Annotated in this window: 85 protein-coding genes and 1 pseudogene (2 of these 86 cut by a window edge); 29 read left to right on the top strand and 57 right to left on the bottom strand. The window is 73.6% G+C overall.

The genetic code is table 11. The features are described 5' to 3' along the window. From OIE12_RS01660 to OIE12_RS01640, 5 genes are all read right to left on the bottom strand, one after another. Positions 1 to 511: the 5' portion of a response regulator transcription factor gene (locus OIE12_RS01660; RefSeq protein WP_329130893.1), read on the bottom strand. Its footprint begins 155 nt before the window's first position; the window shows 511 of its 666 coding nt (coding positions 1-511); the start codon lies at positions 509 to 511; its stop codon lies beyond the left edge, outside the window. A 26-nt stretch (positions 512 to 537) separates the two neighbouring features. Next, positions 538 to 1,698, bottom strand: coding sequence for a sensor histidine kinase (locus tag OIE12_RS01655; RefSeq protein WP_329130891.1), 1,161 nt, complete (start codon positions 1,696 to 1,698; stop codon positions 538 to 540). A 164-nt stretch (positions 1,699 to 1,862) separates the two neighbouring features. Next, positions 1,863 to 4,196 (bottom strand): MMPL family transporter, encoded by a 2,334-nt coding sequence (locus OIE12_RS01650; RefSeq protein ID WP_329130889.1) that lies wholly within the window; start codon positions 4,194 to 4,196, stop codon positions 1,863 to 1,865. A 189-nt stretch (positions 4,197 to 4,385) separates the two neighbouring features. Beyond that, the gene (locus tag OIE12_RS01645) at positions 4,386 to 7,064 is read right to left on the bottom strand and encodes a glycoside hydrolase family 97 catalytic domain-containing protein (RefSeq protein WP_329130887.1); all 2,679 of its coding nucleotides are present in this window, start codon (positions 7,062 to 7,064) and stop codon (positions 4,386 to 4,388) included. Positions 7,065 to 7,207: 143 nt separating this feature from the next. Then, complete coding sequence (locus OIE12_RS01640; RefSeq protein WP_329130885.1) at positions 7,208 to 8,845, bottom strand: protein kinase domain-containing protein; 1,638 nt, start codon at positions 8,843 to 8,845, stop codon at positions 7,208 to 7,210. Positions 8,846 to 9,267: 422 nt separating this feature from the next. On the opposite strand from OIE12_RS01640, the gene OIE12_RS01635 reads away from it, so the two are divergent. The 6 genes from OIE12_RS01635 (at position 9,268) to OIE12_RS01610 (ending at position 14,726) form a co-directional block, all read left to right on the top strand. Further along, complete coding sequence (locus tag OIE12_RS01635) at positions 9,268 to 10,110, top strand: SGNH/GDSL hydrolase family protein (RefSeq protein ID WP_329130884.1); 843 nt, start codon at positions 9,268 to 9,270, stop codon at positions 10,108 to 10,110. A 41-nt stretch (positions 10,111 to 10,151) separates the two neighbouring features. Next, positions 10,152 to 11,387, top strand: coding sequence for an acyltransferase family protein (locus OIE12_RS01630; protein ID WP_443053742.1), 1,236 nt, complete (start codon positions 10,152 to 10,154; stop codon positions 11,385 to 11,387). Between the two features lie 48 nt (positions 11,388 to 11,435). Continuing rightward, complete coding sequence (locus tag OIE12_RS01625) at positions 11,436 to 11,981, top strand: GerMN domain-containing protein (RefSeq protein WP_329130880.1); 546 nt, start codon at positions 11,436 to 11,438, stop codon at positions 11,979 to 11,981. Between the two features lie 86 nt (positions 11,982 to 12,067). Next, positions 12,068 to 12,760, top strand: coding sequence for a response regulator transcription factor (locus OIE12_RS01620; RefSeq protein WP_329130878.1), 693 nt, complete (start codon positions 12,068 to 12,070; stop codon positions 12,758 to 12,760). Then, entirely contained in the window at positions 12,757 to 14,229 is a 1,473-nt protein-coding gene (locus tag OIE12_RS01615) for an ATP-binding protein (RefSeq protein WP_443053741.1), read from the top strand. The genes OIE12_RS01620 and OIE12_RS01615 overlap by 4 nt, the downstream gene beginning before the upstream one ends. Continuing rightward, entirely contained in the window at positions 14,226 to 14,726 is a 501-nt protein-coding gene (locus OIE12_RS01610) for a hypothetical protein (protein WP_329130876.1), read from the top strand. The genes OIE12_RS01615 and OIE12_RS01610 overlap by 4 nt, the downstream gene beginning before the upstream one ends. A gap of 18 nt (positions 14,727 to 14,744) precedes the next feature. Here OIE12_RS01610 and OIE12_RS01605 read toward each other — a convergent pair whose 3' ends face one another. Next, entirely contained in the window at positions 14,745 to 15,581 is an 837-nt protein-coding gene (locus tag OIE12_RS01605) for an SCO6745 family protein (RefSeq protein WP_329130874.1), read from the bottom strand. Continuing rightward, the gene (locus OIE12_RS01600) at positions 15,574 to 16,293 is read right to left on the bottom strand and encodes a GntR family transcriptional regulator (protein ID WP_329130872.1); all 720 of its coding nucleotides are present in this window, start codon (positions 16,291 to 16,293) and stop codon (positions 15,574 to 15,576) included. Before OIE12_RS01600 ends, OIE12_RS01605 begins: the two co-directional genes overlap by 8 nt. Positions 16,294 to 16,422: 129 nt before the next feature. Here OIE12_RS01600 and OIE12_RS01595 point away from each other — a divergent pair, with 129 nt between their 5' ends. Continuing rightward, positions 16,423 to 16,965: a YbhB/YbcL family Raf kinase inhibitor-like protein gene (locus tag OIE12_RS01595; protein WP_329130870.1), complete on the top strand. Its 543-nt coding sequence runs from the start codon at positions 16,423 to 16,425 to the stop codon at positions 16,963 to 16,965. A gap of 87 nt (positions 16,966 to 17,052) precedes the next feature. Here OIE12_RS01595 and OIE12_RS01590 read toward each other — a convergent pair whose 3' ends face one another. From OIE12_RS01590 to rpmG, 7 genes are all read right to left on the bottom strand, one after another. Beyond that, complete coding sequence (locus tag OIE12_RS01590) at positions 17,053 to 18,576, bottom strand: sodium:solute symporter family protein (RefSeq protein ID WP_329130869.1); 1,524 nt, start codon at positions 18,574 to 18,576, stop codon at positions 17,053 to 17,055. A 99-nt stretch (positions 18,577 to 18,675) separates the two neighbouring features. Beyond that, on the bottom strand, positions 18,676 to 19,950 hold the full coding sequence (locus OIE12_RS01585) for a glucarate dehydratase family protein (RefSeq protein WP_329130867.1): 1,275 nt from the start codon (positions 19,948 to 19,950) through the stop codon (positions 18,676 to 18,678). Further along, on the bottom strand, positions 19,947 to 20,867 hold the full coding sequence (locus tag OIE12_RS01580) for a 5-dehydro-4-deoxyglucarate dehydratase (RefSeq protein ID WP_329130865.1): 921 nt from the start codon (positions 20,865 to 20,867) through the stop codon (positions 19,947 to 19,949). Before OIE12_RS01580 ends, OIE12_RS01585 begins: the two co-directional genes overlap by 4 nt. 288 nt (positions 20,868 to 21,155) lie before the next feature. After that, positions 21,156 to 21,326, bottom strand: coding sequence for a 50S ribosomal protein L32 (rpmF, locus tag OIE12_RS01575; protein WP_329130863.1), 171 nt, complete (start codon positions 21,324 to 21,326; stop codon positions 21,156 to 21,158). Positions 21,327 to 21,366: 40 nt separating this feature from the next. After that, positions 21,367 to 22,521: a CobW family GTP-binding protein gene (locus OIE12_RS01570; protein ID WP_329130861.1), complete on the bottom strand. Its 1,155-nt coding sequence runs from the start codon at positions 22,519 to 22,521 to the stop codon at positions 21,367 to 21,369. Further along, positions 22,521 to 22,772, bottom strand: coding sequence for a type B 50S ribosomal protein L31 (locus tag OIE12_RS01565; RefSeq protein ID WP_329130859.1), 252 nt, complete (start codon positions 22,770 to 22,772; stop codon positions 22,521 to 22,523). The genes OIE12_RS01570 and OIE12_RS01565 overlap by 1 nt, the downstream gene beginning before the upstream one ends. Before the next feature lie 50 nt (positions 22,773 to 22,822). Beyond that, complete coding sequence (gene rpmG / locus OIE12_RS01560; protein ID WP_329130857.1) at positions 22,823 to 22,987, bottom strand: 50S ribosomal protein L33; 165 nt, start codon at positions 22,985 to 22,987, stop codon at positions 22,823 to 22,825. Between the two features lie 70 nt (positions 22,988 to 23,057). Between rpmG and rpmB the strand changes: the two genes are divergently transcribed. Together rpmB and rpsN are read left to right on the top strand one after the other, a co-directional pair. Continuing rightward, complete coding sequence (gene rpmB / locus OIE12_RS01555; RefSeq protein WP_329130855.1) at positions 23,058 to 23,294, top strand: 50S ribosomal protein L28; 237 nt, start codon at positions 23,058 to 23,060, stop codon at positions 23,292 to 23,294. Continuing rightward, positions 23,294 to 23,599: a 30S ribosomal protein S14 gene (rpsN, locus tag OIE12_RS01550; protein WP_329130853.1), complete on the top strand. Its 306-nt coding sequence runs from the start codon at positions 23,294 to 23,296 to the stop codon at positions 23,597 to 23,599. The genes rpmB and rpsN overlap by 1 nt, the downstream gene beginning before the upstream one ends. Positions 23,600 to 23,743: 144 nt before the next feature. Here the strand turns inward: rpsN and OIE12_RS01545 are convergent, their stop codons facing one another. Then, complete coding sequence (locus OIE12_RS01545; RefSeq protein WP_329130850.1) at positions 23,744 to 24,400, bottom strand: TetR/AcrR family transcriptional regulator; 657 nt, start codon at positions 24,398 to 24,400, stop codon at positions 23,744 to 23,746. 322 nt (positions 24,401 to 24,722) lie between these two features. On the opposite strand from OIE12_RS01545, the gene OIE12_RS01540 reads away from it, so the two are divergent. Further along, a complete protein-coding gene (locus tag OIE12_RS01540) occupies positions 24,723 to 25,160 on the top strand; it encodes a hypothetical protein (protein ID WP_329130849.1) in 438 nt (145 codons plus the stop codon). Positions 25,161 to 25,245: 85 nt separating this feature from the next. Here the strand turns inward: OIE12_RS01540 and OIE12_RS01535 are convergent, their stop codons facing one another. The 7 genes from OIE12_RS01535 to OIE12_RS01505 form a co-directional block, all read right to left on the bottom strand. Continuing rightward, positions 25,246 to 26,673 (bottom strand): aldehyde dehydrogenase family protein, encoded by a 1,428-nt coding sequence (locus tag OIE12_RS01535; protein ID WP_329130847.1) that lies wholly within the window; start codon positions 26,671 to 26,673, stop codon positions 25,246 to 25,248. Further along, positions 26,670 to 27,947, bottom strand: a complete 1,278-nt coding sequence (locus OIE12_RS01530; RefSeq protein ID WP_329130845.1) for an iron-containing alcohol dehydrogenase — start codon at positions 27,945 to 27,947, stop codon at positions 26,670 to 26,672. The genes OIE12_RS01535 and OIE12_RS01530 overlap by 4 nt, the downstream gene beginning before the upstream one ends. Further along, positions 27,940 to 28,713, bottom strand: a complete 774-nt coding sequence (locus tag OIE12_RS01525; RefSeq protein WP_329130843.1) for an SDR family NAD(P)-dependent oxidoreductase — start codon at positions 28,711 to 28,713, stop codon at positions 27,940 to 27,942. Before OIE12_RS01525 ends, OIE12_RS01530 begins: the two co-directional genes overlap by 8 nt. A 67-nt stretch (positions 28,714 to 28,780) precedes the next feature. Beyond that, positions 28,781 to 29,704 (bottom strand): 3-keto-5-aminohexanoate cleavage protein, encoded by a 924-nt coding sequence (locus tag OIE12_RS01520; RefSeq protein ID WP_329130841.1) that lies wholly within the window; start codon positions 29,702 to 29,704, stop codon positions 28,781 to 28,783. 130 nt (positions 29,705 to 29,834) lie between these two features. Next, complete coding sequence (locus OIE12_RS01515) at positions 29,835 to 30,620, bottom strand: HpcH/HpaI aldolase family protein (protein WP_329130839.1); 786 nt, start codon at positions 30,618 to 30,620, stop codon at positions 29,835 to 29,837. Further along, positions 30,617 to 31,537: a hypothetical protein gene (locus OIE12_RS01510; RefSeq protein WP_329130837.1), complete on the bottom strand. Its 921-nt coding sequence runs from the start codon at positions 31,535 to 31,537 to the stop codon at positions 30,617 to 30,619. Before OIE12_RS01510 ends, OIE12_RS01515 begins: the two co-directional genes overlap by 4 nt. A gap of 38 nt (positions 31,538 to 31,575) precedes the next feature. Continuing rightward, positions 31,576 to 32,466 carry a DUF6282 family protein gene (locus OIE12_RS01505; protein ID WP_329130836.1) on the bottom strand — a complete coding sequence of 297 codons (891 nt, stop codon included), beginning with the start codon at positions 32,464 to 32,466 and terminating at the stop codon, positions 31,576 to 31,578. A gap of 210 nt (positions 32,467 to 32,676) precedes the next feature. Between OIE12_RS01505 and OIE12_RS01500 the strand changes: the two genes are divergently transcribed. Continuing rightward, the gene (locus tag OIE12_RS01500; protein ID WP_329130834.1) at positions 32,677 to 34,056 is read left to right on the top strand and encodes an MFS transporter; all 1,380 of its coding nucleotides are present in this window, start codon (positions 32,677 to 32,679) and stop codon (positions 34,054 to 34,056) included. 103 nt (positions 34,057 to 34,159) lie between these two features. Here OIE12_RS01500 and OIE12_RS01495 read toward each other — a convergent pair whose 3' ends face one another. Beyond that, positions 34,160 to 34,969: an IclR family transcriptional regulator gene (locus OIE12_RS01495; protein WP_329130832.1), complete on the bottom strand. Its 810-nt coding sequence runs from the start codon at positions 34,967 to 34,969 to the stop codon at positions 34,160 to 34,162. A gap of 102 nt (positions 34,970 to 35,071) precedes the next feature. Further along, a complete protein-coding gene (locus tag OIE12_RS01490; protein ID WP_443053739.1) occupies positions 35,072 to 36,670 on the bottom strand; it encodes a DHA2 family efflux MFS transporter permease subunit in 1,599 nt (532 codons plus the stop codon). Positions 36,671 to 36,770: 100 nt separating this feature from the next. On the opposite strand from OIE12_RS01490, the gene OIE12_RS01485 reads away from it, so the two are divergent. Continuing rightward, the gene (locus OIE12_RS01485; protein WP_329130830.1) at positions 36,771 to 37,202 is read left to right on the top strand and encodes a MarR family winged helix-turn-helix transcriptional regulator; all 432 of its coding nucleotides are present in this window, start codon (positions 36,771 to 36,773) and stop codon (positions 37,200 to 37,202) included. A gap of 169 nt (positions 37,203 to 37,371) precedes the next feature. Beyond that, complete coding sequence (locus tag OIE12_RS01480; protein WP_329130828.1) at positions 37,372 to 37,596, top strand: hypothetical protein; 225 nt, start codon at positions 37,372 to 37,374, stop codon at positions 37,594 to 37,596. A 577-nt stretch (positions 37,597 to 38,173) separates the two neighbouring features. Here the strand turns inward: OIE12_RS01480 and OIE12_RS01475 are convergent. Together OIE12_RS01475 and OIE12_RS01470 are read right to left on the bottom strand one after the other, a co-directional pair. Then, positions 38,174 to 38,410: pseudogene (locus OIE12_RS01475) on the bottom strand (ATP-dependent endonuclease); the annotation flags it as partial. A 40-nt stretch (positions 38,411 to 38,450) separates the two neighbouring features. Further along, positions 38,451 to 39,320, bottom strand: coding sequence for an NmrA family NAD(P)-binding protein (locus OIE12_RS01470; RefSeq protein ID WP_329130826.1), 870 nt, complete (start codon positions 39,318 to 39,320; stop codon positions 38,451 to 38,453). Between the two features lie 201 nt (positions 39,321 to 39,521). Between OIE12_RS01470 and OIE12_RS01465 the strand changes: the two genes are divergently transcribed. Continuing rightward, positions 39,522 to 40,208: a TetR/AcrR family transcriptional regulator gene (locus OIE12_RS01465; protein WP_329130824.1), complete on the top strand. Its 687-nt coding sequence runs from the start codon at positions 39,522 to 39,524 to the stop codon at positions 40,206 to 40,208. 31 nt (positions 40,209 to 40,239) lie between these two features. Here OIE12_RS01465 and OIE12_RS01460 read toward each other — a convergent pair whose 3' ends face one another. Further along, a complete protein-coding gene (locus tag OIE12_RS01460) occupies positions 40,240 to 40,869 on the bottom strand; it encodes an NmrA family NAD(P)-binding protein (RefSeq protein ID WP_329130822.1) in 630 nt (209 codons plus the stop codon). Here OIE12_RS01460 and OIE12_RS01455 point away from each other — a divergent pair. Next, positions 40,853 to 41,437, top strand: coding sequence for an SbtR family transcriptional regulator (locus OIE12_RS01455; RefSeq protein WP_329130820.1), 585 nt, complete (start codon positions 40,853 to 40,855; stop codon positions 41,435 to 41,437). The genes OIE12_RS01460 and OIE12_RS01455 overlap by 17 nt on opposite strands. On the opposite strand, the gene OIE12_RS01450 is transcribed toward OIE12_RS01455, so the two are convergent. Then, a complete protein-coding gene (locus OIE12_RS01450; RefSeq protein WP_329130818.1) occupies positions 41,376 to 42,224 on the bottom strand; it encodes a LysR family transcriptional regulator in 849 nt (282 codons plus the stop codon). The genes OIE12_RS01455 and OIE12_RS01450 overlap by 62 nt on opposite strands. Before the next feature lie 11 nt (positions 42,225 to 42,235). Here OIE12_RS01450 and OIE12_RS01445 point away from each other — a divergent pair, with 11 nt between their 5' ends. Continuing rightward, positions 42,236 to 43,117: an NADPH-dependent F420 reductase gene (locus tag OIE12_RS01445; RefSeq protein WP_443054011.1), complete on the top strand. Its 882-nt coding sequence runs from the start codon at positions 42,236 to 42,238 to the stop codon at positions 43,115 to 43,117. On the opposite strand, the gene OIE12_RS01440 is transcribed toward OIE12_RS01445, so the two are convergent. Further along, positions 43,114 to 43,599 carry a MarR family winged helix-turn-helix transcriptional regulator gene (locus tag OIE12_RS01440; protein ID WP_329130814.1) on the bottom strand — a complete coding sequence of 162 codons (486 nt, stop codon included), beginning with the start codon at positions 43,597 to 43,599 and terminating at the stop codon, positions 43,114 to 43,116. The two genes, OIE12_RS01445 and OIE12_RS01440, sit on opposite strands and share 4 nt — an antisense overlap. A 101-nt stretch (positions 43,600 to 43,700) precedes the next feature. Between OIE12_RS01440 and OIE12_RS01435 the strand changes: the two genes are divergently transcribed. Continuing rightward, positions 43,701 to 44,468 carry an alpha/beta fold hydrolase gene (locus OIE12_RS01435; RefSeq protein WP_329130812.1) on the top strand — a complete coding sequence of 256 codons (768 nt, stop codon included), beginning with the start codon at positions 43,701 to 43,703 and terminating at the stop codon, positions 44,466 to 44,468. 46 nt (positions 44,469 to 44,514) lie between these two features. Here the strand turns inward: OIE12_RS01435 and OIE12_RS01430 are convergent, their stop codons facing one another. Continuing rightward, positions 44,515 to 46,503: an AfsR/SARP family transcriptional regulator gene (locus OIE12_RS01430; RefSeq protein ID WP_329130810.1), complete on the bottom strand. Its 1,989-nt coding sequence runs from the start codon at positions 46,501 to 46,503 to the stop codon at positions 44,515 to 44,517. Positions 46,504 to 46,635: 132 nt separating this feature from the next. Between OIE12_RS01430 and OIE12_RS01425 the strand changes: the two genes are divergently transcribed. Continuing rightward, positions 46,636 to 47,526, top strand: coding sequence for an alpha/beta fold hydrolase (locus OIE12_RS01425; protein WP_329130808.1), 891 nt, complete (start codon positions 46,636 to 46,638; stop codon positions 47,524 to 47,526). 55 nt (positions 47,527 to 47,581) lie between these two features. Here the strand turns inward: OIE12_RS01425 and OIE12_RS01420 are convergent, their stop codons facing one another. After that, the gene (locus OIE12_RS01420; protein ID WP_329130806.1) at positions 47,582 to 51,682 is read right to left on the bottom strand and encodes a discoidin domain-containing protein; all 4,101 of its coding nucleotides are present in this window, start codon (positions 51,680 to 51,682) and stop codon (positions 47,582 to 47,584) included. Between the two features lie 465 nt (positions 51,683 to 52,147). Continuing rightward, complete coding sequence (locus OIE12_RS01415; RefSeq protein WP_329130804.1) at positions 52,148 to 52,657, bottom strand: Lrp/AsnC family transcriptional regulator; 510 nt, start codon at positions 52,655 to 52,657, stop codon at positions 52,148 to 52,150. 66 nt (positions 52,658 to 52,723) lie between these two features. On the opposite strand from OIE12_RS01415, the gene OIE12_RS01410 reads away from it, so the two are divergent. Continuing rightward, complete coding sequence (locus OIE12_RS01410) at positions 52,724 to 53,839, top strand: DMT family transporter (RefSeq protein WP_329130802.1); 1,116 nt, start codon at positions 52,724 to 52,726, stop codon at positions 53,837 to 53,839. Between the two features lie 196 nt (positions 53,840 to 54,035). Here OIE12_RS01410 and OIE12_RS01405 read toward each other — a convergent pair whose 3' ends face one another. Then, the gene (locus OIE12_RS01405) at positions 54,036 to 54,512 is read right to left on the bottom strand and encodes a MarR family winged helix-turn-helix transcriptional regulator (RefSeq protein ID WP_329130800.1); all 477 of its coding nucleotides are present in this window, start codon (positions 54,510 to 54,512) and stop codon (positions 54,036 to 54,038) included. Positions 54,513 to 54,558: 46 nt separating this feature from the next. Between OIE12_RS01405 and OIE12_RS01400 the strand changes: the two genes are divergently transcribed. Continuing rightward, positions 54,559 to 55,467 (top strand): alpha/beta hydrolase, encoded by a 909-nt coding sequence (locus tag OIE12_RS01400; protein ID WP_329130798.1) that lies wholly within the window; start codon positions 54,559 to 54,561, stop codon positions 55,465 to 55,467. A 48-nt stretch (positions 55,468 to 55,515) separates the two neighbouring features. Here OIE12_RS01400 and OIE12_RS01395 read toward each other — a convergent pair whose 3' ends face one another. The 3 genes from OIE12_RS01395 to OIE12_RS01385 form a co-directional block, all read right to left on the bottom strand. After that, positions 55,516 to 56,364, bottom strand: a complete 849-nt coding sequence (locus OIE12_RS01395; RefSeq protein WP_329130796.1) for an HD domain-containing protein — start codon at positions 56,362 to 56,364, stop codon at positions 55,516 to 55,518. A gap of 115 nt (positions 56,365 to 56,479) precedes the next feature. Continuing rightward, entirely contained in the window at positions 56,480 to 57,085 is a 606-nt protein-coding gene (locus OIE12_RS01390) for a DUF4232 domain-containing protein (RefSeq protein WP_329130794.1), read from the bottom strand. A 211-nt stretch (positions 57,086 to 57,296) separates the two neighbouring features. Beyond that, positions 57,297 to 57,980 carry a TetR/AcrR family transcriptional regulator gene (locus OIE12_RS01385; protein ID WP_329130792.1) on the bottom strand — a complete coding sequence of 228 codons (684 nt, stop codon included), beginning with the start codon at positions 57,978 to 57,980 and terminating at the stop codon, positions 57,297 to 57,299. A 132-nt stretch (positions 57,981 to 58,112) separates the two neighbouring features. Here OIE12_RS01385 and OIE12_RS01380 point away from each other — a divergent pair, with 132 nt between their 5' ends. Next, positions 58,113 to 59,288, top strand: a complete 1,176-nt coding sequence (locus tag OIE12_RS01380) for an FAD-dependent oxidoreductase (RefSeq protein WP_329130790.1) — start codon at positions 58,113 to 58,115, stop codon at positions 59,286 to 59,288. Here the strand turns inward: OIE12_RS01380 and OIE12_RS01375 are convergent. The 7 genes from OIE12_RS01375 to OIE12_RS01345 form a co-directional block, all read right to left on the bottom strand. Then, positions 59,274 to 60,065 (bottom strand): endonuclease/exonuclease/phosphatase family protein, encoded by a 792-nt coding sequence (locus tag OIE12_RS01375; protein ID WP_329130788.1) that lies wholly within the window; start codon positions 60,063 to 60,065, stop codon positions 59,274 to 59,276. The genes OIE12_RS01380 and OIE12_RS01375 overlap by 15 nt on opposite strands. Positions 60,066 to 60,101: 36 nt before the next feature. Further along, complete coding sequence (locus OIE12_RS01370; RefSeq protein ID WP_329130787.1) at positions 60,102 to 61,832, bottom strand: helix-turn-helix domain-containing protein; 1,731 nt, start codon at positions 61,830 to 61,832, stop codon at positions 60,102 to 60,104. 93 nt (positions 61,833 to 61,925) lie between these two features. Beyond that, positions 61,926 to 63,032, bottom strand: coding sequence for an o-succinylbenzoate synthase (gene menC / locus OIE12_RS01365; RefSeq protein WP_329130785.1), 1,107 nt, complete (start codon positions 63,030 to 63,032; stop codon positions 61,926 to 61,928). After that, a complete protein-coding gene (locus OIE12_RS01360) occupies positions 63,029 to 63,928 on the bottom strand; it encodes a GNAT family N-acetyltransferase (RefSeq protein ID WP_329130783.1) in 900 nt (299 codons plus the stop codon). The genes menC and OIE12_RS01360 overlap by 4 nt, the downstream gene beginning before the upstream one ends. Then, on the bottom strand, positions 63,925 to 65,040 hold the full coding sequence (locus OIE12_RS01355; RefSeq protein ID WP_329130781.1) for a M20 family metallopeptidase: 1,116 nt from the start codon (positions 65,038 to 65,040) through the stop codon (positions 63,925 to 63,927). The genes OIE12_RS01360 and OIE12_RS01355 overlap by 4 nt, the downstream gene beginning before the upstream one ends. After that, a complete protein-coding gene (locus tag OIE12_RS01350) occupies positions 65,037 to 66,512 on the bottom strand; it encodes an amidohydrolase family protein (protein WP_443053738.1) in 1,476 nt (491 codons plus the stop codon). Before OIE12_RS01350 ends, OIE12_RS01355 begins: the two co-directional genes overlap by 4 nt. 143 nt (positions 66,513 to 66,655) lie before the next feature. After that, a complete protein-coding gene (locus OIE12_RS01345) occupies positions 66,656 to 67,663 on the bottom strand; it encodes a helix-turn-helix domain-containing protein (protein WP_329130777.1) in 1,008 nt (335 codons plus the stop codon). Positions 67,664 to 67,803: 140 nt separating this feature from the next. Between OIE12_RS01345 and OIE12_RS01340 the strand changes: the two genes are divergently transcribed. Next, positions 67,804 to 68,847: a methyltransferase gene (locus OIE12_RS01340; protein WP_329130775.1), complete on the top strand. Its 1,044-nt coding sequence runs from the start codon at positions 67,804 to 67,806 to the stop codon at positions 68,845 to 68,847. Between the two features lie 57 nt (positions 68,848 to 68,904). Here the strand turns inward: OIE12_RS01340 and OIE12_RS01335 are convergent, their stop codons facing one another. Both OIE12_RS01335 and OIE12_RS01330 read right to left on the bottom strand, forming a co-directional pair. Further along, positions 68,905 to 69,822: a LysR family transcriptional regulator gene (locus OIE12_RS01335; RefSeq protein WP_329130773.1), complete on the bottom strand. Its 918-nt coding sequence runs from the start codon at positions 69,820 to 69,822 to the stop codon at positions 68,905 to 68,907. Positions 69,823 to 69,954: 132 nt separating this feature from the next. Beyond that, a complete protein-coding gene (locus OIE12_RS01330; RefSeq protein WP_329130771.1) occupies positions 69,955 to 71,286 on the bottom strand; it encodes a lysine N(6)-hydroxylase/L-ornithine N(5)-oxygenase family protein in 1,332 nt (443 codons plus the stop codon). 85 nt (positions 71,287 to 71,371) lie between these two features. Here OIE12_RS01330 and OIE12_RS01325 point away from each other — a divergent pair, with 85 nt between their 5' ends. After that, positions 71,372 to 72,325, top strand: a complete 954-nt coding sequence (locus OIE12_RS01325) for a methionyl-tRNA formyltransferase (protein ID WP_329130769.1) — start codon at positions 71,372 to 71,374, stop codon at positions 72,323 to 72,325. Positions 72,326 to 72,678: 353 nt separating this feature from the next. Here OIE12_RS01325 and OIE12_RS01320 read toward each other — a convergent pair whose 3' ends face one another. Genes OIE12_RS01320 through OIE12_RS01310 form a run of 3 tightly spaced genes read right to left on the bottom strand, consistent with a single transcriptional unit; the run spans position 72,679 to position 75,654 of the window. Then, on the bottom strand, positions 72,679 to 73,557 hold the full coding sequence (locus tag OIE12_RS01320; RefSeq protein ID WP_329130767.1) for an ABC transporter ATP-binding protein: 879 nt from the start codon (positions 73,555 to 73,557) through the stop codon (positions 72,679 to 72,681). Between the two features lie 4 nt (positions 73,558 to 73,561). Continuing rightward, positions 73,562 to 74,662 carry a FecCD family ABC transporter permease gene (locus OIE12_RS01315; RefSeq protein WP_443053737.1) on the bottom strand — a complete coding sequence of 367 codons (1,101 nt, stop codon included), beginning with the start codon at positions 74,660 to 74,662 and terminating at the stop codon, positions 73,562 to 73,564. Continuing rightward, a complete protein-coding gene (locus OIE12_RS01310) occupies positions 74,659 to 75,654 on the bottom strand; it encodes a FecCD family ABC transporter permease (RefSeq protein WP_030377162.1) in 996 nt (331 codons plus the stop codon). The genes OIE12_RS01315 and OIE12_RS01310 overlap by 4 nt, the downstream gene beginning before the upstream one ends. Before the next feature lie 267 nt (positions 75,655 to 75,921). On the opposite strand from OIE12_RS01310, the gene OIE12_RS01305 reads away from it, so the two are divergent. Then, positions 75,922 to 97,839 carry a non-ribosomal peptide synthase/polyketide synthase gene (locus OIE12_RS01305; RefSeq protein ID WP_443053736.1) on the top strand — a complete coding sequence of 7,306 codons (21,918 nt, stop codon included), beginning with the start codon at positions 75,922 to 75,924 and terminating at the stop codon, positions 97,837 to 97,839. 43 nt (positions 97,840 to 97,882) lie between these two features. After that, entirely contained in the window at positions 97,883 to 98,086 is a 204-nt protein-coding gene (locus OIE12_RS01300; protein WP_329130762.1) for an MbtH family protein, read from the top strand. 63 nt (positions 98,087 to 98,149) lie between these two features. Here the strand turns inward: OIE12_RS01300 and OIE12_RS01295 are convergent, their stop codons facing one another. From OIE12_RS01295 to OIE12_RS01285, 3 genes are all read right to left on the bottom strand, one after another. Then, positions 98,150 to 99,220 (bottom strand): iron-siderophore ABC transporter substrate-binding protein, encoded by a 1,071-nt coding sequence (locus OIE12_RS01295; protein WP_329130760.1) that lies wholly within the window; start codon positions 99,218 to 99,220, stop codon positions 98,150 to 98,152. Positions 99,221 to 99,296: 76 nt separating this feature from the next. Further along, positions 99,297 to 101,108 (bottom strand): ABC transporter ATP-binding protein, encoded by a 1,812-nt coding sequence (locus tag OIE12_RS01290; protein WP_443053735.1) that lies wholly within the window; start codon positions 101,106 to 101,108, stop codon positions 99,297 to 99,299. After that, the gene (locus OIE12_RS01285) at positions 101,105 to 102,802 is read right to left on the bottom strand and encodes an ABC transporter ATP-binding protein (protein WP_329130758.1); all 1,698 of its coding nucleotides are present in this window, start codon (positions 102,800 to 102,802) and stop codon (positions 101,105 to 101,107) included. Before OIE12_RS01285 ends, OIE12_RS01290 begins: the two co-directional genes overlap by 4 nt. A gap of 217 nt (positions 102,803 to 103,019) precedes the next feature. On the opposite strand from OIE12_RS01285, the gene OIE12_RS01280 reads away from it, so the two are divergent. Beyond that, complete coding sequence (locus OIE12_RS01280; protein WP_329130756.1) at positions 103,020 to 103,382, top strand: DoxX family protein; 363 nt, start codon at positions 103,020 to 103,022, stop codon at positions 103,380 to 103,382. A gap of 15 nt (positions 103,383 to 103,397) precedes the next feature. Here OIE12_RS01280 and OIE12_RS01275 read toward each other — a convergent pair whose 3' ends face one another. After that, the gene (locus OIE12_RS01275) at positions 103,398 to 104,348 is read right to left on the bottom strand and encodes an SDR family NAD(P)-dependent oxidoreductase (RefSeq protein ID WP_329130753.1); all 951 of its coding nucleotides are present in this window, start codon (positions 104,346 to 104,348) and stop codon (positions 103,398 to 103,400) included. A gap of 181 nt (positions 104,349 to 104,529) precedes the next feature. Further along, a complete protein-coding gene (locus OIE12_RS01270) occupies positions 104,530 to 106,947 on the bottom strand; it encodes an RICIN domain-containing protein (RefSeq protein WP_329130751.1) in 2,418 nt (805 codons plus the stop codon). 377 nt (positions 106,948 to 107,324) lie between these two features. On the opposite strand from OIE12_RS01270, the gene OIE12_RS01265 reads away from it, so the two are divergent. After that, positions 107,325 to 109,004: a tannase/feruloyl esterase family alpha/beta hydrolase gene (locus OIE12_RS01265; RefSeq protein WP_329130749.1), complete on the top strand. Its 1,680-nt coding sequence runs from the start codon at positions 107,325 to 107,327 to the stop codon at positions 109,002 to 109,004. Positions 109,005 to 109,042: 38 nt separating this feature from the next. Here the strand turns inward: OIE12_RS01265 and OIE12_RS01260 are convergent, their stop codons facing one another. Next, a complete protein-coding gene (locus tag OIE12_RS01260) occupies positions 109,043 to 109,444 on the bottom strand; it encodes a YunG family protein (protein WP_329130747.1) in 402 nt (133 codons plus the stop codon). An 87-nt stretch (positions 109,445 to 109,531) separates the two neighbouring features. Next, positions 109,532 to 110,827 carry an MFS transporter gene (locus OIE12_RS01255; RefSeq protein ID WP_329130745.1) on the bottom strand — a complete coding sequence of 432 codons (1,296 nt, stop codon included), beginning with the start codon at positions 110,825 to 110,827 and terminating at the stop codon, positions 109,532 to 109,534. 415 nt (positions 110,828 to 111,242) lie between these two features. Here OIE12_RS01255 and OIE12_RS01250 point away from each other — a divergent pair, with 415 nt between their 5' ends. Next, positions 111,243 to 112,679, top strand: a complete 1,437-nt coding sequence (locus tag OIE12_RS01250) for a sulfatase-like hydrolase/transferase (protein ID WP_329130743.1) — start codon at positions 111,243 to 111,245, stop codon at positions 112,677 to 112,679. A 207-nt stretch (positions 112,680 to 112,886) separates the two neighbouring features. Here the strand turns inward: OIE12_RS01250 and OIE12_RS01245 are convergent, their stop codons facing one another. Both OIE12_RS01245 and OIE12_RS01240 read right to left on the bottom strand, forming a co-directional pair. Beyond that, the gene (locus OIE12_RS01245; protein ID WP_329130741.1) at positions 112,887 to 113,759 is read right to left on the bottom strand and encodes a glycoside hydrolase family protein; all 873 of its coding nucleotides are present in this window, start codon (positions 113,757 to 113,759) and stop codon (positions 112,887 to 112,889) included. A 35-nt stretch (positions 113,760 to 113,794) separates the two neighbouring features. Beyond that, positions 113,795 to 114,793 (bottom strand): trypsin-like serine peptidase, encoded by a 999-nt coding sequence (locus OIE12_RS01240; RefSeq protein WP_329130739.1) that lies wholly within the window; start codon positions 114,791 to 114,793, stop codon positions 113,795 to 113,797. 349 nt (positions 114,794 to 115,142) lie between these two features. Between OIE12_RS01240 and OIE12_RS01235 the strand changes: the two genes are divergently transcribed. Continuing rightward, on the top strand, positions 115,143 to 115,343 hold the beginning of the coding sequence (locus OIE12_RS01235; protein WP_329130738.1) for a beta-1,3-glucanase family protein. The gene runs 1,029 nt beyond the window's last position; only the first 201 of its 1,230 coding nucleotides appear in the window; its start codon is at positions 115,143 to 115,145; its stop codon lies beyond the right edge, outside the window.

The following is a 115,343-nucleotide window of genomic DNA, read 5'->3' as shown; positions in this document are numbered from 1 at the left end:
CGTCCGCGACCAGCGCCGTCACCTCGCGCTCGCGGGCGGTCAGGACCCCCGCGTCCCTCGTCGTGCCCGCGTCGGCCTCGGGCGTGGCCAGGAAGCGGGTGATGAGGCTGCGGGTGGCCACCGGCGAGAGCAGTGCGTCCCCGGCGGCCACGGTGCGGATGCCGTCGAGCAGGGCCTCGGCGGAGACGTCCTTGCCGAGGAAGCCGCTCGCGCCCACCCGCAGCGCCCGGGCCACGTACTCGTCGGTCTGGAACGTGGTGAGGACGAGGACGCGGGTGTCCGCCAGCTCCGGGTCGGCGCAGATCTCGGAGGCCGCGGCGAGACCGTCGGTGCCGGGCATCCGGATGTCCATCAGAACCACGTCGGGGCGGTGGACGCGGGTCAGCTCGACCGCCCGCGCACCGTCCGCGGCCTCGTCGACCACCTCCATGTCCGAACAGGAGTCGATCAGGATGCGGAAGGTGGCCCGCAGCAGGGTCTGGTCGTCGGCGAGCAGCACACGGATGGTCATGGGCACTCTTCCAGGGATCTCAAGGGTCAGGAAGCCAAAGGGAGTTCGGCGGAGACGGCGAAGCCGCCCCCGGGGCGGTGCCCCGCCCGGAGGCTGCCGCCCGCGGTCCGGGCCCGCTCGCGCATGCCGATCAGCCCGAACCCGCCGCCGGGCGCCGGAGAGTGCGGGACGGCCCCGCCGTCGTCGCTGACGGTGAGGGTCAGCCGGTCGTGGGAATAGGCGAGGCGGACCTCCGCGGCGCCGGCGGCGGTGTGCTTGGTGACGTTGGTCAGCGCCTCCTGCACGATGCGGAACGCGGTCAGGTCCGCCCCCGGCGACAGCGGCCGTTCCTCCCCGTCGACCGCGATGCCGACCCGGAGCCCGGCGGCGGCGAACGCGGCGGCCAGCTCCGGGAGCCGGGCCAGCCCGGGAGAGGGCTCCAGGGAGTCGTCCGGGTCGTCGGACTGGCGCAACAGGCCCACGGTGGACTGCAGTTCGCGCAGCGCCGAGGAGGTGGTGGTGCCCAGCTCGGAGAGGATCTCCGCCGCCTGCTCGGGGCGCGTGCGCACGAGATGGGCGGCGGTTCCGGCCTGGGCGTTGGCCAGGGCCATGTGGTGGGCGACGACGTCGTGCAGCTCGCGGGCGATGCGGACACGCTCCTCGGCGACCCGCCGGCGCGCCTCCTCCTCGCGGGTGCGTTCGGCGTGCTCGGCGCGGGTGCGCACCGCCTCCAGATAGGCCCGCCGCGCCCGTACGGCCGAGCCCTGGACCACCGGCAGCGCGGTCCAGAAGGCCGTGAGGACCACCGTCTGGGCCCACGGCTGGTCGTTGGGCCCCGGCGGCAGCGTCGGCAGCACGATCAGCGCGAAGGCGGCCAGCCAGTACGCGCGGGCGAGCCGTTCGGGGTTGCGCACGGCCAGTTCGTACAGGGCGACGATGACGGGGATCAGCAGGAGCGCGGAGACCTCCGTGCTCAGAGCGGCCGCCGCGCCGGTACAGAGCGCGACGACGAGCAGGACCGGCCGCGGGTGTCCGCGGCGCCACAGCAGGGAGCAGCACGCGGTGGTGCTCGCGGCGACCGCCCCGGGCCAGCGGCCGTGACCGGACCCGATGCCCTGGGCCGCGGTGACGACGAGCAACAGCAGCAGGAAGGCCGACTCGACGAGGCGGGGGTGGCGGTCGGCGAACCGTCGCCAGCTGGTGAGCATGGTTCTCTCCGGTGGGGGTGAGGTGGGGCCATGGTGGGTCACCCGGCGGCCCACGCGCCAGCCGCCGCTCTGCCGCCGGCGGAGTCGCCGGACACGGGAGCGGGCCGTCCGTGCTGCGGCACGGACGGCCCTGGACCCGGGGTGCGCGACGGGTCGCGGCCCGGTCAGACGCGTACGGTGTCCCGTGCGCCGTCCTCCGCGGCCGGGGGAGCGGCGGGCCGCCGGGACAGGGCCTCGCCCTCCACGTCGACGCGCGGCAGCAGCCGGGCCAGCGGGCGCGGCAGCCACCAGGCCGCCTTCCCGAGCAGCGCGAGCACCGCCGGCACGAACGCCATGCGCACCACGAACGCGTCGAACAGGACGGCGATGGCCAGACCGAAGCCGACCATCTTGACCAGGGTCTCGCCGCCGGTCATGAATCCGGCGAACACCGCCATCATGATGATCCCGGCCGCCACCACGACCCGGCCGCTGTGCCGGAACCCGCTGACCACGGCCTGCGCGGGCCGCTCCCCGTGCAGGTACGCCTCCCGCATCCGGGACACCAGGAAGACCTGGTAGTCCATGGCGAGACCGAAGACGATGCCCACCAGGAAGATCGGCATCGTGCTCATGATCGGCCCGGTCTGCTCGACGCCGAGGAGCGAGGCGCCGTGGCCGTTCTGGAAGACCGTGACGAGCGCGCCGAACGCGGCGAGCACCGACAGCAGGAAGCCGAGCGCCGCCTTGAGCGGCACCAGCACCGAGCGGAAGACCAGCATCAGCAGCAGGAAGGCCAGGCCCACCACGATCACCAGGTACGGGATCAGGGCGCTCATCATCTTGTCGGCGACGTCGATGTTGAGGGCGGTGGTGCCGGTGACCTCGAAGGTCGCGCCGGTGGCCGACTCGGTCGCGGGGCGCTCGTGGCGGATGGTCTCGACGAGGTCCTCCGTACGTTCGCTGGTGGGCGCGGTGGCCGGCGTGGCCCGCAGCACCGCGGTGTCCTTCGCCTCGTTGAACTGCGGCGGCGTCACCGACACGATGCCGTCGGTACCGGCGATCCGCTTGCCGACCGCCGCCACCGCGCCCTCGGCGTCGTCGGCGTGCCGGGCGTCCACGACGATGGTCAGCGGACCGTTGAAACCGGGGCCGAAGCCCTCGGCGAGGGCGTCGTAGGCGCGGCGCTCGGTGGTCGTCGTGGGCTTGGCCTCGTCGCCGGGCATGCCCAGCCGGAGGTCCATCGCCGGCACGGCCAGCGCGCCCAGGAAGGCGACCGAGGCGACCAGCACCAGCACCGGGCGCCGTACGACGAACCGGCCCCAACGGGCGCTCCACGCACCCGTCCGGTCCGCCTCGCGGGTGCCCTGTCCGTCGGCCCCCGCGGCGGTGCCGTCGACGACCGTCACGCCGCTCGCGGACCGGGTGTGCGCCTCGCTCCCGCGGGACCGGCGGACGAGAGCGCGGATCCGGCCCGCGCGCCGGGCGCCCTCGGCACCCTTCGCGGCCCGGCGGGAGAGGACCGCGTTGGGCCAGAAGCCGAGGAGGGACGGGACCAGCGTCAGCGCGACCAGGACGCCGACCACCACCGTGCCCGCCGCCGTCAGGCCCATCTTCGTCAGCTCGGGCACCCCCACGACCGACAGCCCCGTCAGCGCGATGAACACCGTGAGCCCGGCGAAGACCACGGCGGAACCCGCGGTGCCCACGGCCCGCCCGGTCGCCTCCTCGGGGGCGTGCCCGTGCGCCCGCTCCTCCCGGTAGCGGGAGACCACGAACAGGGCGTAGTCGATCCCGATGGCGATGCCGATCATCATGGCCAGCTCGACGTTGTTCGAGGACAGGCCGAGCGCGCTGCCCAGCGCCATGATCGACGCGATGCTGACGCCCACGCCGACCACCGCGGTGATCAGCGGCAGCCCGGCCGCGGCCAGGGAACCGAAGGTGAGCAGCAGCACCACGGCGGCGACGACGAGGCCGAGGATCTCCCCGATCCCCTCCGACGGGTCGCTCGCCACCGCGCCGCCGCCGGCCTCGACGGTCAGCCCCGTCTCACGGGCCTCGTCGACGGCGTCGAGGAGGTCGTCCTTGCTCGCCCGGCTGACGTCGTCGTCCTTCACCTTGTAGGTGACCGTGGCGTACGCCGTGGAGCCGTCCTTGCTCACGGCCCCTTGGCCGAAGGGGCTCGCCACGTCCGCCACCTGCGGCCCGTCGGACACCGAGGTCACCAGCGCGTCGACGGCGGCACGGTTCGGGGCCGCGGTGATCTTCTGCCCGTCGGGTGCCACGAAGACGATCCGGGCGCTCGCCCCGTCGGCCTCGGCGCCGGGGAACCGTTCGTTGATGAGGTCGAACGCCTTCTGCGACTCGATCCCCGGCATCCCGGAGGAGTCGTCGGACGCCTCGGACGCGTTGAGGGCGCCGAGGCCGACGACGGCCAGGACCGCCACCCACACCAGCGTCACCCACCGGCGTCGTCGGAAGGCCCCACGGCCCAGCCGGTACAAGAAGGTCGCCATGGAAAGGGTCTCCGTATCTCTCTCGGGAACCCCTCAAGGCTGTCCGGGCGGACCCTCTCCCGTCGTCGTCACCGCTGCGGCAATCCGGCTACTGAAGAACGAGTACCTCCGCGCCCCGCACACCGTCCTCAGGCATGACACACGGGGGCCGGTGGCGGTGCTCTCCACACCGCCACCGGCCCCCCCGCCTCACGAGAGCAGCCGCGCGTCACCCCAGTCGGCGTGGTCGGAGTCGACGCCGTCCCCGCCGTCGGTGACCCGCAGCGTCAGCCGCCGCACCCCGCTCACGTCGACATCGAGGGCGCGGGCCGCGTCGGCCGAGGTCAGCACCGGTGTGGTGGCCAGCGTCCGGCCGTCGCCGAGCACCTCGAAGACGACGCTGCCCTTGCCGGCCACCTCGTCGTCCACGCCCACGGCCGCGGTGAACCGCCGGTAGGCGCCGTCCAGATCGACCACGACCTCGCTCGCGGCGTGCACCCCGAGCCCCTTGTCGTGGACGGTGCCCCGGAGGGTGAGCGGCCCGCCGTCGCCCGCGGCCGTCTCCCCGTTGGACAGGTCACGCTCGACAGGGCCCCAGCCGTTGCTCTCCGACACGAACGGCAGGTCGCTGACGTGGTCGACGCCCGGCGGGGAGACGTACGCGCGGACGGTGCGCTCCACCGTCAGTACCCGGGTCCCCGCCCGGTACCTCGCGGTGACCACCAGATCACGGCCGCCCTCCGCGGCGTCCGCCGGGACCTTCACGGTCCAGTGCCCGGCCAGTTCCCCGCCCGTGCTCACCCGGTCGGCGCGGGCCGGGTCCCCCTCGACGGACCAGCCGTCCGGGGTGCGGAGGGTGACGGTGACGTCCTGCGCCGGTCCGGCGTCCTCCACCGCGAAGCGCGCGTCCACGCCGATCGAGGCGCCCGCGTCGACGTCCGCCCTCCCCGGCGACACGGTGAGCGTGGTCAGCGGCAGCCGGGAGACCGGCCGGTCGCAGGTGTCCCGCCCCGGGGCGGCGCGGCACACCAGCGCGGCGAAGCCGCCGTGCTCGTGCGTGGGCACGCGCAGGGTGTCGCGCCGGGTGAGGACGTGCCGCTCGCGGACCAGCCCGTCGTCGCCGTCCCGCACCACCTCCACCAGCCACTTCCCGCCGCCGAGGAAGTCCAGCGGCACCTCCCGCCGCCCGGCGGGCCCGGCGCCGATGCTCCCGAGGAACCACCGGGCGCCCCGCCGCCGGGCGAACGTCGCGTCCTGCCCCGGCTCACCGGACAGCAGCCGCGACTCGTCCCAGACGGTCGGTACCTGTTCCAGGAACCGTTCCAGCTCCGGCCGTTCCCGGTACGCCGCCACCGACCCGGCGAAGTTCTGGAAACCGGACTCGTACACCACCGACAGCGCCAGCTCGGCCGCGTCCGAGACGGTACGGGTGCCGAACTGGAAGCCCATCGGGGTGTAGTCCATCGATCCGACGGCGTTGCGGGTGTACGGCAGCGTCGCGAGGTCGGCGGCCGGGACGTTGCCCTGCTCGGCGCCGTAGACCGCCTCCATCGACATCACCTGCGGCCAGGTCCGCTGGATGCCCTTGGGCAGCGTGGCGCCGTGGAAGTTGACCAGCAGCTTCTCCCGGGCGGTGGCCCGCAGGATGTCGTCGTACCAGGCGAACCGCTCCTGGGAGTCGGAGTCCATGAAGTCGATCTTCAGCCCGGCCGCGCCCCACTTCTTCACCTTCGGCAGGAACGCGTCGCGCTCGGCGGCCGTGTCCAGGTCGGTGTAGTGCACCCAGAGCAGGATGCCGACGCCCCGTGCCCTGGCGTAGTCGATGAGTTGGGGCATCCAGTCGGTGGTCTTCCAGCCGTCGTCCACCAGCGTGTACGGCCAGCCGTGGGCCGCGCTGTAGTCGACGAAGCGCTCCTGGGTGGCGAGGCTGCGCTGGGCGGCGCCGAAGCCGGCCAGCCAGGACCAGGCCACCTTGCCGGGCCGGATCCAGGAGGTGTCGGCGATACGGGAGGGCGGCGCCAGGTCGTCCACCAGGGTCGACTCCGTGACGGTGGCGAGGTCGCCGATCACCGCGGTCCGCCAGGGCGTGGCGAGCGGCCCGGTGGAGGTGACGGAGGCGTCGGCCAGGGCGACCGTGTACTGCGCGCTGCCCTGCCGGTGGACGAGATGGCTGCCGTCGTAGCGGCCGTCCACGTCGGACTCGGTGAGCAGCGCGTACGTGTCGCCCACCCGGAAGAGCGCGGGGTAGGCGTAGGAGCCGTCCGGGGCGTCGGCCGCGCCCGAGGGGGCGAAGGTGCGCTCGTAGTTCGGTGTGTAGGACGACAGCCAGGCCCGCGCGGCGGCGGGCGGCCGGAACGCGGACGCCTCGCGCACCACGGTGACCTCGCCCCGGGCGGGCAGCACGTACCGGTAGGCGACGCCGTCGTCAAAGGCGCGGACGAGGAGGTCCAGGCGGGCCTTCCCGGCGCCGGTGAAGGAGAACCGGGTCTCGGTCGCCCGCACATCGCGGCGCAGTTGCTTGCCGGTGGTCATGGTGTAGTGCTCGGTCACCTGCCGGGTACGCCGTGAGGTGAGCCGCAGCCCCGAGGTGAGGTCGGCGGACCCGGTGACGAGGCCGACGGGGGCGGGTTCGAGCACGGTGGTGGCGCCCTTGCGGGCGGCGAGGGTCACCGTGCCGTCGGCGGGATCGAGGCGGACGGCGGCCGAGACGCCGTCGCGCGCCTTCCCGGGCTGTCTCACGGTCCAACCGCCCCCGTCGCCGCGCCCGTTGCCGTCGGCGACCGCGTGGGCCGGCGGAGCGAGCGGGCCGAGGGCGAGCAGGAAGCCGAGAACGAGAACGGTCCAGGCGGGCAGGAAGGGATGACGCGAACCGGGCGATGCTCTGCGCACCGAGGCCTCCGTCCAGAGACTGACATCGTTGTCCTGTCTGGTTCCGCGAGTACCCTTCCCCTCTCCCGCGCCCCGTCAACCCCCCGCGCCCCCGCGGGCACATGGCCCCGGAGGCGCGGTGAACGGAGAATGGAAGAGGCGGCTCAGTGATCGGTGCCCGTCTGCCAGAGCACGTCGGCGCCGTGCTGGATGGTCACGTTGCCGTTCTCCAGGAACAGCAGGACCGAATTCTCGTGCCCCGAGGTGTTGCTGGCCCACACGGGTTTGCGCTCGGCCGTGTAGACCACGAGGTTCCCGTCCTGCTGAAACTCGGCGGTGTAGTTCTCGCCCGAGGTCCGGCTCGCCCAACGGGCCTTGCCGTTCTCGTCGTAGAGGACGAGGTTGCCGTCCGCCTGCATGATCAGCTTCCGGTTCATGTTCTCCAGGAACTCGCCGACGGCCAGCTTGTGCGGGGCGTTGACGGAGAGGTTCCTCGGCGCGTCCGGGTCCGGGGCGCTCGTCGGCCTGCTGCCGTCCGGGGTGGCCTGCGCGCCGGAGCCGCCGGCCGCCGGGTCCTTCGAGGCGTCGGCCGCCGGTGCCTTCGATCCGCCGGCGGCCTCGCCGGAGCCACGGCCGGCGGCCGCGGACGGCTTCCGCTGCCCGGAGTCGTCCTGCGAGGCCTGGTAGACCAGTGTGCCGGCCACCGCGGCCACCACCACGACCGCCGTGACGGCACCGGCGACGAGGAACCGGTTCCGGCTCCTGCGCGGCGGGGCCGGATACCCGACGACGTCCGGCGCGGGACCGAAGCCGGGGGGCACCGGGGTGCCCGCACCCGGGCCCTGCCCGGGTTCGAACCGCGTGGCCACGACCGTCGGCGCGGCGGCCACGCCTTGGACGAGGTCCTGGCGCACGGCGGCGGTGGCCGCCCCGTTCTCCACCGGCGTGGCCGCCCCGCTCGCGACCAGCGCGCTCTGGTAGGCCGGATGCTGCACGAGGTCGAGGCCCGACGCGCTCATCTCGATGATCCGCTGCGGCGTGGGCCGCTGGGCCGGATCCCGGTGCATGCACGCCGCGATCAGCTCGGCGATCCCCGGGTCCACCCCGCTCAGATCGACGTCCTCGTGCACCGTCCGGTACGAGACCGTCGCCATCGAACCGTCACCGTAGGGCGGACGGCCCGTCACGGCGAAGAGCAGGGTGGCGCCGAGGGCGAAGACGTCGGCGCTGGAACCGGTGTCACCGCTCGTGATGCTCTCCGGCGCCATGTACCCCGGGGTGCCCAGCCAACTGCCGGTCTGGGTGAGTTCGGAGGCGCCGATGGTCCGGGCGATGCCGAAGTCGATCAACTGCGGGCCGGTGGCGGACAGGATGACGTTGTGCGGCTTGATGTCGCGGTGCCACACACCGTGGCCCTGGAGGTCGGCCAGCCCCTCGGCCAGCGCCGCCAGCACGGCCCGGCCCAGCTCCGCCGGGAAGGGGCCGCCGTTCACGACCGCTGCGTGCAGCGTCGGCCCCGGCACGTACTCGGTGGCCAGCCAGTACGGGGGCGTCTCCAGCTCGGCGTCGATCAGGGCGGCGGTGAACGCGCTGCGCACGGTGGCCAGCGTCTCCACCTCGCGGCGGAACCGGCTCATCACCTGCTCGTCGGACTGGAGATGGTCGTTGATGACCTTCACGGCGGCGGGGCGCCCACCCGGTGACCGCGCCAGGTACACCCGACCCATGCCGCCCTGGCCGAGCCTGCGTATCACGCGGTAGCGGCCTATCTGCGCCGGATCCGTCTCATGGTGTGGATGCACCGGGTTCGCCTTCCCTTTGAGCATGTCCCGGAGCCGGCGGGGCACGTGTGGCATCGGCTCGGCTGCGCGTCGACAACGTTCTCCATCGGTTCGGCCGTGCCCACGGGCTTCCGGCACCGAGCGGCTGCCTGGGCCCCTCGTCCACCCTGATGGAGGCAGCGTCATGATAGGCCACGAGCAGGTACCGGTATGACAGACCAGTGGGTAGGTGGGGGTCGTGTCGGGGGCCCAACGGGCGTGCGGGTAAAGGGCGTTGAGGGCCGGCGGCGTATCCGTTCGGGCGCGGTGCGTGACGGCCGCCTTCGTAGTTTTGACGGCCGCCTTCGCGTTGTGTGAGCAATGGATGACAACGGGGCCGAGGGGGCGTTCGGCCTGGTGGGCTTTCCGGCATGCGCAACGAGACGAACTCTTCTCAGGCTGACGTGACTTTCCGCCCCGGCACGGTCACCTCCCGTACCTGGCAACGCCGTCGGGCCCTGTCGGCCGCCGTGCTGCTGGCGGTCACGGGCGCCGTCGCCCTGGCCGGCTGCGGTGACGACGACGGCGACGCGACGGGAAGCAAGGCCGCCGCCTCCTCCACCGGCTCCGCCTCGGCCTCGGGGGCCGGGACGGACAAGAGGGTGCTGTGGGTGGGTGACTCCATCGCGGGCGTCGAGGCCCCGCCGCTCGGCGCGGCCCTCAAGGCGAGCGGCGCCGCCTTCAAGGACGACTCCTCCGACGGCGGCGGCACCGTGGTCGAGGGCGGCAGGATGAGCCGCGCGCTCGCCCGGTCGACCTGGAAGCGACTGCGTGCGGACCTCGCGTCCTTCCACCCCGACGTGCTCGCCTACCAGATCACCACGTACGACTGGGGCACCCCCGCGCAGCAGCGGGCCTCGTACCGGAAACTCGCGAAGACGGCGGAGGAGGCGGGTGCGGACCTCGTGCTGGTGTCCGCGCCGCCGTACAAGATCGACGACTTCTACGCGCCGCACGCCGACGCCATCAAGAGCGCGCCGGCGGCCGCGCGGGCGGTGGCGAAGTCCGGCGCGGGCAACGTGCACTTCCTCGACGCGTCGAAGCTGTGGGGTACCGATGGGGGTGCCGACAGGGCGCAGCGGTCGTCGGACGGGATCCATTCGTGTCAGCAGGGGTCCGCCGCGTTCGCGACGTGGTTCGTCGAGCGGCTGGGGAAGTTGTACGGGTTCGCGCCTGCGGGGCCGGGGGTGTGGGCCAAGGGGGCGTGGGTCGAGGACCGGGGGTACGCCGAGCTGGGGTGCGGGTGAGGCTGGTGCGGTGCGCGGCCCCCTCTCATGAAGGAACCCCAATGGCTCATCAGCGTCTGGCTGATCGTTCTGTCCGCTCTCTCGGTACCGAGCGGCGTGTGCACCTTGCTTCCCTCGACGGGTTGCGGGGGCTGGCTGTCGTGGCTGTGTTGCTCTTTCACGCGGGGCGGTTGCGTGGGGGGTTTCTTGGTGTCGATCTGTTCTTCGTGCTGTCCGGCTTTCTGATCACCGGGCTGCTGATGGGGGAGATCGCGCGGTACGGGCGGGTTCGGGTGGTCGCCTTCTGGGGGCGGCGGGCCCGGCGGCTGTTGCCCGCGCTGGTCGTCATGGGTGTCGTCGGACTGCTGCTGGTGCGGGCCTTCGGCACCCCCGTCCAGCTCGCGTTCGCGCTCGACGACGCGCCCTGGGCGGCGGCGCAGATGGTGAACTGGCACTTCATCACCGAGCGGGTCGGCTACTGGAACGCCTCGGACACCCGGCTCTTCTCCCACCTGTGGAGCATCGCGGTGGAGTGGCAGTTCTACCTGGTCTGGCCGTTGCTGGTCGCACTCGTCGGGCGCGGCCGTGCGGGACAGTGGCGGGTGGCCGGGGTGGCCGTCACGGGTGCGCTCGTCTCCCTCGTCCTGATGGTCCACCTGGGGCAGGCCGTGGACACCACCCGCGCCTACGAGGGCACCGACACCCGGGCGTTCGCGCTGCTGCTCGGCGCCGCGGCCGCCACCCGGCCGGTGATGCGAGTGACCACCCGCATCCCCGGCGCCGTGTCGGACGCGCTGTCCGCGCTGCTGCTCTGCGGGCTCGTGGCCTCCTGGGCACTGACCGACGGACAGCACGCCCCCGGGCTGTTCCGGGGCGGGATGTTCCTGCACTCGCTCGGCGCGGCGCTGCTCATCGCGCTGCTGGCCGGCAGGCCGCGGGGGCGCACCGGACGGGCGGTGGGCAGTGCCGTGCCGGTCCGGCTGGGGGAACTCTCCTACAGCCTGTACCTGTGGCACTGGCCGGTGTACCTGCTGCTGCCCGCGAGCGTGCTCGGTTTCGGCGGGTGGTCCCGGACCGTCGTACTGATCGGTCTGTCGCTGGTGGCGGCCGTGCTGTCCACGCGTCTGGTGGAGGATCCGGTACGGTTCCGGGCGCGCTGGGCGACCGGACGCCGGGGCGTGGCGGCGCTCGTCGTCACGGCCGTCGTCGCGGCGGGGGTGTGGGCGGCGATCCCGAGGCCCCATCCCGGCGCCGGGACGGTGGACGTGGACCGGCTCAACCGGCTGATGGCACCGTAGGCCCGTGCGAGTGCGCGGAGACACGAGTGCGCGGAGGGAGGCGAACGGATGCGGAGAGGGCGAACTCTCGCGGGGCTGTTCCTCGCGGCCGCGGTGCTCGCCGGGTGCGGTGTCACGGACACCGGCCCGACCGCCGCCGGTGCGCCGGCCCGGGGGCAGCGGGCCACGGACGGCACGGGGCTGCTCCGGGTCTACTTCCTCACCCCGCACGGCAGTTGGCCCGTCGCCCGCCCGGCGCCGGACGGGGCCGGGCCCCAGGCCGCGCTCGACGCCCTGCTGGCCGGTCCCACGCACGCGGAACGCGCGCGCGGACTCGTCACCGCCGTGCCCGCCGGCGCCCACGTGGTGCGCGCGCGGGTCTCGGCGGGAACCGTCGACCTGTACCTGCCGTGGCTGGTGGCGGAACTGGACCGGACGGCGGTCAACCAGCTCGTGTGCACGGCCGCCGCCGCGCCGGGCGCACCCGGCGGCGAGAGACCGGCCGACGTGGTCGTCCGCGTCCACGAGTCGGGCATCTCCGGCAACCCGTGGTCCGTCCGGTGCGACGAGAACGGCGCCGCCGCCCCCGTCGGGACGGCGGAGCCGGACCGCTGACCGGCGGACCCGGACCGCTGACGTCCAACGCCCGCAGCCCACGGTGACATGAAGACACCGCAGACGAAACGGAGAAGCCCGCTCCCATGACACGAGTCCTGCTGATCGAGGACGATCCCGCCGTCCGCCGCGGTGTCACCCTGGGCCTGCGCCGGCGCGGCCACGAGACCGAGGCGGTCGGCACCGGCGAGGACGGCCTCCAGGCGCTGGCCGACTGCCCTCCCGACCTTGTCCTGCTCGACCTGATGCTGCCCGGCATGAGCGGCCTGGAGGTGTGCCGGCGCATCCGCGAGACCAGCCAGGTGCCCCTCGTCATCCTCTCCGCGCGCGGCGACGACATCGACGTGGTCGTGGGCCTGGAGGCCGGCGCCGACGACTACATCGTCAAGCCCTCCAGCGACGAGGTCATCGAGGCCCGTATGCGTGCGGTGCTGCGCCGCCTCGCCCCGTCCCAGCCCGGCCCCCCGGCGGGCGGCGAGCGCACCACGTACGGGGACCTGGAGATCGACCGGGTCGCCCTGCGCGTGCGCAAGCGCGGAGCGGACGTGCTGCTCGCGCCCTCCGAGCTCAAGCTGCTGCTGTTCCTGTCGGCCTCCCCGGACCGGACCTTCAGCCGTCAGCAACTGCTGGAGAAGGTGTGGGAGCACAGTTACTACGGCGACGCGCGGCTGGTGGACGCGTGTGTGATGCGGGTGCGGTCCAAGACCGAGGACGACCCACGCCACCCCCGCTACCTCCAGACCGTGCGCGGCTTCGGCTACCGGTTCGGGCCGCTGTGAGACGCCGTCCGGCCGTGCCGGGCGGGCGGGGCGTGCGGCGCCGCCGTCTTCCGGCCGGGCTGCGCACCCGGCTCGTCGTCACCTTCGTCCTGGTCTCCGCCCTCAGCGCGCTGACCACCGCCGCGCTCACCTTCCAGCAGGCCCGCACCGCGATCCTCCAGCGCGCCCAGGACAACGCCGTACGGGAGCTGCGCGCCCAGGTCGACTCCCTCGCCCCGGACCTGCCCGCCCGGCCCACCGCGGCGGACCTGCGCGCCCTGACCGTGCAGCTCGACCGCGCGGGCGGCGCGCGCGGCTGGCGGGTCGCCGCCGCTTACCGGGACGGCACCCTCGTCACCGCCCGGCGGCCCGCCCCCGCCCTTCCCGCGGGCCTGACGGACCGCGCCGCCCGCGCCACCACCGCCCTCGTGCAGCGCTACCACCGACAGGGCGAACCCCGGCTCGCCGTCGCCCTGCCCGTCTCCGTCGCCGACCACCCCACCCGCTCCTCCGGGCTCGTCGTCTACGCCACCTTCTCGCTCACCGCCCAGGAGCAGGACGTCGGCTCACTGGTCCGCGCGGCCCGCGCCGGGGCGCTGCCCGTCGTCCTCGCCTCGCTGATCCCCGCGCTGCTGGCCGCCCGCCGGGTGCTGCGCCCGGTACGGCGGCTGCGGTCGGCCGCCGAGTCCATGGCCAACGGTGACCTCGACACCCGTATCCGGGTCACCGGACACGACGAACTCGCCGACCTGGGCGGCGCGTTCAACACCATGGCCGCCACCCTCCAGGCGGACGCCGCTACCCTGCGCTCCATGGAGGCCAAGGCCCGCCGGTTCGCCGCCGACGTCTCCCACGAACTGCGCACCCCGCTCGCCGCGATGACCGCCGTCACCGGACTCCTCGACGGCGACGCCGCCTCCGGCCACCTCGGCCCCGAGACCTCCGAGGCCCTCACCCTCGTTGCCGACGAGACCCGCAAACTGGCGCACCTGGTGGAGGACCTGATGGAGATCTCACGGTTCGACGCCGGGGCCGCCCGGCTCGACCTCGACGAGATCGACGTCGGCGAACTCCTGCGCAAGACACTCGCGTTGCGCCACTGGCAGGACCGGGTGGCGGTCGACGCCCCCGAGGGCCTGCGCGCCCGCCTCGACCCGCGCCGCATCGACGTCGTCCTCGCCAACCTCACCGGCAACGCCCTGCGCCACGGCGGGCCGAAGGCGGTCGTGCGCATCCGTGCCCGCGCCGACTCCGCCCGTCTCGTCCTCGCCGTGCACGACGGCGGACCCGGCATCCCCGAGGAACTACTCCCGCACGTCTTCGACCGCTTCACCAAGGGCGACACCGCCCGCACCCGCAGCGAGGGCAGCGGCCTCGGCCTGGCCATCGCCGCCGAGAACGCCCGGCTGCACGGCGGCACCCTCACCGCTGCCAACGCCCCGGAGGGAGGAGCGGTGTTCACCCTCACCCTGCCGCGCGACCCCGCATGAGAGCGCGGCACCGCGTACTGGCGTCGGCCCTGCTGCTGGCGCTGGCCGGCTGCGGCGTCACCGACACCGCACCCGGACCGGCCGGTTCCCCGGCCGCCGGACTGCCCGGCCGCACCTCCGGGACCCCGGCCGCCGTGCACGTCTACTTCTACTCCGCCCAGGGCCTCGAACGCGTCTCCCGCCTCCACCGCGGCCCCGACGCGCTCGACGCCGCCCTGCACCACCTGGTCCAGGGCCCCAACCCCGCCGAACGCGCCCGCGGCCTCGTCAGCTACGCACCCGGCCAGGCACCCACCCCGGTCGGCGCCGCCGACGGGGGTGGCACCGTACGGCTCCGCGCGCCCCGGGGCTGGGAGTCCCGCAGCGCCCTGCGCCAACTGGTGTGCACGGCCGCCGACGCGGTGGCCCCGGCCGACGGGACGGGCCTCGGGAACGTGCGGGTGACGGTGGACCGGGCGGCGGCCGGGGGCACCGTCACCCAGGTGTGCATGCCCTAGTCACGACCGCGCCGCCGGTCAGCGCGGTCGTGGCCGGTACGTGCCCGCCGCCCGGAACGCCTCGTCGAGCGGGGCGAGCAGCGCGGTGAGGCGGCGGGTGCCCGTGTCGCCGATCGGGGCCCACAGCGGGGCGCAGTGCGCGTCGGTCTCGGCCTCGATCCGCTCGCGCGCCGCCGCGCCGGCCTCGGTCACCGTGCCGTCGGGGGTGAGCCAGCCGCGGGCGGCGAGCCGGGCCGTCGCCGCGGCCCACTCCTCGTCGTCCCAGCGGCGGGTCGCCCGGGCGAGCGCCGTCGGGAGGCGGCCCGTGGCGGTCTGCAGGACCGTGCAGTCGCACGGGCCGAGGCGGTTGTCGGCGAGGACGACGAGATGGGCGTCACCGCGCCATTCGCGCACCACCGTGAGTTGCTGCCAGAGCGCGACGAGCGGATCGTCCGGCAGTGCCACCGCCGCGTTGGCGGCGGCCAGCACCTTGCCGCAGTGGTCGGCCCCGGCGACGACCGGATCCAGCAGCGCGCGTGCCTCCGCGACCTGCCCGTCCGACAGCGGCACACCGACACGCCGCAGCGCGCGCCCGACGGCCGTGAAGCGGGCCTCCTGCCACCGCTCCGGGGGTGCGACGTCCCAGACCCCGGTCATGGTCCGTACCGCCCGCGGGCTGAAGTTGTAGAAGGCGGCGTACGTCACCTGCCACGGGACGGCGCCCAGCGGGGCCGAGCGGGACGCGAAATACGCGGGACCGCGCTCGGTCACGCCCAGGGCGGCGGCCTCCTCGGCGGTCTCGGGGACGAAGTAGACGAAGGTGTGGGCGGCGCTGACGGCGGCGCTCACCTCGCGCACGGCACCGGTGTCACGCACGGTGATCGTCCTCCTCGTGGGCCGGTGAGCCGTCGTCCGGGGCGAGGGCGGCGGCGGTCAGGGTCAGATGGCGGTCGAGGACGGCCGCGGCACGGTCGGCGTCCCGGGCCAGCGCCGCCTCCTCCAGCAGGGCGTGCTCGCGGACGTGGTCGCGGCCGGGCGTGCGGTGCCCGGCCCAGCGGCGCATCAGCTCGCTCGCCGTCCACAGCCGGTCGAACGTGTCCAGCAGGACCGGGTTGCCGCAGCCGTCCAGCAGGGTGCGGTGGAAGAGGCGGTGCGCCTCGGCCCAGTCGGCGCTGTAGAACTCGCCCTCCCCGGCCACGAACGCCGGCGTGCGCGCCAGCCGGTGGTGGGCCGCGCGCACCCGCGCCTCCCAGTCGACGTCACCGCGCTCGACGGCCATGCGCAGCAGCACCGGCTCGATGGTCCGCCGGGCCTCGCCGATCTCCTGCCAGCGCCGGTCGGAGAAGGCGGGCACGGCGAAGCCGCGGTTGGGCAGCCGGTCGGCGAGCCCGTCCCCGACCACCCGCACCAGCGCCTCGCGCACCACGGCCAGGCTGACCTCGTACGTTCCCGCCAGCTCCTGCGGTTTCAGGGCCTGCCCGGGCGCGTAGTCGCCGCGCAGGATCGCGTCGCGCAGGCGGGCGTACACCTGCTCGGAGAGCATCCGCTTCTCCGTGGGGGCCGGTGGGCCGGCCGTCGTTCCAGTCATGAGCCCAGCATAGACGATCGCGTTGATAATCGATTATTGCTGTTATGGTCGATGACGTGGCCGATGCCGAACCGGCCCCCGTGGGCAGACCGCTGCCCGTTTCCCGAAACCTTGGAAGGAACCCGCACGATGACCGGAAACGACCCCTTCGCCCGCCTCCCCGAGGCGGCCTCCTTCACCGTCACCAGCACCACCGTCGCCGACGGTGCCGCCTGGCCGATCGCGCAGTTCTCCGGCCTCTCCGGCGTCCCGGGCGGCAAGGACGTCTCCCCGCAGCTGTCCTGGAGCGGCGCGCCCGAGGGCACCCGGAGCTACGCGGTGACGGTCTACGACCCCGACGCCCCGACCGGGTCCGGCTTCTGGCACTGGGCGGTCGCCGACATCCCGGCCTCCGTCACCGCACTGCCGGAGGGCGCGGGCGACGACACCGGCTCGGGGCTGCCCGAGGGCGCCTGCCAGCTGCCGGGCGACTCCCGCGCGGCGCGCTACATCGGCGCCGCCCCGCCGGCCGGGCACGGCCCGCACCGCTACTTCGTGGTGGTGCACGCGCTGGACGTGGAGTCGATCGGCGTCCCGGCCGACGCCACCCCGGCCGTCCTCGGCTTCACCATGGCCGGTCACACCCTCGGCCGCGCGGTCCTCACCGCCACCGCCGAGACGCCCGCCGCCTGACCTCCCGACGGCGAACGGCCGCGAGCGGCGCACCCGGGGAGACGGCTCACGTCCCCACCCGGTGCGCCGCTCGCGGCTTCTCGCACGTCAGGCCTGCTCCACCACCGGCTGCTGCGCGGCGGCCGCGCCCGGCGCCGGGTCCTCCGGACCGCCGGAGACCGCGGCGACGACGGCGTCCGCCTCGGCGTTCGGCTCCGGCAGGACCAGGCCGAGCACCATGTAGACGACGAGGGAGGTGACCAGCGGGGTGACGACGACCGTGGTCTGCGAGGCGCCGTCGAGCCCGTACTTCACGAAGAAGTAGCCGCCGAGCCCGAGCGCCCAGGAGGCGAGGGCCGCACGCGGTCCGCAGCGGCGGAAGGCGGGCAGCAGCCCGAGCAGCATCGGGATGGAGATCGGTCCCATGACGGCCGCGACCATGCCCACGATGATGCCGAGGACACCGCCGAAGTGGTCGGCCTCGATGGCCACGATCATGGAGCCGGCGATGAAGACGACGGTGAACACCCGCCCCGCCAGCAGCCCGCGTTCACTGCTCGCGTTGCGGAAGCCGGGGAAGAGGGCGGGCAGGATGTCCCGGGTGACCACCGCGGAGACGGCGTTGGCGTCGGAGGAGGCCATGGCCATGGTGTGCGAGAACATGCCGGCCAGGGTCAGGCCCACCAGACCCATCGGCAGATAGGACTGCGCCATCAGCGCGTACGTCTGCTGCGGGTCGGCGATGTGCGGCATGAGCACCGGCGCGGCCACCGCGGGCAGCAGCAGGATCGCGGGCCAGACCAGGTAGAGCCCCGCCGACAGACCGGCCGAACGCCGGGCGGCCTTGGGGGAGTCGGTGGCCATGTACCGCTGGGCGAGGTTCCACATGCCGCCGTTGTACTCGAAGAGCTTGACGACGATGTACGCGGTGAGGAAGCCGGCCGTGTAGGGGCCGACGAGCGGGTCGGTGTGGTGCGCGGGCAGCCGGTGCCACAGGGTGCCGAGCCCGGAGATGCCGCCGAGCCGGTCGAGGACCACCCACATCATGGACAGCGCGGCCACACCCTGGATGATGAACTGGCCGAACTCGGTGAGGGCGTCCGCCCACAGTCCGCCGACCGTGCAGTACAGCAGGGTGATGACGCCGGTCAGCAGGATGCCGTTGGTCATGGACATACCGGTGAAGACCTTCAGCAGCACCGCCACCGAGGCCCACTTGGCGGCCACGTCGAACACCTTGAGCAGGGCACCGCTCCACGCCAGCGCCTGCTGGGTGGGCACGTTGTACCGGCGCTTGAGGTATTCCAGCGGCGAGGCCACCTTGAACCGCTTCTGCAGCCGGTTCCAGCGCGGTGCGAAGAGGAAGGCGCCGACGCCGGTGCCCAGTGCGAGCGGCAGGAACGCCCAGACGTAGACGGTGATGCCGTAGTTGTAGGCGACCGCGGCATAGGCCACGAACACGGCGGCGCTGTAGCCCGACATGTGGTGCGAGATGCCGGTCAGCCACCAGGGCATCTTTCCGCCGCCGGTGAAGTAGTCGGAGACGTCGCTGACGCGCCGGTGCGACCACACGCCGATGAGGAGCATCACCACGAAATAGGCGCCGAGGGTGGTCCAGTCCAGCCAATGCATAAGAGGACCTTCTTGTCGTGAGGGAGCTTGTCGTGAGGGAGCGGGAGTGGAGCGAACTGCCGGAGGGGGGTGGGTCCTTGGGGCGTAGACCGCCCGGTGTCACCAGCGCGGCGACTTCTTCTCGTAGGTCGGGTCGAGGCGGCGCATGTACCCGGTGTCGTCCCGGTTGCGCAGTCCGCAGCGCAGGTACTGCTCGTGCAGTACGGCCAGCGCGTCGCGGTCCAGTTCCACGCCGAGGCCCGGGGTGCGCGGGACGGCGACGGAACCGTCGCGGAAGCCGAGCGCGCCGGGGGCGATCACGTCCTCCGCGGGGTCCTTCCACGGCCAGTGGGTGTCGCAGGCGTAGGTCAGGTTCTCGGTGGCGGCGGCCAGGTGCGTCATGGCCGCGAGGCTGATCCCGAGGTGGGAGTTGGAGTGCATGGACAGCCCCAGCCCGAAGGTGTCGCAGATCCCGGCCAGCAGTTTGGAGCGCTGCAGACCGCCCCAGTAGTGGTGGTCGGAGAGGACGACCTGCACGGCGTCGCCGCGCACCGCGGAGGGCAGTTCGTCGAAGGCGACCACACACATGTTGGTGGCCAGTGGCATCGAGGCCTCGCGCGCCACCCGCGCCATGCCCTCCTGACCGGGTGTGGGGTCCTCCAGGTACTCCAGGACACCGTCCAGGTCCCGGGCCACCTTCAGCGAAGTCTCCACCGTCCAGGCGGCGTTGGGGTCCAGGCGCAGCGGCACGTCGGGGAACGCCTCGCGCAGGGCGAGGACCGCCTCCACCTCCTGCTCGGGCGGGAAGACACCGCCCTTGAGCTTGATCGCCGTGAAGCCGTACTCCGTCACCATGCGCCGGGCCTGCGCGACGATGCCCTCCGGGTCCAGCGCGGGGCCGAAGGCGTCGGGCTCGTGCTCCGGGTGGCCGGCCCACTTGTAGAAGAGGTAGGCGCTGAAGGGCACCGTGTCGCGGACGGCGCCGCCGAGCAGGTCGCTGACGGGGCGGCCGGTGGCGCGGCCCCGGATGTCGAGGCAGGCCACCTCGAAGGGGGAGAAGACCCGGTCCACCGTGGAGCTGGTGGTGATCATGCCGGTCAGGCCGTGGCCGTCGCTGCCGCTGTCCCCGCCGAGCACCTCGGCGACGCGCCGGCGCATCGGGCCGAGGTCGTGCACGTCCATGCCGGTGAGGGCGTCGGCGGCCGTGCGCAGCCGGCGCAGATGGCCCTCGTCGGCGTAGGTCTCGCCCAGTCCGGTGAGGCCCTGGTCCGTGCTCACCTCGATGACCGCGCGCAGCGCGTAGGGCTCGTGGACGCCGACGGCGTTGAGCAGGGCCGGGTCCTTGAACGCGACGGGGGTGATGTCGACGCGGGTGATCCGCAGTGCCTCGCTCATCGGATGTCGTCCCCCTTGGCGATGATCCGCTCCAGCTCGGCGAGGTCCCCGGGGGCCGGGTCGGTGAGCGGCGGCCGTACCCCGCCGACGTCCAGTCCGCGCAGCCGGACGGCCGCCTTGACCAGGGAGACCGAGTAGCCGGGCACGCGCTCGCGCAGGGCGATCAGCGGGTGGTAGAAGCCGGCCAGCAGCCGCTGCACCTTCTCGTCGTCCCCGGCCGTGACCGCCCGGTGGAAGGCGAGCGCGATCTCGGGGGCGAAGCAGAACACCGCCGAGGAGTACAGGTCCACGCCGATGCCCCGGTAGGCGAGCTGGGTGCCCTCGGCGGTCGGCATGCCGTTGAAGAACTGGAACTCCGCGCCGCCGGTGGCCGGGTCCGCCCGGACGGCGGTCACGATCCGCGACAGCAGGTCGAGGTCGCCGGTGCCGTCCTTCAGGCCCACGACCTGCGGCATCCGGGCCACCTCCAGGGCGGAGGGCACGTCCAGGCGGGCGTTGGCCCGCTGGTAGACGATGACCCGCAGCGAGGTGGCGGCGACGACCTCGCGGACGTACGCGACCAGCCCGGCCGGCGGTCCCGCCACCAGGTACGGCGGCATCAGCAGCAGTCCGTCCGCACCGGCCTCCTCCGCCGCCCGCGCGTACTCCCGGGCCAGCGGGAGGGCGCCGCCGGCCCCCGCGAAGACGGGCACCCGGCCGTCCGCCATCCGCACCGCGGTGCGCACCACCTCGGCGTACTCCGCCACCCCCAGGGCGTGGAACTCGCCGGTGCCGCAGGCCACGAAGACGCCGCCCGGGCCGGACTCGATCCCCGCCTTGAGATGGTCCGAAAGTTTCGACACGTCGACCGAACCGTCGACCCCGAACGGGGTGACGGGAAAGAACAGGATGCCCTGGAGCACGGAGACCTCATCCACTTGCTGACCACATATGTGAACACTCGTCACGATGACGAATGACTCGGGGAATGTAAGGTCGGTGGATCGCCAGGGTCAAGGCGTTTGCGCACCTCCGTTTTCACCCTTCGGGCACGATGCGGCAACGGAGACAGCGGACAAGGAGGTGTCCGGGGTTCGCGGGAGAGGAGGCGCGGGCCCGACAGGAAAGGTTTCGAACGGCCGTGCCCGCGGAGCGACTTGCGCACAGCACGACGGCCCGGCACGGGTACGCCGTGCCGGGCCGCCGGGGTGTTGTCGCGGGTGCCGTCAGTCCTCCGGGCGCAACAGCCCGCGCCGGTACGCCGGGACGAGGTGCTGCGGCACCAGATGGGAGACGCCGTCCACCGTCACCGGTACGAGACGGGGAGCGGCCGCCTTCCACTGGGCACGGCGGTGACGAGTGTTGCTGCGGGACATCTTGCGCTTGGGCACGGCCATGAGGAGTTCCTCCGTCGGGTGGGGCCGGGGGCGGGAGTGGTCAGGAAACGGGGTCGAGGAGCGCGTCGAAGGCGGACGGCAGGCGTTTCCACGCCTCGGTGCCGCCCGCCAGCTCCTCGTCGGTGAGCAGGCAGGACGCGAGGACGGTGGACAGCTCGTCCCCGTCGAGCCCGGGGGAGGTGAACACCAGGTGCTGCCCCCGGTCCCCGTGCTCGGGGTGCCAGTCGAGCGCGGCGGCGGCGCGGCGGGCGGGCGGCACCAGGTCCCAGGCCGCGTCGGGCAGCGAGGCGAGCCACGGGCCGGTGTCCTCCACGCACAGGGCGCCGCCCGCCGCGTCCCACGACAGCAGGGTGTCGGGCCGGTCCGCGAGCCAGAACCGGCCCCGGCTGCGGACGGCCGCGCAGCACAGCTCCTCCAGCGCCGCGTACAGGCGTTCCGGGTGGAAGGGGCGCCGGCCGCGCCAGACCAGGGTGGCCACGCCCGCCTCGTCCGCGTCCTGCGGAAGCCGGGCGCAGGCCGGGTGCTGCGCCACCGCCGCGGCCTCCACGTCGAACCCGGCGAACGCCAGCCGGGCCGGCTCCGCCGAGTCGAGCGGGACGCGCAGGGCCGTCGGGTGGAGCTGGGTGAGCAGCGCGAGGTCGTCCGGGTCCGCCGCGCCGGGGTCGGCCAGGACGTGCACGGCCGGGTACTCCAGCTGACGGGCGAAGGTGTCGCCCACGGTCCGCCGGTCCGTCGCGGCCGCCGCGAGCCCCGCCTCGGCGAGGTCGTCCCCGTTGCCGAGGGTGGGCAGCACCAGCGCGGGGTCGACCGCCGTCATGACGTTGGCCAGGCGCAGGACGCCGGCGCCGTGCGCGGCCACCAGCTCGGCGACGGTGCGCGGCTCGACGGAGTCCCACAGCTCGACCACCGCCAGCCGGGGCGTGCCCTCCTCCGCGAGCCGCCGCAGCTCCGGCAGCAGGTCCTCGCGCAGCGCACAGCACGCGCAGCCGTCGACCAGCGGGATCTCGTCGTACGCGCGCGGGCCCGAGAGGTCGCGGACGGTGCGCCGTACGGTGCCGGACGCGGCCGCCGACAGGTCGTGGTGGACGACGACGCTGCCGGGCACGTCCCGCAGCAGCCGGTCCACGGCGCGCCGGCGCGCGTCGGCGTGCAGACCGGCGACGAGCAGGACGGGGAGCGGGTGGGCGGCGGACATCAGCGGGCCCCGCGGCCGTAGCGGCGCTCGAAGCGCTCGACCCGCCCGGCGGTGTCGACCACCCGGGCGGTGCCCGTGTAGAAGGGGTGGCTCGCCGAGGAGATCTCGACGTCGACCACGGGGTACACCTCGCCGTCCTCCCACTCCACGGTGCGGTCGCTGGTCATGGTGGAACGGGTGAGGAAGGCGAACCCCGCCGCGCGGTCACGGAAGACGACGGGGCCGTAGGGCGGATGGATACCGGATTTCATGGTGGGTCCTCGCAGGGGTCGGAGCGGGGTTGTGGCGTCGCTGCCGGGCGTCAGCGTTCCTCGCGGAACTCGACGTGCCGGCCCGCGACCGGGTCGTACTTGCGCAGGACCAGGCGGTCGGGGTCGTTCCGCCGGTTCTTGCGGGTCACGTACGTGTAGCCGGTGCCGGCGGTGGAGCGGAGCTTGATGATCGGGCGGATCTCGTTGCGAGCCATGGGGGTAGCATACGACAACGATTTTCATTATCGACAGGGGCTCGTCGCTCCGGAGAGGACCAGGACACCCATGTCCGCGCACTGCCAACTGACCGGGGCGCGCCCCGGCTTCGGCAACAAGATCTCCCACTCGCACCGGCGTACGTCGCGCCGGTTCGACCCCAACATCCAGCGCAAGCGCTACTGGCTGCCGAGCGAGGGCCGGTACGTCCGGCTGGTGCTGAGCGCCAAGGGCATCAAGACCGTGGACGCCCTCGGCATCGAGGCCGCCGTGGCACGCATCAGGGCGCGAGGGGAGCGCGTCTGATGGCGAAGAAGAGCAAGATCGCGAAGAACGAGCGGCGCAAGGCGGTCGTCCAGCGCCATGCCGCCCGCCGCGCCGAACTGAAGGACATCATCCGCAGGCCGGGTTCGAGCGAGACCGAACGCGCCGAAGCGCTACGGGAGTTGCGCCGCCAGCCGCGGGACGCCAGCGCCACGCGGGTACGCAACCGCGACGCCGTAGACGGCCGCCCGCGCGGACATCTGCGCAAGTTCGGCCTCTCCCGGGTCCGCATGCGCGAAGAGGCACACGCGGGCTTCCTGCCGGGGGTGACGAAGTCGTCCTGGTGAGGTGACGGTCCCCGGCGGGCGGCGGGGCGGGCGGGCCGCCCGCCGGGGGTCGGCTGCCTGCCGGGGGTCGGTGTCGGTGGCGGGTTCGGCTGCCCGCCGGGGTCCGGTGGTTGCCGGGGAAACGGCTGTCGCAGGCGGGTCCGGCTAGCCGTCGAGCGCCCGGGCCGCTCGCATCCGGCCCTGGTCGGGCGGGAGTGCGGGGAGCAGGTCGGTCTTGGGGGCGGGCAGGTCGTAGAGCGCGTAGAGGCGGCGTCGGATCTGTTCGGCCGGGTACTGGCCGCCGTACACCGCCGTTTTGAAGATCACGCCCTCCAGGACGCTGCGCAGCAGTACCTCCTCCAGCTCGGGGTCCGCCGCGCCCCGGGCGGCGAACATGTCCCGGAGCGTGTCCTCCAGCGCCGCCAGCCGCTCCTCCTTGCGCGCCTCCGCCGCCGCGAACAGGGGGTGCGTGGCCGGGTTGACCACGAGGCTCAGCGTGATGCGCTGCACCCGCACCGTCGCGGCGGCGGTGACGAGGACCCCGTCGATGATGGCGGCCAGCCGTTCGTCGGGCGTGCCCCGCACCTCGACGAGCGTGGCCACGCCGTCCAGATAGCGGTCCAGGAGTTCGTCGACGAGGCTCTGCTTCCCCGGGAAGTAGTACGTCAGCAGGCCGCGCGAGACGCCGGCCCGGGCGGTGATGTCGGAGACCGTGGCGTCGTGGTACCCCTTCTCGGCGAAGACCTCCAGGGCCGCGCCGAGGATCTTCTCCCGCGACTGGGCCCGCAACTCCTCGTTCGCCTCCGGCCTTCGCGGCGACACCGCCACCCCACCTTCTCTCGACTCGCGCTGCACGCCGGGAGCGGCCCCCAGCAGGGACCATTCTCCCTTCCCCGCCCCGCGGCGCCGTTCCGGGGCGGCGCCCGGCCCGAACTCGGCCCCCCACAAAGGTAATTGGCATTCGGCATTTCGACTGGCTGGCTGTACAGTCAACCCCGGTCGAACCCGCCCGGGGCCGCGCCGCGCCGCGCGCCCCGGCCCCGCGGGCACGCGCGCACGCGGCCGTCCGTACGGACGGCCGCGGACAGCCGCGGACGGCACGAACAGACACGAACAGCACGGACACCGAGAGGGACGAACCACAGTGGCGAGCAAGGAAGAACTCAAGGCGGCGCTCCACGCGGCCTTCGACGCCGCCGTACCGAACGGGACGGGGTACACCAAGGTCTACGCCTCGGACATGAAGCAGCGGAACTACGTCGTGTACCGCAGCACCACGGTCTACAACTACGCCGTCGGCTTCAGACCCGGCAGCACGGAACTCGTCGTCGTACCGATCGAGGAGAACAACGGGGTGATCACCCCGGGCACGCCGGTGACCATCACCGACACCAACCGCGCCGCCGTGAAGAAGCGCGACCTCCAGGGCCGCTTCCACCTCTCCACGACCGACGGCCAGAAGTTCCGTCTGACGGTCATCCCGTCGGTGCCGCGGATAACCGCCGGCTTCTACCAGCTCCCCGTCGACCAGAAGGAGGAGTACGAGGCGTTCCAGACGGTCAGGGACCTCATCTGCGCCTGAGCGCTCGTCGGAGTGCTCGTCGATACGGGTCCCCCGGGGGCGGAAGGGGCGAAAGCCCCGGAGGGGAGCCCCCGGGGGACCGACGTCACGCGGTCAGCGCCAGGTACTTCTCCTCCAGGAACTCCAGGATGCCCTCGAAGCCGCCCTCCCGGCCCAGGCCGCTCTGCTTGACCCCGCCGAACGGCGCCGCCGGATCGCTCACCACGCCCCGGTTGACCGCGACCATGCCGGCCTCCAGCCGGCGGGCGACGGCCATCGCCTCCCGTTCCTCGCCGAACACGTACGCCATCAGCCCGTGCACCGTGTCGTTGGCCATCCGGACCGCCTCGTCGACGTCCTCGTACCGGACGACCGCGGTCACCGGCCCGAAGATCTCCGTCCTGGTCAGTGGCGAACCGTGCACGACCCCGGTGAGCAGTGTCGCGTCGTAGAACGCGCCGCCGGCCCGGCCGCCGCCGCCCCGTACGAGGGTCGCCCCCTGCGCGACCGCGGCCTCGACGAGGGCGGCGACCTTGTCCCGCTCGGCGACCGACACGAGCGCGCCGAGCGTGTGCGCACGGTCCAGACCGGGGCCGACCGTGACCTCGGCGAGCGCGGCGTCCATCCGGGCGACGAACTCGTCGTGCAGCGAGGCGTGGACGTAGAACCGGTTGGCGGCGGTGCAGGCCGCTCCGCCGTTGCGCAACTTGGCGAGCAGCGCCTCCCGCACCGTCAACTCCAGATCCGCGCCCGGGAGTACGAGCAGGGGCGCGTTGCCGCCCAGCTCCATCGACGCGCTCACCACCGTGTCCGCGCACCCGCGCAGCAACTCCCGGCCGACCTCGGTGGACCCGGTGAACGACAGCTTCCTGACCTCCGGCCGGTCCAGCATCCGCTTGACGGCGGGGCCCGGCGGCACGGGTGTGACCAGGTTGACGACGCCGTCGGGGACCCCGGCCCGCCGCAGCACCTCCACCACGTAGGCCGCGGTGAGCGGTGTCTCCCCGGCGGGCTTGAGGACGGTCGTACAGCCGGCGGCGAGCGCGGGAGCCAGCTTGCGCGTCGCCATCGCCGCGGGGAAGTTCCAGGGGGTGATCAGCAGTGACACCCCGATCGGCTGCCGGTCGACGACGATCCGCTTGTCGCCGGAAGGGGAGAGCCGGTAGTCGCCCGGCACGCGGACGGCCTCCTCGGCGAACCAGCGGAAGAACTCCTTGGCGTAGTGCGCCTCACCGAGCGCGTCCGCCCAGGACTTGCCGTTCTCCCGCACCATGAGCTCGGCGAACTCCTCGATTTCGGCGGTGAGGATGTCGTAGGCGGCGCGCAGCAGTTCACCGCGCTCGCGCGGCGCGGTCGCCGCCCAGGACTCCTGTGCGGCGGCGGCCGCGTCGACGGCGTCCAGGCAGTCCCGCTCGGTGGCGACGGCGAAGCGGGCGAGCACCGAGAGGTCGGCGGGATCGACGACGTCGAACCGCTCGCCGTCGGCGCCCGGCCGCCACCGGCCGCCGATGAACAGGTCCGTGTGCGGGTTCATACCACCGTCCGTTTCCTGTGGCTGTCCGTTCCGTCGAGGATTCCGGCGTGCGCCCGTCCGAGGATGTCCAGGAGCAGCTCCCGGGACGGCTCCAGCGGGGCGATGGCGAGGAGCCGTGCCGAGCGCAGGCCCAGCTCGGCGATGTCCGCCAACTGGTCCCGCTCGATGCCGAGTTCGGCGAGCGTCGCGGGGACCCCGATGGCCTCGTTGAGCTCGGCCACGCGCATCACCGTCCGCAGCGCGGAGGCGTCCTCCGCCGGGAGGTGTTCCAGCGCCGCCCCGAACGCGGCGACCCGCACGGCCACGTCGGCGTCGGCGCGCAGCGCGTCCAGGACGTAGGGCAGCAGCAGCCCGGTGCCCAGGCCGTGCGGCGTCTTGGTGAGCGCGCCGATCGGGTACTGCAAGGCATGGCACAGATGCGTGCCGGTCGAGCCGAAGGCGATCCCGGCGAGCAGCGCGCCCAGGGCCACCTCGTGCCGGGCGTGCCGGCCGACGGGCTCCCGGACGGCGACCGGCAACCAGGGCCCCAGCCTTCCCGCCGCCTGGAGCGCGACCGGCTCCGTCAGCGCGTTGCGCCCCGTGAACACCGGCGGCGTCCCCGACCAGTCGGCGGGCAGTGGCCGCGCGGTGTAGGACTCGGCGGCGTGCACGAGCGCGTCGATGCCGGAGAAGGCGGTCACCCCGCGCGGTGCGCCCAGGGTGAGATCGGGGTCGACGACCGCCGCGGCCGGTACCAGGAACGGGCTGGAGACACCCACCTTCAGCTCCCGGCCCGGATCGGAGACGACGGCCACCGGTGTCACCTCCGACCCGGTGCCCGCGGTCGTCGGCACCGCGACCACCGGCACGACCGGACCGGGCACCAGGTTCTCGCCGTAGTACCGCTCCGGCGGACCCTCGTGCACGCACAGCAGCGCGATCAGCTTGGCCGCGTCCAGGGCGCTGCCCCCGCCGATCGCGAGGACGACCTCGGCGCCGTACTCCCGCGCCTGGACGGCGGCGGAGTCCAGGGTGCCGACGGGCAGTTCCGGGGTGACGCTGGTGTACGTCCGCACGTCGAGACCGGCGCCGGTCAGTGCGTCGAGGACGGCGGTGATGTGCGGTGTGGTCGCGAGGAACGGGTCGACGACGGCGAACACCCGCCGTCCGTGCAGGGCCACGACCTCCGGCAGCAGTGCCCGGGAGCCGTGGCCGAAGTGCACCCGCGCCGGCAGCCGCAGCGTTCCGGGCAGGCAGGCAAGGGCGCCGGGGGCGGCGCCGGTGGTCTCAGGCACTGAACCCTCCGTCGACCGGCAGCACGGCCCCGCTGATGTGGCTCGCCCGGTCACTGAGCAGGAAGGCCGCGGTCGCGCCGACCTCGCTGCCCGTGCCCGCCTTCCGCAGCGGGGTGGCGGCGATACGGGCCTCCACGCCGCCGGGGATCGCGAGGCGCGTCCGGTCGAGCATCGGCGTCTCGGTGGGCCCGGGGGCGATGACGTTGACCCGGATGCCGAGCGGCCCGAAGTCGTGGGCCGCCGTCCGGGTCAGCCCGATGACCGCGTGCTTGGTGGCCTGGTAGGCGCCCATGCCGGAGCTGCCGCGCAGCCCGCCGATGCTGCTCGTGTTGACGATCGAACCGGAGCCCTGCGCCTCCATGACCCGCACCTCCTCGCGGATGCAGAGCCAGGTGCCCTTGACGTTCACGGCCATGATCCGGTCGAAGTCCTCCTCCGACACTTGGTCCAGACGTCCGCCCTGGGTGACGGCCGCGTTGTTGTACGCGCCGTCGAGACGGCCGAACCGGTCGGCGGTGGCGTCGACGAACGCGGCCACGCTCGCCGGATCGGAGACGTCACCGGTGGTGTAGGCCACGTCGTGCCCCTGCCCGGTGAGCTCCTTGGTGAGGGCGGCGAGCGGCTCCTCGCTGCGGGCGACGAGCATGAGCGCGGCGCCGTCCGCGGCGAGGACGCGTGCGGCGTCGGCCCCGATCCCCAGGCTCGCGCCGACGAGCAGGACGACCTTGCCGGCGAGCGGCGGGCGGGGGTTCAGTTCCTCGGGCATGTGCGGTGTGTCCTTTCCTGTGCCGGTGCGGCGATGCTGGTGCGACGGTGTGCGCGGGGCCTCGTGCTCATGGGGTCCGGGCACCGCGCAGCGCGAGCATCTGCCGCGCCTCGTCGGGTGTCGCGATCTCTTTCCCGAGGTCCTCGACGGCGGCGCGGATCTTCCGGACCTGCTGTGCGTTGGTCTCGGCGAGCCGCCCCCTGCCCAGCCACAGGCTGTCCTCCAGACCGACCCGCACATGGCCGCCGAGCCAGGCGCTGTGCGTGCCGAACCGCAGCTGCTCGCGGCCTGCGGCGAAGGCGGAGAAGGTGTAGTCGTCACCGAACAGCTTGTCCGCGATGTGCACCATGTGTTCGAGGTTGGCGTGGTCGGCCCCGATGCCGCCGAGGACGCCGAACACCCCCTGGATCAGCAGCGGCGGCTTGGCAAGGCCCGCGTCGACGAAGTGCGCGAGGGAGTACAGGTGCCCGATGTCGTAGCACTCGTACTCGAACCGGGTGCCGAACTCGCCGAGCGTGCGCAGGGTGTGCTCGATGGAGTCGAAGGTGTTGACGAACGGCTTGGAGTAGGTGTTGAGGACGTAGGGCTTCTCCCAGTCGTGCTGCCAGGCGGTCACCTTGTCGGCGATGCCGGAGTACACGAAGTTCATGGAGCCCATGTTCATCGAGGCCAGCTCGGGCCGGAGGCGCATCGCGGCGGCGAGCCGTTCGTCCATGGTCATGGCCGAGGAGCCGCCGGTGGTGATGTTGACGACGGCGTCGGTGCGGGCCGTGAGGGCGCTGATGATCTCCTCGAAGACCTCGGGGTCGGCGGTGGGGCGGCCGTCCGGCTGCCGGGCGTGCAGATGCACGATCGCCGATCCGGCCTCGACCGCGGCCAGTGCGGACTCGGCCACCTGTGCGGCGGACAGCGGGAGGTGGGGACTCTGCGACGGCACGTGCACAGAGCCCGTCACCGCGGTGGTGATGATGACCTTTTCGGCCTTCCGCATCAGTTCCTCCTGTTCGTATGGCGGACGGGATGTGCGGGCGGCGGCACCGGTGGTATCGGCGTCAGTGACGTCACCGGTGGCACCGGTGGCACCGGTGACGCCATCGGTGGGACGCCCGGGGTCCGTGCCCTCACGTCTCCTCCGCTTCCCGGAACGCCGTGACCAGCGCCCGTGCGGCCCCGGCCAGCATCGACGTGTCGTTGCTGAGCAGGACGAAGTCGCAGCCCTCGCGCACCGCCCGCGCGGCCCGCTCCGGGACGCCGCCGAAGGCGAGCCCCAGCCGCTTGCCCGCGGTGTGCGCGGCCCGGGCCGTCGCGTCGATCATCGCCAGCACCTCGGGCGAGGCCGGCGTCGTCCCCAGGGACATGGAGAGGTCGGCGGCACCGACGAACACCGCGTCCACACAGTCCAGGGCGAGGATCCCGGGCGCGGCCTCGATCGCCTCGGCGCTCTCCAGCTGCGGGACGCAGAGCACGTCGTCGTTGCCGACCGCACGGTACTCGGCGTCCGGGCGCAGCCCCCAGGCCCCGGCCCTGCTGGTGCCGCCGGCGCCCCGCACCCCCTGCGGCGGGAAGCGGCAGGCGCGGCCGACGGCCTCCGCCTGCTCGACGGTGTCGACGTGCGGGACGAGGATGCCCATGGCGCCCGCGTCGAGGATCTTCTGGATGGTCGAGGCGGTGGTGTCCGGCACCCGCACCAGCGGGACCATGCCCAGCGCGGCGGCCGAGTTGATCAGCCGGTACGCGGTCTGGAGGTCGAGCGGGGCGTGCTCCAGGTCGATGACGACGTAGTCGAAACCGGCGTACGCCATGATCTCCACCGGTTCGCCCGAGGCGATCTTCAGCCAGGTACCGACCGGGGTGTGCGTGCGGTCCGCCGCGAACAGCCCGGCGCCTGTGCGTCGTGGTGTGCTCACGGCATCGGGTAGTCGTCGGCGTTGAGCACCCAGCCGGGCTTGGCGGAGAAGTCGGCGCGCGGCGGGCTGAAGATGTCGATCAGCTGGTTGACGCCGGGGTCCTCGGCCGCGGAGGTGTGCACCGTGGGCGGCGGGATGATCGCCAGGGAGGGGCTGCCCAGCCGCACGTGCTCGTCCTCGCGCCAGCCGGTGCTGTCGTTGAGCCAGGGGGTGCGGATGTGGTGGACGTAGGTGCCGCGCATCGCCAGGGAGAGCTGCTCGAAGTCGTCGTGCGTGTGCGGGGAGAGGCGGCGCGGGTCGCGCGGACCGTCCTGCGGGGGCAGGAAGTTGACCATGAACGCGCGGGTGCGGAAGATCCGGCCGAACCGGCCGGGCTCGTCCGGCACCTCGGAGAGCGGGTAGAACCGGACCGCCCGCTTGCCGACGGGTTCCGGCCACCGGCGCAGCAGGGCGACCCGCGGGTGGTCCTCGGCGTAGGCGCCGGCGTTCACGGCCCGCTCCCGCCAGGCGGGCTCACCGGCCTCGATCAGACGGACCAGCGGGCCGTCGCCGTGCACGGTGATCCGGGAGGCGCCGGGCGGGACCACCACGAGGCCGGCTTCCTCGACACGGGTCTCGCCGTCGTCGGTGTGGACGGAGAAGGCGGGGGAGTCGTCGGTGACCACGACGGCGAGTTCGCCGTCGAGGGTGCCGTTGTCCAGCTCGTCGCCGGTCCGTGCCTCGGTGTGCACCAGGACGGCGTTCTGGGCGCGGACGACGGCCGTACGCCCCTCGGGGGTGGCGGCGTCGGGTGCGGCGAGGGTGCGGAAGTCGAAGTACTGGGCGGCGGCGATGGCGTCACCGGCGTCCGGGCGGGGAGCGGTCGCGGTGCCCGTCGCCGTCGCGAGCGAGGAGCGCGGGTCGTCCTTGGCGTACACGGTGGTGGTCCCTTCGGTGCGGGGGAGTGCCGGGGTGGTCAGTCGTCCAGGTCGAGCAGGTAGGACGGGTTGTCGCGGACCATGCGGCGCAGGTCCTTCTCGGGCAGGCCGAGGTCGAGCAGCGCGCCGGCCACCCGCAGCCAGGCGTCCACCGGCTTGGGGTTGGCGGCCTGGCCGAGGTCGGAGGCGAGCACGGTGTGCTCGGGGCCGATGGTCTCGATCCAGTTCATGAGCTGCCGCGGGTCCCACCGCTCGGGCCCCTCGGGGTCGTACATCGCGCACTCGTGCTCGATGTACGCGCCGAGCCCGACGAGTTCGCGGCACAGCTCGGGGTCGGCGCCGATGACGAAGTCGGGGTGGCTGACGGCCATGCGCGTGATCCCGCGCTCCTTGGCGGCCTGGAACAGGGTGCGGATGTACTCGGGGTACATGTGGCCGCCGTTGAGGACGGCCTCCTGCTCCTTGATCTCGTCGAGGATCTCGCCCACCTCGGGCTTCAGCTCGCCGCGGTCGTCGACGATGTCGATGCGCTCCAGCGTCAGCGGCACGGTGGTGGTGGGGAACGACCCGTCCTCGGGGTGACACTCCAGGTGCCGGCCGGAGGAGATGGTCGGGAACCAGACGATCTTGCCGCCCATGCGCAGGCACATGCGCACGGCGTGCACGTTGAGCCCGCCGACGGTGCTGTTGAGGGCGATGCCCCCGAAGGCGGTGGCGGCGACATCGGCGAAGCGGTCCCTCATCGCCAGGATGTCCATCTGGGTGTTGTGGTGGTGGGACTTGGCGACCATCGCGCGCAGTCCGATCCGGGCGCCGTCCCGCGCGGCCTCGACATGGTCGAAGCGGCGGGGGAACGGGCTGGGGCCGGAGTGGACGTGCATGTCGACCAGGCCGTCGAGGACAGCGGCGAGGGCGGGACTCGGCTTCATGGCGCTCCGATTCATCGACTGAATGGCGTTCGCATTATGAAGTATGCGTTCAGCATGAGACCCGATGTCAACCCTGTCCGCAGTCTTGTGCTGGCCGAAAGGCGCCCTTACGGTGGCCACTGTTCGCTTCGTGAACAAGCAGTTCGCAACTGACCGAGTGTGGCGACTCGCGAGCTGCGCGTAGCCGACCGCTCCCCTCGGAGGCCGACGATGTCCACACCGCCCCCCGCCACGCAGCCGCATGAGGCGGCTCAGGACGAACCCCGCCCGGGACCCGCACACGGTCCGGACATCGCCAAGGTGCGCGCCGCCGTGCGCGGCGGGGCCCTTGCCTACTTCGTCGACCAGTTCGACATCTATCTGCCGATCGTGGTCCTGGCGCCCGCGATGATCTACTTCCAGTCGGCCGGCCTGAGCGCGAGCACGACCGCCATGCTCTCCTCGCTGGTCTTCGCCTCGACGCTGGTCGGCCGTCCGCTCGGTGCGATCATCTTCGGCCACTTCGCGGACACCGTCGGGCGCAAGCGCACCACCCTGGTCGCGGTCGGCGGCTTCGGCTTCACCACGCTGATCATCGCCTGCCTGCCCGGGCACGAGACGATCGGCACCTGGTCGATCGGCCTGCTGATCGCACTGCGGTTCGTCGACGGCATCTTCCTCGGCGGCGAGTACACCACCGCCGTACCGCTCGCGATGGAGTGGAGCCCACGGCACAAGCGGGGTCTGTTCGCCTCGCTCATCACCGCGACCTCACCCGCCGCGTACGCCGTGATCGCGGCGATCACCCTGCTGATGCTGCGGCTCATGCACTCCGGGGACCTGCACAGCTCCTATGTGCAGTGGGGCTGGCGGGTGCCCTTCCTGATCGGCGCGCTGCTCGCGGCCGTGCTGTTCCGCTACTACCTCACCCAGGTGCACGAACCGCCGGTCGAGGTGACCGGCGAGCGGCACAAGCTGCCCTTCCTGCGGCTGTTGGTGAAGTACCCGAGGGCGCTCGGGCAGGTCTTCATCCTGATGACCGGTACCTGGCTCGCCACCAACGTGGAGGCCGCCGTGACCCCCGCACAGCTCAAGGCGCACCTGGAGCTGTCGAGTCAGCAGGTCACCCTCACCATGCTCGTCATCAACGGCTCCGCCGCCCTGGCCTACCCCTTCCTGGGCCTGCTGTCCCAGCGCATCGGACGACGGCGGTTCTACATGGGCTACGGCGTGACGGTCCTGGTGATCGGCACCGGCTCCTACACGCTGCTGATGACCTCGGACGGCGGGACGGGCGCCGTGCTGGGCTGGGCGATCCTGATCGGCGTCTTCACCGTCGGCACCTTCGGTCCGATCGCCGCGTACCTGACCGAGCGGTTCCCGTCGAGCGTGCGCTCCACCGGGTACGGCGTCGGATACAGCCTCGCGCTGATAGCCCCTGCCTTCTACCAGTTCTATCTGCGGCAGTTCGACGGCGTGATGTCGGCGCACCTCGCCCCGGCGGTCCTGCTCGCCCTGGCCGGCGTGCTGATCAGCGTCGGCGGCCTCCTCGGCCCGGAGACGAAGGACGTCGACATGGCCGACGACAGCACCATCCCGGCCCTGTCCTGACGACAGTGCCCCGGCGACGGGGCGCGATCTCCCGTACGTGTGTGCGCGGGCACCCAGTTCCGGGCCCGCGCACACGCATGTGTCCGGGGCCTCCCGGGGGTGTCTAGACCGCCTGCCGGCCGAGGTCGTCGTCGGGCCGGTAGTGGCCGCCCAGTTCACGCGTGAGCTCGCGCGCGGTGTCGACGACGATGCGCAGTTCGGGGGCGTCGTCGGACATCGACAGGGTGTTGTCCGGGCCGACCACGGCGATGCTGGCGCAGATGCCGTACTCGTCGAACACGGGCGCCGCCACCGCGACCACACCGGGGGTGCTCATCGCCGAGCAGTGCCCGACGGCACGCACCTGCTCCACGTCCGCGCGCAGCTCCTCGCGCGTCTGATGCGGCAGATTGGCCATCAGCCGCTCCATGGAGAGCTGGTCGGCGTGGTAGGCGAGGAAGATCCTGCTCTGCGCGGTGTCCAGCGGCAGATGGCTGCCGACCCGCACGGAGACGATGACGACCGCGGAGAGGTTCTCCTCGACCCGGGAGACCACCGGACCGGTCAGACCCCAGAGGCTGAGCACCACACTGCACCGCGTGGCGCGCGAGAGCGCCTGCATGTGACGGGGGGCGAGGTTGACCACTCGACGGTGACCGATGGCGAACGCGCCGAGCTGGAGCAGCAGGGCACCGGGGACGTAGCCGCCCTCGGCGGTGCGCTCCAGCAGTCCGGCCGCGGCGAGCGAGGTGCAGTACCGGTACGCCGTCGTGCGGTTGAGGCCGAGCCGTTCGGCGACCTCGGCCGCGGTCACCTCGGGCGTGGACGTGTCGAACAGGGCGAGGATCTGGCTGACACGGCTGACCGCCTGGATGTCGGCCTGGTCGCCACGGTCGGCGCGGACGGCGTCCGACGACCGTGTCGATCTGGTCACGAGGGCCTCCGCCGGGTGGTGTTCGAGGGTCGTGCCATCCTACCCAATCGCATCCGCGGAACCGGGGCCGGTCCGGGCACGTGCGGTGGGCCGTCGCCTCCGTCAGGCGTCGAGCTGTTCCTTCCGCTGCTCCGGGGAGGCCGGGCGGCGGGTGCCGCTCCCGGCGGTCGCGCTGCTGGTGCGGGTGCGGGTGCGGGTGCGGGTGCGGGTGCTGGTGCTGGTGGCGGTGGTCGTGGTGCCGCGGGCCGCGGCGCGTGCGGGGCCGTCGGGGAGGGTGAAGGCGAAGACCGCGGTGAGCGCGGCGAGGGCCGCGAGCGCCAGGTAGGCGTGCTGGTAGGCGGCGACGGGCGGGTCCGCGACGGCCGCCGCGCGCGGGGTGCCCAGGACGAGCGCCGTGGTCACCGCGGCCGGCGCGAGCGCGCCGCCGGTCTGGCGCACGACGGTGTTCAGCGTGGAGGCGTGGGCGAGGTCCCGCCGGTCCACGGTGGCGAGCGAGGCCACCGTCGTCGGCACGAAGAAGCAGCCGATGGCGATGCCGAAGAGGAACATGTAGGCGCGGAAGGTCCACAGACCGGTGTCCGCGTCGCAGGTCGCGAAGAGCACCAGCACCCCGGACACCCCGGCCGTGCCGCAGCCGATGATGAGACGGGGCCCGATCCTGGCGTAGAGGACGCCCACGAGCTGGACGGTCAGCAGCACGCCGAACGCCTCGGGGAACGTGGTCAGTCCGGATTCCAGGGCGGAGCGGTGCTGGGCCTGCTGGAGGAAGAGCGGGCCGATGTACAGGGCGCCCATGATGGGTATCAGGCCCACCAGGTTGAGCAGGTTGGTGTCGCGGAACAGCCGGTCGCCGAACAGACGCAGCTTCAGCAGCGGCTGCCGTACGCGCAGTTCGAACAGGGCGGCGGCGACCAGCAGCAGCGCGCCGAGCACGAGCGAGACGAGCACGGCCGGCGACGACCAGCCGCGGTTGGGCCCCTCCGAGACGCCGAACATGACGCTGCCGAGCGCGGAGGCGCTCAGCAGCAGACCGGGCAGGTCGAAGCGGCCGGGGCGGGCGGAGCGGTGGGCGGCCAGGAAGACCGCGCCGAACAGCAGGGCGGGCAGCCCCACCGGGAGGTTGACGTAGAAGACCCACCGCCAGCTCAGACGGTCCACCAGCAGCCCGCCGAGCACGGGGGCCGCGGCCGGCGCGATCTGCTGCGGGATGATCATGTACCGCGAGATGCGCACCTGTTCCGAGGTGCTGAACGTGTGGAACAGCAGGGCGGCCGAAGCGGGGAACAGCACGCCGGCCGACAGCCCCTGCACCGCCCGGTAGACGACGAGCTGGCCGAGCGTGGCCGCGGTGCCGCACAGCAGCGAGGAGACGAGGAAGCCGGCCAGCGCGGTCAGCAGCACCTGCTTCCCGCCGAACCGCTCGACCAGCCAGGCGGACGCGGGGATGGCCATGGCCAGACAGACCGGATAGATGACGACGACGCCGTCCAGCGCGGCCGTCGTCAGCTGGAACTGACGGGCGATCGAGGGCAGCGCCACGGTGGTGATGGCGCCGTCCACGATCGCGATGAACGTCACGCTGACGCACATGACGGGGACGACGAGGCGCTGGTTCAGGTGCGCGCGGGGACGGAGGCGGGTGCGGAGACGAGGGCTCTTGCGCGGGCGCGGGAGGGACGGTCCGGGGCGACGTGAAAGCACTTGCTGAGCATACACACTATGTGTGTGCTCATAGAATCGTTTCTACAATGGTCTCCGCGAAGGGTCGCTTCGCATGATTTCTTCGCGAACGAGGTGGCGCATGGCAGTGCAGGGCAGCAGCGACGTCCTGGTCGACGAGCTCTACGAGACGACACACGGACTGCGGCAGTTCGTGGAGGCCCGGCTGCGGGAGAAGGGGGCGTCGGTCGCCCGGCTGCGCGCGCTGCGGATGCTGGCCTCGGCGGAGGAACCGCTGCGGATGCGGGACCTGAGCGAGCGGGCGGGCATCGCGGCCCGGACGGCGACGACCATCGTCGACAGCCTGGAACGTGACGCGCTGGTGGAGCGGGTACGGCATCCGCGGGACCGGCGGGCCTTCCTGCTGCGCCTCACGGACGAGGGCCGCCGCTGCCACAGCGAGGCCGAGGACGTCGACCGCCTGGCCCTGGCGGAGGCGACGGCACGGCTCAGCGCACCCGACCGCGAGCAACTGCGCACACTCCTGGCCCGCATCCGGGAGGCGACGGGGTGACGCGGGGGCGGTGCGCTCGCCGTGACCGGTCCGCAGCGGTGTGCACGGCGACCGGCCGGCAGCGGTGTTCACGGCGACCGGCCGGCAGCGGGCGTCCCCCCGTGACCGGTCCGGAGCAACGGATGGCCGGTGGGCGTTTCCCGCCGGGGTGACGTTCGTTGAGGTCGGCATGATCAAGAAAAAGCTCCTCCGTGCGTCCTGCCTCTCCGCCCTGACCGCCGCGCTCCTCGCGTCCGCCCCCGCGTCCCACGCCGCCGTCGCCGCCCCGCTGTCCGCCCCGTCCGCCGGGGCGCCGGGGGCGCCCCTGGTCGGCGGGCTCCTCGGCTCGCTGGAAGTGGGACACCCCGTCACCTCGCTGCGGACGCTGGTCCCGGCGGGCGTACTGGGGCGGTAGTCAGGGGGTGCGGCGGCGGGCGGCGGCCCGGCGACGCCCGGCAGGCCCTCCGAGGCCGGCCTCTCCCTCGCCACCGAGGCCCTGCAACTGGCGCCCCTGCCCGCCCCGTTGACCGACTCCCCGCTCGGCAGCCGGGACGGACCGGTCGGCACCCGGGTGCTGTTCCGCACCCGCCACCGCGACCCCGCACCCGACCACTACCTGCTGGAGAACATCGACGGACGCACCGACCGCTTCGACATCGACCGGCAGGGCCAGGAACCGTGGGGACTCTGGGCGCCACCGGAGGGCGCCGAACACGACGTCGTCCTCACCGAGGCGCAGACCCCGACCGGCGTGCGCGCGTACGCCGCAGACGGGGCCCTGCTGTGGGAGCTGGACCGAGCTGCAGGCGCCCCATCTCCCGCTGGAGACCGCCGAACCGGCGGCCCACGCGGTGCGCCCGCTGTGGGGCGCGAAGATCCGCTCCCCGTTCGGACGCGTCCTGCCCATCGCGCCGCTGCACGAGATGTTCGCGGCGGCCTGGACCCGCGCACACGGAAGCTGAGGCGGGGCGCGCCCGTCGGCGGACGCCGGCTCACAGATTCGCGAGCAGCCGGTCGAGCGGCGCCGGCACGGACTCCTCGTCGAGCGCCTCCACGAGGAGCCGGCCGTAGCGGATCTTGCGCCCCTTCTTCGTGCCGAGGAAGCGCCGCAGCAACTGCTCCCGGGGCCGGCCGTGCTGGGCCGGCTGGCGCAGGAACGTCTGCCAGGCGCGGAGTTCGCCCTCACCGCGGACGATCTCCTCGACCCGGTCCGCGCCCAGCGCCCGGATCGCTCGTCCACCGGACGCCGTCCAGTGGCGCGGAACCGGATCAGCGGGAGCGCAAGGCGGTCTCCAGGACCTGTGGGACGGTGCGCGCGGGGTGGCCGAGAACGGACTCCAGAGTGGGGTCGGTGACGTCGAACTCGCCTGCGCGGGCGGCGGTGAACATCGTCAGCAGGAACTCCGCGGCCGGACGCGGCATGCCGGTGGCGACCGCGGCCGACGTCCACTCGTCGTCGTCCATGGTGACGCGGGTGATGGTCCGGCCGGTGAGGCGGCCGAGGATCTCGGCGACGCCGGCGAAGTCCAGCGTGGCGGGTGCGGTCAGCGGCGGTGTGATGCCGTCGAGCGTTCCGTCCCCGTCGTCGGCGAGGGCGGTGGCCGCGGCTTCCGCGAGGTCCTCGTGCGCGGTCCAGGAGAACGGGCCGTCCTGTGGCACGGCGAGCGTGCCGGTCTCCAGGGCCGCGCCGATGTAGTGCTCCAGGGTGGCGGCGTAGAACCCATTGCGCAGCGCGGTGTACGGGACCCCCTGGCGCTGGAGGTGCGCCTCGGTGGCCGCGTGGACCGGCTGCGGCAGGAAGCGGGAGGTGGCCGAGGAGGCCTGGTGGCTGGTGTAGAGGATGCGCCTGGCGCCCGCCTCCCGCGCCGCGTCGATGGCGTCGGTGTTCGCGGCCACCGCGCCGTCGCCGCGTATGGACGCCGAGACGACGAGAACGCGCTCGGCACCCTCGAAGGCGTGCTGCAGCCCGCCGGGCTCGGTGAAGTCGCCCGCCCGCACCCGGACCCCGCGCGCGGTGAGACCGGCGGCCTTGTCCACGTCCCGCACGCTGACGCCGACCCGGTCGGCCGGCACGCGCTCGAGCAGACGGTCGACGATCAGTGCGCCGAGGCGACCGGTGGCTCCTGTGACGATCAGCATGGTGACTCCCGTTCGTACGTCATCTCCCGATGGAGTCGACGATATCACTGATATTTCCATTGACCCGAACGAGTGGTGTTGACAAGAGGGAAAATGCCGCTGACGTGTCGATTTCGTTCAATTTCCTCGATCTCCTCGCGGTTTCCCGCGGCATTATCAACGGAAACATCAGCTGTCGCCCATCGGCGATATCATCGTGTCATGGCTTCGAACACGCAGCGGCGGGACACCACCCGGGAACGCATCGTGAAGGTCGCGGCGGGTCTGTTGCGCGAGCAGGGGCCGGCCGCGGTGACCACGCGCCGGGTGGCGCAGGAGGCCGGGCTGCAACCCCCCGCCCTGTACCGCTTCTTCCAGGGCAAGGACGACCTCGTGGACGCGGCGGCGGAACATGTCTTCGCCGAGCATGTGGCGCGCAAGCAGACCGCCGCGCCCTCGGACGACCCCGTCGAGGATCTGCGCGCCGGATGGCGGACGCAGATCGACTTCGGGCTGGACAACCCGCATGTCTTCGCGCTGCTGCTCGACCCGGTCCGCGCGCGCGACACCCCGGCCGAGGCCAAGGGGGTGCGGATCCTGGCCGAGCGGGTGCACCGGATCGCCGCCGCCGGGCTGCTCCGGGTGAGCGAGGAACGCGCCGTCAACCTCATCCGCGCCGCCGGGATCGGCACCGTGCAGACCATGCTGTCCCTGCCGCCGGAGAAGAGCGACCCGCAACTTGCCGACGCCGCCTTCGACGCGGTCGCCCGCGCCGTCCTCGTCGACGAGCCCGCCGTCCCCACCCGCGACCCGGCGGCCGTCGTCGCGGCGTTCCGCACCCTTCTGCCCGAACTGCCCACCCTGAGCAGGTCCGAGGCCGCACTGCTCGACGAGTGGCTGCAACGCTGACGGTGCGGCACGGCCGCACTCGGGCGGTCCGTCAGGCGGTCGGCAAGAGGTGGGTGTGGACCCAGGTCTCGAAGTCCGTCGTGGGCAGGCCGAGTGCGCGGGCGTGGCTCGGGTGGGCCGGCTGGGGGTGGTCGTTGAGGGCCGCCTGGCCGTGGCCCGCGTCGGAGAGGCCGGCCGCGACCGCCGCCTCCTCCGTCATGTCGGGTGCGGTCGGCGTGGGGCCGAGGGCGCGGGAGAGGATGTCCGCGCTCTCCGCCGTCGTGCGCCGGTCGCCCGCCAGTTCCAGTTCCACGCCGTCGAACCGCTCGGGGGCGGCGATCGCCGCGGCCGCCGCGCTGCCGATGTCGTCGAGGGCGACGAGTGACAGGCACGTCGTGGGCTTGAGGAGGCTGACGAGTCCACCCTCGACGCCGCGTGGGAAGACGTCGCGCTCCGAGGGTAGGAAGTTCTCCAAGGAGTAGCTCGGCTTGAGCAGCGTCCAGTGTGCGAACCCGGCCTCGCGCACCCGGTCCTGGATCTCCGCCTTCGTGGCGTAGTACGGCTCCATGACGGCCCAGCGCCCTTTCACCCAGGTGACGTGCTGTCCCGTGCCGGAGGTGGTGGTCTGGACGAAGTGCGGTACCCTGGCGGTCCTGGCGGCCTCGATGAGGTCGCCGCCCACGGCGCGGACGCCTCCCTCGAACGGATCGCCCGCCTCGCCGGAGTCGGCTCGGCGACCGTGCGCCGGCACCCCCGGCCGACGGGCGCTGCTCCAGGCGGTGTTCGGCGAGCGGATCGAGTCGCTGTGCGCCCACGCCGCATCGCTGGCCGGGGCCACCGACGCCCGCGCCGCGCTGCTCGAATGGCTGGGCGCGCTCACCGACTACAGCGCCTCCGCGCGTGGCATGGGTGAGGCCCTGGCTCAGGATGGGTTGGACGATCCGTCCCACGTGAACGCCTGTGCGACCGTGCTCGGCCGGGGGCTGGAACCGCTGCTGCGGCGCGCGGCCGAGGCGGGCGCGGTGGCGTCGGACGCCGCCGCCGCGGATCTGCTCGCCCTGGTCAGGGGCATCGCACTGGCCACGGAGGGCCGTCCGGACGCCGCCGCGGAGGCGCGACGGCTGCTCGATCTGACGGTGCGGGGGGTGAGCCCCGAGCGGTCGGTGCCGACCACCCCGGACCGGTGGGTCAGTCCGCGAATGCGGCCACGTACGACGCCACGCAGGACTCGGGCGTCGCGCGTGAGGTGACGACATGCCCGTCGACGGTCACCGGCGGGGTGAGGGGCAGCTGGAGCAGCCGCTCGGAGCGGGCGGCGGCGAGCTGTTCCGCCGGCAGCAGCGTCCATGCCTCGGGGTCCCGGCCCACCTCGAACAGCACGTGCAGCATGTCCCCGGCGGGCGGCCGTACCGGCGCCAGGGGCAGCGCGGCGAGGATCGCGTCGTGCAGCGGCGGGTCGCTGTCGCGGGCGGGGAGCCGCAGGCCGTGCGGGGCGAGGTCGGCGAGGCCGACCGCGGGCTTCCCGGCGGCGGGGTGCGCGCGCCCGAGCACCGCGTGCAGGGGCTCGGACCAGGCCCGTACGACCGTCAGCGCCGTGGACGCGACTGTGCCGCGGACCAGCGCGAGGTCCAGCTCACCGCCCAGTACCGCGTCGAGACGGGCGGTCACCGGCAGATCGACCAGCTCCGGCTCGGCGGGGCGCTCCCCGTCGCCCAGGCGGGACAGCGCGCGGTCGAGCCGCCCGGTGACGCAGGACGCCACGCCGATGCGCAGTACGGCCGCCGGCTCCCCGGCCACCACCCGGACCCGGGCCGCCGCGGCCAGGGTCTCGCGGGCCGCGGCGAGCACCCGCTCACCGGCCGGGGTGAGCCGCACCCGGCGTGACGTGCGGTCGAGCAGCCGTACGCCGAGCTCCCGTTCCAGCCGGACGATCTGCTGGCTCACCGCCGGCTGCACGATGCGCAGCCGCTGGGCGGCGCGCCCGAAGTGCAGCTCCTCGGCGACGGTCACGAAGTACTGCAACGCCCTCAGTTCCACCCTTCTGATCTATCACACGATGTGATCGCTGCCGGGCGAATCCGGTCATTGTTCGCCCGGGCCGCGTCGACTGTGATGGATGCCGGGCCCGCCACCCGGACCCGTCACTCGGGTCCGCCACCCGGGCTCGACACCGAACGGAGAACACAGAAGTGAGCACTGCAACCCTGGGCATCATCGGCACCGGCATGGTCGGCGCCGGGGTCGCCCGCCGCGCCGTCGACGCCGGACTGGACGTCGTCCTGAGCAATTCGCGCGGCCCCGGCACGCTGGACGACCTGGTCGCCCGGCTCGGCCGGCGGGCCCGCGCGGCCACGCCCGCCGAGGCGGCCCGCGCAGGCGAGGTGGTCCTCGCGGCCGTACCGCTGGCGGCCCGTGAACGGCTGCCCCGTACGGAGCTGGAGGGCCGGATCGTGATCGACCCGATGAACTACGCGCCGGGGTCCGGCTGGACCATCCCCGAGCTCGACAGCGACACCCTCACCTCCAGCGAGCTGGTCCAGCGCGGCCTCCCCGGCGCCCGGGTGGTCAAGGCCCTGCACAACATCGGGCCCCAGCAGCTCCTGGACCTCTTCCGCCCGGCCGGAGCCGCCGACCGCACCGCGCTGCCGGTGTCCGGCGACGACCCGGGAGCCAAGAAGGAGGTGGCCGCGCTGCTGGACGTCCTCGGCTTCGACGCCGTGGACCTGGGCACGCTCGCGGAAAGCTGGCGCAGCGAACCCAACACGCCGCTGTACGCCCTGCCGTACGTGGACCACCCGCCGACGGGCCTGCCCACGCCGGAGCTGGTCGCCTGGATCCAACAGGCCCCCGGCACACCGGCGCCCGCCACCCGCATCAAGGAACTCGCCGCCGCGGCGGTACGTGGCCCGGCGGGCTTCCGGATGGACTAGTGGCCGTCCGGCCCCCCGAGGTCCTGTGCCACCCAGCCCGGCGCGTCCAGCCGTACCGGTTCCGCGCCGACGAGTTCCCTCAACCGGGCCTCGAACAGCGCGAGTTCGGCGGAGCCGATGCGCCGTTCCCACCGCGCGCGCACCTCGTCGAAGACCTCCTCGCCCTGCCTCATCACCTCGAAGCCTAGCGGGGTGACCCGCAGCCGTTTGCGGCGGGCGTCGAGAGGGTCGGCGTCCCGGGTCACGTAGCCACGCTCCTGGAGCACCGTGATGGTCTTGGCCGCCGCCTGCTTGGTGGCCGACAGACGGCGGCCCAGCTCCGAGGCGTTGTCGGCGCCGGCGGCGATGGCCCGCATGGCGAAGTCGTGGGCGGGACGCACCCCCTCGTACCCGTGGCGGTCCAGCTCGGCCGTCGCGGCGTCCACCAGCGAGCGGAAGCCCCCCAGCAGGAGCAGGGCGAGGTCGGCGCCGGATCGTGACATGGCAGCGGCGTACGTCGTGGCGCCCGACCGCCCTCGACAAGGAAAACTTGGTTGTCTAATGCGGGAGAGGTGATGGACAACAAGGTTGTCCATTGGCGACGGTGACACGGACCGAGCTCACCCAGGACCACCGGGTCTTCGCCGTCGATCTGCGCGGCTTCGGCGACTCCGGCGACGGACCGGGCCCCTGCGACAGCGCAACGGCGGCCGAGGACCTGCGCCTGCTCATCGAGCGGCTCGACGTGGGTCCGGTCCACGTCACCGGTCAGGACATCGCGGGAGCGACCGTCTTCCGCCTGGCGGTCACCCACCCCGGGAGCGTGCGCAGTCTCACCGGGATCGAGATGGGGCTGCCCGGGTTCGGCCTGGAGGCACTGGCCGACGTCACCCGCGGCGGGACCTGGCACATCGGTGTGCTCGCCGCCCCCGGCATCCCCGAACTGCTGCTCGCCGGACGGGAGAGGAAGTTCCTGGGCCGGTTCGCCTTCCCGGCGCTGAGCGCGAGACCGGAGGCGATCACCGACGCCGACCTCGCGGAGTTCGCCCGCACCTACGCACGCCCCGACGGCTGGCGGGGCGCGAGCGGCCTCTACCGGTCCATGCTGGGCGAGGGGCCCGAGGTCAGGGCGCTGGCCGACGCTCCCGGCCTGACCGTGCCCGTCCTCGCGGTCGACGCGGGCGGGGCCCCGTTCACGACCGACACCCTGTCCCGCGCCGTGGCGGCCGGGAGGGGGCCGGGGCCGCGTGCCGTCGAGTCGGTGACACTCGACGGCGTCGGCCACTACGCCGCGCTCGAGGCCCCCGACGCACTGGCGAAGGCCCTGCTGCCCTTCTTCGCCGGCATCGACGCCACCACCCACCCCGCGTGAACCCTTCCCGGAATCGGGCCCGGGACCGGGCGTCCACGATCAGTGATCACCGGGTGCCCGCCGCGCAGGCCTCCGCCGCGGTGAGGTAGCGCCGCACGGGGCCGAGGGTGAGCATGCCGGTGGCGGCGCCGGCGTGTTCGTCACGGGCCTCGCGCAGGGCGGCCGCCGCGCGGGCGGCGGGTGCGGGCTCGCCGAGGAGTACGGCGGCGTGCGCGGTGAGGCACCACAGGGCCTCTCGGAGGTGGTCGCCCGGCGGCTCCGGCGTCGCGGCCAGCGCGGCGCGGGCCTCCTCGGTCCGCTGCCGGGCGAGGAGCACGAGCGGTGCCGCCCAGGGACGGTACGGACCCCAGTCGAGCGCGCTGTCGACGGGGGCGGGGCGGCCGTGCAGCAGCCGCAGGCCGAGCAGGGCGAGCGGAAGCAGGCCGCGGTGCAGCCCCGGCATGCCGGCCGCCGCGAGGGCGTCGTCGGCCTCGCGGTAGGCCGCGGCGACCGACGCCGCGGACGGACCGCCGGGCCCGGCGCTGCGCGCGGCGGCGACCCGGGTCCGGAACCAGCCGGTGAGCACCGGCACGAGACGGGACTCGTGCACGGCCGCGAGCCGCTCCGCCGCCCGCGCGTGCGCCTCGGCGGCGTCGAGGTCGCCGAGCGCCGACGCGGACTGCAGGCGTACGAGCCGGCCCAGGATGCCGTGGGCCGGCAGCCCGTGCCGGGCGTCGAGCGCGACCAGTTCCGCGCCGATCGCGTCCCGTCGCGGGGCGAGGCCGGAACGCGCGAAGGACTGCAGGAACACGCCGTTGAGCGCGAAGGCCAGCAGGGCGGGGTCGTCCAGGCGGCGTGCCAGGGCCTCCGCCTCGCGTGCCGCCGTCCGCGCCCGCTCCAGGACGGGCTCCGCGAGGCCGGCGGGACGGCTCTCGACGGCGATCGTGGCCAGCAGCCGGACGCGCAGCTCGGCGGGGGCGTCCGGGCCGAGCGCGGTCAGCGTGCGCGCGGCGGCCGCCACGACCGCACCGGCCTGGACGTCGTCGTCGGCCCGGCTCCAGATCGCCGGCACGTCATAGGCGCCGATGACCCGGGCCGTCAGTACCGCATCGCCCGTCCGCTCGGCCGCCTCGACGGCGGCCAGCCGGTCGCGGCGCGAGAGGACCAGCGCGTCCCCGCCCGCCAGCGCGAGGGTCCGGGCCAGGTCCACCGTGGTGCGGGGACCCAGCCGGGCACCCGCCGGGCCCAGCAGGGACCCCGCGTACGGGGCGGGCGCGCGGGGCGGCTCCAGGGACGCGGACCGGTTCAGGACGTCCTGCTCCAACTGCCGCAGCGCCGGGCCGGGATCGAGGCCGAGCCGGTCCACGAGCAGCGTGCGGGCCCGGCGCAGCGTGGCCAGCGCGTCGGCCGGCCGCCCGTCGCGGTAGAGCGCGCGGGCGAGCAGCGCCCAGGCGTCCTCGCGCCACGGATGCTCACCCGCGTGCGCGGCGAGATCGGCGACGAGCTCCGCCCCCGCACCCGAGTCGAGCAGCATCCCGGCGCGCAACTCCACGGCCTGCGACCGCAGTTCCTCCAGCCGGGTCCGCTCCCGCTGCGCCCACGCGGCATCGGGCAGATCCGCGTAGGGCACACCGCGCCAGGCGGCGAGGGCGTCGCCGAGCGCGTCCACGACGTCGGGGGAGTGGGCGGCGGCCGGTGCGCCGGGGGAGCGGCGGGCCGCGGCCAGCGCGTCCTCGAAGCGGTACGCGTCCACGGCCGCGCGCGGCAGCCGCAGCGCGTAGCCCGGGCCCTCCGTGACGAGGAGGCGCGCCGGGGTGCGGGGTGCCCGGTCCGGCTCGAGGGTACGGCGCAGCGCGGCGACGAACGTCCGCAGCGCACCCACCGCGCGGGCCGGCGGCTCGGTCCACAGGTCGCCGACCAGGGCGTCCGTGGTGACCATCCGCCCCTCGGCCGCGACGAGCCGCGCGAGCACCTCCCGGTGCCGGGGCCCGCCCAGGTTGAGCACGCCGCCGTCCTCGCGCAGGGCCCGCACGGCACCCAGTACATCGATCCGCATGCGCCCCATCATCCGCGCCCGTCCCACCGGCCGCGCCCCGCACACCACCCGGCCGCCCGCTTACTGATCGGTTGCTGATCGGCGCGGCGCACGGTGGTCCCCGTCCGCGCACCCACGGCAAGAAGGCCCCCGATGAAGACGCCCACGACCCCCACGATCCCCGGCTTCGAGTACGTACGCCTGCCCGGCGAGGGCGGTGTGGAACTGTCCGCCGCGCTCGCCGGCGAGGGCACCCCCGTCGTCCTGCTGCACGGCTTCCCCCAGACCCACCTCATGTGGCGGCACGTCGCCCCCCGGCTCGCCGAGGAGCACACGGTCGTCTGCCCCGACCTGCGCGGCTACGGCGCCACCGACAAACCCCGGGCCACCGACGCGCACACGTACGCCAAGCGCAACATGGCCGCCGACATCGTCTCGGCCATGGCCTCGCTGGGCCACGACCGGTTCGCCCTGGTCGGTCACGACCGCGGCGCCCTGGTCGCCTTCCGGGCCGGCCTCGACCACCCGGAGACCCTCACCCACCTGGGCATCCTCGACGTCGTACCGACCCTGGACATGTGGAACGTGCTGCACGGCGTCTCGGCCGCCGTCGCCCACCACCTGTACCTCATGGCACAGCCGCCCGGCCTGCCGGAGACGATGATCGCCAACAGCGCCGACGCGTTCTTCGGCTCCTTCCTCGACGCCTGGGCGGCCGACCCGGCCACGCTCCCCGACGAGATCCGCGCCGAGTACCTGCGGGCGAGCGCCGCCGCCGTCGACTCGATCGTCGCCGACTACCGCGCCTCCGCCGGCATCGACGTCACCCACGACCAGGCCGACCTGGACGCCGGCTCCCAACTCGCCATGCCGGTCACGGTCGTCCAGCAGGACTGGGGCACCCACCTCGGCTACGACGCCGCCGAGGTCTGGCGCGCCTGGGCCCCCGACCTCGACCACCGCCTCACCACGGCGGGCCACTTCATGGCCGAGGCGGACCCGGACGGGATCACCGCGACGATCCGCGATCTGCTCGGCCGCTGAACCACCGGTGGACGCCCCCCGTGCCCGGGCATGGGGGGGCGTCCACCGGTGGAGCTCAGGCCCGCAGTGTCGCCGCCGGGCCGTTGTACGGTTCCGCCGTCAGGACCGGGTGGCGGGCGGAGGTCGCCGTGGCCGGCCAGGACAGGTGGACCGTGCGGGACTCGCCCGGGAGGAGCCACAGGTAGTTGTCGCTGTACAGGGTGGGCAGGACCCGGTGGCCGTGGGCGCCCGTCAGCAGGGAGAGGCGGACCATGGCGGCCACCGCCGAGCCCCTGTTGTGCAGGGTCGCGGTCAGCTCGTGGCGGTCGCCGGAGCGGGACACCTTGGTGACCGCGCCGGTCAGCCGGGCCTGCTTCGCCTTGTTCAGGGCCTTCAGGGACGCGGCCTCGCGGTAGCGCCAGTAGGTGTTCCGCGACACCTCCCTGCCCCTGGCGTCCGCCAGGGTGAGCCGCAGCAGGTGCAGGTCCGGGAGGTCGTCCGTCCAGTCGGCGGTGAACGCCTTCGCGGTGTCCGCCCGCTTCACGTCGACGCGGGCGGTCCGGCGTTCGCCCAGCTCCTTGCCGGACAGGTCGTACAGCCGCGCGGTGACGGTGGCACCGCGCAGATCCGCCGCGGTGTGATTGACCGCGAGGACCTGCCACTTGACCGGGTCGGCCTGTACGTGCAGCGGCTCGCAGCCCGAACGGGCGCCGAAGTACGTGCCGTTGACGTCGAAGTCGTAGTCGTACGTCTGCCAGACCGTGCTGTGCCAGGCCGGGTGGGACATCCACAGCATCAGACCGGAGGCGTTGTCCCACAGGTGGGCGTTCCACGCTTCGAACATGGCGCGCGTGTTCTCGTAGTTGACGAACTGCGCCTTGCGGGCGAAGTCGTCGAGGCCCCCGGACTCGCCGAGCCGGGCCTCGATGCCCGCCTTGTAGTTCGGCGCCCCCTGGTTCCCGTGCTCGCTCCAGTCGTGGTAGAACCACGCCCCGCGGATGGGCCACTCCGGCTCGTCGCCCGTCATGTTGCGCACGCTCGCCGCGGTGGAGACCACCGGCATGCCGATCTCGGTGTGGAAGCCGAAGTCCTTGCTGGCGTACGTCGACGGGTCGAAGTACCGCTCCGGGTCCACGAATCCGTAGGGGCCGCCGCCGGTGACGATCCCGCCCGCCGAGTTGTTCTGGTAGAGCACGCCCGGCACCTGGCGCTCCACCGCCTCGCGCATCCCCTTGTCGATCGCGGCCGGCGGATTGCCCTCGTTGGCGCCGCACCACACCACCACACTGGGGTGGATGCGGTAGCGCAGCACGGTGTCGCGGGCGATCGCGTTGAACGCGTCGTGGTCCGGCGGGTCCATGCCCCACGCGTTGGGGAAGTCGTTCCACACCAGGATGCCGTACCGGTCGCAGGCGGCGAAGAACTCCTCCCGGTCACTGCTGCCGACCCAGTTGCGGATCATCGTGAAGTTCATGTCTCGGTGCATGCGCACCGCCGCGTCCATGCGCTCCGCCGGCATCCGGCGCAGCAGTTCGTCCCAGCCCCAGTTGCCGCCGCGGGCCAGCACCCGTACCCCGTTGACGCTGATCCGCAGTGGCTCGGGCGCGTTCGAGACGGACTTCACGTCCCGCCACGTCTCGTCGTCGTCGGACACCTGGATCACATACGTCTTCGCGTACGCGGTCTCCCAGACCACGGCGATCCGGTCGAAGGACCGGGTGGAGCCGAGGTCCACCCGGATCCACTGGTCGTCCTCGTAGGCGGAGGACCAGCGGGTGCCGGAGTCGCCGTCGGTGACGTGCGAGGCCGGGTGGCCGGACTCCGCCGTGGAGGCCTTCGCCTCCCGGTGCAGGGCGAGGTCGGTGCCGGGGTCCTCGCTGTCGATCACCCCGAGGGACCACATCGAGGTGCCCCAACTGGTCGCGCGTACGCCGCACTTGAGCCGGACGTACCGCGCGCTCTGCCGGTCGAGGTTCTCGACCTGGAGGCTCGCGTCACCGTTGCTGAAGGGCAGCGGCACCGCACCGTTGTCGACCGACTTCACGTCCGTCCAGTCCGAGCCGTCCGGCGAGACCTGCACGACGAACGTCTTCGCGTACCCCCGCTCCCAGGTGAGGTCCACCCGGTCGAAGGACTGGGCGGAGCCGAGGTCCACCCGGATCCACTGGTCGTCCTCGTACGCGGAGGACCAGCGGGTGCCCGGATCCCCGTCGGTGGCGTTGGCCGCGCCGTGGTCGTCCTGGTCGGTGCTGGAGGCCTCGGCGGGCGCGTGCAGCGCGAGGTCGGTGCCCGGCCGTGCGCTGTCGCCGACGGCGAGCGTCCACAGCGAGCTGCCCCAGGAGGTCGCCCGGGTGAGGCACTTGATGCGGACGTGCCGGGCCTGCTGCCGTGCGAAGGTCACCGTCTGCGTGAAGGAGTCGCCGCTCGCGGTGAACGGCAGCGGCACGTCGTACTCGTAGCCGAACTGGCGCACCCCGAAGCGGACGGTGCGCCGGTCGCTCTCCCGGCCGCCCGCCGACGCGGTGAGCGTCAGGTCGTACAGGTGCGCCTCGCCCAGGCCGTTGGGCCACCACAGCTTCGGGTCGCGCAGCCGCAGCTGGTGGAAGGCGTCCGGTGCGAAGACGACGTCCAGGCTCTCGCCGGCCTTCACGGTGACCGTTTTCGACACCCGCACCCCGTGGAAGGCCGCGGTCACCGTCGTCCGCCGGTCGGCGGAGTCGGCGTTGCGCACCGGCACGACCACGGTCACCTCGGCGACCGACAGGTCCGGCAGGCCGGGCAGTACGGTGTCCACGCGCGGGTCGCCGAGGACGAGGTGCCCGGTGGCCCGCAGCCGGACGTGGTTCCAGATGCCCGCCGCCCGGTCGCGGACCGCCGGCATCCAGTCCCAGCCCGAAGCCGCCAGATAAGTGGGGGAGTTGAGATTCATCTGGGCCGCGCCCGCGTCGACCCAGGCGCTCCCGTCGGGACCCTTGTCACCGGGACTGCCGGGGACGGGCATGGGAGTGATCTTCACCGCGAGGGCGTTCTCACCGTGCGCCGCGAGCAGCGAGGTGACGTCGAACGCGGCACGGGCGAAGGGGTACGTCAGCTTGCCGGCCCGCTTGCCGTTGAGCCATACGTCGGCCTTGTGGTTGACGCCGTCGAACTCCAGCCACACATGCCGCCCTGAGCCGGTGCGCAGGCCGTGCGGCAGCGCGAAGTCCCGCTTGTACCACCAGGAGTGGCGCGACAGCGCCTCGGGGACGTGCAGGTTGTTCAGGCCCGACACCGGGTCGGGGAGCTTGCCCTGCTCGACGAGGGAGGCGAGCACGGTGCCGGGGACGGTGGCCGGCAGCCAGCCGCTGGTGTCGACGGCCGTCTTCGACAGCTGTGCGCCCTCGCCGTCGGCCCAGTCATCCATGGTGAGCCGCCAGCCCGACTCCAGGGGCACGCTCCCGTCGTGGGCGACCTCGAGACGCGGCGCCTTCCCGTGGTGGGTGCCCCAGTCGGTCCAGCCGGTGGCCGCCGGGCGGCGGCCCTTGGCGGTGCCGTACACCTCGAAGCCGTTGAGGCCGAGCGGCAGCGGGCTGGAGCGCTTCTGCGAGGTCATGCGCACCCAGCGCGCCCGCGTCGGCCGCGGGAGCTGGATGTCCACCACGCCGCCGGTGCCCGCCGTGGTGCGGTACGCGGTGGTCCAGGACCTGTTGTCGAGCGAGGTCTCCACCACGAACACCAGCGCGTAGCTGGACTGCACCTCCTTGCCGGTGGTGCCGCTGTGCGGGTTGCCCTCGGTGGGCGGCGTGAACACCGGCGTCGAGGCGTCCGCCTCGAAGGTCAGCCGGACCTCGGTGACCTCGCAGACGGACTGGAGGTCGACGGCGATCCACTGCGGATCGCCGTCCTCGGCACGCCAGCCGCTGCCCCCGACGCCGGGGGAGGAGAGCCGGTCGACGACGAAGGAGCCGACGGTGGGGGCGTAGGCCGTCGAGGAGGCGGTGACGGGCCGGTAGAGCGCCAGCTCACCGGGGGAGGAGGAACCACGGGAGGGGGAGCCCTCGGGAGCGCCGGTGGGGGCGGCGGCAGCGGTCGACACGGGGAGTACGGCTCCGAGACCGAAGCCGGCCAGCAGGGTGGTGCCCGTGGTGACGACGGTCCGTCGCGAGGGAAGGCGCGACGGACCCGACTGATCTGTCATAGGTGTGACGTCCCATCAAAAAACGGCGCAGACCGAACCGGCTCCGCACCTGTGCCGTGCGGATCGGTATGACAACGTTGCCAAAGGCTGTGTCGTGCGGCGTCTTCTGTCAACCCCCGGGGCGGGGAGCGCTTCTTCGAGCGCGGGTGCCGCGCCCGGGGTGGGAGGCGGGAGGTGGTTGCGGGGGCAAATGGATGAGTGCCGTGGGCGGATCGCCCGGACCGGGCGATCGAGGGGGCGTGACTCCGTGGCTCGCCGCGTCGCGCACCCGGGCGCGCACCACGGCGCCGCGGGCCGGGCGCGGCCGCGACGGCGTTGGCCGCGCCGACGGTCGTGGTGGTGGGCGGGGGCGCCCTCGACGTGAAGTGCTTTGTGGCCTTGTGTGGTTTGCGGGTGCGTCCCTGCCCGGGGCCTCGTGGACGGCCTGTGGCGGGAGTTCGCGGCCGACGGCCGGCCCGGACACCGCTACCGCTGCCGGCGTGGCCGTCGTGCCGGGTCGGGGTCCGGGCCGGTGGCCGGCTGGATGACGCGGGAGCGGACGTGCTCGTACGCGAGGGTCGTCTGCACGTCGGCCACCTCGCGCCGTTCCGTGAGCCGGTCGATGACGAAGGCGTACACGCTGTTCACGTCCGGGACGGCGATGTGCAGGAGGAAGTCGTGGGGACCGGAGGTGACGAACATGGCGATGACCTCCGGCAGTTGGTGCGCCCACTCCCGGAACCCCTCGATGACGGCCCGGGCCGGCGGGCGGATGCGCACCGAGATCAGCGCCTGCACGGGCCGGCCGACCGCTTCGAGGTCCAGCGCGGCGTGATACCCGGTGATCAGGCCGCGCTCCCGGAGCAGCCGTACCCGCTCCAGCGACGTCGACGGGGAGATGCCCGTCTTCGCGGCCAGGTCCCGGTTGGTCTGCCGTGCATCGTTCTGCAGCTCCCGCAAAAGCGCCAGGTCGATCGCATCAAGTCCCGTGTTCATGTGCTTGTGCCTCACGAAGTTCGGTGGTGCGTCACTCTTCTCAAACCAATACCTAGCCTACGGGGCATGAGGCAACAGAAGTACGGATTCTCCGGCGGTGCCGGACTGGTGCTCGGGGCGGCGCTGCTGTGGGGCACGGTCGGCCCCGCGCAGGCCCTGGCGGGCGACGTCATGAGCCCCGCCGCGCTCGGCGGCTGGCGGCTCGTGGTCGGCGGCACGGTGCTCGCACTGCTCTGCCGGCGTCACCTGCGCGGGCTCCGCCCGGCGCTGCGGCAGGGGCTGGTCCGCCCGCTGCTGGTCTGCGCCCTGGCGACCGGCGTCTTCCAGGCGGCCTTCCTCTACGCCACCGCCCGCACCGGCGCCGCCCTCGCCACCGTCGTCGCGCTGGGCGTCGGGCCCGTCGCCACCGGGCTGATCGCCCGGTTCGTCACCGGTGAGGTCCTCACGCGTACCTGGCTGATCTCCACCGGCGCGGCGGTCCTGGGCTGCGCGCTGCTGTTCGTGCCGGACGGCGCCGGGCCCGACGTGCTCGGGCTGCTGACCGCAGCGGCGTCGGGTGTCTGCTACGGCCTGTACACCGTGTACGCCCGGCGGCTCGCCACCGACCATCCGGGCATCAGTCTGCCGACGGTGTCCGCGCTCGCCCTGCTGCTGGGGTCCGTGCCGCTGCTGCCCTGGATGGCCGGCTCGGTGGCCGCCCTCGCGCAGCCGGCCGCGCTGGGCCTGATCGCCTGGCTGGGACTGGCCGCCACCGCCCTGGCGTACTGGCTTTTCTCCGCGGGCCTGCGCTCCACCAGCGCGGCCGCCGTCGGCACGCTGAGCCTCGCCGAACCCCTCGCGGCGTCCGTCCTGGGCGTCTTCGCCCTGCACGAACACCTGACGGCGCCGGCCGCGGCCGGAAGCCTGCTGATACTGGGCGGCCTGGTCACGGCGTGCGTCCCCACCGGGATACCGGTGACTTCGAAGCGCCGGGATGCGGCGACGGTCCGGGCGCGCCGGGATCCGGAGGCCGCCGGGATCCCCGTCGCGGCGCGCCACGCCTCGCGGCAGCCACAGGCTCCGGCCGCGACACGCCCGGAGTCCGGGACGCCCTGGCTCCCGGCTCCGACGCACCCGGAGGCCGGGACGTCCTGGCTCCCCGCCGCGGGACCCTCGGCGCCGCAGGAGAGCGGCGCGCGCTGAACCACGCCCGTGTGCGGCGCACCGCACACCGGGCCAGGGGCTGGGCGACCCCCGGGGAGCCCGGGCGGGCCCCCAGAAAGCCCGGCGGCCTCCGGCGGGCCGGGTGCGCGACCGGGCGGGGTGCGCGGCCGGCCTGCGTGGCCGCGCGGAGCCTCCGGGGCAGCCCGCGCGCCCCATGAGTCGGAGGCCGGCCCCGTCAGCCCGTCGGCGTGCCGAACCGGTTGTGTTCGAGGGTGGCACGGAGTTGCGCGAAGGCGCGTGCCGTGGCTGCCGCCCCGGGGCCGTCGAACGCGGTGCCGAACAGCTCGGCCAGGCTTTCGGTGACCGTCCGTTCCGCCGCGTCGACGAGCCGTGCGCCCTCGTCGGTCAGCACCAGCAGGGAGGAGCGCCGGTCGGCCGGGTTCGGCCGGCGGACCACCCACCCCTGCTTCTCCAGCCGGTCCACGCTCTTGCTGGTCGCACCGATCCCGACGGCGAACGCGGCGGCGATGTCCGCCACCCGTGCCCCGGAGCGGTCGCGCAGAAACCGCAAGGTCTCGTACTGCGACGTCACGATGGAGTGGGCGGCGCGGAGCCGGTCGTTGAGCTCGTTGTACAGCCGCGTCTCGCAGCGGACCAGGTCGTCGAAGAAGCCGACCAGGTCGAACGGGTTTCCACTTGATTTATATGCCACGGCATATAGTGTACTGGCAGCTACTTACGCAGGGGAGCACACCAGTATGAGCAAGGAACAGCGTGTCCGGGTCGATGCCATGATGCGACAGCCGCGTCACGAGGGCCCCGTCACGATCGAGGAGTTGCGCGCGGGATTCCGGGCGCTGATGGCCCGCATGAAGGTGCCCGACGCCATCCGCACGGAGCCCACGGAACTCGGCGGCCGGCCCGCGCTGCGCGTCGAGCCGGACGAGGGGCCGCGCGCCGGAACGATTCTGTACTTCCACGGCGGCGCCTGGGTGTTCGGGTCCCCGGAGACCGCGCTGTCACTGACCGGGCACCTCGTCACCAAGACCGGCTTCGGGGCGTACTCGGTGGACTACCGGCTCGCTCCCGAACATCCGTTCCCGGCCGCGATCGAGGACACGCTGAACGCCTACCGCGCGCTCCTCGACCGCGGCGAGGACCCCGCGGCGATCGTGTTCGCCGGGGACTCCGCGGGCGGCGGGCTCGCCGTCACCACGTGCCTCGCCGCCCGCGACGCGGGACTGCCGATGCCCGCCGCCCTCCTCGCCTTCTCCGCGGGCCTGGACGCCACCCGGTCCGGCCAGAGCATGGACAGCAAGGCCGGCATCGACCCGGTCTTCACGCGCGCGGACTTCGAACGCACCAGTGCCATGTACTTCGGCGACACCGATCCGCACCAGCCGCTGCTCAGCCCGGCCGTCCACGCCGACCTGACCGGTTTCCCGCCGATGCTGCTCCAGGTCGGCACCAACGAACTCCTGCTGGACGACTCCACGCGCCTGGCCGCCCGCGCGCGGGAGGCCGGAGTGGACGTCGTCCTGGACGTCACCGCCGACGTGCCCCACGTGTTCCAGGCGCTCGTCGGTGAACTTGACGAGGCGGAGGAGGCGCTGGACCGCGCTGCCCTCTTCCTCGCCCAGCGCATCCGCGCCGGGGCACGCGCGTGAGCGCATGAGCCGGTCGGCGTCGCCCCGCACCCCGGGCGGGGCGCGGCGTCACTCCGCGAAGGGCGCCGCGAGCACCAGGTCCTCCACCGTCGGCACCGCGAAGCCCGGAATGTGACGGCGGCCGACCTCGGCGAAGGGGTGCATGAGCACCGACATGGGCTTGGTGCGGCACAGCGACAGCATGGTGTCGACCGCGTCCTGCTTGAAGCCCGCCCGGGGGAACGCGGCGAGGATCTCCTCCAGGGTGCCGGACGGGATCCGGTCGACGCCGTTGCCGGAGAAGTCCGCCCCGGAACCGACCGCGACCATGGCGATCTCGGGCCGTTTCCGGGCCGCGATGGCGACGTTCGTGTGCAGGGCGATCGCATCCCACACCACCGCGACGCGGTCCTGCGGAACGCGCTGCCCCTCGAGGAACCGCTGCGCGGCGTCGGCGCCGTCGAGTTCGAAGCGCTCGGCCGGGGTCCGGTACGCCTCCACCAGCCCCAGGTCGTGCAGGACCGCGGCGAGGAAGGCCAGTTCGCGGTCGTAGTGGACACCGCGCTGGTCGAACAGCACGCAGCTGAACAGATACGTGCGCATCACGTGGTTGAAGAGGGTCTCGGAGGACGCCTCACGCGCGAACGCCGTCGCCCTCCGGGCCACTTCGCCGCCGGGGACGCGGATTCCCGCCACGGACCTGAGCAGGGACCCGCCGCTCCCGCCCCCGGCGTCCGCCCGTCGCGCCCGCCCCGGTGCCGCGGTGGCGGCCGGGGTGGACACGGCGGTGGCGAGCGCGGAGGTCACGCCGATCGCGGCGACGCCGACGCCGCGCCCCAGCGCGGTGCGCCGGCTGACGATCTTCTCCTCCCGGCCCTGGCCCGGATCGCCCTTGTCTGACTCGTTCCTGTCGAACACGCGTGGCCCTTTTCATCGGTGGTCCAACGGCTGATGTCCAGGAGCCTAGGAACGGCGCGGAGGAGCCGACAGTGGCGAAAATGCCGATGCCCCACTGGTTCTCGCCAGGTGGGAGTCAGCGCGGCACGTCGATGTGCTTGGCCAGGGCGGTCACGTGCAGGTCGCCGTTGTCGACCCACTCGGGGAACGCCAGCGTCTTGTGTGTGGTCGCGGCGGGCGGGGTGATCTCCAGGTACGACGCGTGCACGGCGTCGGAGGTCCCGGTGTTGACGTGGGTCCAGGCGAGGACCGCCTCCGCGCTCTCGCCGTCCTTCAGGACGAGGGTCCTGGTGCCGGGGTTGCCGGCGTACCAGGTGTCGCCCCAGTGGGTGTGGGTCGGCAGCGTGCGGTGGTTCGCGTCCTCCAGACCGAGGCCCGGGAAGCCGCGCAGTGCGCACGTCGTGCCACTGAGGTTGCGGAACGTGAGGTAGACGCCCTCGTGGTTCATGCCGCCGGCCAGTTGCCGGCCGAAGGTCGTCCTGAGGGCGGCGGGGGAGCAGGTCGGTATGGACGCCGTGCCGCTCCCGCTGCCGGCCGCCTGGGCGGCGCCCGCGCCGGTGAGTCCCAGTCCGGCGACGGCGGCCGCGGCGAGCAGCGCGCCGCAGAACCGGCGGCCGGTGCGGTGTGCCGCGGTGGGGTGGGCGGCGGGGGTCTGGTCGGTGGTGGTCCGGTGCTCGGTCACAGCGATCGCTCTCCACTCGTGCTCGTGCCTGTGCGCGTGCGCGGCGGCAGGTGGGTCGAGTGCCCGCCCGTTCGCCGTCCACGTGTGCCGTACATGAGGTTCGATGACGGGTCGCGGCGGAAAGTTCGCGGAAGAGCGGGGCGGATTTCCCGCCGCCACGATCGGGGCCGGTCAGTCGGCCGGTCGGTCAACCGGAGATCCGGTCCGCCGGTCAGTCCGTGGGGCGGCCGTACGCGGCGATGCCGGTGAGGATGAGGTCGATGCCGGTGAGGAACTCGGCCCGGTCGTCGTGCTCCCGCAGCCGGCCGGCGACGCCGCGCGTGAACGCGTACTCCTCGGGGTCGAGGGCCGCCCAGTCGTCCGCGACGGAGGCCAGGTACGCCGTCCTGTCCGTCTCCTGCCGGGGCGCCCGGGCGTTGGCGGCGTTCTGGCCCGCCACGCCGAGGATGTAGTTCCACAGCGCGGAGACCGCGGAGAACTGGGAGGCCGGCGGCACCCCGAGCGCCCGTACCTGGCGGCCGAGCTGCTCGAAGACCGGCAGCATCGGTGACTGCGACGGCGTGCCGACGAGCTGTGTACCGACCCAGGGGTGGTCGTCGATCGCGTCGAACAGACCGAGCGCGAGCGCGCGGACGGATTCCTGCGGCGTCGCCTCGGGATCGGCACGGACGGAACCGGCGGCGAGCACGGCGTCGGTGGCGGCGGCGAGCAGTTCGGACTTGCCCGCGACGTGCCAGTAGATCGCCCCGGGCCCCGTCGCCAGCCGCTCGGCCAGCGCGCGGAACGTCAGTCCGCTCTCGCCCACCGTGTCCAGGAGCCCGACCGCGGCGGCGACGATGCGCTCCCGGGAGAGCGGTTCCTGCCGGCGTTCCGGACGACGCGTTCTGCTTGCCATGCGGCTCATCCTAGACGGCCGACGACAACTCTGGAACACCATTCCAGCTTGACAGCGCCTGGAACGGCGTTCCATGCTGGGGCTGCTGGAACGTCGTTCCAGAGTCTTCGGTCAGCAGGAAGGAAGAACGCCATGACCATCCCCGTCACGATCATCGGCGCGGGGCTCGGCGGGCTGACGCTCGCCAGGGTCCTGCACGTCCACGGCATACCGGCCACGGTCTACGAGGCGGAGGCCTCGCCCACCGCCCGTACGCAGGGCGGCATGCTCGACATCCACCACCACAACGGGCAGCTCGCCCTCAAGGACGCCGGTCTCCACGACCAGTTCCTCGGTCTCGTCCACGAGGGCGGCGAGGCGCTGCGCGTACTCGACCGGCACGGCACCCTCGTGTTCGAGCGGCCCGACGACGGCCACGGCCGGCGGCCCGAGGTGCTCCGCGGCGCGCTGCGGCAGCTCCTGCTGGACTCGCTGCCCGCCGGCACCGTCCGATGGGGGCACAAGGTCACCGCGGCCCGCTCCCTCGGCGACGGCCGCCACGAGGTCACCTTCGCCGACGGCACGGCCGTCACCACCGGGTTGCTGGTCGGCGCGGACGGCGCCTGGTCACGCGTCCGCCCGCTGCTGTCCGCGGCGCGGCCCGAGTACGCCGGCGCGGTCTTCGTCGAGACCTATCTGTTCGACAGCGACGAGCGCCATCCCGCGAGCGCCGAGGCCGTCGGCGGCGGCTCCCTGTTCGCGCTGGCCCCCGGAAAGGGGATCACCGCCCACCGGGAGCCCGGCGGGGTCCTGCACACCTACGTCCAGCTGGCCGGGGAACGGGAGTGGATCGACGGCATCGACCTCACCGACACCGACACCGACACCGGCGCGGTGACGGCCCGGATCGCCAAGGAGTTCGAGGGCTGGGCGCCGGAACTCACGGCGCTGCTCACCGACGGCGAGACCGCACCGGTCGTACGGATCCTGCACACGCTGCCCCACGAGCACCGCTGGGAGCGGGTCCCGGGTGTCACCCTGCTCGGCGACGCCGCCCACCTGATGCCACCCTCGGGCGAGGGCGCCAACCTCGCCATGTTCGACGGCGCGGAACTCGGCAAGGCGCTCGCCGCCCACCCCGACGACCCCGAGGCCGCGCTCGCCGCCTACGAGGCCGCCCTGTTCCCCCGCAGCGCCGCCCACGCCGCCGAGGCGGCCGAACTGCTCCCCCTGCTCCTCGACGACGACGCCCCGTACAGCCTCGTCGAGATGTTCACCAGCGCCCAAGGCGAGGCCGACCGCCCGGGATCCGGCTCACCGCGCGGCTGAGCCGGGGCCGCTCCCGGGCGCGGGGCGGGGCCCGTCGGCGTTCCTCCACCGGCCCGGCGTGTGGTCCGGCACCGTCAGGTCGGCGACCAGGCCGTAGTGGTCGCTCGCCTGCACCCCGCGCACCGGCCGCACCAGGACCCGCTCGCACGAGGCGACGTGCAGGGTGGGGCCGGGGTCGTGGGGGTGCACGGCCGACCAGACGTCCTGGAAGCAGACGCTCATGCCGTCCAGCGACTGCAGCCCCTTCAGGAACCGCAGACTCGCGGCCCCGGGCGAGGCGTCGAAGTCACCCATCACCACCGCGTGCCGCACGGCACGTTCGGCGACCACCTCCTCGACGAGGCGGGCGGTGACCAGCGCCTGCAACTCCCACGCGCGCTCGTAGCCGTAGGGCCGGCTCGGCTTGTGATGGACCACGAGCATCACGCCGAGGGGCTCCGGGAACGGCAGCTCCGCGGCGACGACTGCGCACCAGCCGGTGAGCGCCGTGCGCGCGGTGACCTCCAGCGTGTCCTTCACCGTGTGCCCGAAGGCCCGGCGGGCGGCCAGGACGGCGCCGACGCCGTCGGAGGACCACCGGGGGTGCGGAACGACGTGCCGGCCCGCGTCGGCGAGGGCTGCCACGTCCTCCCGGGTCACCTCCTGGAGCGCGAGCACGTCAGGACGCAGACGCTCCCACTCGCGAGTCAGCACGGCCCGTCGGTTCGGACCGTCGGCGGACTGCGGCGCCAGTACGTTCATGGTCGCCGGCCGCACACCCGTCCTCGCCCCACTCATCGGCCCAGCGTGGCACACGGGTGCCGGGCGCGGCCGTCACCCGTCCGGCGTGCCCTCGGGCGGCAGTGTCGGCGTCGGCAGTAGTCGCAACTGCAGCATGGCCGCGAAGCGTTGGTCCGGGTCGGTGAGGTCGAGCCGGGCGACCTCGGTGAGGCGGCGCAGGCGGTAGCGGAAGGTGTTGGGGTGGACGTGGGCCCTCGCCGACGCGGCCGGCACGTCGCCGAACGCGTCGAGCCAGCACCGCAGGGTGTGGAGCAGCTGCGCCCCGTGCCGTGCGTCGTAGTCGAGGAGGCGGGCGATCGCGGCCGTCGGACGGTCGCCGCGGGCCGCCGCGAGGTCCCCGAGTTCCAGCAGGAGGGCGTCGATGTGGACGTCCTCCAGGGTGGCCACACGGCGCCCCCGGCCGGCCGTGCGCAGCACGCGCAGCGCCCGGTCCGCGCCTTCGCGCGAGCGCCGTACCCCGGCGCCGTCCTCGGCCGGCGGTCCGACGCCGATCGCCGCCGCCTCCGTGCCGCGTCCGGCGTGCTCCAGGAACGCCGAGGCGAGGCGCAGCGCGCGCTCCGCGCCGTCCGGCTGCCCGCCCGGCAGCGGGACGAGCCCGTAGGCCACGTCCCCCAGCAGCGCGACCGCCGAACGCGGCTGCACCGTGGTGAGATGCGTGGCCAGCGCGTCGGCGAGCCGCTGCCGGCCGGCGGCCCGGCTGACGTCCTCCTCCGGAGTCGTCGGCCCGGGGGCGCCGGCCGTGCCCATCGCCAGGACGGTCAGCGGCCGGCCGAGCAGTCCGAGCCGGGCGAGCGCCTCGGGCGCCGCCGTGCCGCCCTCCAGGACCCTGCTCACCAGGTCGGCCCGCAGCCGCCGTTCGACGTCGGCGCCCGCTCGCAGCCGGAGCATGTGCAGCGCCACCACCTTGGCGGCGTCCCGGAACGACTGCGCGCGCTCCGCGCCGAGCGGGCCCGGGACCGCCGCCCACACCGAACCGAGGATCTCGTCGCCCGCACGGACCGCGATCGCCACCCGTGGCATGCCCATCTCGAAGTCCTGCGCCCGCGGATCGACGTAGAGCGGCCCCGGCTCGCGGTACAGCCGCTCGAAGACGCCGTTGGCCCGGAGGTGGCGGGTGAAGTGCTCGGGCACCTGCCGGCCCAGGATCGTCCGCGCCCGGGGCTGGTCGGCCTCGTCCTGCCGGCCGGAGAACGCGAGCACCCGCGAGGCACGGTCCTCGATGGTCACCGGGGCGTCGAGGAGCGCCGCCACCGCGTTGGCCACGGCGAACAGGTCCCCGGCCGGCACCCCGTCCAGGGTCCCCGGCGAGGCGTCGCCGAGATCCTCCTCGGCCAGCACGGTGCGGAGCATCGCCGCGAGCTGCGCCCAGGAGGCCCCGGCGGCCAGGCCCAGCAGGGCGACGCCGGACTCCTCGGCGGCGCGCAGTACCCCGGGCGTGGTGTCCACCGGCTGTCTGACGACGAGCGCGGTCGCGCCCCGGCGGCCGTACCCGCGCAGCAGCCGGACGAGGTCGTCCGCCGCGCGCACCCCCACGCCCAGCACAACGGCCCGGGCGAGCGGTTCGGCCGCGTCCGGGGCGCCGGTGTCCGGCGGACCGTGCGCACCCCTGTCCGCCGGACCCTGCACGTCCGTGTCCAGCGGATCGTGGATGACGACCTGGTCGAGCAGGGCGCCCCGGCGCACGGCGCCCGCGACCGGCTCCAGCAGGACGCCGCCGAGGTCGTCGAGCACCCGGCTCAGACGCGTACGGGGCCTTCCGGGCATCGGCGCCACCACCACCTGAACCTCGTGCGCGCACCCGGCTCCGTCCGTCCGGGGGGACGAAATCTAACACCCGTTTTCGTCGGCTGCGACGAACTACGCGGGCAGCCAGGCCCTCCCCGTGGTCACCTCCGCCAGCGCCTCCGGGAGCGGGGCCACGCCGAGGCCCGGCCCGGACGGCACCGGCAGGTGCCCGGCGTCCAGGACGAACGGCTCGGTGATGTCCGTGCGGTAGTAGCGGTCGGAGGCCGAGGTGTCGCCGGGCAGCGTGAACCCCGGCAGCGCGGCCAGCGCCACGTTCGCCGCCCTGCCGAGCCCCGTCTCCAGCATGCCGCCGCACCACACCGGCACCCCGTGCGCCGCGCACACGTCGTGCACCCGCCGGGCCTCGAGATAGCCGCCGACCCGCCCGGGCTTGATGTTCACGATCCGGCAGGCGCCCAGCGCGATCGCGTCGGCGGCCGCACGGGCCGAGACGATCGACTCGTCCAGGCAGACCGGCGTGGTCAGGTACCGGGCCAGCTCGGCATGGCCGCGGACGTCCTCCTCCTCCAGCGGCTGCTCGATCAGCAGCAGGCCGAACGGGTCGAGCCGGCGCAGCTGGGGGACGTCCGCGAGCGTGTACGCGGTGTTGGCGTCGACCTGGAGCAGCAGCTCGTCGCCGAAGCGTTCGCGCACGGCACGGACCGGCTCCACGTCCCAGCCGGGCTCGATCTTCAGCTTGACGCGCGCGTACCCCTGGGCCACGTATCCGTCGACGGCGTCCAGGAGTTGGGGGATCGAGTCCATGATGCCGACCGAGACCCCGCACGGCACCGCGTCCCTGGTGGAGCCCAGCGCGGTGGCGAACGAGGCTCCCCGGGAGCGCAGTTCTGCGTCGAGCACCGCCATCTCCAGCGCCGCCTTGGCCATCCGGTGCCCCTTGACCGGGGCGAGGAGCGGCGCCACCCGGTGCGCGCTCACCTCGCCCGCCCGCAGCAGTACGGGGACCAGGTGCTCGCGCAGCACGTGCTCCGCGCCGTCGACGTACTCCGACGAGTAGAGCGGGTCGGCCATCGCCACGCACTCGCCCCACCCCTCGCCGGCCGGTGTCACCACCCGCACCAGCAGCAGTTCGCGGACGTGCTGCGTTCCGAACGAGGTCCGGAACGGTGCCCGCAGCGGCATCCGCACCCGGAGGAGTTCCACACCGTCGAGCTTCACGAGTCCTGCTTCCTCTCCACCACGTACCACCCGGCCCGGTCGAAGCCGGTGACCTCCGCGCCCTCGGACATCAGGCCGCCCAGCACCTCCCGCAGCGCGAGCCGCCACGACCGGCCGAGCGCCGGATCGGTGCGCCGCAGCTCCTCGATGTCGGGCGGCACCGCGACCAGCAGCACCGGCCCGTCGCCCGCCCCACCGGCCGCCCCGGTCACCGGTCTGCCGTCCGCATCGGCCGACAGCGCGGGCACGGCGCCCCGCGCCCGCGACAGCGCCGCCGCGTCGACGGGTTCGCGTCCCTCCGGCCCCGCCGCTCCGGCGAGGTCCCAGGCGAGGAGGAGCCGGTCGGTCGCGCCCGTGCCGTTGATGCCGTCGTGCAGCGGGCCGTAGAAGTCGGGCAGGTACCGGTCCGGACGGGCGCCCAGTTTCGTCAGGTTGAAGTGCGCGTTGCGGCGCACCAGCGGGTCGAACGTCCAGGAGATCGTCTCCGCGCCCCGGCGCAGCGCCCAGGCCCGCTGGTGCAGCTTGAGCGCGAGACCCAGGCCGCGCCCGAGCCCGGCGGGCAGGACGCCGGCGATGTGGCTGTGCAGCGCGCCGTGCGCGGGGGCGCCGAAGAACCCGACGCAGGCGCCCAGGAGTTCGTCCCCGTCGAAGGCGCCGGACACGTAGTTCCCCGCCACGGCCATCGCCCGCAGCAGCTCCGTCGGGACGGGGCCGCCGCCCGGCTCCGCGTGCCAGACCCGCCGCAGGAGCAGCGAGACGGCGGCCAGGTCCTCGACCTCGGTCAGCTGACGGACGGCTACCTCGGCCTCCGAGGCGGCCCGGGCGGCGGCGAGTTCGGCCCCGGCGACCACCGAGGGCGGGGGCCCGGGCGGCGCGTACGGTATGTGCCCGGTCATCGCGACGCCCCTCCCTCCAGCGCCGCCTCCACGAGCGCGGTCAACAGCGCCGTGCGGCCCGGCAGTTCCGCGACGACGACATGCTCGTCGTCCGCGTGCGCCCCGCCGCCCACCGCGCCGAGGCCGTCCAGCGTCGGAACGCCGAGGCCGGCGGTGAAGTTGCCGTCCGAGGCGCCCCCGACCGCCGCGGCGGCGAGCGGCCCCAGGCCCAGGGTCCGCGCCAGGGAGTCGGCGAGGGCGAACAGAGTGTCGGACGCGGTCGCCTCCAGCGGCGGCCGGTTCACTCCGCCCGTCACCCGCACCCGCGCCCCGGGCAGCACCGGACGCAGCGCGCGCAGGGCCGCGTCGACGCGCTCCTGCTCGGCCAGGTTCCACGCCCGCACGTCGAGCGCCACGCCGGCGGCGGCCGGGACGGTGTTGGTGGTCGTACCGGCCGACGAGAGGGTCGGCACCACGGTCGTCCCGCGCGCGGGGTCGGCCAGCCCCGTCACGGCGAGGACCTGGTGCGCGAGTTCGACGCCCGCGTTCACGCCCTTCTCCGGTTCGAGCCCGGAGTGCGCGGCCCGGCCCTCGACCTCGATCCGGTACAGCGAGACGCCCTTGCGGCGGCACTTCAGCGCGCCCCCGTCGGCCGAGGCCTCCAGCACGAACACCGCCTCGCAGCCGCGCGCCTCCGCCTCGATCAGCTCCCTCGACCGGGGTGAGCCGATCTCCTCGTCCCCGGTGACCAGGATCGTCAGTCCGGCGCGCCGGGGGAGGGCCGCGGCGGCGTGCAGGGCCATCACCACGCCCGCCTTCATGTCGAAGCAGCCGGGGCCGCGCAGCACGCCGTCGTGGATGCCGAACGGGTGGGTGCGCAGCGAGCCCAGGGGCCAGACCGTGTCGTGGTGCCCGAGCAGCAGTACGCGGGCCGGTCCGTCGCCGAACCGCCAGCGCAGATGGGGGCAGCCCTCGGTGACCAGGTACTCCGGGTCCGCGCCCAGCAGCCGCCGGCCGAGCGTGGCGACCTCCGCCGCGCTGCGGGCGAGCGCCTCGTGGTCCGTCGACGGCGACTCGCAGGTCACCAGGGTCTCGATGTCGGCGAGCAGCGCGCCGAGGTCCGGCGCCGTCACCGCGACTCCCCGCGCAGCGGCCGTCCCGGGAACGCGTCGGTGCGCAGGGCACCGTCCGCGACCACCGGCACCCCGGCTACGTACAGATGCCGTACGCCGTGGGAGGGCCGCGTGGGATCGGCGTAGGTGGCCGCGTCGGTGACCGTCCGCGGGTCGAGGACCACCAGGTCGGCGTCGGCCCCGACCCCGAGACGGCCCTTGGCGCGGGCGGCCGGGGCGACGTCGTCCAGGACGCGCGCGGGCAGATGGGAGCAGCGCCGGAACGCCTCCGGCCAGCTCCAGGCGCCGGACTCGCGCACCATCAGGCGCAGCGTCTTGGCGAAGGTGCCGGCGGTGCGCGGATGGGTCGACCCGCCGGGCGGCAGCGGCCACTCGGTGCTCTCGGTGCCGCCGTCCGGCCAGAACACCGGCATCGCGTCACTGGCGACGACGGCGTCCGGGAAGGCCAGCGCCCGCCGCAGCAGCGTCCGGTCGCCGGGGTCGTCCTCGTCGAGGAACTCCAGGAGGCAGGGTGCCCCCGGGTCCCGCGCGCGCAGGTGGCGCAGCCGCGCCTCGTCGGCGATCCGCTCGCCCGTCTCGACCATGACGACGCTCCTCGGCCCGAGCCCCTTGGCGCGCAGCCGCTCCGGGTCGATGAACGCCGCACCGACCGCCGTGCTGCCCGCCCCGTACGGATACGCCTCCACCGTCACCCGCGAACCCGCCCGCCGCGACTCCGCCAGCGCGCCCAGGACCCGGTCGACGTGCCGGCCGGAGGTGCTGTTCACATGGCAGTGGTGCATCGCCGCCCCGGTCTCGGCCGCCGCGCGGACGACCTCCGCCGACCCGTCGACGGGCGTCGCCGGGTCCACCTCGACCAGTTCGCGGACGTGGGTGAACGTCGGCACCCCGGCCCGCGCCGCCAGGCGGGCGACGGCGCTGAACTCCGCCGGGTCGCTGGCCGGCGCGTACCCCATCAGGATGCCGATGCCGAGGGCGCCGCCGGCCAGCTCGTCCTCCAGCAGGGACAGCCAGGCGGCCAGCTCGCGCGGGGTGGAGGAGCGCTGCCAGCGCGGGTCGCCGAGCACGTCCATGCTCGACGCGAACCGGGCGTCCGGCGTGCGGCCGGCCAGGACCTGGGCCCGCGCGCCGCCCCAGGAGGCGGAGAAGCCGTAGTGCAGCGGGCGTCCCGCGGCGGCCGCCTCGGCGTAGGCGCGGGCGACCGGCATCAGCCCGGCCTCCAGGTCGAGCGCCGTGGTCACCCCGTCCATCGCCTGGAGCCGCTGTCCGGCGACGGAGTGCACATGACTGTGCAGATCGACGAAGCCGGGCCCGACGATCAGCCCCGCGGCCTCGACGACCGCCGCACCGGGCGGGGCCTCGATGCCGGGCCCCACGGCGGCGATCCGGCCGCCGTCGACGAGCACGTCGGCCGGCCCGTCGAACCCCGTGCCCGGGTCGATGACCCGGCCACCGCGCAACAGCGTCTGCATGGTCGCCTCCTCGGATACGCCCGCGGGTTCCGACCCTAGGAGCGCGACCACCGCCTCGGGTTCGTACGCGCGAACGAACCGACGTACACATGTACGTGGCCCCGCACGAAGCGGATCCGCCGTGCGGCGGTACCGGTGAGGGCCTAGGGCAACCGTGGGGTGCGGGCCATCGCCTGGGTGGGGGTCTCCCCGTACTGCCGTTTGAAGGCGCGGGTGAAGTGGCTGCCGTCCGCGAAGTGCCAGCGGGCGGCGGCCTCCGTGACGCTGGGCCGGCCCCAGCGGGCGAGCAGCTCCCGCCGTGCGCACTCCAGCCGTCTGCGCCGGATGTACGCGGCCACCGGCTCCCCGGTACCGGCGAACGCGCGGTGCAGTGTGCGCAGGGAGACGTTGAGCCGACGGGCGAGCGAGGCGGGGGTGAGGCCGGGGTCCGCCAGGTGTTCGTCGGCGAGGAGCATCGCGGCCCGGGCGAGCGCGGGGGCCAGCCGTGGCTCGGCGTCGTCGAGCTCCTGCCGCAGCGCCCCCCGGGTGAGCTCGACCAGGGCGTCGCGCGAGGCCAGGACGGCCGGCCCGCCCAGTTCGTGCACCGTCTCGCGGACCATGCGGGCGTGCGCCCGCAGCACGCGCATCGCGGCGGAGTCGTGGGAGCCGAGGATCTGCCGGGTGTCGTGGGCGCCGTCGAGGACCGAGGTGGGCAGGATGAGCACCGTCGCGCGCGAGCCGGGCGCCACGTCGAACAGCGTGGGCGCGCCGTTGCGGCGGGCGAGGAACGACCCGGCCGTGACGGTGGCGCTCTCGCTGCGCCGGTCGAGCCCGACGAACCGCCAGGAGCCCTCCGACATCAGGTGCACCAGCACCCGGTCGCCGAGCTCCCGGGACCCGGAGGGGCGCCCGACGAACCGGGTGAAGCGCACGTCCGCGACGACCGCGTCATGGACCTTGGCCGCCCGCACACCGATCCGGAACGCACCGGACTCACCGGTGTCGAAGGACGGCAGCGGCAGCGCCTCGCCCGTCTGCGCTTCCCACTCCCGCCGGAAGACGTCGAAGCCGCGGGCGCCGGGTGCCGGTCGCGTGACGTCCGCGGTGAACGTCCGCCCCGCTCCCGGTATGGACCCCGACGTCGTTTCCGCATCCGGTCGTTGTGCTGTCATCGCCGTCCCGCCGTCGTTCCCTGCCACCGACGCGGAAGTCCCGGCCACCCGGCACGCAGATGCATGCGCCCCCGCCCCGGCCGCGTCGACACTACAGACCTCTTTTGTTGACACCATCGAAGCCAACGAGGTTGCGCGCCATGACCGAGACCCCCACGCCCGTGACGGCCCCCGAACCGCCCGCGGATGTCGTGCAGTTGATGAACATGCTCACCGGTGGCGCGGTCGTTCAGATCCTGCACGCCGTCGTCCGCCTCAACGTCGTCGACCATCTCGCCGACGGGCCGCGGACGGCGAAGGAGGTGGCCGGACGCGAGGACAGCCACGAGGGCGCCACCTACCGTCTGATGCGCGCGGCCGCCTCGCTGGGCGTGCTCAGCTACGAGGGGGACGGCCGCTTCGGCCTGACCGGGCGCGGGCAACTGCTGCGCGCCGGAGTGCCGGGCTCCCTGCGCTCCCTGCTGCTGATCCAGGCCGGGCCGTCGCACTGGGGCCCCTGGGGCCTGTTCCCCGAGGCGGTGCGGGAGGGCGCGAGCCAGGTGAGGAAGGTGCTCGGCGAGGACATCTTCGACTACTACGGACGGCCGGAGAACGCCGAGACGGCGCGGGTGTTCGCCGACGCCATGAGCGACATGTCCGCCCTGGTGACCCACGGCGTCGCGGCCCGGGCCGACGTCAGGGGCGCCACCACGGCGGTCGACGTCGGCGGCGCCGACGGACACCTCGTCCTGACGCTGATGGAGGCGGACCCGGCGCTGCGCGGGCGGGTGCTCGACCTGCCGCACGCCGTCGAGGGCGCGATCAAGGAGGCCGAACGACGGGGTCTGTCCGACCGGTTCACCGGCGTGGGCGGCGACTTCTTCACCGAGGTGCCCGCCGGGGACCTCCACCTGCTCAAGACGGTCCTGCACGACTGGGACGACGAGCGCTGTACGCGGATTCTGAGCAACTGCCGCGCCGCGAGCCGCGAGGGCGGACGTGCCCTGGTCGTCGAGACGATCGTCGGCGAGCTCGGCAAGCCCGACTTCGCCGCCCTCTCCGACATGGCCATGCTCTGCGTCACGGGCGGCGTCGAGCGGGACCTCAACGAGTTCGACGCCCTCTTCGCCGCCACCGGGTGGCGGCGCGGCCGGACGTACCCGGTGGGCGGCGGCTACTCCTGCATGGAGCTGGAGGCGGTCTGACCGCCACCCCGGCCCACGGCCGTGGCGCTCAGGAGGTGGCGGGCGCCGTCGCCGCCGTCATGAGGTGGCGGATGTCGTAGCCGCCGTCATGAGGTGGTGGGTGCGTTCGCGCAGGAGCCGGTGGGTGCGGTCGTGGTGGTTGCGCGGGTGCCAGGCCATGCCGATCGTCAACGGGGGCAGCTCCAGCGGGATCGGGAACGCGCGCAGCCCGAGCGCGTCGAGCATCCGCCGTCCCAGACCGGCCGGGGCGACGCAGACGACGTCGGTCTCGCGGGCCATGAACAGTGCGCTCGCGAAGGTGGGTACCACGGCGACCACGCGCCGGCTCAGGCCGAGGTCCGCGAGCCGGTCGTCGATCGGTCCGTGGGTCCGGCCGCGCCGGGACACGGCGATGTGATCGGCGGCGGCGAACCGCCGTGCCGTCACGGTCCGCGCCGCCGCCAGCGGATGCTCCGGCCGTACCGCGCCGACCAGCGTCTCCGTGACGAGCGCCGCCGAGCGGATCTCGGGGTCACCGGGGCGGACGATGCCGATTTCCAGATCCACCAGCCCCTCCCGCAGGGCGGGGGTGTCCTCGACGCTCTCCGGCCGCAGCCGCAGCGAGATGCCGGGGGCCTGGACCCGCAGATCGTCGATGAGGGACGGCAGGAACGTCGTGGACAGCATGTCCGTGACCTGCAGATCGAACATGCGGACGGCGGTACGGGGGTCGGCGACGGCCGACGGCGCGAACAGCGCCCGGGCCCGGGCGGCGACCGCGTGCACCTCGCCGCGCAGCTCCAACGCCCGGGGCGTGGGCACGAGTTCCCGTCCGGCGCGGACGAGGAGCGGGTCGCCGAAGGCGCGCCGCAACCGGCCCAGGGCGCGGCTGACGGCCGGCGGCGAGGTGTGCAGCCGCTCCGCGGCCCTCGTCACGCTGTTCTCGGCCAGCAGCGCGTCCAGCACCTCGACGAGGTTCAGATCGACGTGATCCATGCGCCGATTGTCGTGGCCGGTTGCCGCATCCGCAATCATCCCCGGGCAGGGTTGCGCGCTGATTAATCGGCAGTTGACGGACCCCGGTCCGGACGGGTCGTGCCGTCCGGACCGGGGCCACCGGTACGTGGGTCAGGCCGCCGTCACGTCGGCCAGCAGGGAGCGGTGGATCTCCTCCGCCCTGATCGCGACCGTCGACAGCAGGGTGCTGGTCAGGCCGTGGGTGTGCTCGGTGCCGCCCTGGAGGTAGATGCCGGCGGTGAGTTCCGGCACCGTCTCCACCCGGTGGTCCCGGCCCACGCGTACCGCGTCCCCGTCGTCACGGAGGCAGAACTTGGCCGCCGGGCCGAGCAGGGCGGCGAGGTCGCGGGGCCGGTAGCCGGTGGCGAGCACCAGCACGTCGGCGGGGAGCACCTGGCGCTCGCCGGTGGGCAGGAACTCCACGGCCACGTCGAGTCCGCCCCCGTCACCGGGACGCACCTCGCGGACACGGGAGACGTTGAGGAAGCGCAGCCGCTCCCGTCCGGCCACCTTCTCCCGGTACGAGGCGGCGTACAGCGACTCGATCAACTCCATGTCGACGACGGAATAGTTGGTGGAGCGGTGGTAGTCGAGCAGGGACTGCTTCACCTCGGACGGCGAGGAGAAGTAGACGTCCACCGCCTCCGGGTCGAAGATCCGGTTGGCGAACGGGCTGTCGTCGGCGGGCGTGTAGCCGTACTTCGCGAAGACCGAGCACACCTCCGCCTCGGGGAAGGTGCGGTGCAGATAGTCCACCGCCTCGGCGGCGCTCTGCCCGGCGCCGAGCACGACCGCCCGGCGCACCGGCCTTCCCTCGGCGGCGAGTTGGGCCGTCCGGGGCAGCAACTGGCTGGTGTGCCAGACGTGTTCGGACAGCTCCAGGCCCGGCGGCACGTGCGGTTCCAGGCCCATGGCGACGCTGATGTTGCGGGCCCGGTACGTCACGGTCGAGTCCGGATCCGCGGTGTCGCGGCAGGTGATCTCGAAGAGGTCCATCCGGCCGGCGGCGTCGCGCACCGGGGTGACGGTGACGACCTCGCTGCCGTAGGAGACCAGGTGCGAGACGCGTGCGGCGGCCCACTCGAAGTACTCGTGGAACTCCATCCGCAGCGGGAACAGCGTCTTCTGGTTCAGGAAGTCGATCAGCCTGCCGCGCTCGCGCAGGAAGCACAGGAAGCTGTAGTCGCTCGCCGGATTGCGCAGGGTCACCAGGTCCTTGAGGAAGGACACCTGCATCGTGGCGTCGTCGATCAGCATGCCCCGGTGCCAGCCGAAGCGCGGCTGGCGTTCCAGGAACAGGGCGTTCAGACGGCGGCCGGCGCCGACGTTCGCGTTGTGCTCCTCGACTGCCACGGACAGGGCGAGATTTGACGGGCCGAAACCGATCCCGACGATGTCGTGGACGTCGTGGACGGCGTCGGAACCCATGACCGGTGATTTCACCTATGCATCGCCTCCCTCAGGCACCCACATGCTAGATAAGGTAAGGCTTACCTTGCAATGGAGTCGTGGGAGAGGAAGGACCGCCATGAGGGTCGTCATGCTCGGCTACCAGACCTGGGGGCACCGCACGCTGCAGGCCCTGCTCGACTCGGAGCACGAGGTCGTCCTCGTTCTCACCCATCCGAGGAGCGAGCACGCGTACGAGAAGATCTGGGACGACAACGTCGCCGAACTCGCCGAGAAGCACGGCGTACCCGTCCTGCTGCGCAACCGCCCCGACGACGCCGAACTCCTCGCCGCGGTACGGGAGGCACGGCCGGACATCATCGTCGCCAACAACTGGCGCACCTGGCTTCCGCCGGAGCTGTTCGACCTGCCGCCGCACGGCACGCTCAACATCCACGACTCGTTGCTGCCGGCGTACGCGGGGTTCTCGCCCCTCATCTGGGCGCTGCTCAACGGGGAGGAGCGGGTGGGGGTGACGGCGCACCGGATGAACGCCGAACTCGACGCGGGGGACGTGCTGGTGCAGCGGTCGGTGCCGGTGGGGCCGGCCGACACGGCCACCGACCTGTTCCACCGTACCGTCGACCTCATCGCGCCCCTCGTGCGCGAGTCCCTCGACCTGATCGCCTCCGGGCGGGACGCCGGGCGGTGGCTGCCGCAGGACCGGGCCAGGGCCAGCTTCTTCCACAAACGCTCGGCCGAGGACAGCCGGATCGACTGGAGTTGGCCCGCGGAGCGCCTGGAGCGGCTCGTTCGGGCCCAGTCGGACCCGTACCCGAACGCGTACGCGTTCCATCGCGGGGAGCGGCTGCGGATCGTCTCCGCGGGGGTCTCGGAGGGGCGCTACGGGGGGACGCCGGGCCGTATCTTCATCCGCGAGGGCGACGGCGTCGTCGTCGTCGCGGGCGCGGACGCGTACACCGGCCGGTGCCGGGGGCTGCTCGTGCGGCGGGTGCGCACGGACGACGGTGCGGAGTACTCGGCGGCCGAGTACTTCCCCACGATGGGCGGCTACCTGACGTCCCACCCCTGACGGGGCGGCCCCGGCACCCCTCGCCCGCCCACACGGCCGAGGGCGTGCCGGCGGGGGGCACCCGGCCGGGCCGGGGCGCCCTCCGGGCGGGGTGGTACGGCTCGTGGGCGACTGCGGCCCGTCACTGGCTGATCGCGCAGTTCCCCGCGCCCCTGAAAGCCCCGGGCCGCCCCCTGCCAAAACCACGATGCACCCGCACTCACCGACGCACGGAACCCCCACCCCCTCAGGGGCGCGGGGAACTGCGCGAGGAACCACGATGTACCCGCACGCGCCCACGCACAGGACCACCGCCAGGGGTGTGGCTGACGCGCAGGCTGTGGGGGCCGTCGGGCTCAGGGAGCCGTCAGATCTCAGGCGGCGGGGGCGCCGTCTCCGCCGTCGTGGTGGCGGCCCAGGGGGATGACCAGGGGGGTGCCACTGACCGGGTCGGTGGAGATGCGGCAGCGGAGGCCGAACACGTCCTCCACGACCCCCTCCGTGACGACCTCCCCCGGCACCCCCTCGGCCACGATCCGCCCGGCCTTCATCGCGATGACATGGTCGGCGTACCGGCACGCCTGGTTGAGGTCGTGCAGCACCATCACCACCGTGCGCCCCTCGCGCCGGTTGAGGTCGGTGATGAGGTCGAGCACGTCGATCTGGTGGGCGAGGTCGAGGTACGTCGTCGGCTCGTCCAACAGCAGGATCGGCGTGCCCTGGGCGACGGCCATGGCGATCCACGCCCGCTGCCGCTGGCCGCCGGACAGCTCGTCCACGGGCCGGTCGGCGAGCTCCGTCAGCCCCGTGGCCGTCAGGGCCCCGCGCACCGCCTCCTCGTCGGCGGCCGACCACTGCCGCCACCAGGTCTGGTGCGGCGAGCGCCCCCGCCCCACCAGATCCCCGACCGTCAGCCCCTCGGGCGCCACCGGCGACTGCGGCAGGATGCCGAGCTTTCGGGCCAGTTCGCGGCTCGGCACGGTCCTGAGCGCGGCCCCGTCCAGCTCGACGACGCCCCGCCGCGGCGTCAGCAGCCGGGCCAGCGCCCGCAACAGGGTCGACTTGCCGCACGCGTTGGCCCCGACGATCGCCGTGATCCGCCCCGTCGGCACGGTGAGGTCCAGGCCCTCCACCACCGTCCGCCCGTCGTAGGCGAGATGGAGGTCCTCGGCCCGCAACTCGGGCCCGGCGGCGGCTTTTTCGGGAGCCGGCACCGCGAGCGGCGACCGCGTCCGGTGAGCGGTGGTCGACATGCGGTCAGCCTCCAGACCCCGCGCGGTTGGCGCGGATGAGCAGCCAGAGCAGTACCGGCGCACCGAGGGCGCCGGTGACGATCCCGACCGGCAGTTCCGTCCCGGGAATCGCCTCGCGCGCGACGAGGTCGGAACCGAGGACGACGAACGCACCGGTGAGACCGGAGACCAGCGGCGGCGGCGCCGACGTGCCCGCCAGCCGCTGGGCGATCTGGGGGCAGGCCAGCGCCACGAACGCCACCGGCCCCGCCGCCGCCGTACCGAAGGCGACAAGACCCACCCCGGTCAGCAGCAGCGCCAGCCGCACCGCCTGGACGGGCGTGCCGAGCCCGGCGGCCACGTCGTCGCCGAGCTGGAGCGTGCGCATCCAGCGGCCCATGCCGAGGGTGACGGGCAGCAGCACGGCCAGCGCGACGGCGAGGGCGTCCACCTGCTCCCAGGTACGGCCGTTGAGGTTGCCCACCAGCCAGCCGACGGCCTGCTGCGCCTCGAACCGGTCGCCGCGCGCCACCAGGAAGTCGGTGGCACTGGTGCACATCCAGGACACGCCGATGCCGACGAGGACGATCCGGTACCCGGTGGCCCCGCCCTTCCAGGCCAGCGCGTACACCAGCAGCGCGGTCGCGAGCGCGCCGAGCAGCCCGAGCGTCGACAGGCCGAGCCCGCCGGTCCAACCGAGGACGAGGGCGGCGACGACGGCCGTACCGGCACCCTGGGTCAGCCCGATCATGTCGGGACTGGCGAGCGGGTTGCGGGTCATCGTCTGGAACACGGCCCCCGAGACGCCGAACGCGACCCCGACCAGGAGCCCGGTCAGGGCCCGGGGCAGCCGCAGGTCCCGCACGACGGTGACGGTGGCGGCGTCGCCCGCCCCGCCCAGCGCCTTGACGACCTCGGGGAACGCGACCGGATAGTCACCGATCGTCAGACCCCAGCAGAACAGCAGGAAGGCACCGGCCGCCAGCAGTGCGCCGGTGAGCACCAGCCGCGGCCGCAGCACCCCGGACACGGGCGGCACGGCCAGCCGGAAGGGCCGGCCCCGCAGTGGCGACGGCGCGGGCACGCGCCGAGCCGGTACGGGTGGGGACTGTGCGGGCACGCTCACACCTCCGCGAGCTTACGGCGGCGGACCAGGGCGACGAAGAACGGGCCGCCGAGGAAGGCGACCAGCACACCGGCCTGGATCTCGGTGGGCCGGGCCACCACGCGGCCCAGGATGTCGGCGGCCAGCAGCAGTACCGGCGCGAGCGCCGCGGACAGCGGCAGCAGCCAGCGGTGGTCGGGGCCGAGCCCCGCGTACTGCGCCAGGATGCGGGCGATGTGCGGGACGACCAGGCCGAGGAAGACCACGGGCCCGATGACGGCGACGGAGGCACCGGTCAGCAGCATGATCGCGGTGACGCCCTGGAGCCGTACGAGACCGAGCCGCCGGCCGAGCGAGGCGGCCACGTCGTCGCCGAGGGCGAGGCTGTTGAGCGCGGGTGCGCAGGACAGCGCGAGGACGGCGCCGACGGCCAGGAACGGCAGGATGCGCAGCAGATCCCCGGAGTCCTGGTCGGCCAGGCTGCCGGCGGACCAGTAGCGGTAACGGTCCAGCGCGTCCTGGTCGGTGAGGACGACGGCGCTGGTCAGCGACGACAGCATCGCGGTGACGGCGACCCCGGCGAGCGCGAGCTTCACCGGTGTGGCACCGGACCGGCCGAGCCGTCCCAGGAAGAAGACCAGCACACTGGCGGCCATCGCCCCGGCGAACGCGAACCACACGTACCCGTACAGCGATCCGACCCCGAACACGCCCACCGCCAGCACGATCGCGAACGAGGCCCCGGCGCTCACCCCGAGGATCCCGGGATCGGCGAGCGGATTGCGGGTCAGGGCCTGCATCAGCGCCCCGGAGAGGCCGAGCGCGGCGCCGGTCGTCAGGCCGAGCAGCGTCCGGGGCACGCGCACCGACCACACGATGTTGTCGACGAGACGGCTCGGCGGACGGCCGAGGACCGAGCGGACGACCTGGTCGGGCGGCACGTTCAGCGCGCCCAGCGCGACGGAGAGCAGGGACAGGACGAGGAGGGACGCGACGACGGAGGTCACCAGCACCGTGGTGCGGAGTTTTCTGCGTGAAGCCACGTGCCGGTCTCCCTGTCGTCGTCCGGGTGCCGGACGGTCCTTCAGCAGGTTAGGTGAGCTTATCCTCAGAATCCATGCCGCCCCCATCGTCCGTGGTCGCGGGTGGTTCCGCGACGCCGGTCTACGCGGCCGGTTCCCGAAGTCGGGCTATCAAGTAAGGCAATGCTTACCTTACTATGCCAGCGGTCGCGGCTCCGTTGAGCCGTTCCACACCGCGATGGGGAGGCACGGGCCGCTGTGTCGGGCAACAAGGGTTTCGGCAACAAGGGTTTCTCTGCGTCTACTTCGAGTTCCGGGAACACCCCGGGTGCGGCGGAGCCCGTCTCCGCCGCACCGGCGGACACGGCGGACTTCTGGCGGCGCGCCTTCGCCGCACCGGCCCCCGAGCCGGTACTGCCGCTGGACTTCCCCCTCCCGGCCCGGCCGGCCGGGTCCGCCCCGTACGCCCGGCGCGTGGCGCCGTTGGACCTCACGGCGGACGCGGACACCCGACTCGCCGCCTTCGTCGCCCTGTTGCACCGCTACGGCGGCGCCGGCACCGGCGACCTCACCCTCGCCCACGACGGACTCCCGCTGCGGCTCACGGTCGACGGCGACACCCCGTTCACCGAACTGAGCGCCCGGGTCGCCGCCGTACGCGCCGAGGCCGAGGCGCACCGCCTGCCCACCGCCGAGCTGCTGCGGCTGCTCGCCCCCGGACCCACCCGCGGCGGCGGCCTGCTGTGCACCACCGGCTTCGGCACCGCCCCCTGGGCCGACGGCGGCCCACTGGACCTGGTGCTCTCCGTGGCCGACGGCGAACTGCGCGCCGACTACCGGAGCGACCTCTTCGAGGACGCCACCGCCGACCGCGTCCTGACCCACTACCGCACGCTCCTCGCCGACGCGCTCGCCCGCCCCGCCACCCCGCTCGCCGACCTCACCCTCCTGGGCAGCGACGAACGGCACCGCCTCCTCACCGAGTGGAACGACACCGCGCACGACGTCCCCGCGCACACCTGGCCGCGCATGTTCGCCGACCAGGTCGCCGCCCGCCCCGACGAGATCGCCCTGATCCACGAGGACGTCCGGCTCACCTACGCCGAACTCGACGCCCGTGCCGCCCGGTTGGCGCACGCCCTGGTGGCCCGGGGCGCCGGCCCCGAGAAGGTCGTCGCCCTCGCCGTGCCGCGCTCCGCCGACATGATCGTCGCCGAGGTCGCCGTCCTGAAGGCGGGCGCCGCCTATCTGCCCGTCGACACCGACTACCCGGCCGACCGCATCGCCTACATGCTCGCCGACGCGCGGCCCGTGTGCCTGGTCACCACCGAAGAGATCGCCCCCGACCTCCCCGGCCTCCCCGACGGCACCGACCCGCTCGTCCTGGACGCCCCCGGGACGGCAGCCGAACTCGCCGGATACCCCGCCCAAGGCCCGTCCACCGCCGACGAGTTGACCGTCGCCCACGCCGCCTACGTCATCTACACCTCCGGCTCCACCGGCCGCCCCAAGGGCGTGGTCCTCTCCCACGCGGGCGTCGCCAAACTGGTCGCCACCCAGGTCGAGCGGTTCGGCATCGGCCCGCACAGCCGCGTCCTGCAGTTCGCCTCGCCCAGCTTCGACGTGGCCTTCTGGGACCTGTGCCTCGGCCTGCTCTCCGGCGGCCGTCTCGTCGTCGTCCCCGCCGACCGGAGGGTGCCCGGCGCCCCGCTCGCCGAGTACGCGCACGCCCACGGCATCACCTTCATGATCCTGCCGCCCGCGCTGCTCGCCGCGATGCCCGAGGACGTCGAACTCCCGCCCACCGCGACCCTGCTGGCAGGCACCGAGCGGGTCTCGCCGGAGCTGGTCGGGCGGTACGCGCGCGGCAGGATGATGTTCAACGCCTACGGCCCCACCGAGGCCACCACCAACTCCACGCTCGGCCTGTGCGACCCCGACACCCCGCCCGGCACGCTCGTCCCCATCGGCGTCCCCGACCCCGGCACCCGCGCCTACGTCCTCGACGACCGGCTGCGCCCCGTGCCCGCCGGGGTCACCGGCGAGCTGTACCTCGGCGGCGCCGGACTGGCCCGCGGTTACCTCGGCCGCCCCGCCCTCACCGCCGAACGCTTCGTCGCCGACCCCTTCGGCGCCCCCGGTGAACGCCTCTACCGCACCGGTGACCTGGTCCGCCGGAAGGCCGACGGGCGGCTGGAGTTCCACGGCCGCGTCGACAGCCAGGTCAAGATCCGCGGCTTCCGCATCGAACCCGGCGAGATCGAGTCGGTGCTGCGCGCCCACCCGGCCGTCGACCAGGCCGCCGTCGTCGTCCGCGAGGACCGCCCCGGCACCCGCCGCCTCGCCGCCTACGTCGTACCGTCCCTCGACGCCGGCGGTGAGGGGGACGGCAGCACCGGACCGACGCCCGAGGAGAGCGTCGCCGACTGGAAGGACCTGCACGAACTGCTTTACTCGGCCGCCGGTTCCGACGGCTTCGAGGAGAACTTCGCGGGCTGGAACAGCATGTACGACGGGCTGCCCCTCCCGCTCGCCGACATGCGCGAGTGGCGCGAGGCCACCCTCGACCGCATCCGCGCCCTGAAGCCCCGCCGCGTCCTGGAGATCGGCGTCGGCAGCGGCCTGCTGCTCTCCCGGCTCGCCCCCGACTGCGAGACGTACCTGGGCACCGACCTCTCCGAGGAGGCCGTACGCGCCCTGGAGGCCCAGGTCGCCGCCGTGCCCGAACTCGCCGACAAGGTCACCCTGCTGGCCCGCCCCGCGCACGACCTCACCGGGCTCCCCGAGGGCCACTTCGACACGGTCGTGATCAACTCGGTCGTCCAGTACTTCCCCGGCGGCGCCTACCTGACCGCCGTCCTGCGCGCCGCCACCGCGCTGCTGGCACCCGGCGGCGCCCTGTTCGTCGGCGACGTGCGCAATCTGCGACTGCTGCGCACCCTGAGCGCGGCGATCGAGACCGGGCGGGTGCGGGAGCGCGCGGAGGACGGCGACAAGGAGGCGCTGCGGGCCGCGGTGGACCGCGCCGTCGCCTGGGAGGGCGAACTCCTCGTCGACCCCGACTACTTCGCGGCACTGGACGGCCTCACCCCCGACATCCGCGTCAAGCGCGGCACGCACCACAACGAACTCATCCGGTACCGGTACGACGTCGTCCTGCGGTCGGCCGGGAACCGTACGTCCGCCGACGTGCCCGAGCGCCCGTGGTCCGCCCTCGGCTCGGTGCCCGCGCTCGAGGAACTGCTCGCCGGCCGACCCGGCCGCCTCCGCGTCACCGGCATCCCCAACGCCCGTCTCGCCGACGACCTGGCGGCGCTGGACGCCCTCGGCGACAGCAGCAGGTCCGCCACCGCATCCCCCGGCGTGGACCCCGAGTCCCTGCACGAGGCCGCCGCCCGGCACGGCCACCACGCCGTGCTCACCTGGAGCGGCGACGCCGAGGACGGCAGCCTGGACGCCGAGTTCGCGCCCGCCGACGAGCCCCTGCCGCCCGCCCCGTACCGGCCCGGGGGCCACCACCCGCACGCCAACCGCCCGGCGCCCTTCCGCAACGTCACCGCACTGATGACGGCCCTGCGCACACACACGGCCACCCATCTGCCCGACTACATGGTCCCGTCCGCCTTCGTCCCGCTGGACCGGCTCCCCCTCACCCCCAGCGGCAAGCTGGACGCCGCCGCCCTGCCCGTACCCGACCACGCGCCCACCGGCACCGGGCGGGCCCCGGAGACCGCACGCGAGCGGCTGCTGTGCGAGCTGTACGCACGCGCCCTCGACGTGTCCCCGGTCGGCGTCGACGACGACTTCTTCGCACTCGGCGGCGACAGCATCGTCGCCGTGCGGCTCCTCGTCCTGGCCCGCCGCGCCGGACTCGAACTCACCCCGCGCGACGTCTTCCGCCACCGCACGGTCGCCGCACTGGCCGCCGTCGCCCGCACGAGCCGCACGGACGGCACCGACGAGCTCCCCTGGGAGCCCCCGGCACCGGCCGAACTCGCCGCGCTCCAGGGCGAGGACCCCCTCACCGTCGAGGAGGCGCTGCCGCTCGGCCCGCTCCAGGAGGGCTTCTTCTTCCACGCCCTGGTGGACGGCGCCGCACACGACGCCTACGTGGTCCAGCAGGTCATCGACCTCACCGGCCCCGTCGACGGCGACCTGCTGCACACCGCCGCGCAGCGGCTCCTGGACCGGCACGCCCCGCTGCGCGCCGGCTTCCGCCGCACCCCCGAGGGCCGCCCCGTCCAGCTCGTCGCCACCGGACTCCGGCTGCCCTGGCGCGAGATCGACCTGACCGCGCAGGACGACACCGTCCGCGACGCCCTCGCCGAAGCCGTGGCCGCCGACGAACGCGCCCACCGCTTCGACCTCGCCCGCCCGCCGCTGCTGCGCTGCGCGCTCATCCGGCTCGACGACGCACGCTGCCGTCTGGTGCTGACCTTCCACCACATCGTCGCCGACGGCTGGTCGCTGCCGGTCCTGCACCGCGAACTCCTCGCCCTGTACGGTCAGGACCCGGCCCCGCTGCCCGAGGTCGCCCCCTACCGCGCCTACCTGCGCCGGATCGCGGAAGCCGACCGCGAGGCCGCCCGCACCGCCTGGCGCACCGCGCTGGCCGGAGTGGAGGAGCCCACCCGCCTCGTGGACACCCCGGCGGCCCCCGGACCGATCGAGCCCGCCCAGGTCCGGCTGGAGCTGTCCGAGCGGACCACCACCCGGCTGGCCGCCCGCGCCCGGGAGCGCGGTGTCACCCTCGGCACCCTCGTCCAGGGCGCCTGGGGACTGCTGCTCGGCCGGCTCACCGGACGCCAGGACGTGCTCTTCGGCACCAGCGTCGCGGGCCGGGACGCCGCCGTGGACGGCATCGAGTCGATGATCGGCCTGTTCATCAACACCCTGCCCACCCGTCTGCGCTGGACGCCCGCCGACACCTTCGGTGAGCTGCTGCACCGGCTCCAGGAGGAGCAGAGCACCCTCCTCGACCACCAGCACCTCGGCCTCGCCGAGATCCAGCGGGCGGCGGGACACGCCGGTTCGGGTGAACTCTTCGACACCCTCGTGGTGTTCGAGAACTACCCCGCCAACACCACCGGCGTCACCGACCCCACCGGCACGATCACCCTGGCCGGGCACGCCTTCAACGACGCCGTCCACTACCCCCTGGCGCTGATCGTCAAGCCCGGCCGACGGCTCGACCTGCGCCTCAAGCACCACACACAGCGCCTGGACACCGACACCGTACGGCTGCTCGCCGACCGGCTGGCCCTCGTCCTCGACGCCCTCGCGGGCGACCCGGCGGCCCGCGTCGCCGACCTCGACCTCCTCACCCCGGCCGAGCGGTCCGGCGCCCACCCGGCGGGGGAGAGTCGCCCCGTCCCGCCCACCACACTGGCCGCCGCGTTCACCGCGCAGGCCGCCCGCACCCCCGACGCCACCGCCGTGGTCTTCGACGGCGCCACCCTCACCTACGCCGCACTCGACGCCCGCGCCGAGGCGTTGGCCGTACGGCTGCGGAACAGGGGAGTGGGCCGGGAGCGGTTCGTCGCCGTGGCCGTGCCGCGCTCGGCGGAGCTGATGGTGGCACTGCTCGGCGTCCTGAAGGCGGGCGCCGCCTACCTTCCCCTCGACCTCGACTATCCGGCCGACCGGCTCGCGTACATGCTCACCGACTCCGGCGCCACCACCGTCGTCACCACGGAACGGGACGCGGCCCGGCTGCCGTCGGCCGCAGGACTCGACGTGCTGACGGTGGACGGAGACGACGAGGAGAGCGCACCGGGCGATCACCCGGACCAGAACCCCGCCCACCCCGACGACCCCGCCTACCTCATCTACACCTCCGGCTCCACCGGCCGCCCCAAGGGTGTCGTCGTCACCCACCGGGCCATCGGCAACCGGCTCGCCTGGATGCAGGGCGCCTACGCGCTCAACCCCGACGACCGGGTGCTGCAGAAGACGCCCTCCAGCTTCGACGTGAGCGTCTGGGAGTTCTTCTGGGCGCTGCGCGAGGGCGCCGCCGTCGTCCTCGCCGCCCCCGACGGCCACCGCGACCCCGCCTACCTGGCCCGGCTGATCGCCGCCGAGCACGTGACGACGACGCACTTCGTGCCGTCGATGCTGGAGGCGTTCCTGGCGACCGACGAGGTCACCGCCGACCCCGCCTGGGCCGGCTCGCTGCGCCGCGTCTTCAGCAGCGGCGAGGCCCTGCCGGGCGCCGCCGCCCGCCGCTGGCGCGAGCTGACCGGTGTGCCCCTGCACAATCTGTACGGCCCCACCGAGGCCGCCGTCGACGTCACCCACCACGCCTTCGACGGCGCCGCCGACACCACCGTGCCGCTGGGCCGGCCCGTGTGGAACACCGGACTGCGCGTGCTCGACGCCTGCCTGCGCCCCGTCCCCGACGGCGTCCCCGGCGAGCTGTACCTCACCGGCGTCCAGCTCGCCCGCGGCTACCACCGGCGGCCCGCGCTCACCGCCGAACGGTTCGTCGCCGACCCGTATGCGGACGGTGAGCGCATGTACCGCACCGGCGACCTGGTGCGCCGTCGCCCCGACGGCACGCTCGACTACCTCGGCCGCACCGACCGGCAGGTCAAACTGCGCGGCAACCGCGTCGAACTCGGCGAGATCGAGGCCGCGCTGACCGCCCACCCGACCGTCGCGCGCGGGGCGGTACTCGTCACCGGGGAGCGCCTGGTGGCCTACGCGGTCCCCGCCTCGGGTGCCGCCGTCGACCCCGACGAGCTGCGCGCCGCCCTCGCCGGGGCGCTGCCCGCACCCCTGATCCCGGAGGCGTACGTCGTCCTCGACGACCTCCCGCTCACCCCCAGCGGCAAGCTCGACCAGGCCGCACTGCCCGCCCCGGAGGCCGAGCGCGCCGCCCGGCGGGAGCCGGAAGGACCGGGGGAGCGGCGGCTGACCGGCATCTTCGCGGCCGTCCTCGGCATCGAGGACGTCGGCCCCGACGACGACTTCTTCCGGCTCGGCGGCGACAGCATCAGCTCCATCGGCGTCGCCAGCCGCGCCCGCGCGGCCGGCCTCGACCTCAGCCCCCGGGACGTCTTCACCCACCGCACCCCCGCCGCACTGGCCGCCGTCGCCGTACCGGCCACCGCTGCTGAGGACGGCCAGTCCGCCGCCTTCACCCTCACCGACGCCCAGCACGCCCACGTCCGGGCGCTGGCCGCCCCGGCGACGGTCGCCGACGTGTGGCCGCTCGCGCCCCTCCAGGAAGGGCTGTTCTTCCACTCCGCGTACGACGCGTACGACGAGGGCACCCTGGACGTCTACACCGTCCACGAGACGTTCGACTTCGCCGAGCGGATCGACGCCGCCCGGCTGCGCGCCGCCGTCCGTGCCCTCCTCACCCGCAACCCGGGCCTGCGCGCCGGCTTCACCAGCGAGGGCCTGGACCAGCCGGTGCAGTTCCTCGTCGCCGACCCGGAGATCCCCCTCGAAGAGGTCGACCTGTCCGCCCTCCCTGGTGACGAACAGGAAGCCCGGCTGCGGGAGTTGACCGACGCCGAGCGGCATCGCCGCTTCGACCTCGCCGCGCCCCCGCTGTTCCGGCTGCTCCTGCTGCGGCTCGGCGCCGAGCGCGGCGACCGGCTGATCATCGGCCGGCACCTCATCCTCTGGGACGGCTGGTCGGCCTGGCTGCTGCTCGACGAGCTGTTCGCGCTCTACGAGACCGGCGGCGACGCCACCGTCCTGCCCGCGCCCGGCAGTTACCGCGACTACCTCACCTGGCTGGAACGGCAGGACGACGCGGCGGCCACCGCCGCCTGGCGCACCGCGCTGTCCGGTCTGGAGGAGCCCACCCTGCTCGCCCCGGCCGCCGCCGACGGCCTCGCACCGGTCGTCCCCGACCAGCTCGACGTACTCCTGTCCGCCGAACTCGGCGACCGGCTGCGGGAGCTGGGACGCACTCACGGGCTCACCCTCAACACCGTCCTCAACGCGGCCTGGGGCCTCACCCTCGCCTCCGCCACCGGCCGCGCCGACGTCGTCTTCGGCACCACGGTCGCCGGCCGGCCCAGCGAGGTGCCGGGGGTGGACGGCATCATCGGCCTGTTCCTCAACACCGTGCCGACCCGGATCGCCCTCGACCCCGCCGAGTCCGTCCTCGGCCTACTGCGCCGCATCCAGGGCGAACGCCTGGACCTGATGCCGTACGAGCACCTCAGCCTCGGCGTCCTCCAGGCCGAGACCGGGCACCGCAGGCTCTTCGACACGTTGTTCGTGCTGCGCAACAACGACACCGAGGAGCGGCTGGAGCAGCTGCGCACCCGGCACGGCGCCACCGCCGTCGCCAACGTGGACGCCACCCACTACCCGGCCAACCTCGTCGTCACCCCCGGCCGCAGGATCACCGTCACCCTCACCCACCGCGTCGACCTCGTCCCCGCCGACCGCGCGCAGGCCCTCCTGGACCGCTTCACCCTGCTCCTGGACCGCCTGACCGCCGCCCCGGACGCCCCCGTCGGCGCCCTGGACCCGCTGCTGCCCGCCGAGCACGCCGCACTGCGCGCGGAGTGGGCGGCGAGCCGGGTCCCGGACCCCGAGGAGACCATCGCCGACCTGCTGGCCGCGCAGGCCGCCCGCACCCCCGACGCCCGCGCCCTCGTCTCCGGCGCCCGCACCCTGACGTACGCCGAACTCGACGCGGCCGTCAACCGCACCGCCCGGCTGCTCATCGCGCGGGGCGCGGGCCCGGAGCGGATCGTCGCCCTCGGCCTGCCGCGCTCCCCGGAGACGGTCGTCGCCCTGTTCGCGGTGCTGCGCACCGGCGCCGCCTACCTCCCCCTGGAACTGGACCACCCGGCCGACCGGCTCTCCGCGATGCTGGCCGACGCCCGCCCGCTCCTGCTGCTCACCACCACCGCCGTCTCCGCCACGCTGGACGGCGACATGGACCGGGTCCTGCTCGACGACCCCGCCGTGCGGGCCGAACTGGCCGCCCTGCCGGACACCCCCGTCCACCGCCGCTTCAGCCTCGAACACCCCGCCTACGTCATCTACACCTCCGGCTCCACCGGCCGCCCCAAGGGCGTCGTCACCCCCTACCGGGGGCTGACCAACATGCGGCTCAACCACCAGAAGGAGATCTTCGCCCCCGCCATCGCCTCGGCCGGCGGGCGCCGGCTGCGCATCGCGCACACCGTGTCCTTCGCCTTCGACATGTCGTGGGAGGAACTGCTCTGGCTGGTCGAGGGCCACGAAGTGCACGTGTGCGACGAGGAGTTGCGCCGGGACGCCGAAGCCCTCGTCGCCTACTGCGAACGCCACCGCATCGACGTCGTCAACGTCACCCCCACCTACGCCCGGCTGCTGTTCGAACAGGGGCTCCTCGAAGGGCACGTCCCGCCACTGGTGCTGCTCGGCGGCGAGGCCGTCCCCGAGGCGGTGTGGACGGCGCTGCGCGACACCGAGGGCACCTACGGCTACAACCTGTACGGGCCCACCGAGTACACCATCAACACCCTGGGCGGCGGCACGCTCGACAGCGACACCCCCACCGTCGGCCGCCCCATCCGCGGCACCCGCGCCCACCTCCTCGACGCCTGGCTGCGCCCGGTGCCCGACGGCGTGCCCGGCGAGCTGTACATCGCCGGAACGGGCCTCGCCCGCGGCTATCTGGACCGTCCGGGACTGACCGCCGAACGGTTCGTCGCCGACCCGTTCGGACGGCCCGGGGAGCGCATGTACCGCACCGGCGACCTGGTCCGCCGAGGGCCCGACGGCAACCTGGACTTCCTCGGCCGCACCGACGACCAGGTGAAGATCCGCGGCTACCGCGTCGAACCCGGCGAGATCGAGAGCGCGCTGGGCCGCCACCCGCTGGTCGCCCAGGCCGCCGTCGTGGTCCGCGACGAGCGCCTCGTCGGCTACGTCGTGCCCGCCGAGGCCGGCACCGCCGAGCGCTCGGCCGCCGAGGCCGCGCAGGTGGGGGAGTGGCAGGAGGTCTACTCCGACGAGTACGAGGAGATCCCCACCGCCGTCTTCACCGAGCGCTACGACGGCTGGGACAGCTCCTACGACGGCCGGCCCCTCCCCTTCGAGGAGATGCACGAGTGGCGCGAGGCCACCCTCGCCCGCATCCGCTCGCTGCGCCCCCGCCGCATCCTGGAGATCGGCGTCGGCTCCGGACTGCTCCTGTCCGGGCTGGCCCCGGAGGCGGAGGAGTACTGGGCGACCGACTTCGCCGCCCCCGTCATCCGCAAGATCGGCGCGGAACTGCGCGCCCGGGACCCCGAGCTGGCGGCGAGGGTCGAGCTGCGCTGCCGGCCCGCCGACGACCTGTCCGGACTGCCCGCCGGCCACTTCGACACGATCGTCCTCAACTCCGTCGTCCAGTACTTCCCGAGCATCGACTACCTCACCGCCGTCCTGCACGGCGCCATGGAACTGCTGGCACCGGGCGGCGCCCTCTACGTCGGCGACGTGCGCAACCTGCGGCTCGCCCGCACGTTCCACACCGAGATCCAGCGCGCCCGCGGCACGGCGGACGAGGACCTGGAGCGGGCGGTGGAGCGGGCCCTGCGGCTGGAGAAGGAACTCCTCGTCGACCCCGACTACTTCACCACCCTCGGTTACGGCGTCGATCTGCGCACCAAGCGCGGACGCCACCACAACGAGCTGACCCGCCACCGCTACGACGTCGTCCTGCACGCCGGTGACCCGGACCTCACGCTCGCGGACGTGCCCGTCGTCCCGTGGTCCACCGCACAGGGCATCGGCCGGCTGGCGAGCGGCGACCTGTCCGCCGTCGAGACCCTGCACGAGTTCCTGCACGGCGAACGGCGCACCCCGGGACCCGAGGCGCCCGCCGGGTCCCTGCGCGTGACCGGCATCCCCGACGGGCGGACCGACGAGGACGGCGTCGACCCCGAGGACCTGCACGCCCTCGCCGCCCGGGCCGGGCTCCGGGTGCTGACCACCTGGGCGCCGGAGACCGGGACGTACGACGCCGTGTTCCTCCCCGCGACCGCGGACGAACCGCGTCTGACCGGCGGCCTGTTCCGCCCCGGCGGCGGCACGTCCCCGTACGCCAACGACCCCACCGCCGCCCGCGAGGCGAGCGCCCTGGTGCGGCGGCTGCGCGAGGATCTGGGCCGTGAGCTGCCCGAGTACATGGTCCCGGCCGCCTTCGTCACCGTCGACGGCCTGCCCATGAACGCCAACGGCAAGCTCGACCTGCGCGCCCTGCCCGACGCCGAGCCCGCGGTCGCCCTCGGCGGCGGACGCGGCCCCCGCACGCCCCGCGAGGAGGTGCTGTGCCGGCTGTTCGCCGAGGTGCTCGGCCTGCCCGAGGTCGGCGCCGAGGACAATTTCTTCGACCTGGGCGGACACTCACTGCTCGCCACCCGGCTGGTCAGTCGCGCCCGCACCGAACTGGGCGCCGAACTCGCCATCCGCGACCTCTTCGAGGCGCCCACCCCCGCCCGTCTCGCCACCCGCGCCGACGGGGCGAGCACGGCCCGGCCGCCCGTCGTCGCCGTCACCGACCGCCCCGACCGCATCCCGCTCTCCCCGGCCCAGCGCCGGCTGCTGCTCGTCGAAGGGATCACCGGCAGCGGAGTGGCCTACAACTTCCCGCTCGTCTTCCGGCTGCGCGGAGACCTGGACACCGAGGCCCTGGCCCACGCGCTGCGGGACGTGGCCGGCCGGCACGAGGCCCTGCGCACGGTGTTCCCCACGCACGACGACGGCGAGCCGTACCAGCGGATCGTCCCCGCCGAGGAGGCATACCCGGCCCTCACCGTCACCGACGCCACCGAGGAACGGCTCCCCGGGCTGATCGAGGCCGCCCAGCGCCGCCCCTTCGACCTCGCCACCGAACTGCCGTTGCGCGGCGAGGTGTTCAGGCTCGCGGCCGACGACCACGTGGTGGCCGTCGTACTGCACCACATCACCACCGACGAGTGGTCCGACCGGCCCTTCCTCGCCGACCTGAACACCGCCTACGCGGCCCGCCGGGCGGGCGGCGCTCCCGACTGGGCGCCGCTGCCGGTGCAGTACGCCGACCACACCCTCTGGCAGCGGCAGCTCCTCGCCACCGAGGGCGGCACCCAGCTCGCCCACTGGACCGAGGCCCTGCGCGGCCTTCCCGAGGAACTGCCCCTGCCCGCCGACCGACCCCGCCCCGCCGCGCCCACCGGACGCGGCGGCACGGTGCGGCTGGAGGTGCCCGGCGCCACCGGCAGCGCCCTGCGCGACCTCACGGCCGCCACCGGCACCAGCATGTTCATGCTCTTCCAGGCGGCCACCGCCGCCCTGCTCAACCGGCTCGGCGCGGGCGAGGACATCCCCCTCGGCGCCCCCATCGCGGGCCGCACGGACGAGGCGCTGGGCGACCTGGTCGGCTTCTTCGTCAACACGCTCGTGCTGCGCGCCGACCTGTCCGGCGAGGAGCTGACCTTCCGCGAACTCCTCGGCCGGGTCCGCGAGTCGTCCCTGTCCGCCTTCGAGCACCAGGACCTGCCCTTCGACAGCGTGGTGGAGGCCCTCAATCCGCCCCGGGTGGCCGGGCGCAACCCGCTCTTCCAGGTCATGCTCGGCTACCACCACCGGCCCGACGGAGACCCGGACGTGCTCGGACTGCCCACCGAGTGGTTCGACATGGACACCGGACAGGCCAAGTTCGACCTGCACTTCACCTACGTCGACGAGTCCGACCGCGTGCTGCTGCTTCTCGAGTACGCGACCGACCTGTTCGACCACGACACGGCCGAGGGCCTGGCCGCCCGCGCGCTCCGCCTTCTGGAGCAGGTGGTGGCCGAACCTGACCTGCCGATCGGCGAGTTGAACGTGCTGGGCGACGACGAGCGGGCCCGCCTCCTCACCGACTGGAACGCCACCGCCCACCCGGTGCCGTCCGCCACCCTGCCCGAGCTGTTCCGCGCCCAGGTGGCCCGTACCCCCGAGGTCACCGCCCTCGTCTTCGAGGGGGAGCGGCTGACCTACGCCGAACTCGACGCCCGCGTGGAGCGGACCGCCCGGGTTCTGGCGGGGCTGGGCGCGGGACCGGAGCGGACCGTCGCCGTCGCCCTGCCGCGCTCGGTCGACCTCGTCGTGGCGCTCCTGGCCACGCACCGCGCCGGCGCCGCGTATCTGCCGCTGGACCCGGACTATCCGGAGGACCGGCTCGCGCTGATGGTCGAGGACGCCCGCCCGGTGTACGTCGTCCGCGATGGGCTGCCTGCGGGGGAGGAGGGCGAGTTGCCGTCCTCCTACGACCCCCGCCATCCCGCCTACGTCATCTACACCTCCGGTTCCACCGGCCGGCCCAAGGGCATCGTCGTTCCGCACGAGGGCATCGTCAACCGGCTGCTGTGGATGCAGGACACCTACCGGCTCGACGCGGACGACCGGGTGCTGCAGAAGACGCCGTCCAGTTTCGACGTGTCGGTGTGGGAGTTCTTCTGGCCACTGATCACCGGCGCCACCCTGGTCGTCACCCGGCCCGAGGGCCACCGCGATCCCGCCTACCTGGCCGGGCTGATCCGCGAACAGGGCGTCACCACCGTCCACTTCGTGCCCTCGATGCTGCGGCTCTTCCTGGAGGAACCGACCGCCGCCAGCCGCACCGGACTGCGCCGGGTGCTGTGCAGCGGTGAGGCACTGCCCGCCGACCTGGCCCGCCGCTTCCACGAGACGCTGGACGCCGAACTGCACAACCTCTACGGCCCCACCGAGGCGTCCGTCGACGTGACGGCCGCCGCGATCGCGCCCGGCGCCACCCGCGTCCCGATCGGCGGCCCCGTCTGGAACACCCGGCTGTACGTCCTCGACGCCCGGCTGCGCCCCGTGCCCGTCGGCGTTCCCGGCGAGCTGTACCTGGCGGGCGCGCAGCTGGCGCGCGGCTACCTGGACCGGCCGGGGCTGACCGCCGAGCGGTTCGTCGCCGATCCGTACGCGACCGGGCCGGGGGAGCGCATGTACCGCACCGGCGACCTCGCCCGCTGGACGGCGGACGGCACGGTCGAGTACCTGGGCCGCACCGACGACCAGGTGAAGGTCCGCGGCTTCCGTGTGGAGCCCGGCGAGATCGAGGCCGTGCTCACCGCCCACCCGGCCGTCGCGCAGGCGACTGTCACCGTTCGCGAACAGGCACTGATCGCGTATGTCGTCCCGGCGCCGGACCGGGCCGTGGACGCCATGGCACTGCGCGCCCACGCCGCCGCCGTGCTCCCCGCCCACATGGTCCCCGCCGCGTACGTTCCGCTGGACGCCCTGCCACTGACCCCGAACGGCAAGCTGGACCGCAGGGCCCTGCCCGCCCCCGCGTTCACCGGCACCGAGGGCACCCGGCCGCGCACCCCCCGCGAGGAGGTGCTCGCCGCCCTCTTCGCCGATGTTCTGGGCCTCGAACAGGTCGGCGTGGACGACGACTTCTTCGCGCTCGGCGGTCACTCGCTGCTCGCCATGCGGCTGGTCGGCCGGGTGCGCACCGCGCTCGGCGCGGAGCTGACGGTCCGGTCGGTCTTCGAGGCACCGACGGTCGCACGGCTCGCCGCCCGGCTCGACGCGGACCGCGCGACCGCTCGCCCCGCCCTGGGTACCGGGCGCCGGCGCCCCGAGCGGCTGCCGTTGTCCCCGGCCCAGCACCGGCTGTGGCTGCTGCACCAGGTGGAAGGGGCGAGCACGGCGTACCACCTCCCGTCCGCCTGGCGGCTCACCGGCGACCTCGACCGGGCCGCGCTCGAAGCCGCCCTGAACGACGTCGTCGCCCGGCACGCACCGCTGCGGACCGTGTTCCCGGCGGTGGACGGGGTGCCGTACCAGCACGTCCTGGACCCGGCCGAGGCCCGCGTCCCCCTGAGCACCGCGCACGCCACGGACCCTGCTGCCGAGGCCGCCCGCCCCTTCGACCTCGCACGTGAACTCCCGTGGCGAGCCGTCCTGTTCGAGACCGACGTGCCGAGGGAGCACGTCCTCCTGCTGGTCCTGCACCACATCGCCACCGACGAGTGGTCCGACCGGCCGCTGCTCGCCGACCTCTGTGCCGCCTACGCGGCCCGCACGGCCGGCCGCGCCCCCGAGTGGGCGCCGCTGCCCGCCGACTACGCCGACTACACCCTCTGGCAGCACGAGGTGCTGGCGGAGACCGGTGACACTCTGCTGGCCCACTGGACCGACGCCCTCGCCGGACTCCCGGCCGAGCTGGACCTGCCCACCGACCGGCCGCGCCCCGTCGAGTCGAGCGGGCGCGGCGGCACCGTCGGCTTCACCGTCCCGCCCCGCCTGGAGGGCGCCCTGCGCACCCTCGCCCGCGACCACGGCGTCAGCATGTTCATGGTCGCCCAGGCCGCCGTGGCCGCCCTGCTGCACCGGCTGGGCGCCGGTGAGGACATCCCCCTCGGCGCCCCCGTCTCCGGACGCGGCGACGAAGCCCTCGAGGATCTGGTCGGATTCTTCGTCAACTCCCTCGTACTGCGCACCGATCTGTCCGGCGACCCCACCTTCGCCGAGCTGCTCGCCCGGGTCCGGGACACCGACCTGGCCGCCTACGAGCACCAGGAACTGCCCTTCGAGCGGCTGGTGGAGGCGCTCAACCCCGAACGCTCCCTGGCCCGGCACCCGTTGTTCCAGGTGATGGTCGTCCACCTCGCCGGACCGGGCGCGGAGCCCGCCCTGCCGGGGCTCACGGCCCGCCGCGAGACCGTGGGGCAGGACAGCGCCAAGTTCGACCTCAGCTTCGACTTCGTCGAGCAGGGCACGGGCGCGGGCATCCAGGGCTGGATCGAGTACAGCGCCGACCTCTTCGATCGCCCGACCGTCGAGACACTCGCCGCGCGGCTGGAGGCGCTGCTGGAGCAGGTCGCCGCCGACCCCGGACGCCGTGTCGGCACCCTCGACGTGCTGCGCGCCGACGAACGCGCCCGCGTCCTCACCGAGTTCACCGACACGAGCCGTGCCGTGCCCGCGCTCACCCTGCCCGAGTTGTTCCGTGTCCAGGCCGAGCGCACCCCCGACGCCACGGCGCTCGTCTTCGAGGGGGAGCGGCTGACCTACGCCGAACTCGACGCCCGCGTGGAGCGGACCGCCCGGGTTCTGGCGGGGCTGGGCGCGGGACCGGAGCGGACCGTCGCCGTCGCCCTGCCGCGCTCGGTCGACCTCATCGTGGCGCTCCTGGCCACGCACCGCGCCGGCGCCGCCTATCTGCCGCTGGACCCGGACTACCCGGAGGACCGGCTCGCGCTGATGGTCGAGGACGCCCGCCCGGTGCACGTCGTCCGCGACGGACTGCCCACCGGGGCGGAGGGCGAACTGCCCGCCTCCTACGACCCCCGCCATCCCGCCTACGTGATCTACACCTCCGGCTCCACCGGCCGCCCCAAGGGCGTCGTCGTTCCGCACGCGGGCATCGTCAACCGGTTGCTGTGGATGCAGGACACCTACCGGCTGACCGCCGAGGACCGGGTGCTGCAGAAGACGCCGTCCAGTTTCGACGTGTCGGTGTGGGAGTTCTTCTGGCCGCTGATCACCGGCGCCACCCTGGTACTCGCACGCCCCGAGGGCCACCAGGACCCGAAGTACCTCGCCGGCCTGATCCGGCGCCGGAACATCACCACGGCCCACTTCGTGCCGTCGATGCTCCGCGCGTTCCTCGACGCGCCCGAAGCCGCCGCCCTCACCTCGCTGCGCCAGGTGATGTGCAGCGGCGAGGCCCTGCCCGCCCCGCTCGCCGCCCGCTTCCGCCGCGTCCTGCCCGGCGTACGGCTGCACAACCTGTACGGCCCCACGGAGGCGTCCGTCGACGTCACCGCCCACGAGGTGCCCGCCGACCCGGCCACCGTGCCGATCGGCCGCCCGGTGTGGAACACCCGCACCTACGTCCTCGACGGCGCCCTGAACCCGGTACCGCCCGGCGTGACCGGCGAACTGTACCTGGCGGGAGCTCAGTTGGCGCGCGGCTACCTGAACCGTCCCGGGCTGACCGCCGAGCGGTTCGTCGCCGATCCGTACGCGACCGCGCCCGGCGCGCGCATGTACCGCACCGGCGACCTCGCCCGCTGGACGGCGGACGGCGAACTGGAGTACCTCGGCCGCGTCGACGACCAGGTCAAACTGCGCGGCTTCCGCATCGAGCCCGGCGAGATCGAGGCCGCGCTCGCCACCCACCCGGACGTCGTCCACGCCACCGTCCTCCTGCGCGAGGAACGCCTCGTCGCGTACGTGGTCCCGGCCGGGCCCGGAGCCGACCCGGCCGCGCTGCGCGCCCACGCCGCCCGCTCCCTGCCCGACCACATGGTCCCGGCCGCCGTCCTCCTCCTCGACGCCCTCCCGCTCACCCCCAACGGCAAGCTGGACCGCCGGGCCCTGCCCGCGCCCGACTTCGCCGCCGAGGTGGGCGAAGAGCGGCCGCGCACCCCGCTGGAGGAGACCCTGTGCGCCCTCGTCGCCGAGGTGCTGGGGCTCGAACGGGTCGGCGTCCAGGACGACTTCTTCTCCCTCGGCGGGGACAGCATCGTCGCCATGCAGCTCGTCGCCAGGGCCCGTGCCGCCGGACTGGCGTTCAGCCCGCGTGACGTGTTCCGCCACAAGTCGCCCGCCGGGCTCGCCACCGTGACCACCGAGGCCACCGACGGGCGCCGGGACGGCACCGTGCTGCTCGACCTCACCGACGCCGAGCGCGCCGAACTCGCCGCACTGCCCGCCGGTACCGACGTGCTGCCCGTCTCCCCGCTCCAGGCCGGACTGCTCTTCCACGCCGCGCTCGACTCCGGTGAGGAGGGGCCGGACGTCTACACCGTCCAGGTCTCCTACGACCTCGAAGGACCCCTCGACCCCGACCGGCTGCGTGCCGCCGCGCAGGCCGTGCTCGACGCGCACGAGAACCTGCGCAGCGGCTTCCGGCACCTGTCCTCCGGGCGCCCCGTCGCCGTCGTCCCGCGCACGGCCGTCCTGCCCTGGCGGCAGCTCGACCTCACCGACCGGCCGCAGGAGTGGACGCCGCTCCTGGCGCAGGAGCGCCGCCGCTTCGACCTGCGACGGCCGCCCCTGCTGCGGCTGCTGCTGGCCCGCACCGGCCCCGACCGGCACCGGCTCGTCCTCTCCCACCAGCACCTGCTCCTCGACGGCTGGTCGCTGCCGCTGCTCACCGCCGAGCTGTGGGCCCGCTACGAGGGCCGCACCCCGGCCGCGCTCGCCCCCTACCGGGAGCACCTGCGGCTGCTCGCCACCCAGGACCCGGCCCGCTCCACCGCCGCCTGGACCGAGGCCCTGTCCGGACTTGCGGAGCCCACCCGGCTCGCGCCCGCCGACCCCGACCGTGCCGCCGCCGTCCCCGACACCCACACCGTGGAACTGGACACCGCGCGCACGGCGGAGCTGGCGGCGTTCGCGCGCGGCCGGGGCGTCACCGTCAACACCCTCGTGCAGGCCGCCTGGGGCATCCTGCTTGGCCGGCTCACCGGCCGCGACGACGTGGTGTTCGGCGCGACCGTCGCCGGACGCTCACCCGAACTGCCCGGCTCCGAGGCGATGATCGGCCTGTTCATCAACACCGTGCCGGTACGGGTGCGGATCCGCCCGCAGGAGAGCACCGGCGCCCTCCTGGACCGGCTCCAGGACGAGCAGTCCCGGCTCATCGCCCACCAGCACCTCGGCCTCGCCGACATCCAGCGCGCGGCCGGACTCGGCGAACTCTTCGACACCCTCGTGGTGTTCGAGTCCTACCCCGTCGCCGAGCCGCAGGCGGACGGCACCGGTCCGCGCGTCACGGTCCTGGACCACGCGGACTCCACCCACTACCCGCTGGCCTGGGCCGTCGAGCCCGCCGAACGGCTGCGGCTGACCGCCGAGTTCCGCCCCGACCTGTTCGACGCGGCCACCGTACGGCGGCTCACCGACGCCCTGGCGCGGCTGCTCACCGCCCTCGCCGCCGACCCCGCGCGCCCCGTCGGCCGGCTCGACCTCCTCGGCACCGAGGACCGGCACACCGTCCTGCAGACGTGGAACGACACCGCCCTCCCGACCGCCGGACACCCCGGCACCGTACCGGCGCTGTTCGCCGCCCAGGCCGCCGCCACCCCCGACGCCACCGCCGTCACCGACGGCGCCACCACCCTCACCTTCGCCGAACTCGACGCCCGCGCCGAGCGGTTGGCGCGGATCCTGGCCGGTCACGGGGCCGGACCCGAGCGGATCGTGGCCCTCGCCCTGCCCCGCACCACCGACCACATCGCCGCGATCCTCGCCGTGATGAAGGCGGGCGCCGCCTATCTGCCCCTCGACCCCGACCTGCCCCACTCCCGCCTCACCGCCATGCTCGACGACGCCCGCCCCGTACTGATCCTGGCCACACAGGCCACGGCCGCCGCCCTGCCCGACACCACCGGCGTCCCCGTCCTGTGCCTCGACGCCCCGACGGACGGCCTCGCCGAGGCGGAGCCGGCTCCGCCGGGCCCCGACCACCCCGCCTACGTCATCCACACCTCCGGCTCCACCGGCCGCCCCAAGGGCGTCGTCGTCACCCAGCGCGGCCTCGCCAATCTCTTCCACAGCCACCGGCACGACCTGTACGACCTCGCCAAGGCGCGCACCGGGCGCCGGCAGCTGCGGGTCGCGCACGCCTGGTCGTTCTCCTTCGACGCCTCCTGGCAGCCGCAGCTCTGGCTGCTCGACGGACACGCCCTGCACCTCGTGGACGACGAGACCCGCCGCGACCCCGAGCTCCTGGCTTCCTTCCTCCACGACCGGGCGATCGACTTCATCGAGGTCACCCCGTCCCTGCTCGCCCAGCTCGCGGACAGCGGGCTGATCGGCCCCGACGGGCACTGCCCGCTCGCGGTGGTCGGCTTCGGCGGGGAGGCCGTGCCCGAGTCGCTGTGGACCCGGCTGGCCGCGGTTGAGGGTCTGGAGGCGGTCAACCTGTACGGGCCCACCGAGGCCACCGTCGACGCGCTCGTCGGGCGGGTCCGCGACAGCGCCCGCCCGGTCGTCGGCCGCGCCGTGCACAACGGCCGCGCCTACGTCCTGGACACCGTCCTGCGCCCGGTCCCGCCGGGTGTGACCGGCGAGCTGTACCTGTCAGGTCCCGGCCTGGCCCGCGGCTACCTCGGCCGCCCTGACCTGACCGCCGAGCGGTTCGTCGCCGATCCGTACGGCGCCCCCGGGCAGCGCATGTACCGCACCGGCGACCTGGCCCGCTGGACGGAGGACGGACTCCTGGAGTTCGCCGGGCGCACCGACGACCAGGTCAAGGTGCGCGGCTACCGCGTCGAACTCGCCGAGGTCGAGGCCGCGCTGGACACCCACCCGGCCGTCACGCAGAGCGTGGTCGTGGCCCGCGAGCACCGGCCGGGGGTACGGCAGCTCGTCGCCTACGCGGTCACCCCGGACGCGAGCACGGACGCGGCCGCCCTGCGCGCCCACTGCGCCGCCGCCCTGCCCGACTACATGGTCCCCGCGGCCGTCGTCGTCCTCGACCGGCTGCCGCTGCTGCCCAACGGCAAGCTGGACCGGGCCGCCCTGCCCGCCCCCGACTTCACCGCGGCGGGCGGCGGCCGGGCACCGGAGAACGACACCGAGCGCGCGCTGCGCGACCTGTTCGCCGACACCCTCGGGCTGCCCGCCGAGGCGGTCGGCACGGACGACGACTTCTTCACCTTCGGTGGCGACAGCATCATCGCCATGCAGCTCGTCGCCCGGGCCCGCGCCGGTGGCCTGCGGATCACCCCCCGCCAGGTCTTCCAACACCGCACCGTCGCCGCCCTCGCGGCCGTCGCCGTCCCGCTGGACGCCGCCGAACGCCACGCCGTGCACGACGACGGCACCGGGACCGTCCCGCTCACCCCGATCATGCGGGCCCTGCTGGAGCGCGGCGGCCCGTTCGCCTCCTACCACCAGGCCGCCCTGCTCCGCACCCCGGCCGGCCTCACCGAACCCGGGCTGCTGGCCGTCCTCGGGGCGCTCGCCGGGCGGCACGACATGCTCCGCGCCCGCCTCGTACGGCAGCCGGAGGCGGCGCTGCGGGTCCTGCCCGCCGCCGGGACCGACGTCCGCACCTGGCTCACCCGGGCCGACGTGCGCGGCGCGGACGAGGCCGCGCTGCGCACGGCGATCTCCCGGCACGCCGGTGCCGCCCGGGCCGGACTCGACCCCGACGCGGGCGCGATGGTGCGGGCGGTGTGGTTCGACGCCGGACCCGACCGGCCGGGACGGCTGCTGCTCCTCGTCCACCACCTGGTGATCGACGGCGTGTCCTGGCGGGTGCTGCTGCCCGACCTGGCCGGCGCCTGGGCCGCCGTCCGGGACGGCCGGGCCCCCGAACTCGCCCCGGTGGAGGTGTCGTTCGCCCGCTGGTCACGGCTGCTCGGCGCCCGCGCCACCGACCCGGCCGCCGAGGACGAGCTCCCGTGGTGGACCTCCGCACTCGCCGAGGGCGCCGGACTGCCGCTCGCCCGCCCGCTGGACCCGGCCCGGGACACCGTCGCCACCACCCGCTCCCTCTCGCTGACCCTGCCCGCCGAGGTCACCGGGCCACTGCTGAGCCGGGTCCCGGCCGCCTTCGGCGCGAGCGTCAACGACGTGCTGCTCACCGCGTTCGCGCTCGCCGTCGGCGACTGGCGCGCGCGCCTCGGGGGCACGGACCGGCCGGCGGGCGGCCCCGTTCTGGTCGACCTGGAGGGGCACGGCCGCGAGGAGGAGCTCGCGGGCGCCGATCTCTCCCGTACCGTCGGCTGGTTCACCAGCGTCGTGCCGGTACGGCTCGACCCGGGCACCGCCGACCCGGCGGACGCCCTCGCGGGCGGCCCCGCCCTGGACGACGCCGTGGCCCGCATCCGGGCACACCTCACCGCGCTGCCCGCGGCCGGCATCGGCCACGGACTGCTGCGCCACCTGAACCCGGGGACCGGCCCACGTCTGGCCCGACTGGGCGAGCCGGACATCGAGTTCAACTACATGGGCCGCTTCGAGCGCCCTGAGGCCGCCGACTGGTCCTACGCCGCCGAGGAGGACGCGGCCGACCTCGACGCCGACCCGGACATGCCGCTGTCCCACGCCCTGACCCTCAACGCCCTCACCGAGGACCGCCCCGAGGGACCGCATCTCACCGCCCACTGGGCCTACGCCGCCGGACTCCTCACCGAGGACGAGGTCCAGGAGCTGGGCCTGACCTGGTTCCGGGCGCTGCGGGCAGTGGTGCGGCGCGCGCAGACCCTCTCCTGACCACCCGTATCCGCACTCACGCACAGAACGAGGAGACTCCCGCATGAGCAACCCCTTCGAAAACCCCGACGGCGTCTACTCCGTCCTCGTCAACGACGAGGGCCAGTACAGCCTGTGGCCCGAGTTCGCCGAGGTCCCCGCGGGCTGGACGGTCGCCCACGGCCCGGCGGGCCGCCAGGAGTGCCTGGACCACATCGAGACGCACTGGACGGACATGCGGCCCAAGAGCCTGGCCGAGGGCGCCTGAGACACACGGCAGAGGGGGCGGACCCGGTACGCGGGCCCGCCCCCTTCGTCCTCCCCGCGCACGTTACGACGCCGGCTGATCCACCTTCGTCGACGCCTTGCCGTCCACCGCCGCCGCGAGCTGCGGCACCATGCGGTCCAGGACGTACGGGATGCTCAGCACGGTCGACAGCGACACCGCGTTGCCGTAGTCGCCGCTCTCCTTGACGAAGACCTCGCGGCCCTCCTTCACCACCTTCAGGTCCCCGTACACCTTGTCCTTGTGCAGCTTGGTGACGGCCGAGGTGGTGTCCGGCACGATCCACACGTCGACGTCCTGGTCGAGCAGGTCGAAGCGCTCCTTGCTGATGTTGGCGCCGAACTTGTCCCCGATCACCTTGTCGAGATCCTCCGGCAGCGAGAAACCGAGGTCGGACAGGAGCCGGGAGCGCGGGTCCTCGCTGCCGTAGACGAACGTGCCGTCGTACGGCGTCGCCATCACCGCCGAGGCCCCGGCGAAGGACGGGTTGGCCTTCTTGGCCGCGTCGAACTTCTCCTCGACGCCCGCCACCAGCTTCTTCGCCCTGTCGGCCTGGCCGAGCGCCTTGCCGATCTCCTCTGTCTGCTCCTGCCACGGCACGCCGTAGTCGTTGTACTTCTTCGGCTGGGCGACGACCGGGGCGAACTTCGACAGGCTCTCGTACTGGGACTTGGTGAGCCCCGAGTAGACGGCGAGGATCAGATCCGGCTTCAGCGCGGCGATCCGCTCCACCTGGGGGCCGGTGCCGGTGTCCTTGAGTACGGTGGGCGCGGCGGCGGAGCCGAGCTCGTCCTTGGCCCACGGGCCGATCGCGCCCTTGTAGCCGCCGAGCCACTCGGTCGTCCCGACCGGCACCTTGCCGAGCGCGAGGACCGCGTCCTGGTCCGTGAGGCCGACCGTGACGATCCGCTTCGGCTCGGACTTGATCGTCGTACTGCCGTACTTGTGGGCGATGGTCACCGGGTAGGAGCCGGCCGCGGCGGACGAGCCCGAGTCCCCGGACGCGGCCGCACCGGAGTCGGAGTCGTCGGAACCGCAGGCGACCGCCGTTCCGGCGAGCAGGAGGACGGAGGCGAGCAGACCGGTCAGCCGGGAGGCTCTGGTGGTACGGGACATCGGGCGTTCCTTCTGTTGTCGGTGACACGGGGTGGGAACAAGGGGGGCGGCGTACGGGGGAGAAGGGGCCGGGGGCTCAGCCGGGTTCGTGGACGTCGTCGGGGGAGCGGCTGCCGGACCAGGCGGCCCACAGGTCCGCGTACGGCCCCTCGGTGGCGCGGAGTTGGTCGTGCGTGCCGCTCTGCACGACCCGGCCCTCGCTCAGGACGACGACCCGGTCGGCGGTGGCGGCCTGGCTGAGCCGGTGCGCCACGACCAGGGCGGTACGGCCGCGCAGGGTCCGCTCCGCGGCCTCGTCGAGCAGCCGTGCGCCGGAGCTGCCCGCCTCCGCGGTGGCCTCGTCGAGGACCACGACCGGCGGGTCGGCCAGCAGCAGCCGGCCCAGGGCGAGTTGCTGGGCACGGTCGGCGGTGAGCCGGTGGCCGCCGTCGCCGACGACCGTGGCGATGCCCTCCGGCAGGGACTCGACCCAGCCCAGGGCGCCCACCGCGGTCAGCGCCTCCCGCAGCTCCTCCTCGCTCGCGTCCGGGCGGGCCAGCCGCAGATCGTCGGCGAGCGGCCCGGCGAACACGTGCACCTCCTGGGTGACGAGTCCGACCGTGCGCCCGGACTCGTCGGGTGCGACGCCCGCGACCTCGACCTTCCCCTCCTGCGGCCGGTGCAGCCCCGCCACCAGCTTGGCCAGGGTGGTCTTGCCCGAGCCCGTGGTGCCGACCAGCGCGACCCGCTCCTTGGGCCGCACCTCCAGGTCGACCCCGTGCAGCACGGGCCGGCCGGGCACGTACGCGTGCACGACACCGGACAGCACGACGGAGGGGTCGCCCGCACCCCGGTCGTCCGACCGTGTGACGGGCGCCGGCGGTTCGTCGACCACACCCACCAGCCGGGCCAGTCCCGCCGTCGCCGACTGGGCGTCGTCGAGGAGGACGAGCGCGGTGTTGACCGGGCCGAAGAGGCTGTGGAAGTACAGCGCGGCGGCCGTGGCCGTGCCCACCGAGACCGACCCGGAGCGCACCAGCCAGAACCCGGTGACCAGCACGGCGGCGAGCCCCACGTACTCCGCGATGTGCAGCCGGCCGTAGAAGCGCAGCACCAGCCGCACCCCGCGCATGGTCAGCTCCACGGCGCCGCGCGAGCGTGCGGTGACCCGGCCGAGGTGGGCGTCCTGGAGGCGGTGGGCCCGTACGGTCCGGGCCCCGCCGATGCTGTCCAGCAGTTGCTGCTGCTGGGCGCCGGTGGCGATCCGCTCCTTCGCGTACAGCGGCACGGCGTTGCGCACGTACCAGCGCGCGGTGTGCGCCTGCACGGGTACAGCGAGCAGCGCGGCGGGCAGGAACCGCCAGTCCAGTACGGCCAGTGCGACCACGGTCAGCACGATCGACAGCCCGGAGCGCACCAGCTCGGGCAGCGCCGTGCGCACCGCCTCGGCGACCCGTGAGACGTCCCGGGTGACCCGGGCGTTGAGATCGCCGGAACCGGTCCGCTCCAGCCGCTCCAGCGGCAGGGACAGCGCCCGTTCCACGAACAGTTCGCGCAGCCGGGCGAGGACGGTCTCGCCGAGCCGGGACACCAGGGACATGCCCAGCGCCGTGGTGACCCCCTGCACGGCCGCGACGGCGGCGAGGGCGAGGACGGGGGTGGTGAGCGCGTCGGCGGAGCGGTGCTCGGTGACCACGTCGACGATGCGGCCCAGCAGCGGCTGGGTGAGCAGCCCGACGGCCGTGGCGGCCACCATCAGCCCGAGCCCGGCCGCCGCCAACCCCCGGTGCGGACGCAGCAGTTCGCGTACGGCGGCCCGGGTGCGGGCGGGGGTCGCGGTGGGGAGCAGCTCGGCGGAGGCGGAGGCGGAGGCGGGGGCGGAGGCGGGGGAGGGGGCCGGTGTGGTCACGCGAGCACCGCCGTCCGGTAGGCCGGGTGGGTGCGTACGAGGTCCGCGTGCCGGCCCTCGGCGCCGATCCGGCCGCCGTCGAGCAGGACGACCCGGTCGGCGACGGCGAGCAGGGCCGGGCTGTTGGTCACCACGACCGTGGTGCGCCCCTGCCGGTACGCGCGCAGCCCCTCGGCGATGCGGGCCTCGGTGACCGCGTCGACGGCGGTCGTCGGATCGTGCACGACCAGCACGGGCGGCTCCGCGCGCAGGGCCCGCGCCAGCAGCACCCGCTGCCGCTGCCCGCCGGACAGCGACCGGCCGCCCTCGCCCACCGCGGTGGCGAGACCGTACGGCAGGGAACCGGCGACCTCGTCGGCGCGGGACGCGACCAGGGCGGGGTCGACCTCCGTGGCGGCGGACTCCGTCCCCAGGGTCACGTTGTCGGCGAGCGAGCCGTCGAACAGGGCGGCGTCGTGGGCCGCGACGAGCACCGCGCCCCGCAGCGCCGTGGGGTCCAGGGCGGTCAGCGGGGTGCCGTCGAGCTCCACGGAGCCGGTTTCGGGGTCCGTCTCCCGGCCCAGACAGCGCAGTAGCGCCTCCGCCGCGGCGGGGTCCGTCACCGCGATGCCGGTCAGCCGCCCCGCCGGTACGTCGAGATCGACGCCGTCCGGACCGCCGAGCCGCACGCCCCGCAGCCGCAGCTCCCCGCGCACCGGCGCCGGCACCGGGCCGCTCCCGCCCACCACGGCGGGCCCGGCGTCCAGCACCCGCGCGATCCGGGCGGCCGAGGCCCGCCCCTGCGCCAGTTCGGTGTTGACCCAGGCGAACGTCTCCAACGGCCCGAGCAGGAACAGCGCGAGGCCGACCGCGGACACCAACTGCCCGAGCGTGAGGGACCCGTCGAGCGCCAGCCGCCCGCCCACCAGCGCGATCAGTGCGAGGAACGCTCCGGTGAGGGTCAGGACGAGCCCGGTCTGCCAGGACTCGGCCCGGGCCGCGCGCAGGGTGGCCGCCAGGGAGTCCTGACTGGTGCGGCGGTACCGCTCGATCGCCGCCCGCTGCGCGCGCAGTCCCTTCAGCACCCGCAGTCCGGCCACCAGGTCGGCGGCGACGCCCGAGGCATGCGCGGCCCGGTCCTGCTCGGCCTCGCTGCGCCGCTCCAGCGGCTTGCTCAGCAGATGCCCGAGCCACAGCAGCAGCGGCGTGCCCAGCAGTACGATCAGACCGAGGGGCACGGATGTCAGCAGCAGTGCCACCGCGCTCACGGTGACGCCCGCGACGGCCCAGATCCCGCTCATCAGCGCCATGTTGACCGCGCCGACCCGCTTGGCGTCCTCGGTGGCGACGTTGACCAGCTCGCCGGGGAGCCGCCCGTCCTCGGCGCCGCCGCGCGCGTCGAGGACCCGCCGTACGAGCGCGAGCCGGAGTGTGTGCGCGGCCTCCTCGGCGGCGCGCTCCCCGGCCCGGGCGCCCAGCCGGAAGCTCCACGACAGGCACACGTACATCACGGCCAGCACCACCAGCCACAGCACCAGCCGTTCGCCGTCCCGGCCGGCGACGGCCTGGTCGATGACGACACCGATGAGCAACGGCACCAGGGCCTCGCCGAGTTGGTGCACGCACCCGAGCGCCGCACCGAGCCCGACGCGCCGGGCCTGTCCGCCCACCGACCGTGCCAGGACGTCCCGCCCCGTCAGCTTCCCTGCTCCCACCCGCAACCTCCGACACCGGTCAACTTAGGTAAGGCTACTCTAAGTTATGACCCGGTGGTCAACGCCCCGGGAGGAATTTCCGGCGGGAAGGGCCTTGTACTGCGCCGATACCCGCACGGTATCGGCGCTGCGGAACGGGACTTGGACAGTCGCCGGTCCGGGCGGTGGGATGGGAGCACAACCCTCCTCCCCCCCTCCCCTTCCCATGGACGGAACCATGAAGACCGCTTATTGGATCATCGCCGGTCTGCTCGCCCTGTTCTACCTCTACGGCGGCGGCGTGAAGGTGATCCGCAGCCGTGCGCAGCTGCTGCCGATGATGGAATGGGTGGACACCACCCCGATGCCGGCGGTGCGGGCCATCGGAGTCGTCGAGGTGCTCGGCGCGCTCGGGCTCGTCCTTCCGCCGCTGACCGGCATCGCCCCCTGGCTTGCCCTGGCCGCCGCCGTCGGGTTCGTGCTGCTGCAACTCGGGGCGACCAGGGTCCATCTGCGCCGCGGGGACCGGCGGATCGCCCTCAACCTGACGCTCCTGCTCGCCGCGGCCGTCACCGTGTGGACGGCGACGGTATGGGTGTGACCGCGCCCCTCCGCCCTACCGGAAGCCCAGGTCCGGGTCCGTGCCGGTCAGTTCCAGGCTCGCGGCCCACAGGCGGGCGGCGAGATCCGGGTCGGTCATGTGGGCGCGGGCGGACTCGCAGCGGGGCGCGCCGCGCATGCCGAACACTCTCGGGCCCCAGAGCTGCCCGCCCCGCACCTCCGGATCGAGGACGGCACGGACGACCGGCCACGCGCCGGCCTCCTTGCCCTGCACCAGGAGCCCCGCGGGCAGTCCGCGCAGCCGCTCGCCGGCCGTCGTCACCCGTACCCCGGGGCGGGACGGGGTGAGCGAGTCCAGCGCCCCGCCGGGGTGGGCCACCACACTGCGCACCGTGCTGCCGACGGCACGCAGCCGGCGGTCGAGTGCGAAACCGAAGACCATCTGCGCCAGCTTCGACCGGCCGTAGGCGCGCCCCGGCCGGTAGTCCCGGAGCGACTGGAGATCGTCCGGGTCCAGCCGCTCGGAGTTGGCCGCGAAGCTCCCCACCGTCACCACCCGGCCCGCCGGCGCCGCGCACAGCAGGGGCGCCAGCCACTGGGTGAGCGCGAAATGGCCGAGGTGGTTGGTGCCGAACATCAGCTCGTGGCCGTCCGCCGTCTCCCGGCGCGGCGGATGGTCGAGCGCGACCCCGGCGTTGTGCACCACGGCGTCGAGACGGTCGGTGCCGAGCCCGGCCGCGGCATCCCGCAGGGACGACAGGTCGGCGAGGTCGAGGGGGAGGTGCCGTACCCGCGCGCCGGGCACGTACGCGCGGATCGACGCCATGGCGGCCCCGGCCTTCGTGGCGTCCCGGCAGCCCAGGACGACGTCGGCGCCGGTGCCGGCGAGCTGCTCCGCGACGAAGTAGCCGATCCCGGCGTTGCCCCCGGTGACCAGGAACGTCCTGCCCTCGGCGGACGGCGGCCGGTGCACGTCCCACGGCCGGTTCGGGGAGGCGGAAGACACGATGACGGGCTCCTGTCGGTGAGAGGCGGTGTGCTCGGCGCGAGCACCTGCCCGACCAGGCTCACCGGGCCCACCGACAGCTCACCGACAGACCGTACCGACACTCACCGACACCCGCCGACAGATCACCGACAGCCCGCCGCGGCGGGGGTCGGCCCCGGTCACCGCCCGCCGCGGTGCCTCACAGGAACCGCCAGAGATGGTCGGCCGTGCCGTTGTCGTCGTACTGGACCACCTGCGCGCTGTTGGCGGTCGACATGTTGTCCACGCCGAGCACCTTGCCGCTGTTCCGGTTGCGCACGCGGTACCAGCCGTCGCCGTTGTCGACCAGCGTCCACAGGTGGTCGGCGGTCCCGTTGTCCTCGTACTGGACGACGAGTGCGCTGTTGGCCGTGGACATGCCGTCGACCCCCAGCACCTTCCCGCTCTGCCCGTTGCGGATCAGGTACCAGCCCTCGCCCCGGTCCACCAGCTGCCAGGCGTGGTCGCCGGTGCCGGTGTTGTCGAACTGCACGACACGCGCGCTGTTCTCGGTGGACATGCCGTCCACGGCGAGAACCTTGCCGCTGTTCCTGTTCTCGATCCGGTGGAACGGCGGCTCCGGTGTCCACGCCCGCCCGTCGGGCGCGGCCGTGGGGAAGGACGTCACCCGCAGCCGGGCCGCGCCCATCGGCACCAGGGTGACGGTCTCCTCCGGCGCGGTGCTGCGTGCGGTGCCGTCCTGGAGCGGGGCGACGACGTGCTCGTCGTCGGCGATCCACTCCTCGATCCGCCGCGCCCGCGCGGTGAGCCTCAGCGGAACGGCGTCGTGGGTGAAGGGCTGCGCGGGGACGGGGCCCCGGGCCCGGGTGAGGGTGAGCGGGGTGTCCGGCACGAGGCCGTAGTTCCAGGCGGTGGTGGCGTGCACCTCGTAGGAGGGGAAGGCGTCGGTACCGCCGTAGCGGTCGTACCGCTCGCCGATCTCCAGGGAGTACGTCAGCGGACCGCGCTCGACACTGACGGCGCCGTGCTGGTCGGGCCACTGCCGCAGCCGGGCTTGCTGCGGCAGCCGCAGCCGGACCACGTCGCCGTCGTGCCAGGTGCGGGTGACCGTGGCCCAGGCGGGCCCGTCCGGGGCCGTGACCGGCTTACCGTTGACGCTCAGTTCCGGCTCCCGGCACCAGCCGGGCACCCGCAGCCGCAACGGGAAGCGCACCGGCCGGGGGGTGGCGAGGGTGAGGGTGACGGTGTCCGTGAAGGGGTAGCCGGTCTCCTCGGTGACCGTCACCGTCGTGCCGCCCGCGACCTGGGTGCGGACCGTGTTCGGCGCGTACATCGCCGCGGCCAGCCCCTTGTCGGGGGTGGCGAGCCAGAGTTCCTCGGTGAAGTAGGGCCAGCCCATGCCGTAGTTGTGCGGGCAGCAGCGGTACTGGTCGACGCCGGCCTGGAAGGCCTGCATGGCGAACCCGTTCTGGAACTGTCCCTGCGTCTTGGGGCGGTTGTCGAGGTCGACGCTGTTGGCGCCGGTGATGTAGTGGGTGGAGGTGCCCTGCGGGTCGAGGGAGGCCGGGAGCATGTTGAAGGCGAGATCCTCGCAGCGGTCCGCCCAGACCGGGTCGCCGGTGAGCCGGGTGAGCAACTCGTGGCTGGCCATGAACTCCACGATGCCGCAGGTCTCGAAGCCCTGCCGGGGGTCGCCGAAGCCGGGGCGGTAGTTCTCGTCGCCGGCCAGCCCCCCGCCGGGGAACCGCCCGTACGCGGCCATGACGGTGTCGTAGGCCCGGTAGGTGGCGCGGGTGAGGTCCGCGGAGCCCGTGAGCCGGCCGTACTGGGCGGGTTCGCGGAAGCCCTGGGCGATGTTGACGTTGTGCCGGGTCGGCGTGGCACCCGTCCAGTCGACGCCCTGGGTGTGCATCTTCGCCGCCAGGTCGAGCAGGAAGGGCTCGCCGGTGCGGTCGTACAGCCAGACGGCGATGTCGAGCCCGTCGCCCCAGCGGTAGGAGACCCAGCTGGTGTCGAACGCGCCGGGACCCTGGGCGTTCATGAACCGCAGGAACCGGGTCAGGAACGGGACGACACGGGAGTCGCCGCTGTACTCCTCGTGCGTGCGCAGGGCCTGCAGCAGTGGGAGGAAGGGCCAGAAGTCGGGGCCGCCGTTGAGAGAGGTGCGCAGCGAGCGGGGCCCGAAGAAGCCGTCGCTCTGCTGGGTGGCGAGGATCGCGTCCACCCACTCGCGGGAACGGGCCAGCGCCCGCCGGTCGTTCGTGGCGATCGCCAGCGGGATGTAGCCGCGCAGCCAGTACGGCACCTCCTCCCACGCGTCGTGCTCCGGGTGGACCCAGCCGGTGGAGGCGAAGTCGAGGAAGTGCGAGGCCTCCTCGAACCGGCCGCAGAGACCGGCCAGTTGGAGGCGGAGCTGCCCGGCGAGCCAGCCGCGGGCGGTCACACTGCCGGGCGGCAGCCGCCGGAAGGCGTCGGGCGTCCGCGCCGCCGCCCCCGGCCGGCCCGCCGGGGCTGCGGGGACCGCCGCGACCGCCGGAGCCGCGAGCGGCCCGCCGAGCGTTGCCGCGCCGAGCGTCACGGCGCCGGCACCGAGGAGCGTACGTCTGCTGACGGACATGCGGTGACCTGCCTTCTCACGGGGAACGGAGCGGGCTGACAACGTTGTCGCACTTGTGCGAAGCGAGGACGGGGCGACGGTTTTACAACGTGGTAATGGCCGCAGGTATGACACCACGACGGGGAGGACGTGTCCAGCGTGCGCACAGCAGAAGAAACGGGTGGGAGCGCGGGGAGCCGCGGGGGCAGCCACCCGTCCGCCCGCACACGCCGCACGACTGCGCCCACCCGAACTCGCCGAGATGGTGGAACAACACCCCACCCCGCGGCCGTGAGGAGTGTGTCGCACGCACCTCAACCCCCGGGTGGCGGCGCCCTACTGTCGCGGCATCGCTTTGCCCGTGATCCGTGTCCGTGCGACGCAGAGGAGAGGTCGGCGTGAGCAGTACATCGGCAAGAGGCGCGAGGACCCGTCGGTTCGCCGTGCTGACGAGCATGGTCCTGTTGGCGGGGGTGACCCAGGTCCTCGGGGCCCAGGCCGCGACACCCCCCGACACGGCAGGCCGTACGGCGGCGGTGCCGCGGTGCGCCGCTCTGGACGGGACGGAGATCCCGGCGTCGGTCATGAGCCTGCCGACGACCGGGGGTCGCGTCGAGTCGGCCTCGATCGTGACCGGCGTCGTCAGCGGGAAGACGGTGCGGTACTGCCAGGTCGACGCCGGCCTCTTCCCCGTCGACCCCTCCGCGCCCGACATCAAGATGCGCGTCGCCCTGCCCTACGACTGGAACGGCAAGGCCCTGATGTTCGGAGGCGGCGGCTACAACGGCACCGTCCCCGACCTGACAGGAAACGTGCCGTTCGGCCCGACGGACCAGCCGGCGCCGCTGGCCCGCGGGTACGCGACCTTCGCCAGTGACTCCGGCCACCAGCAGAGCCCGACCGCCCCACCGTCCCTGGACGGCTCCTTCGGCGCCAACGACGAGGCGCTGAAGAACTTCGCCGCCGGTGACGCGCTCAAGAAGACCCGCGATGCGAGCCTGTTCCTCCTCCGGCACGCCTATCGCGCCCGGCCCGCCGAGGTGTACTTCGCCGGGGGCTCCACCGGCGGCCGTGAAGCCCTCACCGTCGCCCAGCGGTGGCCGAAGGCGTTCGACGGGGTGATCTCCGGATACCCCGCCTGGAACAACCTCGCCGAGGTCCTGGACCTGGGGTACCTGACGCAGGTCCTCTCCCGGCCCGGTGCTTTCCCCGGAGTGGAGAAGCAGACGCTGCTCCACGACAGCGTCATTGACGCCTGCGACGGCCTCGACGGTGCCGAGGACGGCGTCGTCTCCGACCCGGACGGCTGTCACTTCGACCCCGCCACGCTGCGCTGCCCGCACGGCACCGACACCGGACCGGCCTGTCTGTCGGACCCCCAGATCAAGGCCGTCGACGCCATGTCCTCCCCGTTCAGATGGGGCTATCGGGTCGCGAGCGGCGAGACCCAGTACCCCGGCTTCCCGTTCCTCTCGGGGGCCGACATGCGGACGCCGTTCCTCGGCTTCGGTACCACCGCACCGGCCGACCCCATGCCGGTCACCAGCGGCTACGGCATGCAGTACTGGGACCAGTGGGTCAAGTACTTCCTCACCCGCGACCCGCACTACAACTCGCTCGACCTGGATCCCCGTCACCCCGGTAAGTGGCTCGACCGCATCAGCCACCTGTCCACGATCGAGGACCGCAACGACGCCGACCTGCGCCCCTTCGCCCGCGCGGGCGGCAAGCTGCTCCTGCTCCACGGCGCCGCGGACGAACTGGTCTCGCCCCGCTCGACGAACGACTACTACGAGCGGGTCCGCGACACGGCGGGCGCCCGGGCGACCCACGACTTCCTGCGGTACTACGTCGTCCCCGGCGCCAACCACGCGAACTTCGGCACGCCCGCGTTCGCCGCGAGCTGGGACTCGCTCACCGCTCTCGAGGACTGGGTCGAGAAGGGACGCTCGCCCGGGAACCCGGTGGTGTCCGACGCGGCCCACGACCGCACCCGCCCGCTGTGCGAGTACCCCACGTGGCCCCGGTACCGCGCGGGGGACCCGGACCGCGCCGCGAGCTTCGGCTGCACCCGCTGACGCGCCCGTGACGGCAGGCCCGGAGCGGGGCAGCCGGTTCACACCGCCGGCCGCCCCCTCTCCAGCCGCTCCAGGACGCGGTCACGGAGGAGCTCGTACTCCTCGCGGAGCCTGCGCCATTCGGTCGTCGGCGGGCGGGGTATCACCGTGCCCCCGACGACGATCTCCTCCGGGGCGAACTGCTCCCGAGTGAGGTCGATCTCGATGCCCATGCCCAGACGGTTCCACCAGTGATAGTCCACGCGCCGGCCGTCGACGTGGACCTCCCCGCGGATCAGCTCGCCGCCCAGCAGGTCGTTGAGCATCATGGCGGTCACCCCGCACTGGTCCCGGGCCGGGTTGTCCCTGGTCCAGTGCTCCCGGAACTCGGGTGTGGCCGTCTCGGCGCTCCAACTGCTGCGGACGGCGGTCTCGATGTCGGCGAGAAGCAATGGTGTCATGCCGCCGATACTGCCAGCGGGCACTGACAACGGGCCCCGATGCGCGTGCCGGACCCCGCGTCTGCGAACTGATCCAAACGACAGGTCCTAGCTCCGACGGGAGGGGCCTTCCGGTCCCGGCCCCGCGGGCAGTTCCGCGGCCGTGACCGGTTCCGTGGCCGTGGCCGGTCCCGTGGGTGTGCCGGCCGTGACCGGGGCCGCTTCCGGCGTGGCGCCGGCCGAGGCGATCACCTCGGACGGGCTGCCCCGGTCCACCAGCCCGCCGGCCACCGCCAGGGCAAGGCCCGCCGCCGCGAGTACCGCGCCGACCAGGGCGGGGGAGGCCCAGCCCCAGCCCGCCGAGATGGCCAGCCCGCCGAGCCAGGCGCCGCCCGCGTTCGCCAGGTTGAAGGCGGAGTGGTTGGAGGCCGCCGCCATCGTCGGCGCGTTCCTCGCCTTGGCCATCAGCAGCATCTGGACGGGCGTGGTGACGAACGAGCCCAGCGCACCGATGAAGACGAGCGTCACCAGCGCCGGCACGATGCCGTCGGCCGCGAAGTAGAAGGCCAGCAGCGCCGTGGCGAGCAGGGCGAGCCCCGCGTACAGCGTCGGCCGCAGCGCACGGTCCGTCAGCGGACCCGCGACCAGCGTGCCGACGGTCATGCCGACGCCGTAGAGCGAGAGGACGAGCGTGGCCGAGGAGTCGGAGACGCCCGTCACGTGCGTCAGGATCGGCACCAGGTAGCTGTAGACGGCGAAGAAGCCGCCGAAGCCGACGACGGCCGTCACCAGGCCGATCCCGACGTGCCGGTTGCCCATCGCGCGCAGTTCGTGACCGATCCCCGCGTGCCGGCCGCGCGGCTGGTGGGGGACGAAGGCGGCCAGCATGGCGAGGGCGAGCAGACCGAGGACGGCGACCGCGACGTACGCCGACCGCCAGCCCAGGTGCTGCCCGAGCGCGGTACCGGCGGGGACGCCGACGATGTTGGCCACGGTCAGCCCGAGGAACATCCGCGACACCGCGCGCCCCGCCCGGTCGGGCGCGACCAGCCGCGAGGCCACGACGGCACCCACCCCGAACAGCGCGCCGTGCGGCAGCCCCGCCAGGAACCGCGCGGCGAACAGCAGGCCGAAGTTGGGCGCGAAGGCGGAGGCCACGTTGCCGACGACGAACACCCCCGACAGCATCAGCAGCAGCCGCTTGTGCGGAACGCGCGCGCCGATGCCGGTCAGTACGGGGGCGCCGACGACGACACCGAGGGCGTAGGCCGAGACGAGGTTCCCCGCGTGCGGTACCGACACCCCGACCCCGTCGGCGATCTCGGGCAGCAGCCCCATCGTGGCGAACTCGGTCGTGCCGATGCCGAAAGCGACGACGGCCAGGGCCAGCAGAGCCAGTGGCATGGGGAGGAACAACCTTTCGTGAGCGACGGTCGTGCGACCAGCGGCGCGTGCGGGGAACGGATTTGTCCGGCTCGCGCCGAGCACCATCGCCCGACGGCCCCTGAAGGGGGCGAGCCCCTCAGGGGTGCAGCCACGACCACGGCCCGCCTATTCCGACAACGGAGCGCGCTCCGTGTGAAACGTGTCACCAAGGTCCTTCCGGACGCGCGACCGGGCTGCCGACGGTGGGCAGCGGTCCCGCCGTGCGGCCGACGGTCCGGCTCGCGCCCGCCGCGGCGGATTAAAGCAGCACCTCCGGAATTAATTCGGAAAGCGATATGTGTGCCCGATTCGGCGTTGACCGTCCCCGATCAATACTGCCACCCTGCGGCACATGATTCGTGCGCGCACACTAATGGCGACGCTGGCCGCCGCAGTGGCTCTTCCACTGGGCGTCCAGCAGGCGGCCAATTCCTTTCCCACCGCCGATGCCGCCGCCAGTAAACCCAACATCGTGTTCGTCCTCACCGACGACATGTCCTCCAACCTCCTGCCATACGTGCCGGAGGTGCAGAAAATGCAGGCGCAGGGCATGACCTTCAACAACCACGAGGTCAGCAATTCACTGTGCTGTCCCTCCCGGTCGTCCATCTTCACCGGCCAATTCCCGCACAACACGGGGGTTCTCACCAACGAGGCACCGGACGGCGGGTTCGGCAAGTTCCACGCGAACGGCGACGAGAAGCACACCTTCGCCACGGCCCTGCACGCCAAGGGGTACCGGACCGCGATGATGGGCAAGTACCTCAACGGATACAAGCCCACCGACAGGATCGACGGCAAGAAGCCCTACGTGCCCCCGGGCTGGAGCCAGTGGAACGTGGTCGGCCCCGGCTACGAGGGCTACCACTACAAGATCTCCGACAACCACCGGATCGAGTCCCACGGCGGGAAGGACAAGGACTACCTGAACACCGTCCTGACCAAGAAGGGCAAGGCGTTCATCAAGAAGTCCGCGAACGCGGGCAAGCCGTTCCTGCTGGAACTCGCGCCCTTCACACCGCACAGCCCCTCGACGCCCGCGCCCCAGGACGAGAACGCGTTGCCCGGTCTGAAGGCGCCGCGGAGCCCCGCGTTCAACAAGATGCCGGCCAACGCGCCGTCGTGGCTCGCCAAGCGGGACCGGCTCGGCCAGAGCCAACTGGACAAGATCGACCGCAAGTTCCGCAAGCGCGCCCAGTCGATGCTGGCGATCAACCGGATGCTCGCGGCCATGCGTACCCAGCTCACCAAGTCGGGCGTCGCCAACCGCACCTACGTGGTCTTCACCTCCGATAACGGCTTCCACCTCGGGGAGTACCAGCTCCAGGCCGGCAAGCAGACCGCGTTCGACACCGACATCAAGGTGCCCCTGGTGGTCACCGGCCCCGGTGTCGCGGCCGGGAGCCGGACCGACGCCGCGACCTCGAACATCGACTTCGCGCCCACCTTCGAACGGATGGCGGGCGCCACCGTTCCCTCGCGCGTGGACGGTCACAGCATGCTGCCGCTCCTGGCCGACGGGAAGGCGAGCGGCTGGCGGCAGGCCAACATGATCGAACACCGCCACGTCGATCCGTCGCCGACCGATCCCGACAGCCAGCAACCGGTGGAGGGCAACCCGCCGAGCTACCACGCCATGCGCACTCGGCAGTTCCTGTACGTCGAGTACGCCGGCGGCGCCAAGGAGTACTACGACCTGAGCACTGACCCGAACGAGCTCGACAACATCGTGGGCAGGCTGGCCACGACACGGCTGAAACAACTCCACAAGCAACTGACCAGGCTGGAGAACTGCCACGGCGACGGTTGCTGGAAGGCCGGCCACCTGTGATCCGGCGATAGCGCGCTCCCCCACGGCCGGCCGTACCCGCAACCGGGTGCGGCCGGTCTTCGTGTGTGCGAGTCTGGCACGGTCGGCCCGCGCGCGTGCGAGTCGGGCACGGCCGGCCCTTGTGCGCGCTCCGGAACGGTGCCCCTCGGCACGCACGCCGAAGGGCTCGGACCGCCGGCCGGTGTGCCGTGGTCCGAGCCCCTGCCTTCAGCGTGCCGCCCGGTAGGCGGCACCCACCTTGTTGGCCTTCGCCCCGTGGTACAGCCCCGTCCCGTCACCACGGCTCGTGGAGAGCGTGAACCAGGCGTAACGCCGAACGTAGGACTGCCGGTTGAGCATGGCCGTCGACTTCTTCACGAACGCGGCCTGCCGCGCCTTCGTGGGGTAGCGGGCCACCCCGCCGGAGAAGTCGGTCAGCGCGTACTCGGTGAGCCAGATCGGCTTCTTGTACCGCTTGTACGTGGCCTTGAGGTAGGCGCGCAACTGCCTGGTCGCCCGCGTGCTGTCGAAGTCCGCGCCGTACCAGTGCAGCGGGATGAAGTCGACCCGGTAGTGCCGTGCGGCCGCACCCTTCATGAAACGGTCCAGCCAGCCACCGGGGACGTCGGCGCCGGAAGCGACCGCGGGGGCGCCGAGACGCATACCGGTCGCCTGCAGCCGCGGCCACAGGTCGAGGGCCTGCTCGACCGTCATGTTCGACTGCTGTGCGAAGTCGGGCTCGTTGAAGCCGAGCAGGACCTTGCCCTGCGCCTTGGCCCGCCGGAGCTCCGTCCTGTTCACCGACTGCGGCCCCCAGATCATGGGGACGAACTCGACGCCGGCAGGCGCCTTGATCCCGCCCCGGCCCGAGGACCAGGTGTAGAACCAGCCGACCTTGGCGTTGGCCATGGCCTTGGTGACGCCGTCGAATTTCCAGGCGCTGATGCCCTTCTTCGTCGCCGCCGCGGCGGACACCGGGGCGGTGGCCGCCGCCGTGTCCGCCGTCGCCGCCGCGGCGTGCGCGCCGCCGGCCTCCGCCGTTCCCAGCGGCAGCAGCATCGCGCCCGTCAGCACCGCGGTGACCACGCGTGTTCTTCGCATACGGATACTCCTTCCGGTGGAGCGGTCCGACCGGGTCACGCGCCGGCGGCCTTGCGGTACACGGTCCGGGCCACCTTGCCCAGGTAGGGGTGGTACTCACTGTTGCCGGCGCCCACACTGATGTTGCCGATCAGGAAGCCCTTGCCGGTGGCGGGCTTGAACCCGGCCAGGAAGCCGCCGCCGCTGGAGCCGCCGGACTGCACGCAGTCGATGCCCCACATGGTCGAGCCCGGGCGGCCGGTGTCCTTGTGCTCCTTGCCGACGCAGTGGTTCAGACGTTCGCCGCTGCCCTCCGCCGCCGAACCGCCGTAGCCGAAGGAGTGCACCTTCTGGCCGTTCGGGTGGTTGAACTTGATGCCCTGGGCGCCGACGATCTGTTTGAGCGTACGGCCGTTGTGCTTGCTCAGCCGGGCGAAGCCGAAGTCCCAGTTGGCGTTGGCGCCGGAGGTGACGTAGCGCTTGCTGTGGAACAGCTTCTTCGCGGTGAAGGTGCCGTAGGGGCGGTTGCCCTGGTGGTAGGCGGGGATGAAGACCCAGTTGCGGTAGACCTCCCCGCTCTGGCCGTCGACCACGCAGTGACCGGCGGTGAGGACGACGGAGCCGTTCTTGCTGTTGGCGACCGTCGCGGAGCAGGTGTACGTGCCGGAGTTCGCCTGGAAGAAGACCTTGCCGGCCGTCTTGCGGATCAGCCCGCCGCCCTTCCACGCCTTGGGCCGGGTGACGGCGGCCGCGCTGACGTCACCCGCCCCGGTGCCCGTGGCCGGGGCCACGCTCGCGTCCGCGCCGGAGGTGACCGGGGTGTCGGCGGAGCCGCCCGTCGGGACGTCGCCGACGGTCATCTCCTTCGCGGAGGCGAGCCGCTCGGGGGTCCAGAACTTCAGCGCGGCGTCCTGCTCCTGTGCGGAGAAGGACGTCACCTGCGTGTCGTCGTCGGCGGTGGTGGTGCCGGTCGCGTGAGTGGCCGCGGCGGCGCTGCCGACCCAGCCCGTGGCGGACAGGGCAAGAGCACCGAGAACAACGCCCGTGCGCTTCATCAAAACAACTCCGAATAGGTCGGGGATTTATTTCCGGCACCCCGGACGAATAGGAGACCGGGGGCGTCGACAGCGTGACACGAGTGGAGCGGTCCGGCCCATGAAATACGTCGGGAAAAAATGCGGAACAAATCAAATCCATCGGCCCGGTGGAAATCCTTTCGGAAGCTGCTGGAATGCGCCGGGAATTGCGGTACGGTCACCCTCGCCGTCGGCGATCTGCTGCGGGTCGACCCGAGAGCGCCCCACGCTCTCGCCCCGGCGGCCCGGCCGCGGTGGCATCGTCACCCGGCCGCGGTGGAAAACACCGGGTCCACGACGAGAACCAATGAGTGAAGGAGTATTCCGGATGACGCACGATCAACCGCGTGAGCTGGCGCGGCGTTCCCTGCTCCGGGCCGCGGGAAGTGCGGTCCTGGCCGGCTCCGCGCTGTACGCCGCCGCCCCGCTGTCCTTCGCCGAGTCGGGCGCCCCGGCCGCCGGGCAGTCGGACGCGACTGCGAGTGCCGCGGCGGCCGGGGGGAAGCTGCCGCTGACGGTCGTCAACCAC

This window comes from Streptomyces sp. NBC_00670 (assembly GCF_036226765.1).
In the GTDB taxonomy this organism is placed as follows: domain Bacteria; phylum Actinomycetota; class Actinomycetes; order Streptomycetales; family Streptomycetaceae; genus Streptomyces.
The sequence above is the reverse complement of the archived record's forward strand: the minus strand, read 5'-3'. Positions and strand labels throughout refer to the sequence as shown.

Bases quoted from the DNA above. Each gene is read 5' to 3' on its own strand.
- OIE12_RS01655 (WP_329130891.1), bottom strand. From the start codon at position 1,698: ATGCTCACCAGCTGGCGACGGTTCGCCGACCGCCACCCCCGCCTCGTC.
- OIE12_RS01280 (WP_329130756.1), top strand. From the start codon at position 103,020: ATGAAGACCGCTTATTGGATCATCGCCGGTCTGCTCGCCCTGTTCTAC.
- OIE12_RS01400 (WP_329130798.1), top strand. From the start codon at position 54,559: ATGAGCAAGGAACAGCGTGTCCGGGTCGATGCCATGATGCGACAGCCG.
- OIE12_RS01375 (WP_329130788.1), bottom strand. From the start codon at position 60,065: ATGAGTGGGGCGAGGACGGGTGTGCGGCCGGCGACCATGAACGTACTG.
- OIE12_RS01625 (WP_329130880.1), top strand. From the start codon at position 11,436: ATGCGGAGAGGGCGAACTCTCGCGGGGCTGTTCCTCGCGGCCGCGGTG.
- OIE12_RS01410 (WP_329130802.1), top strand. From the start codon at position 52,724: ATGAGGCAACAGAAGTACGGATTCTCCGGCGGTGCCGGACTGGTGCTC.
- OIE12_RS01420 (WP_329130806.1), bottom strand. From the start codon at position 51,682: ATGACAGATCAGTCGGGTCCGTCGCGCCTTCCCTCGCGACGGACCGTC.
- OIE12_RS01325 (WP_329130769.1), top strand. From the start codon at position 71,372: ATGAGGGTCGTCATGCTCGGCTACCAGACCTGGGGGCACCGCACGCTG.
- OIE12_RS01255 (WP_329130745.1), bottom strand. From the start codon at position 110,827: ATGCCACTGGCTCTGCTGGCCCTGGCCGTCGTCGCTTTCGGCATCGGC.
- OIE12_RS01565 (WP_329130859.1), bottom strand. From the start codon at position 22,772: ATGAAATCCGGTATCCATCCGCCCTACGGCCCCGTCGTCTTCCGTGAC.
- OIE12_RS01430 (WP_329130810.1), bottom strand. From the start codon at position 46,503: ATGCGGATCGATGTACTGGGTGCCGTGCGGGCCCTGCGCGAGGACGGC.
- OIE12_RS01340 (WP_329130775.1), top strand. From the start codon at position 67,804: ATGACCGAGACCCCCACGCCCGTGACGGCCCCCGAACCGCCCGCGGAT.
- OIE12_RS01425 (WP_329130808.1), top strand. From the start codon at position 46,636: ATGAAGACGCCCACGACCCCCACGATCCCCGGCTTCGAGTACGTACGC.
- OIE12_RS01465 (WP_329130824.1), top strand. From the start codon at position 39,522: ATGGCTTCGAACACGCAGCGGCGGGACACCACCCGGGAACGCATCGTG.
- OIE12_RS01650 (WP_329130889.1), bottom strand. From the start codon at position 4,196: ATGGCGACCTTCTTGTACCGGCTGGGCCGTGGGGCCTTCCGACGACGC.
- OIE12_RS01500 (WP_329130834.1), top strand. From the start codon at position 32,677: ATGTCCACACCGCCCCCCGCCACGCAGCCGCATGAGGCGGCTCAGGAC.
- OIE12_RS01470 (WP_329130826.1), bottom strand. From the start codon at position 39,320: ATGCTGATCGTCACAGGAGCCACCGGTCGCCTCGGCGCACTGATCGTC.
- OIE12_RS01385 (WP_329130792.1), bottom strand. From the start codon at position 57,980: ATGGCAAGCAGAACGCGTCGTCCGGAACGCCGGCAGGAACCGCTCTCC.
- OIE12_RS01595 (WP_329130870.1), top strand. From the start codon at position 16,423: ATGACCGGAAACGACCCCTTCGCCCGCCTCCCCGAGGCGGCCTCCTTC.
- OIE12_RS01590 (WP_329130869.1), bottom strand. From the start codon at position 18,576: ATGCATTGGCTGGACTGGACCACCCTCGGCGCCTATTTCGTGGTGATG.
- OIE12_RS01245 (WP_329130741.1), bottom strand. From the start codon at position 113,759: ATGCGAAGAACACGCGTGGTCACCGCGGTGCTGACGGGCGCGATGCTG.
- OIE12_RS01570 (WP_329130861.1), bottom strand. From the start codon at position 22,521: ATGTCCGCCGCCCACCCGCTCCCCGTCCTGCTCGTCGCCGGTCTGCAC.
- OIE12_RS01455 (WP_329130820.1), top strand. From the start codon at position 40,853: ATGAGGTCGCCGCCCACGGCGCGGACGCCTCCCTCGAACGGATCGCCC.
- OIE12_RS01480 (WP_329130828.1), top strand. From the start codon at position 37,372: ATGATCAAGAAAAAGCTCCTCCGTGCGTCCTGCCTCTCCGCCCTGACC.
- OIE12_RS01630 (WP_443053742.1), top strand. From the start codon at position 10,152: ATGGCTCATCAGCGTCTGGCTGATCGTTCTGTCCGCTCTCTCGGTACC.
- OIE12_RS01295 (WP_329130760.1), bottom strand. From the start codon at position 99,220: ATGTCCCGTACCACCAGAGCCTCCCGGCTGACCGGTCTGCTCGCCTCC.
- rpmB (WP_329130855.1), top strand. From the start codon at position 23,058: ATGTCCGCGCACTGCCAACTGACCGGGGCGCGCCCCGGCTTCGGCAAC.
- OIE12_RS01585 (WP_329130867.1), bottom strand. From the start codon at position 19,950: ATGAGCGAGGCACTGCGGATCACCCGCGTCGACATCACCCCCGTCGCG.
- OIE12_RS01620 (WP_329130878.1), top strand. From the start codon at position 12,068: ATGACACGAGTCCTGCTGATCGAGGACGATCCCGCCGTCCGCCGCGGT.
- OIE12_RS01440 (WP_329130814.1), bottom strand. From the start codon at position 43,599: ATGTCACGATCCGGCGCCGACCTCGCCCTGCTCCTGCTGGGGGGCTTC.
- OIE12_RS01370 (WP_329130787.1), bottom strand. From the start codon at position 61,832: ATGCCCGGAAGGCCCCGTACGCGTCTGAGCCGGGTGCTCGACGACCTC.
- OIE12_RS01335 (WP_329130773.1), bottom strand. From the start codon at position 69,822: ATGGATCACGTCGATCTGAACCTCGTCGAGGTGCTGGACGCGCTGCTG.
- OIE12_RS01260 (WP_329130747.1), bottom strand. From the start codon at position 109,444: ATGACACCATTGCTTCTCGCCGACATCGAGACCGCCGTCCGCAGCAGT.
- OIE12_RS01380 (WP_329130790.1), top strand. From the start codon at position 58,113: ATGACCATCCCCGTCACGATCATCGGCGCGGGGCTCGGCGGGCTGACG.
- OIE12_RS01535 (WP_329130847.1), bottom strand. From the start codon at position 26,673: ATGAACCCGCACACGGACCTGTTCATCGGCGGCCGGTGGCGGCCGGGC.
- OIE12_RS01360 (WP_329130783.1), bottom strand. From the start codon at position 63,928: ATGACCGGGCACATACCGTACGCGCCGCCCGGGCCCCCGCCCTCGGTG.
- OIE12_RS01485 (WP_329130830.1), top strand. From the start codon at position 36,771: ATGGCAGTGCAGGGCAGCAGCGACGTCCTGGTCGACGAGCTCTACGAG.
- OIE12_RS01520 (WP_329130841.1), bottom strand. From the start codon at position 29,704: ATGCGGAAGGCCGAAAAGGTCATCATCACCACCGCGGTGACGGGCTCT.
- OIE12_RS01320 (WP_329130767.1), bottom strand. From the start codon at position 73,557: ATGTCGACCACCGCTCACCGGACGCGGTCGCCGCTCGCGGTGCCGGCT.
- OIE12_RS01525 (WP_329130843.1), bottom strand. From the start codon at position 28,713: ATGCCCGAGGAACTGAACCCCCGCCCGCCGCTCGCCGGCAAGGTCGTC.
- OIE12_RS01505 (WP_329130836.1), bottom strand. From the start codon at position 32,466: ATGAAGCCGAGTCCCGCCCTCGCCGCTGTCCTCGACGGCCTGGTCGAC.
- OIE12_RS01240 (WP_329130739.1), bottom strand. From the start codon at position 114,793: ATGAAGCGCACGGGCGTTGTTCTCGGTGCTCTTGCCCTGTCCGCCACG.
- OIE12_RS01300 (WP_329130762.1), top strand. From the start codon at position 97,883: ATGAGCAACCCCTTCGAAAACCCCGACGGCGTCTACTCCGTCCTCGTC.
- OIE12_RS01600 (WP_329130872.1), bottom strand. From the start codon at position 16,293: ATGACTGGAACGACGGCCGGCCCACCGGCCCCCACGGAGAAGCGGATG.
- OIE12_RS01610 (WP_329130876.1), top strand. From the start codon at position 14,226: ATGAGAGCGCGGCACCGCGTACTGGCGTCGGCCCTGCTGCTGGCGCTG.
- OIE12_RS01350 (WP_443053738.1), bottom strand. From the start codon at position 66,512: ATGCAGACGCTGTTGCGCGGTGGCCGGGTCATCGACCCGGGCACGGGG.
- rpsN (WP_329130853.1), top strand. From the start codon at position 23,294: ATGGCGAAGAAGAGCAAGATCGCGAAGAACGAGCGGCGCAAGGCGGTC.
- rpmF (WP_329130863.1), bottom strand. From the start codon at position 21,326: ATGGCCGTGCCCAAGCGCAAGATGTCCCGCAGCAACACTCGTCACCGC.
- OIE12_RS01270 (WP_329130751.1), bottom strand. From the start codon at position 106,947: ATGTCCGTCAGCAGACGTACGCTCCTCGGTGCCGGCGCCGTGACGCTC.
- OIE12_RS01415 (WP_329130804.1), bottom strand. From the start codon at position 52,657: ATGAACACGGGACTTGATGCGATCGACCTGGCGCTTTTGCGGGAGCTG.
- OIE12_RS01345 (WP_329130777.1), bottom strand. From the start codon at position 67,663: ATGACAGCACAACGACCGGATGCGGAAACGACGTCGGGGTCCATACCG.
- rpmG (WP_329130857.1), bottom strand. From the start codon at position 22,987: ATGGCTCGCAACGAGATCCGCCCGATCATCAAGCTCCGCTCCACCGCC.